Below are 115,343 nucleotides of genomic sequence, written 5' to 3' on the forward strand. Positions count from 1 at the left end.
TGCTGGCCACCAGCCGGCACACGCTGCACGTCGAGGGCGAGCACATCCTGCCCGTCCCGCCGCTGCCCGTCCCGCCGGCGGACGACACCGGCGCCGGCCCGGCCGAGGCGGTGACGCTGTTCACCGAGCGCGCGGCCGCCGTCGCCCCCGGCTTCGAGCTCACCCCCGGCAACCGGGCGGCGGTGCACCGGATCTGCCGACGGCTGGAGGGCATCCCGCTGGCCATCGAACTCGCCGCGGTCCGCGTCCGGGTGCTGTCGGCCGATCAGATCCTCGACCGGCTCGACGACCGGCTCGGCCTGCTCACCGACCGGCCGCTCGCCGCGCAGCCCCGCCGCCGGACCCTCGAAGCGGCGGTCGGCTGGAGCTTCGAGCTGTGCACCCCCGCGGAACAGCGGCTGTGGGCGCAGGCGTCGGTTTTCCCCGGCGGGTTCGACCTCGACGCCGCCGAGCACGTCTGCGCGCCCGGGGACGCCGGCAGCACGCTGGACGTCGTCACGGGCCTGGTCGACAAGTCCGTCCTGACCCGCCAGAACGGCACCTTCGGGCGGCACGCCTGGTACCGCATGCTGGAGACCGTCCGCGAGTACGGCGGCGGCAAGCTCGCCGGCGAAGAGGCCGGCGTGCGGGCCCGGCAGACCGGCTACTACGCGGAGCTCGCGCGGCGCTACCGGGCCGAGGGGTTCGGCCCGCGGCAGTCGGAGTGGCTCGCCAGGCTCCGGCGCGAGCACGCCAACCTCCGCACCGTGCTGGAGCACTGCCTGTCCGCTCCCGGGCAGGCGGGCCACGCGCTCGACATCGCGGCCTCGCTGTGGAACTTCTGGTACGGCGGCGGCCTCGTGCCGGAGGGCTGCAGCTACCTGCGGCGCGGCCTCGAGCTGTGCCGCGAGCGCACGGTGGTCCGGGCCCGGGGGCTGTACGCGATGGCGTTCCTCGCGATCCAGACCGGCGCGCCGCACGCCGACCTGCTGGCGGAACTGGCCGAGCTCGCCGAAGAGCTCGACGACGAACGGCTGCGGGCCGGCCACGCGGAGTGCGCCGGCATGGCGACGTTCTTCGGCGGCGACCTGGCGGGCGGGGCCGTCCTGCTGGAGCGGGCGCTGGCCGGGTACCGCACGGCCGGGGACGCGCTGCTGGTGTTCGACACGCTGATCCTGCTCGCCGCGGTGCGGTTCTTCCTCGGCGATCCGCGGGGCGCGGCCGCCGCGGAGGAGGCGCTGGCCCTGACCGAGCGGCACCAGGCGCGCTGGTCCCGCGGCTACGCGTTGTGGGCGGTCGCGGTCCACCGCTGGCGGGCGGCCGAACCCGGGGAGGCCGCGGACCTGCTGCGCGAGGCCATCGCGCTGCGGCTGACCGACCGCACGCTGCTCGCGTTCCTCGTCGAGGCGCTCGCCTGGTGCCAGTCCGCCGAAGGCGCGCACGAACGCGTGGCCCGGCTGCTCGGGGGCGCCGCCGCGGTCTGGCGGCTCAGCGGCGCCCGCGTCGGCGAAATGAGCCCCTACCAGGGCGTCGACGAGCAGTGCGCGGCACTGGCCCGCAAGGCGCTCGGCGACGAGGCGTTCGACGCGGCCTTCGCCGAGGCGGCCGGTTCCGGCCTCGACGACGTCATCCGCGGCGCGCTGGGCGAGCGGCCCGCCCCGGGGACTGCGAGCAAGGCGGCCGAGCCCGGCGGGCTCACCCGGCGGCAGCGGGAGATCGCCGAGCTGGTGGCGCGCGGGATGACGAACAAGGAGATCGCGGCGGCGCTGGTCCTCAGCGGACGGACCGTCGAGGGGCACGTCGAGAACATCCTGGTCAAGCTCGGCCTCACCTCCCGCACGCAGGTGGCGTCGTGGCTGGCCGGGCAACCCGGGTGGCGATCCGGGTAGTTTCCCCGGTGCCCTCCGGTCCGGTTCGGACGATCCTCTTCCCCGCGACCGCTCACGTGTGGGAGGAGGACGAGTGTCCATCGACTCGGCGCCGCAGACCTGCCCCCGGTGCCGGCGGCCGACCGTCCTCGCGTCCCACGCCTGGGGACGCCAGTGGGTGCACGTCGGCACCTGGCGTCCGCAGTGCGGCGCTCCGTCCTGGGCGCTCCGCCCGGGGGAAGACCGGGCCACGCCCGTTCCGGTGGGGCCGGTCCAACAGCCGGGCCGGCGGCCGCCACCTCGCGTGGCCCGGTAGACGTGGTGGGACCGGGCGGTACCCTCCCCCCAAGACCGCCTGGTCCCACCACGCTCGCCCCGGTGCTCAGCGGAGCCGGTGGCGCCGGATCAGCTGCCGGGTGATCACCGTGCGCTGGATCTCGTTGGTGCCTTCGCCGACGATCATCAGCGGCGCGTCCCGGAAGTACCGTTCGACGTCGAATTCCGTGGAATAGCCGTAACCGCCGTGGATGCGGACCGCGTTCAGGGCGATCTCCATCGCCGTCTCGGAGGCGAACAGCTTCGCCATCCCGGCCTCGAGGTCGGCGCGCTCGCCGGAGTCGTGGCAGCGGGCGGCGTGGTGGACGAGCCGGCGGGCCGCCTCCAGCTTGGTGGCCATGTCGGCGAGCAGGTTGCCGACGGACTGGTGCTGCCAGATCGGCTTGCCGAACGTCTCGCGTTCCTGGGCGTGGCGCAGGGAGTCTTCGAGCGCGGCCCGGCCCACCCCGAGCGCGCGGGCGGCGACCTGGATCCGGCCGATCTCCAGCCCGCGCATCATCTGCGCGAACCCCCGGCCTTCTTCGCCGCCCAGGAGCCCGGTGACCGGGACATGGAAGTCCGAAAAGGACAATTCGCAGCTTTCGACGCCCTTGTAGCCCAGCTTCGGCAGATCGCGCGAGACGTGGAAGCCGGGGCCCTTCTCGGCCAGCAGGATGCTGATGCCGGCGTGCGCGGGCTCGGCGTGCGGGTCGGTCTTGCACAGCACGGCGACCAGCTGCGCCCGGCGGGCGTTGGTGATCCACGTCTTCGCGCCGTCGACCACATAGGACTCCCCGGCGCGGCGGGCGGTGGTGCGCAGGGCCTGCAGGTCGGAGCCGCCGCCGGGTTCGGTCAGCGCCATCGCGGCGCGGACCTCGCCGGTGGCCATCCGCGGCAGGTAGCGGGCCTGCTGCCCGGGCGTCCCGTGGGCGGCGACGAGCGTGGCGACGACGGTGTGGCCGCCCATCGCGCCGGCGAGGCTCATCCAGCCGCGCGCCAGCTCTTCGGTGACCTCGGCGAAGCAGCGGGCCGAGACGGGCGTCCCGCCCCAGGCCGTGGGGACGGCCAGCCCGAAGAGGCCGAGCTCCTTCATCCGCTCGACGAGTGCTTCGGGGTAGGTGTCGGTGTGGTCGAGTTCCCGCGCCACCGGCCGGACGTCGCGGTCCACGAAGTCCCGCACCACCGCGACGATCGCCGTCTCCTCCTCGGTCATCCGCAGTCCTTTCGCTCGGCTCCCGCCCCATCATGACGCCCTTTTCCATCAACCCAGGTTGATGTATCCTCGCGAGGTGAGCGAAGAGCACGCCAGCGTCCGGTACATCGTCGACGACGTCCCGGCGGCCACCGACTTCTACACGACCCACCTGGGGTTCACGGTGCGCATGAGCGCCGGCGCCGCGTTCGCCGACGTCGTCCGCGGCCCGCTGCGGCTGCTGCTGTCCGGGCCCGCGAGTTCGGGCGCCCGCGCCACCCCGGCGGAGTCCACTGCTGCCGGGCGCAACCGCATCCACCTCGTGGTGGCCGATCTTGACGCCGAGATCGCGCGGCTGACGGACGCCGGAGTGGCCTTCCGTACCGAGGTGGTGTCCGGTCCGGGTGGACGGCAGATCCTCCTCGCCGATCCGGCGGGCAACCTCGTGGAGCTGTTCCAGCCCGCACGCTAGGGCCTGTATCGAAGTCGGTCAGAGCCATTCGTCGATGGCGGCGATGTGGACGGTGGCTTCGTAGCGGACAGCGAGCTTGTCGTATCGGGTAGCTACCCCACGGTGGCGTTTGAGCCGGTTGATGCCGCACTCCACAGCGTGACGCTGTTTGTAGGTTTCGGGGTCGAAGGACGGTGGCCGGCCGCCCTTGGACCCCTTGGCCTTGCGATGCGCATCCTGGTCGGCCTTGCTCGGGATCGTCGCTTTGATCCCACGTTTGCGCAGGTGGGCCCGGTTGGCCTTGGAGGTGTAGGCCTTGTCCGCCAGCACCCGGTCCGGACGCGTCCGCGGCCGCCCACCACCGGACAGCCGGGGCACCCGGATCCCGGCCAAGACGGGAATGAACTGCGGGCTATCGCCACGCTGCCCGGCGGTCAGCACGATCGACAACGGCTTCTGCCCCTGCTCACAGCCCAGATGCAGCTTCGTGGTCCACCCACCCCGGGACCGCCCCAACGCGTGATCCGCTGGCTCGACGGTGACCCCGCCCGGCGGCTCGGCCTGCAGATCCCCCTTTTCCGCGCACCCGCGGCATGCTGATGAGCCCGCGCGATCGTGGAATCCACACTGACATCCCACGTGATCCGCCCCTTGGCTTCGGCCAGAGCCTGCAACGCGGTCAGAATCCGCTGCCAGACACCAGCCCGCTGCCACCGCCGGAACAGCCCATACGCCGCTGACCAGGACCCATATCTCTCAGGCACGTCCCGCCACGGCGCCCCGGTGCGTCCCCGCCACCGGATCCCGTCGATCAGCTGCCGTCTGCTCCACAACGACGGTCGCCCAGGCCGCTTCGGCTCGGGCAGCAACGGCTCCAGCGCTGCCCACTGAGCGTCGGTCAGGTCGAACCGCCCCGCCACCGCTAGGGTGTCCACGAGGTCTCCGGTGTTCAGGTTCTTCTTGGTCGACGAACCAAATACCGGAGACCTCACCCATTTCAGCCGCCGACACGCCCAACACGGTCAACTCCAGCTCAACCTGCCGAAGACAACTTCGATACAGGCCCTAGCAACGGTCAGCTTCTCTGCCGCCAGTGATCCAGGTTGTGCCTGGTGCCGAGGGTTGCGGGGTGGTCATCACCCAGAACGCGCTGCTGAACGGCAAGCAGTTCCTCCAGCACCGAAACCGCACCCGCGACATCCCCGGCCATTCCTCGATGATTGGCAAGACTGAACCGGGTCGCCATCGTGGCAGGATGATCATCACCCAGGCCACACCGCAGGTTGGCGAGGAGTTCCGCCACCTCGTCGACGGCATCTGATGGGTCCGACACCGCGTCTCGACAATTCATCATGATATCGAGGGTGGTGAGGGTGTCCACGTGATCATCACCGAGTACACGTCGCTGATCAGCGAGCAGTGCCTCCAGCTCGATCATCGCGCCCGCGGGGTCCCCGCTGTCAATCCGCAAGACCGCGGCCATGCCGCGCGTGGAGAGTGTGTCGAGATGATCGTCGCCGAGCACTCGCCGCTGGTCTTCGATCAGCACCATCAGCTCCCAGACGGCGCCCATGGTGTCGCCCGCATTGCCTCGCCAGTCCGCGAGTTCACGGCGAGTGGAAAGGGTTTGGGGATGGTCGTCGCCGAAAACCCGCCGCTCGTCAGCGAGCACCATGTACAGCTCTTTCACCGCGTCTATTTCGTGACCGGCCCGGCCCCGCCAGTAGGCAAGCCTGTGTCTCGTGGTGAGAATGTCGGGATGGTCATCGCCGAGCACCCGTCGCTGGTCGGCCAGGACCTGCTCCAGTTCGGTGATGACGTCGGCAGAATCCCCGTCTTGCCCCCGCCAGTGCGCGAGGCAGGATCGCGCGGTGAGAGTCAAGGGGTGCTCGTCACCGAGCACCCGCCTTTCGTCGGCCAGCACCCTTTCGTATTCGGCTGCCGCGCCCGCGTAGTCCATGATCTCGGCCCGCGAGTGCGCGAGGTGGTGCCGGAGAACGAACGAGTTCGTATGGTCCTCGCCGAGACGGTCGGCACACGCCAAGCGGAGTCTGGTGAAGAAGACCGCGGCGTCGACGGCAAGACCCGCCTCGGCAAGACTCCTGCCGTGGCGGACCAGTACGGGATGCGCGCCAGGGAGCCAGAGTGAATCGGGCGTGTTGAGGTCCAGCGCTCGGACGTTCGAACGCAGCGCTTGAGCGAGGTTTGCATCCGTGTGGTTGGCGGGCCAGCTGATCAGGAGCGCGTCCGCAGCCGTCCGGCCGAGGCGCCCCACGTCGGCGAGGGTGTCTCGAGTGGCGCGTTGCACGAGGGCGTGCACCTGCACCGCCCGGTCGGGACCGGACAGGTCGACAGTGGCCAGGCTCAGTCGGTGCAGCACGTGCAGCGCGTCCCGCACGTCGGCCGGTGTGACGCTGCGCCCGAGGGAGGCGGCCAGGTGATCGAGCACGGGCCGAGCGGTGAACACCGCGTCCGGGACGCCGTTCGCATCCAGCAGCGACGCCAGCTCCAGCAGCGGCCGTGCCATTCCCGGCGGGTTGAGCGTGTCCGCCAGCTCCACCGACAGTGACCAGGTGACATCCACCGTTCGCTGGTGGTCGTCGGGCAGTTCGCCGGGCTCGGGCAGCACCTCTCGCAGGCCCCTGCGGCTTTCCGCGAGGCGCTGCCGATACTGTTCGGCGGTCAACCCTCGATTGAGCATGTACGCCACGGCCTGCGCCAAGGCAAGCGGCAGATGGCCCAGGTCGGCCGCCAACCCGGCGGCGCCGTCGGCCAGGTGTTGCCGGCCGACGAGCTTGGCGTTCACGTACGCCTCGGAGTCGCCCGGGGTGAACACGCCGACCTCGATCAAGACCCGATCCTCACGGACCAGGGACGGGTCACGGCGGCGAGTGGTCACCAGTACCTGTCCGGCGCGCGAGTTCGGAGGCCACAAGCCCCTCATGCAAGCCGGGTCTTCCAGGTCGTCGAGCACGATGAGCCACTGTCTGTCGGTAGCCGCCAACCACTCCAGAAACCGCCGCGCGGCTTCTTCGGGATTCCGCTCGTCCGCTCCAGGAATGCCGGCACGGACAGCCGCCTCGGCGTAACCGGTCACGACCTCAGACCGCGCCGTTGCTGTCGCCCACACCAGCAGGTCCAGCGCCTTGCGTGCCCTTTCCCGCTCGGTGTACTGCGCGGCGATCTGTGTCTTGCCCACTCCGCCCATGCCGGCCAGCACCAGGGTGACCGTTCGCGATCCGGCCGGCGTCCGCTGAAGAAGCGGCGAGACCTCACGCTCCTGGTAACGGTCCGCCAACTGCGGAACCACTCCGACATTGACCGGCCAGGCGGGCTCGCAGCCGGTGGACGGCAGCCCTCGGGTGGCGACCTCGTCCGCCGTCCGCGCGGGCACCTCGTCGGAGTAGCCAGGAATCCGTGTTCGGGTCTCTCGGGCGACTTGGCCGGCGGCCGGCCCAGTCACCGTGACGATGTCGTGGATCGCGGCGAGGAAGCGGCGGACTTGGCCGTAAACCAGCTCGGAACGGCGACCGGGTTTGCAGATCGTCAGGTGATCGGCGTCCACGGCGATCGGATCGACCCCGGCGAGACCGGGGTCGGCCGAGCCGGCGTCCACCACCTGGACACCCCACCTCGAATACGCCTCGAAGAACACGAGATTACGGATACCGGTCCGGTGTGCCCAGTGGCGGTACCAGAAGTTGAGGTCTCGCAGATGCGCGGCATTGCGCTGAAGGTCGTCGATCGCCGCGGTGGTGCGCAGCACCAGCTTCAAATGCTTCAAGAAGGTGGCCATATCGGCACCGAAGTGCGGGGTCGCCAAGAACACCACGCCCCGCGCCGCCGCGGCGAACGACGCGTAGGCCGGACTGGCATCGGCGTACCGCAGCATCTGCTTGGCCACCAACCCGCCCATGCTGTGGGCCACCAGCACCAGCGGACGCTCACCCACACCTTCGTTCTGCAACGCTGCCAGCACATTTCCCGCCCGGTCCTGAAGCGGCATCGCCCGCGGCCCGAACCATCCCACCGGCGAGGCCGCATAGCCCACCAGCCACACCGCCGCCCCCGGCACGTCTTGTCCCAGCCAGTCCGGCCAGAACGCCTCCCCCGTCGCCCATGTCGTGCGCGCATCGCCACCAAGACCGTGCAGGAACACCACATCCAAGGTCGGGGCCTCCGGCATCACCACCGAGAACACCTCAACCATGCCTTCCCCGCCCTCTCCGATGCCACGCATGTGGTAGCACCAATTAGCCACAGCACAGCCGGGACACCCAAACGGGTGAACACTTCACATCAAAGCGTACTGCTGGAGCAGGCAGGTCCGGTCGTCGAACCGTCGGCGGCGACGTATGGACCCGACCGCCCACCGCGACCGGATCGACTGACCGGCTTCCGGTGAATAATTCTTCACCCCTTTCGTAAAACGCGGGTTCTTAGCCTGACCTCGTTACCCGAACGAGTGAACGTACGCAGCATCCGGGTGACACGCGCCGCGATAACCGCTCGTCACGCCACCTGAACACCACGGCAAACGGCCGACTAATTGCGCTGTTCGCATCGCCTTTTCGGCGCCCGGGTGAGACTTCTTCAACCACGCCACCGATGCGGCATAGGATTTTCCTTCGGCCCGGAAAACGTTTCCCCGCCGTATTCCCATCTCCGCAAGAATCGAGGACCAACCATGCGAAGACGCATGCTGGGGGCGGTCCTGCCCCTGGTGCTCGCGGCGACCACCGCCGTCCCCCTGTCCGCCGCCGCCGATCCCGCTCCGGCGGTGTCGGCGCTGACGAAGTCCGTGCAGGGCACCGGTTCCCCGGCCGCGCACGGGGCGACCGCGAACTGGGTCGTCGGCTACGAAGACCACGCGACCACGACCGGCGCCGCCACCATCACCGACGCCGTCGGCGCCGGGCAGTCCTACCAGTCCGGCTCCCTGCACGTTCCGCCCGGCTGGACACCGCAGTGGTCCACCGACGGCAGCACGTTCAGCGGCACCGAACCCGCGTCCGGTGTCACCGCCGTCCGCGGGACGAATCCCGCCGCCGGGTCCGACGCGACCCAGCTGACCGGGGCGCTCACCCCGCCCGTGCAGGCGGTGACCACCCCCACCGGCGGCGACGGCTACACGCCGATCCTGCACCGCACCCCCGGCGGCGTGCTGCAGGCCTGGAACATCTACCACCACGCGGGAGCCACCGCGCCGAAGGTGGTCTGCACCGAACTCGCCACCGGCACGCACTGCCCGGGCGGCCCGTGGCCGAAGGTGCTCAACACCGCGCCCGGCCCGCTCGGCACCCTGGGGGCCGGGGACATCGCCACCACCCTCATCGAGCAGTACGTGCACGACCCCGCCGCGCCGGCGAAGGTCTACTACCCGGCCCTCACGGCGACTTCGGCCGGCGTCGGCTGCCTCGACATGGCCGCCACCGCCAACTGCGGGTACTGGCCGCTGGCCACGCTCGGCGGATCGCCGCCGGTGAACAACATGGCGGGCCTCGTGGAGAGCGGCGGCAACCTGTACGGCTTGCTCAGCACCGGTGCGGTGACCTGCTGGACCATCGCCACGCAGAGCGCGTGCGCCGGCCAGCCGTACGCGCCGATCCTGCCGGCGGTCAACCAGGCCTACGTCTACGGCGGCATGACCGTGGTGGCGGGCAAGGTGTTCGCGTCGACGGCGAACCCCGGCTCCGCGCTCCAGCCGCAACTGGGCTGCTTCGACCCGGCGACGGCCACCGCGTGCGCCGGCTGGGCTTCCTCGCGGCCCACGGGACCGGCGGGCAACCACACCTACAACGCCTACACGGCGTTCAACGCGGCCGGCGCCCCGGTCGGGGCGTGTTCGTCGACGACCGGCGGCACGAACGTCACGACCTGCTACGCGCTGGACGGTTCGACCCTGCCGGCCCCACCGGGCGCGGCGGCCCTGACCGGCGGGATCTACGTCTTCAACCCGGAAGTCGTCACCGATGCGAACGGCCACGTGCGCAGCTACCTGGCGATCTGGAACGGCGGCGAGGCGGGCGCGGCCGTGTGCCACGACTGGACGACCGGAGCGGCGTGCGCCGGGCTGCCCGCCCGGATCACCCACCCGACGGTGAACGGCGGCGTCACCCGGGACTACGGGTACACGTTCGACCCGCCGTCGGGCTGCCTGTTCGGCCTGGGTGACGCGGGCATCCTGTTCTCGATGGACCCGGCCACCGGCGCCTCGCCGTGCGTCCGCTCCGGCGGGCAGGTGACCCTGCGGCCGGGTGACTTCTACTGCGACGGCGGAAGTCACGTCCAGGGCTACACGTCCGCGCGGCTGACGGGTGTCGACCCGGCGAACGTCGACTTCGCGGCGTCGCGGGTGACGGTCGTCGACCAGGACAACGCGGTGGTGCCGACCCCGGGCTTCGCCCCGGACGGCTCGGTCGACCTGACCGGCGTCTCGGTGGCGGGGCACCCGTCGATCACCGTGACGACGACGCTGGTGCTGCACAGCGCGGCAGGCTTCAGCGGGTCACTGGTGGTCGACTTCGCGGGCGACGCGCCCCAGCTGTGCTTCCGCACGACGATCTCGGCGGACTGCCTGGTGACGTCCGTGGCGAACACGGCGACGGGCACGGACTCGACGGGGTCGTTCACGTCCAACACGGTGACGCTGCCGGTCTCGCCGGGTGCGTCGTGCACCCCGAAGGTGACCGTGCAGAAGGAGATCTGCACGGCGGTCCACCCGGCCCAATGCGGCCCGGGCGGCGCCGGACCGTGGGCGAAGCAGGCCCCGGTGGGTCTGCTCGGCGTGCTCGCGGCGTCGGCGTACTGGCGGATCACGGTGACGAACGAGGGTCCGGTGGGGATCACGTCCGCGCAGGTGGTGGACAGCGTCGAGCCGTCGTGCCAGACGGGTCCGTTCACGCTGGCGGCAGGTCAGTCGAAGCAGGTGCACTGTGCGACGTATGCGCTGCTGAACCTGTTCCCCATCACCAACAAGGCGAAGGTGACCTACCTGCCGGTGAACGTCCCGCCGGGCACGCCTCCGTCCACAACGGACTGGTCGGCGGCGAAGGCCTGTTCGCTGCTGTGCGTCCTGTAAGGAGGTGAGATCGCCGGCCCGCGGGAAGCTCCCCCGCGGGCCGGCGCCAGCAGGACCGCGCACAGCGGCACCGCCATCGCGATCGCGGCCAGCACGAACACGGGGAACAGGAAGGAGAACACCTCCGCGCCCGCCGGGTCCGGGGCGTTCATGTCCATGGTCATCCGGACCGCCGCCATGCCCGTGTAGTGCATGCCCGTGACCGCCGCGCCCATCACGAAGCCCGCCAGCAGCCGCAGCGCGAGGCGGTCGAGGAAGACCGCGAACCACAGCGCCGCCGTCGCCGCCACCACCGCGATCACCACCGACAGCGCCACCAGGCCGCCGTCGTAGCCGAAGTCGCCCTTCACGCGCAGCGCCGACATTCCGGTGTAGTGCATGACGTTCACCGCCAGGCCGGTGATGACGCCGCCGAGGGCGAGGCGCCACCAGCCGAACTTCGCGCGGCCGCCGACCACCACGAGCCCGGCGAACACCGCCGACACCGACAGCACCGCCGACAGCGCCGTGCGGAAGATGTCGTAGCGGACCGGCATGCCCGGCGTGCTGAAGCCGAGCATCGCCACGAAGTGCATCAGCCAGATGCCGACCCCGCCGATCGAAACGGCGGCCAGCAGCAGCCACCGCAGGCGGTGGCGGGGATCGGCGGCGTGGCGGGCCTGCACCGCGCACGCCAGGCCGAGCGCGCAGCCGACCACGGACGTCAGGTACGCGAGCACGAGCAGCCAGTGCCCCAGCGCGAAATGCTCCATGGCGAAGTCCTCTCTACAGGTCGCGCAGCCCGTGCAGCACGCGTTCCATCAAGTCGTGGCGCTCGTCCCAGCCGGCGGTGTCCGACAGCGTGTCGCGGACGACGACCAGGTCGTCCTGCATCAGGTCCGACACGAGCACGCGGACCACCCCGAGCGGCAGCACCAGCAGCGCGGCGATCTCCATCAGCGACCGCGGCCGGAGGCACAGCTCGAGCACCTCCGCCGACGCGCTCGACGTCTGGTAGACGGCTTCGGCGCGGCCGTCGGCGGTGGTCTCGACCAGTGCCTCGACGGCGATGTCCACCGCCGGCGCCGTCCGGCCTTCCGTCCAGGCGTAGGGCCGGGCGAGCGCCGGGCTGCGGCGCGGCTCGTCCCCGGCCGGGTCGTCGGTCACCGGTGGTCCTGGGCCACCGGTATCTCGCGCGCGGGCACGTCGACCTTCTGCCCCACCCGCTCCACCAGCATCGTCATCTCGTAGCCGACCAGCCCGATGTCGCAGCCGGTCGAGGCGAGCACGACGAGGTTCGAGCCGTCGCCGACGCTCATCAGCAGCAGGAACCCCTGCTCCATCTCGATCACCGACTGCACGACCCGCCCGGCGGTGAACAGCTCCGCGGTGCCGAGGGAGAGGCTGGACAGGCCGGCGGCGATGGCCGCGAGCTGGTCGCCCCGTTCGCGGGGAAGCGTGTCGTCGGCGGCCACGAGCAGGCCGTCGGCGGAGACGAGCACGGCGTGCGCGACGCCCGAAACGTCCTGGACGAACCCGTTGACCAGCCAGTTCAGCGTCGCGGACCGTTCGGGTGGCGGCGGTCCGGGGGGCGGGGCCGCCGGCCGGGTGGCGGAGCGCCGGGAGTGCAGTTCCGTCATCGCGGATCCACTTCGTCCTTTCGGGATCGTTCGGCACGGGCCGCGGCCTCCGACCGGGCGGCCCGCAGGCCCTGGTAGTGCCGGGAGAGACTGCTGCGCACGGCGGCGGCGTCGCGGAAGGAGCCACCGGGTTGTTCGCGCCCCCGCGGGACGACGGCACCGGGGGCGAGCTGCGCCCCGGGCCGGCGGGTGGGAAGGCCCGCGCCGGTGAGGTTCTGCGCGGCGGGGGCCTGGAGAGCGCTTTCGGCGGCCTGCCGCGCGCGGTCGGCGGGGGTGTCCCACTCGCCGACGGGGGCCAGGTCGGGCCGGGTGCCGTCGGGCGCCTGCCGCGCGCGGTCGGCGGGGGTGTCCCACTCGCCGACGGGGGCCAGGTCGGGCCGGATGCCGTCGGGCGCCTGCCGCGCGCGGTCGGCGGGGGTGTCCCACTCGCCGACGGGGGCCAGGTCGAGCCGGGTGCCGTCGGGGACGGCGGGCGGCTCCGCGATGGCCCGGCCAGCGGGTGGCTCCGCAATGCCCCGACCGGCGGTCGGTTCCGTGATCGCCCGGCCAGCAGGCGACTCCGCGATAGCCCGGCCAACGGGCGACTCCGCACCGGCCCGACCGGCAGGCGACTCCGCACTAGCCGGGTCGGCGAGGGCCTCCGCGATCGCCCGCCCGGCAGGCGACGCCGCACCGGCCGGGTGGGCGAGGGTCTCTTCTGCGGCCGGCCACTCCACCTGCACCGGCCGCCCGTTCCGCCGCACCGCCGGCTTGGCCGCGGGCTCGGTGAACCAGCTCGTCACCACCTGCTCGAAGATCGGCGTCGACGCCTGGGCCGGCACCACCGGTGCCCGGCGGCCGGTGCGGGTGGCCCGTGCCGTGGCCAGGCGGCCCGCGCCGATCGGGCGGGCCAGGTCCGCGAGCACCAGTGCGCCCGGGACGTGGACGCTCGCCGTCACCCCCGCGTGGCGGGCCGCCGTTCCCGTGGCCCGCAGGCGGACCGTCACCCCGTGCAGCGCCGCCAGCCTGCCCACCACGAACAAGCCCATCCGGCGGGTCGTCTCCGGGCCGACCGTCCCGGCCGCCGCGAGCCGGTCGTTCACCGTCGCCAGCTCCTCCGGTGTCATGCCCAGGCCCTGGTCGACCACCTCGATGAGCAGGCCGCCGTCGGCGCCGCGGTCGGCCGTCAGCGCCACCTTGTGCTCCGGTGGCGAAAAGCGCGTCGCGTTCTCCAGCAGCTCCGCCAGGATGTGCACCACGTCCGCCGCCGCCTCGGGCTGGACCGAGCCGCGCGGCGCGGTGCCCAGGGCCACCCGCCGGTAGTCCTTGACCTCCGACGTCGCCGCGCGCAGCAGGTCGCGCGTCGGGACCGGCTCGCGGCCGTGGCGGACCGGGCGGCCGCCCGCGAGGACGTGCAGGTTCTCGCCGTTGCGGCGCAGCCGGGTCGCGATGTGGTCGATGCGGAACAGCTCGTCGAGCCGCCGCGGGTTCTGCTCCCCCGCCTCCAGGTCTTCGATGATCGACAGCTGCTGCTCGACCAGCGACTGGCTCCGCCGCGACAGCGTCATGAACATCTCGCTGACCTGCTTGCGCAGCTCGGCCTGCTCGACGGCGAGCCGGACCGCCTGGCGATGCATGTCGTCGAACGCCCGCGCCAGCTGCCCGATCTCCTCGTCCGTCCGGACACCGGAGCCGGGCACCGCGCGCCAGTCGACGTCGTGGCCTTCGCGGATCTGCCGGACGGTCTCCGGCAGCCGGTCGTTCGCCGCGCGCAGGGCTTCCGCGCGCAGCCGGCGCACCGGCGTGACCAGCGACCGCACCACCAGCAGCGCGATCGCGAGCGCGCCGAGCAGCGCACCCAGGACCAGTGCGGTGTCGCGCAGGGAGTCCGCCCGGGCCCGGTCGGCCGCGGCCGAGACGTCGCCGGCCAGCTGCGCCGCGACGTCGTTCAGCACGCCGCTCACCGCCGCGGCCTCGGCGGTGATCGAGGGCAGCAACGACGCGAGCGGGCGGTCGCCACCCGGGTCCTGGAGGGCGTCGAGCCTGCCGTCGGCGGCGTCGGTCGCCGCGGTGAGCCGGGCCAGCTGGTCGCCGGTCAGCCGGTGCTCCGCCTGCTCGGCGAGAACCTCCTGCTCGGCGGCGGTCCGGATGACGGCCGGGCGCAGCGAAGCGTCGTCCGGGCTGTTCTGCGCGGCCCGCCGGAGGGTCTCTTCGGTGGCCAGTTCGCCGCGCAGGTGGATCAGCAGCCGGGCGGTCTCCGCGCCGCCGGCGTCGGCCGGGACGAACGCGGGCACGAGGTCGCCGAGGGTGGCGATGATGTCGTTGTAGCCGGCGGCTTTGGTGCGGACGTCGCCGCTGCCGGCCGCGCGGATGCCGGCGAGCTTGCCGAGCGCGGTGTTCAGCGCCCGGCCGGCGTCGGCGGGCAGCGGCGCGAAGCCGGTGTCGCGCTGGACCGCGGCCACCTTGGCGTCGACGGCCGCGGTCAGCGTGTCCGGCGCGCCGGCCGGAACCGCGACGGCGGCGACCATCTCCGCGCCCAGCGACGCCGTGAGGTCGATCGTGTCGCGCAGCACCGGCAGCCGGTCGCGGGCCGCGCTGAGCGTGGTCGCCCGGTCGAGCTCGCCCTGGATGCGGATTTCCGCGAGCGCCACCGCGACCAGGACCGGCAGCAGCAGGACGACGCTGATCTTGGTGCGGACGCTCCAGTGCGCGGGCCACCACGCGGCGTCCGCCGGGCGGCGGGGCGTGACTCTGCTTTCGCTTTCGTGCGGAGCGGAGCTTTCGTGCATGGCGGAACCGCTCGATTCCCAGCCGCGCGCACGGCTGACGTCGAACCCGGACAGGACGTGGAACCCCAGGAAAGATGTGGCGTTGATCGGCCGATCAGCAGAAGACATCACCCCCGGAGGGCTTGTCAACCCTGCGGAGCGGCGTTTCTCCAACCCCGCGGGCTAATTGTTTCCGCGGCTCACGGATCGTGTTCCGATGATCGCTGCTTGCACACTGTTCAAGCGCGTTCGCGCAGGCCCAGGGCCTACTGGGCGGTAAACAAGGGCGCCCGTTCGGGCTGGCGGCAGAATTACCCACAGCCGCCACCGGGTCGAATTCGACCATTGTCCGAACGGTGTGTTATTAATTCCCCGTGACCGAAGTGGACGAACGCGCCGGCAAGCGGGTCGGGTGGGTCGAGCTGTACTTCGACCTCGTCTTCGTGTTCGCGGTGGGGCAGGTGGCGCACGGCATCGTCGCGGACCCGCACTGGGCGCGCGCCGCGGCGGCGCTCGGCCTGTTCGCGACGCTCTGGTGGACGTGGATCGGCTTCGCCGTGCTGTACAACCGCCGCGGCGACGACAGCCGCGTCGCCGACCGGCTGTTCGTGCTCGCCGGCACGATCCCCTGCGGGATCGCCGCGACGCAGGCGCACCACGTCTTCGAGGGGCACCCGGCGATCTTCGCGGCGGCGATGGCCGGGGTCCGCCTGATCCTGGCGGCGGCCCACCGCTGGCCGCGCGCCGGCGGCGACCAGCGGCGGATCGGCTGGGGCTACGCGGTGTCGGCCGTCCTCTTCGGCGTGTCGGCGGTCCTGCCGCACTACGGGTTCCTGTGGGCGTTCGCGCTGGTGCAGGAAGCGGGGTTCCTGCTGCTGGGCGACGGTCGCAACCGACGTCGCGGCGAGCGGCCCACGCGGGCGGCGCGGTGGCGGCTCATGCTCACCCCGCCGCGCGACCCGAACCTGGCGGTGGACTCGGCGCACCTGGCGGAGCGGTTCGGGCTGTTCATGATCCTGCTGCTGGGCGAACTGGTGCTGACGGTCGGCACGGCGGCGCTCGAGCGGCCGGCCGACGACCTGGGGTACTGGCTGGCCTTGGCCGGCGGGCTGGTGCTGGCGGGCGCGCTGTGGTGGGTGTACTTCTCCTCGGCGGTGGAGATCTACGAGCGCATGCTCGGCTATTCGGGCGGCAACCCGGCGCTGGCGTATTCGCTGTACGCGGGCGGCCACCTGATGCCGGCCTTCGCACTGCTGCTGATGGCGGCGGGGGTGAACCTGTCACTGCACGAGTCCCCACCCCACGCGGCGGCCTGGTTCACGACGGCGGGCCTGACGATCTACCTGGCCGGGACGCGGGTCTTCGCGACGGGATCGCGCCACTGGTACTTCACGCTGGCCCGGGTGGCAGCACTGGCGGCGACGGTGAACTTGGCGCTTTTGGACCGCGTGCTGCCGGCTCCGGCGGTGGTGCTGGTGATCGCGGGTTGGGCGGTGGGGGCGGCCGCAGTGACGGCGGTGATCCGCCAGCGGACTCGTGCGCGTCTTGGTGAGGATCCGGTGGCGTTTCTGCGGCAGGTTGCCGATCGGCGTCGGATCGAGCCGGAGGGCGGTGGGCGCACGGAGGGCGGTGGGCGGCCGGAGGGCAGCGGTGGGCGCACGGAAGGCAGGGGTGGGCGCACGGAGGGCGGCGGCTGAGCGCCTGGTGCTGGGCGGCGGCTGAGGGATCCGCCGTGTTGCCCACATCTCGGCTGGGGTGTGGACAAGTCGGCTTGAACGGCGGGTTCGGCGGGGTTTTTGTCGGAGGGCGTCGGTACGCTGGAGCGGGGACGGACCCCCAGGGAGGGCGGGCGCTGCTCTCGGGCGGGCGCTGCTCTCGGGCGGGCGCTGCTCTCGGGCGGGCGCTGCTCTCGGGCGGGCGCTGCTCTCGGGCGGGCGCTGCTCTCGGGCAGGCTGTCCCAGGCAGGCGCTGCTACTGGCGGCTGGGCGGGAGCCGGGCTCGGCGACGGGTCGCCCTCCGGCAGCAGCTAGTGTCGCGCGTCTGAGGTTCGTTGACGGGTGGTGTGGGGCAGGATCTGGTCGGCGGTCTTGGTCCAGGTGAACGGGTGACAGCGGTCGTTCCAGCCGTCGATGAAGCGGCGGATCGCGGTGACGAGTTGTTTGACGTTGTCGAAGGATCCGCGGCGGATGGCCTGGCGGGTGATGATGCCGAAGAAGACTTCGACCAGGTTCAGCCAGGAGCCCGAGGTAGGCGTGAAGTGCAGCGTGATCCTCGGGTTCCTGGCCAGCCAGGCGTTGACCTCGGCGTGCTTGTGGGTGTGGTAGTTGTCCAGCACGACATGCAGTTCGCGGCGCGGGTAGGCCTTGGCGACCTTCTTGAGGAAGTCGAGGAACTCCGCTTTGCCGTGGCGGTCGTAGCACTGGTCGGTGACCTTCCCGGTGGCGATCTCCAGTGCCGCGAACAAGGTCGTGGTGCCGTTGCGTTTGTAGTCGTGGGTGGCTTTCTCCGGCAGGCCGGGGCGCAGCGGCAGCATCGGTGCGGTGCGGTTGAGTGCCTGGATCTGGGACTTCTCGTCCACGCACAGCACCAGCGCTTTCTCTGGCGGGTTGAGATAGAGCCCGACCACGTCGCGGACTTTGGCTTCCAGTTCCGGATCGGTGGAGAACTTGAACGTCTCCTGCCGCCAGGGCTGCACGTGATACTTGCGCCACGCCCTGGCCACGGTCGCGTCCCCGATCCCGAGGTGCCGGCCCAGCAACCGGCTCGACCAGTGCGTCACCGCCAACGTTCCCGGCGGTGGTTCCAGCGTCGCTGCGATGATCGAGGCATCATCAACGATCTTCGGCCGCCCAGGGCGCGGCTCGTCATCCAGTCCTGTCAGGCCGTGCGCGGCGAACCGGTCACGCCACTTGATCACCGTCGGACGAGACACCCCGACCAGCCGGGCCGTGCCCGCGGTGCCGTGCCCATCCGCCACCGCCAGCACGATCCTGGCTCTCTCGACATGACTCGCCCGGATTGCCCGGGACCGCGTCCACGACTCCAAAATGGCCCGGTCCTCGCCACTGACCATCAACCCTGACGAAGGCATGACCCATCATCGCAAACCCACGGCCGTAAACTAACTAACGACGCGCGACACTAGGGCCTGTATCGACCGTGAGCGGCGTGGCCGATGAGTCGCTGCGGTTAATGGGTGGCTTGCGGTGAGCGCGTGGGTGCAGCCCCGTAGCCGTGTGGCTGCGGGCTTTTCCCGTGTTCAGGCTGCAAATGGCTGTGGTTCGTGGATGTTGTTGCGTCGGGGTTTTCGGCGCCGGTCGATGAACGCCGCAGGAACAACTCCCGACTCGGTGCCACCGGTTCGGTGTCGTCGGGGGCGGGGCCGTCGGGAACCAGGTGGGCGAGGATGCGGGTACCGAGGGCGGCGACCTGTTTGTGCCCGGCCTGCTCGGCGAAGGTGAGCAGGTTGGTCTCGGCGCTCAGGCGATGCTCGGGCGGCACCTGGTTCAGGACATCGGTGATCACGTCGATCATCGGATTGCTCAACCGCCCCGCCCGCGCGGCAACACCGGTGGCGGGCGCCAGCGCGGGAATCCGGCTGCCATCAAGGTTCCGGCCGGGATTCACCAAGCGGGCACGCTTCATCAAGCGTTCCGCGGTCGGCTTGGGCTCGCCGGCGAGGTGTTCCAGAAGCCTTGCGGCAGAACGGTATCCGAACAGCTCCATCACTCCGCGCTACTCGATTTCCACCAGCAGCGCACCGAGTTCAGCCTCGGCGGAGCGTATGGCCGTGAGCAGCTCGCCGATGCGGTCGGCGAAAGCCACCGCGTCAGGTGAGGGAATCACGTTGCCGACCATATTCCCAAGCTACCGATCATCGAACACACCGGCATCACTCGATAGGCTCAAGAACACCGGAAAGCCCGGCAGGGCAAGCGAAGCGTGGGGAATCGGCGCTGCCAACGGCCGTCAGCGGTGGGCTCTGCGGTCCAACGGCCCCCACTCGCGCGAGCCCTGCTCGTCCACCAGCCGGCGTGCTTCCTGGAGCACCTCGTCCGCCACCCAGGCCAGTGGCTCCACCCCGGCCACCAGTGGCTCGTTGTCCGGGCCGCGGGCTATCTCGCGGCCTCGCAGGACCCAGGGCCGTACTCCCGGGCCGCGCAGTTCACGCAGGTGCTCGTAGTCGTACAGGCGGCGGGCCAGCCACAGAAGGACCGATCGTTCTCCCCACCAGGGCTCGCGGCGCAGGGAATTCGCCGAAAGGCCCGGCAGCTCTATGCCCGTCAGCCCGTCGCGGCTCGATGCCGTTTCCGTCAGGTCGATCCGGGGGCCGCGGGACCAGCGGACGTACAGGTCGTCGCCTTCGGATGCGAAGAGGTGGGCCAGCTCGGCCAAGTCCTTCACCGTGGGCAGCATGATCACGCTGTACCCCCGCGGTCCGCGGCTAACCTAGCTGGTCAGGATCTGCGAGGACAGCACCTTCAGCATCGCGTTGGTCCACTTCAGCTGCCGCAGCGTCTGGGGGTGGCAGCGGGTCGCCAGCTCCAGCAGGTCGCTGTCCTTTGCCGCCTGGGCGGCCTGGGCCAGCAGCTCCCAGTCCAGCGACACCACCGCCGCGCGGCGGTGGAGGCGGCGTAGGTCGGCCAAGACCAGGATGCCCGGCTCGGGACGGCGGCCGCTCAGCTCGGACAGTGCCGTCCGCAGTGGTGCCAGGGGGCCGGGGCCCGGGACGTCTTCGCCGAGGTTCAGCTCATACGCGCGGCCGGCGTGGGCGACCGCGCGGACGTGCGCCGCCGACCAGGCGGCCAGGTCGCGGGCGACGTGGTGGACCTCGTGTTCCGCACTATGACGGTCGGACGTCTTCAGCAGGTCCCTGGCCAGCGTCGTCTCCGCGCGGTGCAGTTCGCGCAGCACCAGCCCGAGCTTCATCGGACGACCTCCTCGTCGACGGCCGCCGGCATCGGCTGCGGCCGCGGGGACGCGACGGCGGCGACCTTGCGCAGCGCCGCCGCGGCCGTCTTGAACAGGGGCTGCTTCGACACCGGGTCCCAGTCGGTGAACGTCAGCTCGTTGGCCGCGCGGTCGCCGTCCTTGCCCGCCGGGTGCTCGACGTCCCAGTAGCCGTAGTGGAACGGCAGGAACAGCACGCCGTCGCGGATGCCGCCGACGCGGACGCGGGCGCGGACCGCCCCGCGGGGCGTCGAGACCTCCGCGAGGTCGCCTTCGGCCAGGCCGGCGGCCGCAGCGTCGCGTTCGGACACCTCCAGCCACACCTCCGGGGCCGCCGCGCGCAGTTCCGGGGCCCGGCCGGTCTTCGTGCGGGTGTGGAAGTGGTGGATCGTCCGGCCGTTGACCAGGAAGAACGGGTGTTCCTCGTCGGGCGTCTCGTGCGGCGGGACGTATTCGGCCGCCTTCAGCATCGCCTTGCCGTCCGGGTTCATCGCCCGGTACTCGGCCGGTTCCAGCGGTGCCCCGGTGACGAGGTCGCGGCCGTAGCTCTCGCAATAGTCCGGCTGGGCGAAGAACTTCCCGTCGGCGTACAGCCGCTCGGTCCCGTGAGGACTGTCCGAAGTGCACGGCCACTGGATGCCGCCTGCTTCACGCAGCTTCGCGTAGCTCAAGCCGCTGTAGTCGCACGGCCGTCCCGCCGACGCGCTCTTCCAGGCCTCGAACGCCGTTTCGGCGTCGTGCCACTGCGGGAACGGTTCGCCGTCCTTGCCCCGGAAGTCCATCCGCCGCGCGTAGTCCAGGAAGATGTCCAGGTCCGGACGCGCCTGCCCGGGCGGGTCGACCGCCTTCTCCGACAGGTGCACCGTGCGGTCGGCGTTGGTGAACGTGCCGGTCTTCTCGCCCCAGATCGCCGCGGGCAGCACGACGTCGGCGAACTCGGTGGTCTCCGTGCGGAACGCGTCCTGCACGACCAGGAACAGCCGCGAAGAGTCCAGAATGGACCGGATGCGGGACAGCTCGGGCAGCGACACGGCCGGGTTGGTCGCCGACACCCACAGGAACCGCAGGGTGCCGGTTTCGGCGTAGCGCAGCATCTGCATGAGGTGCGTCGGCGGCCCGTAGTGCGGGATCTGCCCGGTGTCGACGTTCCACAGCCGCGCCAGCTCGGCCACGTGCGCGTCGTTGGCCCAGTTGCGGAACCCGGTCAGGTCGCCGTCCGCGCCGCATTCGCGGGTGTTCTCGGCGGTGGGCTGGCCGTTCATCTGCAGCACGCCGGCGCCGGGCCTGCCCAGCATCCCGCGCAGCAGCACGAGGTTGTTCACCTGCACGGCGGCCGCGGACGCCTGGTGCGACTGGTAGAACCCCTGCAGCACCGTGCACAGCAGCCGCTCCGCCGAGCCCAGCAGCCGGGCGGCTTCGCGGATCCGCCCGGCGTCGACGCCGCTGATCTCGGCGGCGCGCTCGGGCGGGTAGTCCGCGACCAGCGCCGCCAGGTCGTCGTAGCCGACCGTGCAGCGGTCGACGTACTCGCGGTCGACCCACCCGTGCTCGACGATCTCGTGCAGGATCCCGTTCATCAGCGCGACGTTGGTCCCGGGCAGCGGCGCCAGGTGCAGCGTCGCCGCCCGGGCGACCGGGGTGTCCCGCGGGTCGACGCACAGCACCGCGGGCGGGTTCGGCCCGGCGAGCCGGTCGAGCACGCGCGACCACAGGACGGCCTGCGTTTCGGCCATGTTGTGCCCGAAGAGGGCGATGACGTCGGCGTGGTCGACGTCGGTGTAGGACGCCGGCTGGCCGTCGCAGCCGAAGGACTCCTTCAGCGCCGCGGCCGCGGTCGCCGTGCAGAGCCGGGTGTTGCCGTCGAGGTGGTTGGTGCCAAGGCCGCCGCGGGCGATCGCGGCGAGGGTGTAGTACTCCTCGGCGAACAGCTGGCCGCTGGTGTAGAAGCCGAGCGCGCCCGGCCCCTGCTCGTCCAGCAGTTCCTTGCTGCGCGAGACGACCAGGTCCATCGCTTCGTCCCACGAAGCCTCGACGAGCTCACCGTTCTTGCGCACCAGCGGCGTCGTCAGCCGGTCGGGCGAGGAGTTCGCCTGCCAGCCGAAGAGGTCCTTCGGGTCGAGGCGGCCGTGGTTGACGCGGTCGTCGGCGCGGCCGCGGACGCCGGCGATCCGGCCGTCCTTCACGGCGATGTCGAGGCCGTCACCGTTGGAGTGCAGCACCGCGGCGCTGCGGACCCAGCGGTCGACGTCCTCGGGACGCAGGCCGTCGGCGAGCCGGCTGTCCACCCGCACCGGCCACGGCTCCCCCGGTCCGTAGGGCGTTCTGGTCCCCCAGGGTTCGGTGATGCCGTCGCGCTTTCCCACGGCCAGGACCTCCGATCACGGCTTGACTCCGGCCGGGATACCCGCCGCAGCGCCAGGCAAACGTCGATTCCCCAATTTTAGTTTGCGCGACGCAACAGTGAATGGGGTGCCGATTCGTCCGTTTCGACCGCGCGCGCGAACCGCTCGAACGCGGCGACCGCGGACGCCCGCGCCGGCGGGTCGAGCCGCCGCAGGACGCCCGCCAGCACCCGGCGGCGGTCGCGGTCGACGCGGTCCACGAGCTGGCGTCCCGGCCCGGTCGGGGCGAGCAGCGTCTCCCGCCGGTTCAGCGGGTTGGGCGCCTTTTCCAGCAGGTTCAGCGCCGCCAGCCGATCACACGCCCGGGTGACCGACGACGGGTTCATGGCCAGCTCGCGCGCCACCCGGCCCATGGTGACCGGCGTCCGGTCGACCACCACCCGCAGCGCGCGGAACTGGGTCAGCGTCAGCTGCTCGGTGTTCCGCTCGACGGTCGAGTCGGCGATCAGCACCATCGCCCGGAGCGCGGCCAAGGCCGCGTCGGCACCGTCTGACTCCGCCCACGTTTGCGTCACGCAAGCATGGTAGCCGTCGAAAACGGGTACAGCGATTCGTGAGCGCCGAACGGAGGGAAGTACCCATGAGCCAGACAGTCGGTGACCACCTGCTCCAGCGCCTGCGCGAGTGGGGCGTGGACCAGGTCTTCGCCTACCCCGGCGACGGCATCAACGGGATCGTCGCCGCGTTCGGCAAAGCGGACAACCAGCCCCGGTTCGTGCAGGCCCGGCACGAGGAGATGGCCGCGTTCGCGGCCGTCGGCTACGCGAAGTTCAGCGGCAAGGTCGGTGTCTGCATGGCCACGTCGGGCCCGGGCGCGATCCACCTGCTCAACGGGCTCTACGACGCCAAGCTCGACCACGTCCCGGTGGTCGCGATCGTCGGCCAGACCGCGCGCAGCGCGATGGGCGGCAGCTACCAGCAGGAGGTCGACCTGCAGGCGCTCTACAAGGACGTCGCGAGCGAGTACCTCGTCGAGGTCAACGTCGCCGAGCAGCTGCCGAACGCGCTCGACCGGGCGATCCGGACGGCCGAGTCGTCCCGCTGCCCGACCGCCCTGATCATCCCGGCGGACCTGCAGGAGGAGCCGTACTCGCCGCCGCAGCACGCGTTCAAGCAGGTGCCCTCCAGCCCGCCGGGCACGGCGTGGTCCCGGCCGGTGCCTGCCGAGGCGGACCTCGACGCGGCGGCCGAGGTGCTCAACGCCGGCGAGAAGGTCGCCATCCTGGTCGGGCAGGGCGCGCGCGGCGCGGCCGAGGAGGTCCGCCAGGTCGCCGAGGTCACCGGCGCCGGCGTCGCGAAGGCGTTGCTGGGCAAGGACGTCCTGCCCGACGACCTGCCGTGGGTGACCGGCTCGATCGGGCTGCTCGGCACCCGGCCGAGCTACGAGCTGATGCGCGACTGCGACACGCTGCTGATCGTCGGCTCGAACTTCCCGTACAGCCAGTTCCTGCCGGACTTCGGCCAGGCCCGCGCCGTCCAGATCGACCTCGACGGCCGGCTGATCGGGATGCGCTACCCGACCGAGGTCAACCTGGTCGGCGACAGCGCGGCCACCCTGCGGGCGCTGCTGCCGAAGCTGGCGGGCAAGCCCGGCCGGTCGTGGCGGGAGACGATCGAGAAGAACGTCGCCTCCTGGTGGGACACCGTCGACAAGGAAGCCGCCGTCGACGCCGATCCGGTCAACCCGATGGCCATCGTCAACGAGCTGTCGAAGCGGATCCCGGAGGACGCCATCGTCACCGCGGACTCCGGCTCGTCGACCAACTGGTACGCGCGCAACCTGCGGATGCGCCGTAACATGCGCGGGTCGCTCTCGGGCACCCTGGCCACGATGGGCCCGGGAGTGCCGTACGCGATCGGCGCCAAGTTCGCCCACCCCGGCCGGCCGGTGATCGCGCTGGTCGGCGACGGCGCCATGCAGATGAACGGCCTCGCCGAGCTGATCACCATCGCGCGGTACCAGCACCTGTGGAGCGACCCGCGGTGCGTGATCTGCGTGTTCCACAACAACGACCTCAACCAGGTCACCTGGGAGCTGCGCGCGATGGGCGGCGCGCCGAAGTTCGAGGAATCCCAGACGTTGCCGGACGTCGACTACGCCGGCTTCGCGCTTTCGCTCGGGCTCGCCGCCGTCACGGTCGACAAGCCGGACCAGCTGGCCTCGGCCTGGGACACCGTGCTGTCGGCGGGCAAGGCGGCGGTGCTGGACGTCCGCTGCGACCCGGACGTGCCGCCGATCCCGCCGCACGCCACCTTCGCGCAGGTGAAGTCGGCGACCGAGGCGGTCCTCAAGGGCGACCCGGACGCGTTCCACCTGGTCGCGCAGGGCGTCAAGACGAAGCTGCAGGAGTTCCTGCCGGGCGGGAAGCACCGATGACAGACCCGCACCAGGTCGTCGTCGTGACCGGGGCCAGCGGCGGCATCGGCCGCGCGGTCGCGCGGGCGTTCGGGGCCCGGCAGGCCCGGGTCGCCCTGCTCGCGCGCGGGGAACGGGGACTCGATGCCGCCGCGGAGGACGTCACCCGCGCCGGCGGGACCGCCCTGGCCGTCCCCGCCGACGTCGCCGACTTCCCGCAGGTCGACGCCGCCGCGTCCCGGGTCGAGCGGGAGCTGGGCCCGATCGACGTGTGGGTGAACGTGGCGTTCACGTCGGTGTTCGCGCCGTTCGCCGAGATCGGGCCGGACGAGTTCCGCCGCGTCACCGAAGTCAGCTACCTGGGGTACGTGCACGGCACGATGGCGGCCCTGCACCGGATGCAGCCGCGCGACCGGGGCACGATCGTGCAGGTCGGCTCGGCGCTGGCGTACCGCGGAATCCCGTTGCAGAGCGCGTATTGCGGCGCGAAGCACGCGATCCAGGGGTTCAACGAGGCGCTGCGCTGCGAGCTGCTGCACGACGGCAGCCACGTCCGCACCACGATGGTGCAGATGCCGGCGGTCAACACGCCGCAATTCTCGTGGGTCCGGTCCAAGCTGCCGCACCAGGCCCAGCCGGTGCCGCCGATCTACCAGCCGGAGGTCGCGGCCCGCGCGGTGCTGCACGCGGCCGACCACCCGCGCCGGCGCGAATACTGGGTGGGCGGGAGCACGGTCGGGACGTTGCTCGCGAACGCCGTCGCGCCGGGGATTCTCGATCGCTACCTGGCGAGGACGGGGTACCGCGCCCAGCAGACGGGGGCCGAGAAGCCGCCGGACCGGCCGGAGAACCTGTGGTCGCCGGCGGACCGCGGGCGGGACTTCGGGGCGCACGGCCGGTTCGACGAGCAGGCGACGCCGAGGAGCGGGCAGCTGTGGGCGAGCCGGCACCACGGGGTGGTCGCCGCGGCCGGAGGTGTCCTGGCCGCGACGGCGCTGGCGGTGTGGCGGCGGGCGCGGGCGTGACCGGGCTCCGGACGGCGGCTCCGACCCGGCCGGAGCCGCCGGACCTCGGCCGAAAGGACGAGACTGCGGCGCCCGAACCGCCCCATCGGCCGAGGTGACCCGGCCCTTCCCTCCCCTAGCTTGATCGGCGGAGGGGAGGGACCATGAAGTTCACCGCCAAGCGAGTCGTCGTCTCCGTGGCCGTGGCCGGGATCGCCGTCGTCGGCGTCGGGGCCACCGTGATCGCCACCGCCGCCGATCCCGTCTCGCCCGAGATCACCAGCCCGGCCCCCGCCGAGGCCGGGCACGGGGACGAAGGCAGGTACACCACCGGGGACTACGTGCTCAACGTGCACGAACTCGACGACGACGGCGCCGGCGTCACCACGGCCATCGGGCCGCACACGACGTACTACTCGAAAACCCTGCACGGCACCGGGAACCGGCGGCACACCGTCGTCAAGTTCTCGGCCGGGCCGGAGTCGGATGCGCCGATCGTCTTCAGCTACCCCGTTCCCGCGGCAGGCCGGGCCGTCTACTGCGTGGCCACCGGGACCGAGGCCGCGCCGCAGGTGCGGTGCGAGACCACGGCGTTGCCCGCGAGGTGATCTTCTCGGTGCAGTCCGGAGCCGGGCGGTCGTCCGGGCCGACGACGGCAGTCACACCCCGAGCGCGCTCACCAGCAAGGCGGCCACGGCGGCGCGGTGCCGCGGGCTGTCCGCCCACCGCAGCCGCCGGCCGGCCTCCACCACCACGCCGAAGCCGGCGTGGACCAGGACCCGGGCGCCGCGGGCGTCGAGGTCCGGGCGGGCCTGGCGCAGGTGCTGCTCCCACACCGCGATGTGCTCGCGCTGCGCCGCCACCAGCGGGCGGCGCAACGCCTCCGGCAAGCCGGCGATCTCCGCGTTGGCCACGCTGTTGAGGGCGCTGTGCTCGAAGCTGTACGCCACGTACGTCGCCGTCAGGGCGCTGAGCGCGGCGTGCGGGCCGGTCTTCCCGCGCAGGTTGTGGTCGACCGCCTGGGCCAGCAGGCCCGCCGCCTGCAGGCACGCCGCGGCCAGGATGTCGGCCTTGCCGGGGAAGTAGCGGTAGAGCGCGGACGGCACCAGCCCCACCGCCTCGGCGATCCGGCCGTTCGTGACGGTGGCGAACCCGTCCCGCTCGAACAGCGGGACGGCCGCCGCGAGGATCTCCGAACGCCGGGTCCGCGGCACCGGCGGGGCGGGGATCTCGACCGGCGGCGCGGCCGCCGCGGCGGGGTCGGTGGCGGCGACGCGCCGGGCGGCCGCCTGCAGCAGGTCTTCGAGCCGGCGCTGGGCGATCGCGTTGTGGTGCGTCGTGACCGACCCGATGGCCCCCAGCGCCGCCACGGCCCGCAGGTGTTCCTCGGGCCCCGGGTGCTCGCGCCGCACCGCGGCCGCCACGCGGTCGACGACGTGGGCGAACTTGCCGGCCAGCAGCCGGCGGTCGTCGCGCTCGAGGTACCGGGCCTCCCAGCGGTACACGCCCCCGGTCTCCCGGTGGGCGACGGTCACCCGGGCGACGGCGGCGAAGAGCGCGTCGAGGGACGCGGCCGGGGGCACCTCGGCGAGCGCCGCGACGAGCCGGTCCGCCATGACGTTCGCGCACTCGGCGAACAACGCGTACTTGTTCGGGAAGTGCCGGTACAGGGCGGCCGCGGTGATGCCCACGCGCGCCGCGATCTCCTCCATCGACGCCGCGTGGTAACCGCGCTCGCTGAACACCGCTGCGCCCGCCTCGACGATGAGCTGCCTGCGGTTGCGCGGCCGGACGGCCGCGGCCGGCTCGGCGGTCACCGCGGCCGCCGCCGGGAAGAGGTGCGCGAGGCCATGCGTGCCAGTCAACCACAGGCCTGCCGGGTCTTGCCGACCCGCGAGTCACCTTCTATGTTAATCAGGAATCTCCTCACGAAGAGCCCATTACCTATCAAGGAAGCTAGGTAAGTAAATGAGCAATCTCAGCAGGAGGAACGCGATCTCCCTCGGCGTCGCCCTCGGTCTGGCCAGTGCCGCGAGCGCCGTCCCGGCCTGGGCGTCGACGGCCGCGCCCGACCCCTGGTGGGTGTGGGACGACGAAGTCGACGCGCTCATGGCCGGGCTCGTCGACGGCGGCCGGGTCCCCGCGGTCAACACCGCGCTGCGGTCGTGGGTGGACAACGACGACCCGCTGCCGTCCGGCCTGCCCGCCGACCTCGCCGCCTGGCTCCAGCGGGTCAACCGGCTGCCCTCCTGGGCCGACCCCGCCAAGCTGCGCCGCGCCGCCGACTTCAACCGGCGCAAGGACACCTACCTGTTCCTGCTCTACGGCCTGGGCAGCGGCATCATGAGCACGGTCATCCCGCGGGAGGCCCGGTCGGTCTACTGGTCGGCGGGCGGCGCGGACATGCAGGACCGCGCGGCGAAGACGTTCACCTTCGGCTACGACTTGAGCGACCTGAACGCGTTCCAGCCGAGCGGCCAGTTCGTCGTCACGGCCACCAAGACACGCCTGGTGCACGCGGCGGTGCGGCACCTGCTGCCGCAGTCGCCGCACTGGCGGGCCGTCGCCGACGAGCGGATCCCGATCAGCAACGGCGACATCCTGGTGACCTTCCACAGCCTCGGCACCTTCGTGCACCGGAAGCTGCGCGAATGGCACGTCCCCATGTCGGCGGCGGACGAAGCCGCCTTCCTGCACCAGTGGCAGGTCGCCATGCACCTGCTCGGCGTCCGCGACGAGTTCATCCCGCAGACGTGGGCCGCGGCGGACGCGCAGTCGGCGCAGGTGCTCACGCCGTTGCTCGCCCCGACGCCGGAGGGCAAGGAGCTCGCCGCGGACCTGCTCGGCCTGACCGCCCAGATCGACCTGGGCGTCACCCGCGGCTTCCTCAACGAGTTCGTGCGGTACGTGCTCAGCAACGAGGTCGGCGACTGGCTCGGCCTGCCGCGCGACTACGCGGCGGCCACCCTGATCCGCACCGGGTGGCCCGCGTACATCGCCTTCCGGGAGGGCCTGCTGCCCATCGCCCCGGCGGGCTTCTACCTCTTCGACCAGTTCGTCCGCGCGCTCGCCATGCTGTTCCTCAACAAGGGCACGTCCTCGACGAGCACGCCGATCACGATCCCGACCGGCAACCGGCCCGGCGCCTGAGCGCGTCAGGCCGGTCCGCGGCCCCACAGCCGCCAGGTCTGGTTGAGCGGGCTGTTCTGGTTGACCGGCTTGCAGGTCCACTGGATCACCGCGCCGCGGGCGGCCGTGGAAACGCCGCTGACGTCGACGCACTTGCCGCTGTGCCGGGCGACGAGCTGGTAGTCGTGGGCGTCGTTGCCGCCGTAGGTCACCCGGCGCGGGGAGAACTGCTGGTTGGTGGCGCCGTCGGTGCAGGTCCGCTGCTGGACGGCGGCGCCGTCGTCGGCCGAGGCACCGGCCACCTCGAGGCACTTGCCGCTCTGCTGGTTGACGACGGTGTACGCGCCGGCGACGCCCGCCACCGGGCGGAAGGTCCACTGCTGCTGGGCGCCGCCCTCGCAGAAGTCCTGCTGCTGCCGGTTGCCGTCCGCGGTGCCCAGGTCGGTGTTGTCCAGGCACTGCTGGGAGTGCTGGGCGACGGCGACGGTCTGGAAGCTGCCGTCCGAGGGCGGCAGCAGGGTGATGCTCAGCGCGTCGTCGAGGCCGGCGTGCGGGACGTTGACGGTCACGGCGTTGCCGGAGACGGCCACCACCGAGTCCCGGATGGTCACCGGGCCCTGGACCGCGGCCCCGCCGTTGAACGGGATCTGCTGGACGACGACCCGCACCTGGTTGTTCTGGACGACACCGGCGGTGGTGTCCAGGCGCTGCAGGGCGACCGCGACGTTCCCGGTGGTGCCACCGCCGCCGACCAGGACCTTCGCCACCCCGGCCGCCTTCGTGGCGAACGGGTCGTAGGCCGGGCTCGGCTTCGAGGACACGATCTGGCCGGCCTGCGCGGCGTAGAAGCGGTAGGCCCACCACTCGCCCTTGGGCAGGTACCGGCCCGCGGAGTTGCGGACGAGCAGGTTCCCGAGGTCGTTGTGCAGGTTCCCGCCGCTGGCCCAGTTGGCGCGCAGCCCGTCGGCGCCGGCGCGCTCGAGCCGGGCGATGTACCAGGCGCCGTCACCGGGGTTCTGCTCGTTCGACGCCCCGTATTCGTTGATCTGGTACGGCCGCGGGTGCGGGATGCCGCGCGCGCCGAGTGACGCGTCCGCCGCGGCGACGTTCGCCACCGGGTCGCCCGGCAGGGAGTGCCAGCTGACGATGTCGGGAACGGTGTTCGAGCCGCGGACGAAGTCGAGGTACTGCGTCCACCAGCCCGCCGAAGTCGACGGCACCCCGGCCAGGCTCGGGCCGACGATCGGCTGTGCCGGGAAGGCCGCCCGGATGCGCTGGTAGGCGCGCTGCCACAGGGCGAAGTACTGGCTCTGCGGCCGGTTCCAGAAGAGCGTGATGTTGGGCTCGTTCCAGATGTCCCACTCGACCGGGGCGCCCGTCGCGCGGACGTCGTTGATCAGGCGGGTGAGGAAGGCGTCGTAGTCGGACCAGTCGCCGTTGTCGCCGGGGAAGCGGGAGATCGGGTAGCCGTCGGCGCCCCAGAGGTCGTGGACGAGCAGGACGAACCGGCCGCCGAGCGAGCGGGTGCGCAGGAGCTGGGCGCGGGTGGCGTTCCACCGCCGGTCGTACTTGCCCGACACCCACCCGCCCGGGCTGTCGAGCTGCGCGCCGCCGGCCCGCATCGCCTGGAAGTTCACGTCCCGGAAGAAGTGGTCGGGTGGGTTCGAGGCGTTTTCGGTCATGCCGTAGATCCACCCGGAGGCCCGGGAGGTGGGCGCACCACCGGCGACGGAGAAGTCGACGGAGATCGACTCGTCGGCGGCCTGGGCGGGTGCGGTGAGGGCGCCGGTGAGCGCCCCGGTGATCAGGAGGGCGGCCAGGCCACGGCGGACGCGGGGCCGCTGACGCGAGGTGTCCACGAACAGCTCCTTTGGCGGTGGACGTGCGGGGGACGATCCCCGGTCATCGAACCGGTTCGACCACCAAGGAACGTACGCCGCAGGGAATTCACCGACAATCGGCCAAATGGAGGCGAACCGGTTCGGCGAGGAGGGCGGGCTGGGATGTGGCAGCGGGTTCGAACGTCATGAAAGAGTCGTTCATGACCTCTGGTGTCATGAACGACTCTTTCATGACGTCACCGGCGCGCGCAGCAGGAAGGGGGCCTCCCGCCCGTCCCCGCGGGGGAAGCCCCCTCCCTACCCCTCCCCCGGGCTCAGCGGTACCCGGCCGCCACCACGTTGGCCTGGATCGCGTTCTCCGTCGCGTCCGACGGGTACCCCGCCACCATGGCCCCCTCGTAGAACGTCCCTGCGCTCAGGTTCGCGCCGCCGCCCGGTTTGCAGCAGTCGCCGCCGCTGCCGAGGATGATCGCTCCCTGCTTCTTCATCGGGCTGTAGCCGCTCGGCAGTGCTCCGTCCCACATCGTCGTGAGGCTTCCGGATTGCGCGTTGCTGCCCTTCAACGCGAACCGGGACGTTCCGTTGTTCTTCAGCATCGCCGTCACGAACTTGCTCGGCAGCGCGCGCTGGTTCGGGTTCCACTGCTGGCTTCCGCCCGGGTACAGGCCCCACTCGAGGTCGGCTTGGACCCACGGGCCCGATCCCTGGCAGCCGCCGAACCAGCACTGCGTGCTGAAGTTGATCGCGTCCATCGCGCCCGCCGCGTCGGCCTTGCGGGTGGTCTCGCTGTTGCCGTAGTCGAAGCAGCATCCGCCGTTGACGTGCGTTCCGCTCGTCACCATGTACATCCCCTCGGGCGCGCTGCCGGTCGGGACGCCCGTCAGGTGCCCGTCGCGCCAGTAGCTGTTGCCCGGGTTGATGTACAGCGAGTACGCCTTCGCGCCGCCGACCGTGAGCGACTCCGACGTCGCCTTCGCCGGGCTGCTCTGGCTGGAGCCCGGGACCACCGTCGATCCCTGGTACCACAGGTCGTTCCCGCGCCCGGACTGGTCGTACACCACCGTGATGACGCAGGTCGTCCCCGTGCAGAACGCATCCTGGACGCTTGCGTCGGCCGTGCCGCCCGCCGCCCGGACGCCGATGTTCCGCGTCGTGTTGTCCGACGAACGCCGCACCTGGTAGAGATTGCCGGCGTACGTGCCGTAGAGCGCCCGGACCGTGCTGTGCGCCGCGACGCACGGTGTGCCCCCGGACGCGTAGATGTCACACGGCGCGGTGCCGGACGGCGTCGGCGGGGTCGTCCCGGTGCTCCACCGCTGGTTGGCCTGGCCGTGGCAGGTCCACAGGACGACCGCCGTGCCGTTGGCCGTGCCGGCGCCCGTCACGTCCAGGCACAGTCCTGATTGGACACCCGTGATCGTCCCGTCGGCGTTCTGCCGCCACTGCTGGTTCGCGCCGCCGTGGCACGACCAGATGATCGCCGCCGTGCCGGGGGCCGTCCCGTTGCCCGAGGCGTCGACGCACCGCGTGCCGTTCAGCGTCCGCAGCTCCCCCGCCGCGGTGAACTCGTACGCCTGCCCGGCCTGACCACCGCAGTCCTGGATCTCCAGCACCGTCCCCGGCGCGTCGGTGCCGCCCCGGACGTTCAGGCACCGTCCCGACGCCGCGCCCACCAGGGGCGCGGCGGCCGCCGAGGCGGGGGCGGCCCCGGTCAGCGCCGTCAGCAGCATCGCGGCCACCACCACGAACACGCGCACGATTCCTCCTCTGTGGACAGTCATGCCGACTTGCGCGGCACCAGCTCCGTGTCGAGCACCGTGCTCCGGCGCGGGGCCGCGCCGTCGATCATCGCCAGCAGCTCGGCCGTCATCCGGGCGCCCATCTCCTCGACCGGCTGGCGGACGGTGGTGAGCGGCGGGTCCGTCCAGCAGCCGATCGGCAGGTCGTCGAACCCGACGAGGGCGACGTCCTCGGGCACCCGCCGCCCCGCGCGGCGCAGCGCGCGCAACGCCCCGACGGCCATCATGTCGGAGGCCGCGAAGATCCCGTCGACGTCCGGACGGCGGCTCAGCAGCCGCGCCGTCGCGTACTCGCCGGACGCCTGCCCGAAGTCCCCGCACACCACGAGGCTCTCGTCGTACCGGCCGGCCCGCGCCATCGCCTGCCGGTACCCGAGCAGCCGGTCGACGCCGGCGGTCATGTCCTGCGGTCCGGCGACGGTCGCCACGGTGAGGCGGCCGCCGTCGAGCAGCCGCTGGGTGGCCAGCCGCGCGCCGCCCTGGTTGTCCGCGTCGACGTACGGCAGCCGGCCGGTGCGCCCCGCCTGGACCGGCCGCCCGCCGAACACCACCGGGATGCCGAGCCAGTCCAGGTCGAGCGGGCGGCGGCCGTGCATGCCGACGACCAGCGCGCCGTCGACGTGGCCGCCGTCGAGGTACCGGACCACCGGCGACTGGTAGTCGTCGGTGGCCGGCACGGTGAGCAGCACGAGCTGCACGCCCACCGCGGTCAGCTCCCGGCCGACCCCCGCGGTGATCCGCGGGAAGTACGGGTCGGTGAACAACCGCGGCACTTCCTCGCAGACCACCAGCGCGATCGACCCCGTGTGCCGCGCGCTGGGCGCCCGCGCGGCCCGCTGGCGGGCGTACCCGAGCGCCAGCATGGCGGACTCCACCTGCTTGCGGCGCTCCGGGCTCACCCGCGGGAACCCGTTCAGCACGCGGGAAGCCGTCGCGATCGACACCCCCGCCGCGCGGGCGACGTCGGCCAGGGTGGGGCGGAAGCCCTCGGCGACGGACACCGGTTCAGACACGCTGGAGCGCGAAACGCTGGTTGGCGTTCCCGGTGAACGTCCACTGGGAGACCCGCGCGCCGTCGGCGGTCGAAACGCCCCACACGTCCAGTGCCAGGCCGCTGAGCCGGTTCACCAGGCTCACCGCGCCGCCGCCCTGGTCGACCACCCGCCACTGCTGGGCGGTGCTGTTGGCGTCGGCCTGCTGGCTGATGTCGGCGCCGCTGTTCGCGTTCGCCGCCTGGAGCACCAGCCCGCTGTGGCGGGCCCGGACGCGGTAGTAGCCGTCACCGGAGTCGACGAAGTCGAACTGCTGGCTGAGCCCGCCGTTGGCCGACTCCTGCTCGATGAGCGCGCCGGCCGCCGTCGAGGCGCCGGTGATCCCGACGACCTTGTTGCTGTGCTGGGCCGTCAGCCGGTAGTTCACGCCGGTCTGGACCGGCGGCGTCGAGGGCGTGGACCCGAACTGCGTGATGAACTTCCACACCTCGCCCGAGGTCCAGGTCTGCCAGCCGCTGCCGCCGCCGTCCTTCGGGCCCGGGTCGTGCCCGCCGTCGAAGGCGGCCCAGACGACCGGGTACCCGGCCCGGCAGCCGGAGTAGGCGGTGACGATGTGGGTCCGGCTGCCCCCGGCGGGCTCCGGCGGGTTCTGCGGCGTGCAGCCGTTGTTGCGCACGAACTGGTCGCGCAGCTGCCGCCCGGAGGAGATGGGCAGGACGTTGTCGCCGATGCCGTGCATGCCGATGTAGGCCACCGGCTGGGTGCCGCCGCTGCAGCCGCTGAGGTTCGCCCCGGAGTACACCGCCACCGCGCGGAACACCGTCGGGCGGGCGCAGGCGAGGGCGTAGCTCATGGCGCCGCCGTAGCTGAAGCCGCCGGCGAACACCTGCGTGGTGTCGACGCACAGGGCGGCTTCGACCTGCCGCAGCAGGTCGTCGATGAAGGTGACGTCCTGGCCGCCCGGGTTGGCCCAGCCGTTGCCGTTGCCCTGGGGGGCCACGAAGATCGTGTTGTTGCCGGAGCTGTCGGCCAGCCGGCGGAGCCCGTAGTAGGACCAGTTGTAGCCGTCGGTCCCGCCCGAGTCGACGTCGTTCATCGTCCCGCCCCGCCAGTGGAGGCCGACGAACAGGCGGTACTGGTGGTTGTTGTCGTAGTTGGCCGGGACCCGCAGGATGTAGCTGCGGTTCTGGCCGCCGCTGGAGATCGTGTGGTTGCCGCTCGCCAGCCCGGGTGCCTTCCCGCACCCCGCGGTGCCGGCGGCCGCGACGGCCGGTGTGGCCGCGGCCGCGGGGGCGGCCTGCGCGGTGCCGCTCACCCCCAGCGCGAGCACGGCCGAAATCACGGCGGAGGCGAACAGGGATCTGCGCTTCACCATCACATGGCTCCCTCGGTGTTCGGACGTCGTCGTCCTCCGGGGCGGGGGACCCCGGAGCAAAGCTGGTCCACAGTGGATGGTCACAGGCCGAAGAGCCGGCGCTGGATCTCCCGGCGGTAGTCCTCCAGGGTGTTGTCCAGGTGGACGCCGGCGGCGTGCGCCGCCGCGTCCGGGTCGCCGTCCCGGATGGCCTGGTAGATCGCGGCGTGCTCCTCGATCGCGCCCGCCGCGTGCCCGCCGATCCCGCCGGACATCCCGATGATGTTCGACTGCCGTTGCAGGCGGCGGGCCTCGCGCACGGCCGCGACGAGGAACTGGTTGTGCGACGCGGCGGCGATCCCGGCGTGGAAGTCGTCGTCGCCGGAGTCGAACAGCGAGTACTGCCCGCTCAGGTGGCCGCGGCGGCAGGTTTCGGCGGCGGCCTCGATCGCGCGCAGCTCCGCGGGGGTGGCGTTGGCCGCGGCCAGGCGGCTGGCCGCGGTCTCCTGGATCCGGCGGAACTCGAAGAGCATGTAGACGTGGCCGAGATCGGTGGGCAGGAAGAACGCGCCCCACCGGGACCCGCCGAGCATGCCCTCGTCGTCGGAGACATACAGCCCACGTCCTTTGTGCGCTCGCACCCGGCCGATGGCCGAGAGGATCTTGACGGCCTCCCGCACCATGGTCCGGCTGGTTCCCATCCGCGCCGCCAGCTCGTTCTCGGTCGGCATCCGGTCGCCGGGCCGCAGCTCCAGTTCGGCGATCAGCCGGAGGATCTGCTCCGCCACGACTTCGTAGCCGGGGCGGTACGGGACAGGCGGTGCTACTTCCTCGTCACGGGTCACGCAATGAGTATGACCAATAACTCCGGGCAGCACCTTACCTCGCTTACCCGCCATCCGGTCAATCTTTGTCAGGGCGGGTTGAAAGTTACATCCCCGGCGCCCGCAGCGGCACCGGGACGGAGCAATGGGCCTGATCCTTGCTTGACGCCAGGCAGGCACGCTGTTCTCATGGATCACCGACACCACAACGGAAAACCCGTCGAGCACCCTCGAAACTTTCGAAAACCGTCACCCTCAAGCCGCGCCGGATGAGTCGTACACATCAGGTCCGGTTCGCCGCCGGCCGAGGGCCCGCACGGTCTCGCGCCCGGCCACCGGGTACCCCGTTCCCGTACACAGTGGACAGTTGGGCCCCGCCCCCGTCCCGGAGAGGCCGTCATGCCGTCGCGCATCGCCGCCGCGCTCGCCACCGCCTTCGTGGTGACCGCGCTCGCCACGCCACCCGCCCACGCCGCGACCGTCACCATCGCCGTCGCCCCGAACGGCAGCGACGCCAATCCCGGCACGCCCGACCAGCCGGTCGCCACCCCGGCGAAGGCCCAGGAGCTGGCCCGCGCCCAGTCGGCGGCCAACGACGTCGTCGTGCAGCTGGCCGGCGGCACCTACCGGCTGACCGCCCCGCTGCGCTTCACCAGCGCCGACTCCGGGCAGAACGGCCACACCGTCACCTGGCAGGCCGCGGCCGGCCAGAAGCCGGTCCTCTCCGGCGGCAGCCAGGTCACCGGCTGGGCGGTGCAGGACGCGGGCCAGAACATCTGGGTGGCGTCCGTGCCGGTGGGGGCCGACTCCCGCCAGCTGTTCGTCGACGGCGCGCTCGCCCCGCGCGCGTCGATCCCGATCTCGCGCAACGACGTGCAGATCACCACGACCGGGATGACCATCACCAACCCGGCGCTGAACTACCTCGCCACGCTGCCGCAGCAGAACCGGATCGAGGTGGAGAGCCAGAACTCCTTCACCGACCGGTACGCCCCGGTCGAGCGCATCAGCGGCACCTCGATCGTCATGCAGCAACCGGCGTGGAACAACAACAACTGGGGTTACGACACCCTCGCCAAGCCGTTCGGCGGCGGCCAGCTGTTCCTCCAGAACTCCTACTCGTTCCTCAAGAACACCGGCCAGTGGTACCTCGACCCGCAGGCGGGGAAGCTCTACTACAAGGCGCCCGCCGGCTGGGTGCCCGGCAGCCACGCCGTCGAGCTCCCGCGACTGCAGTCGCTGCTGCAGATCAGCGGCAGCTACGACAACCCGGTGCGCGGCCTCGCCTTCAAGGGCCTGAACTTCGAGCACACCACCTGGCTCACCCCCAGCACGTCGGTCGGCTACGCGAACCAGCAGACCGGCACGTTCCTCCCGGCCGCGGCCCCGATGCCGGGCGACTTCCTGACCTCGTGCCAGTCCGGCTGCCGCCAGTTCGAGGGCGCCCGCAACAGCTGGGCCCAGGCACCGGCCGCCGTCCAGGTCTCGGCGGCCACCGGGATCACCTTCAGCGGCAACACCTTCACCCACCTCGGCCAGGTGGCCCTCGGCATCGGCAACGACGCGAACGCCCACGGGTCCGGCATCGGCCTCGGGGCGTCGTCGATCACCGTGGACCACAACACCTTCACCGAGAACTCCGGCGGCGGCATCGTCGTCGGCGGTGTGCGCCCCGACGCCCACCACCCGTCGAACCCCGCGATGACGAACAAGGACGTCACCATCTCGTACAACACGGTGAGCCGGGTCGCCCTGGACTACCGCGAGATGGCGGGCATCCTCTCGACCTACGCGACGCACACCGTCATCACGCACAACGACGTCTCGAACCTGACCTACGACGGCATCGACGTCGGCTGGGGCTGGGGTGCCAACGACCAGGGCGGCAGCCAGGACTACCGCAACCGCGGCCTGTACGACTACCAGCCCGTCTACACGACGCCGACCACGCTGCGGGACACGGTCGTCAGCTACAACCGGGTGCACGGCACGAAGAGGCTGATGCACGACGGCGGCAGCATCTACAACCTCTCCGCCAACCCCGGCAGCTCCATCGACCACAACTACATCTACGACAACAACCGCACGGTGGGCCTGTACCTCGACGAGGGCTCCCGGTACGTGAGCGTGTCGGCCAACGTGATCCAGGACTCCGGCGTCTGGGCGTTCACCAACGCCAACGGGGCCAACAACACCAACGACAGCACCTTCAGCGGCAACTGGTACAACGGCGGCGCCACCCAGGTGGCCACCGGCCAGCCGCACAACAACGTGCTGACCGGGAACGTGCAGGTCAGCGGCACGAACTGGCCGTCGGGCGCCCAGCAGGTCATCGCCGCCGCGGGCACCGGCGGGAGCGGTCCGGCCGCGGGCCCGGTGCGCGCGCTCGGCAAGTGCCTCGACGTCAGCGGCGCCAGCACCACCCCCGGCGCCAACGTGCAGCTCTGGGACTGCCACGGCGGCACCAACCAGGCCTGGGCCCGCACGACCGCCGGCGAGCTGACCGTCTACAGCGGCGACAGCACCCGGTGCCTCGACGCCACCGGCCAGGGCACCACCCCGGGCACCAAGATCGTCACCTGGAACTGCAACGGCCAGGGCAACCAGCGGTGGCAGGTCAACGCGAACGGCACGATCACGGGTGTCCAGTCCGGGCTGTGCCTCGACGTGACCGGGTCCTCGACCGCGAACGGCACGCAGATCCAGCTGGCCACCTGCACCGGCGCGGCCAACCAGAAGTGGACGCTCGGCTAACGCCCCAATGTGGCGTTCGGTGCGTTGAACGCACCGAACGCCACATTGGGTGCGTTGAACGCAACCAACGCCACATTGGGGCGCTTCCCCTCGCACCACCGGACAGAGAGGTTCGGCCATGTCTTCGTTCGAGCTGTCGCGACGCCGGCTGATCGTGGTGGCCGGGGCCGCCGCGGCCGCCGGTGTGGTCCGCGTGCCCGCCGGCTGGGCCACCGAAGGACCGAGCAGCTACACGCCGAGCTGGGCGTCGGTCGACCAGCACCCGCCCGCGCCGGAGTGGTTCCAGGACGCCAAGTTCGGCATCTACTACCACTGGGGCGTGTTCAGCGTCCCGGCCTTCGGCAACGAGTGGTACCCGCGCAACATGTACATCGCCGGGTCCAGTGAGAACAACCACCACAAGGCGGTGTTCGGCGACCCGTCGGCGTGGCCGTACCAGAACTTCATCAACGGTGCTCGCGACAAGGCGGGCAACTGGGTGCAGTTCGCGCCGAAGCTCAAGTCGGCGGGCGGGAACTTCGACCCGGCCGAGTGGGCCCAGCTCTTCGCCGACGCCGGCGCGAAGTTCGCCGGCCCGGTCGCCGAGCACCACGACGGCTACTCGATGTGGAACAGCACGGCCAACGAGTGGAACTCGGTCAAGACCGGGCCCAAGCTCGACCTGCTCCGGCTGCACGCCGACGCCATCCGCGCGAAGGGCCTCAAGCTGCTGGCGGCCCTGCACCACGCCTACCACTTCACCGGCTACTACGACCACGTGCCGAACCAGCCGACCGAGTCGCTGCGCCGGCTGTTCGGCCAGAACGGCCGGGCCGCGGAGAACCAGCTCTGGTTCGACAAGCTGCGCGAGGTCGTCGACGGCTACCAGCCCGACCTCGTCTACCAGGACTTCAACCTGACCCAGGTCGACGAGGCGCAGCGGCTGAACTTCCTGGCGCGCTACTACAACCAGGCGGTGGCCTGGAACAAGGACGTCGTCGCCACCTACAAGGACGGCTTCAACAACCGCGGGGAGGTCTTCGACTTCGAACGCGGCGGGCCGGGCGACCTGATGAGCCCGTACTGGATGACCGACGACAGCATCTCCAGCTCCAGCTGGTGCTACACGAACGGCATCGGCTACTACTCGATGAAGGCCATGCTGCACTCGCTGCTCGACCGGGTCAGCAAGAACGGCACCATGCTGCTGAACATCGCGCCGATGGCCGACGGCACCATCCCGGCCGGGCAGCGCACGATCCTGCTCGGCATCGGCAACTACCTCAAGCGGTTCGGCGAGTCCGTCTACGGCACCCGCGCGTGGGCCGTGTACGGCGAAGGGCCGACGAAGATGGGCGGCGGCTCGTTCACCACGCCGGTGGAGGGAACCAGGACCGACGTCCGGTTCACCCGCAGCAAGGACAACACCGTGCTGTACGCGACCGCGCTGGGCTGGCCCGGGAGCACCTTCCCGATCACGACGCTGAGTTCGAGCCGGATCAACCTGGGCAACCTCGTCTCGGCGCAGCTGCTCGGCCCGGACGCCGGCACCGCGACCGCCCTGCCCGCCCCGGTCCAGGACGCCGCCGCGCTGCGCGTCCAGCTGCCTTCGGCCAACCCGCCGTTCGACGCGCCGGCGTACGTGGTGAAACTGACGTTCTCCGGCCCGATCCCCACGCCCGGCTCCGGTCCCCTGCCGACCGGCTGGTCCCGGATCGCGAACGTCACCACCGGCCTCGTGCTCGACAGCGGTGGCAACGTCGCCGCCGGCTCCCCGCTCAAGCAGTGGAACTGGGACGGCAGCACGAACCTGCAGTGGCAGCTGACCGACGCCGGCGGCGGCTACGTCCGGATCGTCAACCGCACCAACGGGATGGTCGCCGACAGCCGGGGCAACACCGCCAACGGCGCCACCTGCGCGCAGACCGCGTGGACCGGCGCCACCAGCCAGCAGTGGAAGCTGACCGGCCTGGGCAACGGCCGGTACCAGATCGTCAACCGGGCCACCGGCACCGCGCTCGACGGCATGGGCAGCACCGCCGCCGGCTCGAGCGTGGGTCTCTGGACGCCCAACAGCAGCACCAACAACCAGTGGGCCGTCACCGCCGTGTGACGGCCGATCCTCGAGGAGACGAGATGCGCGCACGGCTCGGGTGGCTCGCCGCCGCCGCTGCGGTCCTCGCCGGCACCCTGCTGCCGGGAACCGCCGCCGCCGAATCGAACGGCGGGGTCCGGGTGATGCCGCTTGGCGATTCCATCACCGAGGGCACGCAGGTCCCCGGCGGGTACCGGATCGGGCTCTGGCAGCGGGTATCGGCGGGCGGCTACCAGGTGGACTTCGTCGGCTCGCAGTCCAACGGGCCGGCCTCCCTCGGCGACCACGACCACGAGGGCCACCCGGGCTGGCGCATCGACCAGATCGACGCGAACATCGTGTCCTGGCTGCGCACCAGCACCCCGCACACGGTCCTGCTGCACATCGGCACCAACGACATCCTGCAGAACTACAACGTCTCGGGCGCGCCGGCCCGCCTGTCCGCACTGGTCGACCACATCACGGCGACGGCTCCGGACGCCGAGGTCTTCGTCGCGACGATCATCCCGCTGGCCAACAGCGGCCAGGAGGCGGCCGGGCGCACCTTCAACGCCACGATCCCCGGAATGGTGCAGAGCAAGCAGAACGGCGGCAAGCACGTGCACCTGGTGAACATGCACGACGCGCTGACGACCGCCGACCTGATCGACGGCGTCCACCCCACGGCCACCGGCTACGACAAGATGGCCGCGGTCTGGTACTCGGCGCTGCAGGCGGTCCCGGGCAGCATCGGCACCCCCGGCCAGTCCTCGGCGAGGCAGCTCGTCGGCACGCAGTCGGGTCGCTGCGCCGACGTCCCGGCCGCCACCGACGGCACCCCGGTGCAGCTGGCCGACTGCGCCGGCGCGCCGTGGACGCCCAGCGGCAAGCAGCTGACGACCGCCGGCAACAAATGCCTCGACGCGTCCGGGCAGGGCACGGCCGACGGGACACCGGTGATCATCTGGACCTGCTCCGGCCAGGCCAACCAGCAGTGGAACGTCAACGCCGACGGCACGATCACCGGCGTGCAGTCCGGCCGGTGCCTCGACGCGACCGGGCAGGGCACCACCGCCGGCACCCGGCTGATCCTGTGGGCCTGCCACGGGCAGGCGAACCAGAAGTGGACGTTGCGGGCAGCCCCCTGACCGGATGTGTGCCCCGTTCCCACGGAACGGGGCACACATCCGGTGAATCCATCACGGCCACCCTCTTTGCTCCGACCGCCCGCTGTGGTTACATCGAAAGCGATTCCGGTTGAGAGCGCTCCCAGAAACGGCCACAACGACGTGGAGGAAACCATGAAACTGAGGAACGCCCTGTCCGCGGTGCTGCTCGCCGCGGCCGGTCTGGCGGCCCCGGTCGCCACCGCCCCGGCCGCGCACGCGGACACGCTGATCTGCGACCAGTACGGCTCGACCACCATCGGCGGCCGGTACGTCGTCATGAACAACCGGTGGGGCAGCAGCGCGCAGCAGTGCATCAACGTCACCGGCAGCGGGTTCCGGATCCAGACGCAGCAGGGCTCCACCAGCGGCGGCGCACCGTTGTCCTACCCGGCGGTCTACCTCGGGTGCCACTACACGAACTGCTCCCCCGGCTCGCCCCTGCCCCGGCAGCTGAGCCGGATCGGCAGCGCCCCGTCGTCGATCTCCTACACCTACGTCGGCGGCGTCTTCAACGCCTCCTACGACATCTGGCTGGACCCGACGCCGAAGACCAACGGGGTCAACCAGATGGAGGTCATGATCTGGTTCAACCGCTCGGGGAACATCCAGCCGATCGGCGGCCGGGTCGGCACCACCAGCATCGGCGGCCGCGGCTGGGAAGTGTGGCAGGGCAACAACGGCGGCAACGACGTGGTGTCCTACGTGGCCCAGTCCACCCTCTCGGGCTGGTCGTTCAACGTGCTGGACTTCGTCAACGACGTCGACAACCGCACCCGCGTCGACCGCTCCTGGCACCTCACCAGCATCCAGGCCGGCTTCGAGCCGTGGAGCGGCGGCGTCGGCCTCGCGGTGAACTCGTTCTCCGCGAGCATCAACTAGCACTCTGTCCACAGAGGACTCCGCCGCCCGGGACTTTCGGCGCCGAAAGTTTCGGGCGGCGGCGGCGGACTGAAACTTACAGGCAAGCCGTGGTCAGAGTGCCGGTGCCCGGATACGCTGGCCCACGAGCGGAAACGGCGCGGAACACACTCCCCGGACCGCGGCACACGAAGGATTCCCCGATGAAACTCGCGAAGCTCGCCGCCGTCGTCGTGCTGACGGCCTGCGCCACACTGGGTGTGGTGCCGGTCGCCGCGGCCGCGGCGACCGTCGCCGCCCCGGTGCCGATCATGCCGCTGGGCGATTCCATCACCCAGGGCGGGTCGATCGGCGGCTACCGCCTCGACCTCGGCGCGAAGCTGCGGGCCGACGGGCGCTCGACCGACTTCGTCGGCTCGCTGGCCGACGGGCCGTCGAGCATGCCCGACCGCAACCACGAGGGTCACCCGGGCTGGACCATCGCCCAGATCGACGCAAACGTCACCGGCTGGCTGAACACGTTCCGCCCGCGCACGATCCTGCTCCACATCGGCACCAACGACATGTACGGCAGCGACCCGGCCGGCGCGCCGCGGCGGCTGTCGGCCCTGGTCGACAAGATCACGAACCAGGTGCCGGGCGCCGACGTCTTCGTCGCCACGATCATCCCGATCCGGTTCGCCGACCAGACGGTCCGCACCTTCAACGCGGCCATCGCGCCGGACATGCGGGCCAAGGCCGCGGCCGGCAAGCGCGTGCACCTGGTCGACATGTACCCGGCGGTCGCCATCGCCGACCTGCCCGACGGCATCCACCCCAACGCGGCCGGCTACAGCAAGATGGCCACCGCCTGGTACAACGCGCTCAAGGCGGTTCCGGGCAGCATCGGCGGGGAAGATCCGCCGCCCCCGACCGGGGACGGCCCGTGCACCGCGACGCCGAAGGTCGTCGGCAGCTGGAACGGCGGCTTCCAGGGCGAAGTGACCGTCGTGAACACCGGCACCGCCGCACTCAACGGGTGGACCGTGCAGTTCACCCTGGCGAGCGGCCAGACCCTCGGCCAGATCTGGAGCGGCACGGCAAGCGGCACCAGCCCGGTGACGGTGAAGAACGTCGCCTACAACGGCGCGCTCGGCCCCGGCGCCACCACGACCTTCGGCTTCCTCGTGTCCGGTCCCGGCGCGGCGAGCCTCGACGCGGCCACCTGCACCAGCCCGTGACCGCGCGCCCGTTCCCCACGAAATGAAGGTGTACACATGAAGACGACATCGCGGTCGTTCTCCCGAGCCGCGGCAGCTTCGGCTTTCCTGGCGGCGTCGCTCGGGGTTTCGCTGGTGCTCGCCAACTCCGCCGCCGGCGCGGCCTCGACGCTCGGCGCGGCGGCGGCCCAGAGCGGCCGGTACTTCGGCGCCGCCGTCGCGGCAAGCAAGCTCGGCGACTCGACGTACGTGAACATCCTGAACCGCGAGTTCAACATGGTCACGGCCGAGAACGAGATGAAGTGGGACGCCACCGAGCCCAACCGGGGGCAGTTCAACTACAGCAGCGGTGACCGGATCCTCAACCAGGCCACCGGCAACGGCAAGCGGATGCGCGGGCACGCGCTGCTGTGGTACCAGCAGGAACCGGGCTGGGCGCAGCGCATGGAAGGCTCCGACCTGCGCCAGGCCATGATGAACCACGTCACCCAGGTCGCCACCCACTACAAGGGCAAGATCTACGCCTGGGACGTCGTCAACGAGGCGTTCGCCGACGGCGGCAGCGGCGGCCGCCGCGACTCGAACCTGCAGCGCACGGGCAACGACTGGATCGAAGCCGCCTTCCGCGCCGCGCGGGCCGCCGACCCGGCCGCGAAGCTCTGCTACAACGACTACAACACCGACGGCGTCAACGCCAAGAGCACCGGCATCTACAACATGGTCCGCGACTTCAAGGCCCGCGGCGTCCCGATCGACTGCGTCGGCTTCCAGTCCCACCTCTCCGGCAACCCGCCCGGCGACTACCAGGCCAACCTGCAGCGGTTCGCCGACCTCGGCGTCGAAGTCCAGATCACCGAGCTCGACATCTCCGGCTCGAACCAGGCGAACGCCTACGCCGCGGTGACCCGCGCCTGCCTGGCCGTCGCCCGCTGCGCCGGCATCACCACCTGGGGCATCCGCGACACCGACTCGTGGCGCACCGGGGAGAACCCGCTGCTGTTCGACGGCAACGGGAACAAGAAGGCCGCCTACACCAGCGTCCTCGACGCGCTGAACTCCGCCACCCCGACCACACCCACCACCCCGACGACGCCGACCACCCCCACGACGCCGACCACGCCCACCACGCCGACGACCCCCACCACGCCGACCACGCCGAACCCGGGCGGCTGCACCGCCTCGGTGTCGCTGAACCAGTGGAACGGCGGTTTCGTGGCCAACTTGAAGGTCACCGCCGGCTCGAGCGCGCTCAACGGCTGGCGGGTGACGACGAACCTGCCCGGCGGCGCGGCCGTGACCAACGGCTGGAGCGCCACCAACAGCGGCACCACCGGCAGCGTCACCTGGTCGAACGTCTCCTACAACGGCACGGTCGCGGCCGGGCAGTCGACCGAGTTCGGCTTCCAGGGCACCGGCAGCGCCGAAGGCCTCACCGCGACCTGCGCAGCGAGCTGATCCCCCTTCCCCGAACGGAGACCACTGTGCCCCGACGAAGGCGCCTGCTCGCCTGGCTGACCGCGGCCCTCTGCGCCACGGCGCTCCTGCCCGGCACCGCGCACGCCGACAACCCGATCGTGCAGCACATCTACACCGCCGACCCGGCTCCGCTGGTGCACAACGGCCGCGTCTACCTCTACACCGGACACGACGAGGACGGCTCGACCTACTTCACCATGAAGGACTGGCGGGTCTGGTCGTCCGCGGACATGGTCAACTGGACCGACCACGGCTCGCCGATGAGCCTTTCGACGTTCAGCTGGGCCAAACAGGACGCCTGGGCCGGGCAGGCCGTCGAACGCAACGGCAAGTTCTACTGGTACGTCCCGGTGGTCAACCGCGCGACCGGCCGGATGGCCATCGGCGTCGGCGTCGCGGACAGCCCCACCGGGCCGTTCCGGGACGCCATCGGCCGCCCGCTCGTCGAGAACGGCGAGATCGACCCGACGGTGTTCATCGACGACACCGGCCAGGCGTACCTGTACTGGGGCAACCCGAACCTCTGGTACGTGCGGCTCAACGCCGACATGACGTCGTACTCCGGTGGCGTCACCCAGATCCCGCTCACCACCGCCGGCTTCGGCACGCGACCCAACGGCGGCAACCGGCCGACGCTGTACGAGGAAGGGCCGTGGGTCTACAAGCGCAACGGCCTGTACTACAACGTGTTCGCGGCCAAGTGCTGCTCGGAGTTCATCGGCTACTCCACCGCGCCCGGCCCGACCGGTCCGTGGACCTACCGGGGCACGGTGATGCCCACGCAGGGCAGCAGTTTCACCAACCACCCCGGGATCGTCGACTACAAGGGCAGTTCGTACTTCTTCTACCACAACGGCGCGTTGCCGGGCGGGGGCGGCTACACCCGCTCGGTGGCGGTGGAGAAGTTCGCCTACAACGCCGACGGCACCATCCCGACCATCAACATGACCACGGGCGGGCCACCGCCGGCCGACACGCTCAACCCCTTCGTCCGGCAGGAAGCGGAGACGATCAACCGGGAGTCCGGGATCGAGACCGAGCCGGCCTCCGAAGGCGGCATGAACATCGGCTGGATCGAGAACGGCGACAACGTCAAGGTCCGCAACGTCGCGTTCGGTGCGGGCGCGAAGACGTTCACCGCCCGGGTCGCCTCCGCGGGCTCCGGCGGCACGATCGAGGTACGGCTGGGCAGCGCCACCGGCACCGTGGTGGGCCGCTGCACCGTGCCCGCCACCGGCGGCTGGCAGACGTGGACGTCAGTGTCCTGCCCGGTGAGCGGCGTGACCGGCACGCAGGACCTGGTGTTGCGGTTCGCCGGCGGCAGCGGCTACCTCTTCAACGTCAACTGGTGGCAGTTCTCCGCCTGACCCGAAAGGACAGACGTGGTGTCACGCCGACGATCCCGGGCCGCCGTCTCGGCCCTGCTCGCCGCGACCGGCCTCGCCGGCGCCGTCCTGGTGGCGACCCCGGCCGCGCACGCCGCGGCCGGGTGCTCGGTCACCTACACGAAGACCTCCGAATGGCAGGGCGGCTTCGGCGCGTCCGTGTCGATCACGAATCTCGGCGACGCGGTCGACGGGTGGACGCTGACCTGGTTGTTCACCGGCGGCCAGCAGGTGGGCCAGCACTGGAACGCGACCATCACCCAGGCCGGCGCCACCGTCAGCGCGAAGAACGTCGCCTACAACGCGGCCATCCCGACCGGCGGCAAGGCGGAGTTCGGCTTCAACGGCTCGTTCACCTCGGCCAACCCGACCCCGTCGGAGTTCCGGCTCAACGGCACCCTCTGCACCGGCGGCGTCGAACCCACGGCCCCGTCCACGCCGACGACCCCGACCACCCCCACGACACCGACCACCCCGGACCAGCCGGCGGCGAACTTCACGAACCCGGTGCTGTGGCAGGACTTCGCCGACATCGACATCATCCGGGTCGGCAACGCCTACTACTACTCCGCCTCGACGATGCACTACTCCCCCGGCGCGCCGATCCTGCGCTCCTACGACCTGGTGAACTGGGAGTTCGCCGGCCATTCGGTGCCCAAGCTGGACTTCGGCGCGAAGTACGACCTCAACGGCGGGCGCGGGTACGTGCGCGGCATCTGGGCGTCGTTCTTCAACCACCGCGCCAGCAACGACACCTACTACTGGGGTGGCTGCGTCGACTTCGCCAAGACCTACATCTACACCGCCACCGCCGTGGACGGGCAGTGGTCGAGGCACACGACGATCGACAAGTGCTACTACGACGCCGGGCTGCTCGTGGACGACGACGACACGATGTACGTCGCCTACGGCAACACCACCCTCAGCGTCGCCCAGCTGTCCAAGGACGGGAAGACCGAAGTCCGCTCGCAGCAGGTCTTCCAGACGCCGTCGAACATCGGCACGCTCGAAGGGTCGCGGTTCTACAAGCGGAACGGCAGCTACTACATCTTCGTGACGCGCCCGGCCAACGGCCAGTACATCCTCAAGGCGAGCAGCCCCTGGGGGCCGTACACCGTCCAGCAGGTCCTGCTGAACCTGCCGGGCCCGATCTCCGGCGGCGGCGTCCCGCACCAGGGCGGGCTGGTGCAGACGCAGAACGGCGACTGGTACTACATGTCCTTCGTCGACGCCTACCCCGGCGGCCGCGTCCCGGCGCTCGCCCCGATCACCTGGACGGCCGACGGCTGGCCGCGGCTGCAGACGGTCGACGGCCGCTGGGGCGTCACGTACCCGAAGCCGAACCTGCCGCCACCACCGCGTCAGGTCGAGCCGATGACCGGCACCGACACCTTCCCGGGCCCGACCCTGAAACCGCAGTGGGAGTGGAACCACAACCCGGACACCACGAAGTTCTCGGTGAGCAACGGCCTCAAGCTGTCGACGGCCACGGTCACCAACGACCTGTACGCGGCCCGCAACACGGTGACGCGCCGGATCCAGGGCCCGAGCTCCACGGGCACCGCCACGCTCGACCTGACGTCGATGCGCGACGGCGACCGTACGGGCCTGGCGATGCTGCGCGACTCCTCGGCCTACATCGGCGTCAAGCGGGACGGCGGCCGGAACCGGATCGTCATGGTCAACGGCCTGACCATGGACGGCAACTGGAACACCACCGGCACCGGGACGGAGGTGGCGAGCGCGGCCCTGACCGGCAGCAAGGTCTGGTTGCGCGCGACCGCCGACATCCGCCCCGGCACCGGACGCCAGGCCCGGTTCTCCTACAGCACCGACGGGGTGAACTTCACGCCGCTGGGCACGGCGTTCACGCTCAACAACGCCTGGCAGTTCTTCATGGGTTACCGCTTCGCCGTCTTCAACCACGCCACCCAGGCGCTCGGCGGTGCGGTCACCCTCCAGCGGTTCGACCTGACCACGCCGTAGCCCGGTGGGGACTTCGCCGGCCCGGCTGCTCGCCGGGCACGGCGAAAGTCCGGTCGACCTGCCAGAACGCCCGGGTCGGCGGCTCGGGCGCGGGCCGCCGCCCGGCCTGCCGCAGCGGCCGGGTCGGCGGCTCCGGGTTCGTCCGCGGCGAAGGCGCCTTCTGCTCCTTCGTCGGCACACCCGCGTAGCGCAGCCGCGGGAGCAGGCGTTCCTGCTTCATGATCACGCTGTGCGGGGCGACGTGCGCGTGCTCGCCGATGTCCGCGCCGTACAGCGGAACCGTGCCGTGGGCGAGCGTCGAGTGCGCGCCGACGTACACGTGGCCGATCTTGAGCACGCGGTCCTCGAAGGTGTGGGCCTGGAACATCGCGCTGACCGTGGCGCCGTCGCCGAAGTGCAGCATGTCGGGGTCGACGACCTGGGCGAACCCCTCGCCGAGCACGACCCGCCTGCCGATGTCCATGCCCATCCGGCGCAGGTAGAGCGGCAGCATCAGGGTGCCTTCCAACGCCGAGAGCACGCCGCTCGCGATGACACCCCAAGCGACGTACAGGAAGTCCCACCGGCTGCACCAGCAGGACCACAGCGGGTGCACGCCCGGCTTGACCCGCCCGAGCAGCCCCCACTTCAGCGCGAGGACGACCAGGCACGGCAGCAACGCGGTCAGCAGCGTCACGATCGCGGCGCCCGGGAAGACGAACACGGCGAACGGCAGGGCCGTCGCGGCGTAGGCGATCATGACGAACCAGGCGGTCATCACCGCCAGGGGAACGACCGGGAGCGCGAACCGCAGCCATTCCCAGAACACCCGGGTGACGACCCGCGCGACCGACGGGTCGTGGGTGAGACTGCGGTCCGTTTCCACAATCTCGCGGCGCGGCAGCAGCATCGGCGGGTGGCCGAACCACGACGTGCCGGGCCGCATGACGCGGTCGTCGGCGACCGTGCAGACGCCGATCAGGATGTCCGGCGGCAGCCGCTGCCCGCCCGGGACGACGGCGTGGTTGCCGAGGAACGTGTCGCGCCCGAGCCGGACTTTCGCGAGCGTGACCGTGCCCTGCTGGATGCGGGGGCCGCCGAGGTAGATGCCGTCGGCGAAGAACGTGTCCGGCCCGATCTCGACCAGCTCCGGGACGACGTCGATGATCGTGCTGATCTCGCAGCCGCGGCCCACCCGCATCCCGGCCCAGCGCAGCCACACCGGCCAGAACAGCCCGCCCGACAGCCAGTTCCCGGCCGTGGTGACCAGGCCCGTCTTGAGGCTCACCCGGATGTAGGCGGGACTCCAGCGGCTGATCACGCCTTCCTCGACGCGGCCGAGCGCGCGGGCGCAGAGCGCTTCGACCCAGACCCCGATCAGCAGCGAGAGGCAGCTCGCCACCGCGAAGACGAGCATGAAGACGCCGTGCGCCCATGGCCGGGTGACCGCGTCCAGCAGGGCCGGGTAGGTGACGTCGAAGGCCAGGACGAGTCCAATGAGGACGATCGAGAGGGGCAGCGCGAACACCCAGGTGAACAACGCCCGCGCGGCGATGGTCGCGAGCCCGTGCGCGAACGGCGACAGCATGCTGCCGGTGACCACCGGGACGGGCGCGCGCGGCGCGGGGCCGGCGTCGTGGGCGGGGACGCCGTCCCAGCGGCGGCCGTCGGGCACGGCGCTCCCGGACGGCAGGGACGACAGCGCGGCCAGCCAGGAGCCGCGGCCGAGCCGCGTGTTGGGTGACATGCCCGCGCGGACGTCCACGGTGGCCCCGCCGGCCACGGTGACCCGGCCGATCACCAGGTGCCCCTCGGTCAGCTGGACCAGGCCGAGCTGGGCGTCCTGGCCGATGGTGGCGTCGTCGCCGATGTCGAGGAGGTCCCAGCCGCCCTGGACGACGTCGACGCCGCGGTGGATGTGCACGCGCTTGCCGATCCGGGCGCCGAGCCGCCGCAGCGCCATGTTCTGGAACTCCGTGCCGGCGATGGTGCCCCACGGCACGAACCGCAGCAGGTGCCGGACGATCCACAGCCGCAGGTGGAACCCGCTCCACACCGGCACCCGCATCGGCTCGAACCTGCCGATGAGCAGCCGTTTCGCCCGCACGGCGGCGAACACGGCGACCGGCGTCCAGCCGAACCCGATCGCCACGAGCGCGATCGGCAGCAGCACGATCAGCGCGACCAGGCCGATCCGCTCGGCCAGCCAGGGCAGCGCGACGAACGCGGCGAACCAGCCGGCCGGCGCGGCGATCGCCAGTTCGCCGGCCAGCCAGGCCGCCTGGGCCAGGGTGACGGCGACCGCGCCGCGCGCCGGGGCGGCGACCGCGCCGAGCTCGTCGTGGGTCGCCGGCGCGGCCAGCGCCGCCAGCCCCGACACCGTGCGGGCGCGGTAGACGTCCCGGACGGCGATGGCCTCGGTGAGCGGGTTGGCGCGCAGCTTCGAGATGAGCATCGCCGCCTGCAGCGAGCTGCCGCCGAGGTCGTCGAAGAAGTCGTCGCCGGCGCCGATGTCGTCGGTCCCGAACACCTCGCGGAGAGCGGCCGCGATGAACTCCTCGGTCTCGGTGCCGGTTTCCCCGGCCGCGTGCCGCCGTGCGGTCGTCAGCACCGGGAGGTCGGTGCGGCGCAGCTTGCCGCCGGCACTGCGCGGCAGCGTCTCGATCTCCCCGAAGACCGCGGGGACCATGTACGGCGGCAGGGCATGGCGCAGGTGGTCCTTGAGCTCGGCGGTGCCGGGCATGGCGCCGTCCGGCACCAGGTGCGCGGCGATCACCTGGCCGGCGCCCTCGCCCTGGACCCGGCAGGCCGCCTCCCGGACGCCGGGGAACCGGGCCAGCGACGCCTCGATCGCCTCCAGCTCGATCCGGTAGCCGCGCAGCTTCACCTGGGAGTCGATCCGGCCGTGGTAGAAGAGCGTGCCGTCGGCTTCGGCGTGCACGAGGTCGCCGGTGCGGTAGAGCCGGCCGAGCCGTGGGTGCTGCGGGAACTTCTCGGCGGTGAGCTCGGGCTTGCCGTGGTAGCCCAGCGCCAGGCCGGCGCCGCTCATGCACAGCTCGCCCTTCTCCCCCGGCCCGACCGGTTCGAGCCGCTCGTCGAGCACCCAGGCCCGCATGCCCGGCACCGGCTTGCCGACCGCGACGGGCTTGCCGGGCTCGACGTCGGCACGCAGGCAGGTCACCGTGCACTCGGTCGGCCCGTAGCCGTTGACCATCCGGCGGCCGGGGGCCCAGCGCTCGGCGACGTCGTCGGGCAGCGCTTCCCCGCCGACGTAGAGCAGCCGCAGCTCGGGCAGCTCCTGCCGGGGGTGCTCGCACGCCGTCGCGCGCAGCAGGGTCGGCGGCGGGCACAGCACGGTGATCCGTTCCCGCCGCAGCCACGGCACGAGGTCCGGGCCGAGCCGCGCGGTCTCGTCGTCCAGCACGACGACGGTGGCGCCGCACGCCCACGCCATCCACGCTTCTTCGACCGAGGAGTCGTACGCGGGCGAAGAGCCCTGGGCCACCCGGTCGCCGGGGCCGAGGCCGAACTCGGCGACGTCCGAGCGGATCAGGTTGACCACGCCCTGGTGGCCGACCAGGACGCCCTTCGGCTTGCCGGTGGTGCCGGAGGTGTAGATGACGTAGGCGAGCCCGGGTGGCGCGGCGGGCGCGATGACAACTGGGGCTTCGCCCCAGGCCGGGGGCTCCGCCACCCGGAGCCCCCGAAAAGCCGACGTGGCCGGCTGCGCCGCGGGCTCGGCCGGGCCGTCGACGCGCTGCACCGCCCCGGTGTAGCCCGCGCGGACCGCTCGTTCGTGCCCGGCCCGGTCGGTGACGAGCAGCGCGGGTGCCGCGTCGCCGAGGATGTGGCCCAGCTGCTCGTCGGGGAACGACGGGTCGAGGCAGACGTAGGCCGAGCCGGCCCGCAGCACGCCGAGCTGGGCGAGGTAGAGGTCCTCGGTGGTGCGGGACAGCAGGATCGCGACGATCCCCGGCCGCCGGACCGCGTGCCGCACCGCGCGGGCGACGGCCGCGGACCGGCGGTACAGGTCGCGGTAGGTGACGGTCCGCCGCGGCCGGCCGCCGGACGGCGGGACGTCGACGGCGACCGCGGCCGGCCACCGGCGGGCCGACCGCTCGAAGAAGTGGTGCAGGGCCTCGGCGGTGCTGCCCGGCTGGAGCGCTTCGCTCACTCCTCACGCCCCGACGGGTTCGGCGAGGCGGCCGTCGAGCACGGCCAGCAGGTACGGCGACAGCAGCGGGCGCAGGGCCGCCCGCCGCGCGGGCGTCAGGTACCGGAAGCCCTGGACGACGCCGTCACAGCGCTCGCTGCCGCAGCGGCACTCGAACGGCTCGGCCATGTCGTACTCGGTGCTGGCGTAGTGGAACGTGATCTCCGCCCACGCCGGGATCGGGCGCAGGCTGAGCACCGACCGGTCGCGGATCACCGCGGCCGGCTCGCAGGCGTGGTTCATGAACCGCCACGAGTAGCGGTCGAGCACCTCTTCCAGCGGACAGCCGGCGGGCAGGTCGACGTGCTGCCGCTCGCCGAGCTGGACGGTGTAGCGCGTCGGTGTCGCCGTGAGCTCGCCGTCGAGGGTGAACAGCAGGGTGCCCGCCGGCACGGCCTGGTTGGTGACCAGCCGGTATTCGCCCTCGTTGCGGACGACGGCCGCGCGCCGCGCCTCGATGATCTCGGTCATCCGTGACCTCCCGGGAGTGGTTGTCTGACCAGGGCCACGCGGGCCGGTGCCGGGGAGTTCAGGGCCGCCTCTCAGGGTCCTCTCAACGACCGGCTGCTACCGATCGCGGTGAACCGGACACCGCGCGCAGCCGTGCACCACTACAGGAAGTGGATCAACGGCTACGGAGGTCACCCCGCCATGCGCTCCCGACACAGGAAGATCAGCCGAGGCAAGATCCTGGCCGCGGCGGCCGCCGTGCTGGCCGCCGGCACCGCGGCCATCGCCCTCCCCCAGGCGAACGCGGCCGGCGGCGCCGCCGGCGACGCCGCGTCCCAGGCGGCCGCCCGGGCCATCACCGGCACGGCGTGGGCGGTCGACGAGCGGACCGGCGAAACGGTCGTCACCGCCGACAGCACCGTCCAGGGCGCCAAGTGGGACAGCTTGGTGGCGGCCACCCGCGGCAAGGCGGTCCGCGTCGAACGGACACCCGGCGTGCTGAGCCTGTTCGCCGAAGGCGGCGACGCGATCTTCGCCGGCGGCGCCCGCTGCTCGCTCGGGTTCAACGTGACGACCGCCAGCGGCCCCGCGATCCTCACCGCGGGCCACTGCACGGCCGCGGGTCGCCAGTGGTCGACGACGCAGGGCGGCCGGCCGGTCGCGACGGTCAAGCAGTCGACGTTCCCGGGCAACGGCGACTTCGCCCTCCTGACGTACAACAACCCGGCGACCAACGCCCCCAGCGCCGTCGACACGGGCGGCGGCCGCACGGTGGCGATCGCCCGCGCGGCGGCGGCCCAGGTCGGCCAGCAGGTGTCCCGGATGGGCAGCACGACGGGCCTGCACAGCGGCCGGGTGACGGCCCTGAACGCGACGGTGAACTACCCGGAGGGCCGGGTCACGGGCCTGATCCAGACGACGGTGTGCGCGGAGCCGGGCGACAGCGGCGGATCCCTGTTCGCGGGCGACAGCGCCATCGGCATCACCTCCGGCGGCAGCGGCAACTGCCGCGCGGGCGGCGTGACGTTCTTCCAGCCGGTGACCACGGCACTGGCCGCGGTCGGCGCCCGCATCGGCGGCTGACCCGGTACCCCTGCCGCACCCGTCGTGAGTGGTAAGGCGCGTCAGAACGCGCCTTACCACTCACGAGCGCCGATCGGCTGGTGTGCGCCGGCCGGTCGGCGGGTCACGGCAGCCGGGCTCCGGGTGGCGGGCGCCGGCCGCTCCCCGCGAGACTGGGCGCATGGTTCGAGTGGTCGTCGTCGACGACGAGGAGCTGGTGCGGTCGGGCTTCCGCCTCATCCTGCAGGCGGCCGGCGACATCGAGGTCGTGGCGACCGTCACCGGTGCGCAGGCCGTCAAGGAGGTGGGCCTGCGGCGCCCCGACGTCGTGCTGCTCGACATCCGGATGCCCGACGTCGACGGCCTGACCGTCCTGCGGCAGCTGCGCGGCACGGCGAACCCGCCGGTCGTCGCGATGCTCACCACCTTCGACTCCGACGAGTACATCGCCACCGCGCTGCGGTCCGGCGCGGCCGGGTTCATCCTCAAGGACACCGCGCCCGAGCAGCTCGCCCAGCTCGTCCGCACGCTGGCCGCCGGCGGCGTCGTCCTGTCGCCGAAGGTCACCCGGACGGTCGTCGACGGCTACCTCGACTCCGGTGCCGGCTCCGCCGCGGCCGAGCAGGCCGCCGCGCTGTCCGAACGGGAGCGCGCGGTGCTCGTGCTCATCGCCGAGGGACTGTCCAACACGGACATCGCGGGCCGGATCCACGTCAGCGTCGGCACCGTGAAGGACCACGTGTCCGCGATCCTGACCAAGCTCGGCGTCGGCAGCCGGGTGCAGGCGGCGCTCGTGGCCCAGCGCGCGGGCCTGCTCTCCGACGGCGGACCCGCGTCGTGAACCGGACGCAGACCGCCCTCGCCGACGCCGGGCTGATCGTCGTCGCCGCCCTCGACGCCGCGTTCAACCAGCCGGCCGGTCCGCTGACCACCGCCGCCGCCGTCGTGGCCGTCGGCGCGCTGCTCGTCCGGCGGCGGTGGCCCGTGCCCGTCTTCGCCGTCACCCTGCCCGCGCTGGTGCTGCTGGGGTCGGTGATCGCGACGCTCGTCGCGCTCTACGTGGTCGCCGTGCGGTACTCGAACCGGGGCCTGCTCACCGCCTGCGGCCTGCTCGCCGCGGCCGGCTACTTCGTGCCCGGCCTCGAGTTCGAGTACCCGCGCACCGACCTCGCGCTCACCCTCATCTACGCGACCATGACCGCGGCGGCCCCGATCTTCTTCGGCAGGCTCGTCCACGCGCGGCAGGAGCTGGCGCTGCGGCTGGCGGACATCCGCGCCGCGCGCGAGCACGAGCGGGAGCTGGACGCGCAGGCGATCCTGGCCGCCGAGCGCAACCAGCTCGCCCGCGAGATGCACGACGTCGTCTCGCACCAGGTCAGCCTGATCGCCGTCCAGGCGGGCGCGATGAGCGTGTCCACCCGGGACCCGGACATGAAGGCGGCAGCCGAGAACGTCCGGCGGCTGTCGGTGGACACGCTCGACGAGCTCCGGCACATGGTCAACCTGCTGCGGGCGTCCGGCAGCTCGGCCACCGGACTGGCTCCGCAGCCCACACTGTCCGATTTGGACCGGCTGGTGGCCGGCAGCGGCATCGAGACCACCATGACCGGGACCGCGCCCGAGGGCATCGACACCGCCGTCCAGCGCACGATCTACCGCACCGTGCAGGAAGCGCTGACCAACGTCCGCAAGCACGCCCCGGGCAGCACCGCGACCATCGAGTTCGCCCAGGAGGACACCGACCTCACGGTGACCGTCGCCAACAGCGCGCCCACCCGGCCGACCCTGCCGCTGCCCAGCGCGCGGCACGGGCTCGTCGGCCTCCAGGAACGCGCCGCGCTGCTTGGCGGGACGGTCCGGGCGGGTCCCCGGCCGGACGGCGGCTACCGGCTGCAGTTGCGGCTGCCGCTCGCCACCCGGCACCGTTAGCCACCCGCGAAACGGTTCCCGGCCACCACCGTAGTGTCGGTGCGAACAGTTCGCGGCTTGCGGAGGCGACATGACCGGCGACCGGCTCCTGGCGGTCCTCCGCCGGCTCGGGGCGACGGCCACCGCCGAGGACACCTGGCAGCTGCACGGTGCGACGTGGCAGGCGACCGTGATCGTCAACCCGGAACGCTGGCTGGGCCTGGAGTTCGAGGCGCGCGACCCGGTGACCGGCCGGCGCGCCACCTACGACATCGACACCGACCTCTACGACATTTCGCAGGAGTCGCAGCGCGATTTCGCCGAGGAGATCGAACGCGACATCGTCGAATTCCTCGAGAACCTGCGGCGGGGGGCGGTGCTGCGCGGCACCGACGGGGCGAAGTTCGTGCTGGTGTTCCCGTCGGACGGCGCGTATGTCCGCGTGACGCGGGGCCGCGTCATGACGAAGGCATCGACGCACGCCGACCTCGACGCGGCCAAAACCGGCGGCGGCTTCGTTCGCCTGGACTGACCGGCTACCCGAGCAGGAGCTGCTCCAGCACGTCCGGCCCGGAAACGAGCAAGAACCCGGCCAGCGCCATCGGCACCAGCCACGCCGCCACCCGGACCGCCTGCCGCCGCGAGCGGATCCCCCGCGCCAGGACCAGGGCCAGCGCCAGCAGCGTCGCCACCGTGAACACCACCCCGTCGGCGCGATCGGACCGCCGGACCACCTCGCCGATCAGCAGGCCCGCGGCCAGTGCCGTGCTCACCGTGCCGCGGACGTCTTCGCGGCCGATCGGGCCGAACACCAGGCCCGCGGCCGTGCCCGCCAGCGCCGCCAGGACCAGCCACAGCGCCAGCTGCTCGAGGTTCACCGAGTACGGCATCCCCGGGTACCTGATGCCGTACATGACGTCCTTGCCGTAGTAGAACGCCACCACCGCCGCGGCCAGTGCGACGGCGGCGCGGAGGATCGCGCGGCCGTCGCGGGCTCCGGGGACCACCGCCGCCAGCAGGGCGATCCACAGCGTGAACGCGTGGGCCAGCGGCCGCAGCGCCGGGCTGTAGTAGGCGTACGCCCCCAGCGCGCCGGTGGCCAGGCCGCCCAGCAGCGCGGCGGCGTCGGACATCGTGATCCGGCGTGGCTCCGGCAAGCTGACCCCCCAGGTCGAAGGCCGCCACTGTAGCGGCGCGTGACCGGGGGTCGCCCGATCGGGGACGCGTTACCGCATACTGGTGAGGTCCCGGCGGAAGGAGAGGCGGCTTGAGCGCAACCGCGGAGACGGATACCGGCGCGTTCGGGCACCCGGCGTTGTTCTACCGGGGTGCCACCGAATACCTGGCGGGCACCGTGCCGTTCGTGTGGGGCGGCCTCGCCGCCGACGAACCGGTCGCGGTCGCCGTCCCCGGCGACAACCTCGCCCTGCTGCGGCGGGAGCTCGGCGCCGACGCCGCCCGGGTCCGGCTGCTGGACATGACCGAGGCCGGGCGCAACCCCGGGCGGATCATCCCCGGCGTGCTGCGCGCCTTCGCCGACAGCCACCCCGGGCGGCCGGTGCGGATCATCGGCGAACCCATCTGGGCCGCGCGCTCGGCCGTCGAATACCCGGCGTGCGTCCAGCACGAAGCCCTCATCAACCTCGCCTTCGCCGGCCGGGACGGGACGATCCTCTGCCCCTACGACGTCGAGACGCTCGCGCCGGACGTCCTCGCCGACGCCGAAGCCACGCACCCGGTCCTCGTCGACGGCACCGGACGGCGCCCCAGCACCGCCTACGACCCGGACGGCGTCATCGGCCGGTACAACGAGCCGCTGCCGGTGCCGGACGGGGCGTTCGAGCTCGCCGGCACCACCGACCTCGCCGCGGCCCGGGCGCTGGCCCACGTCCGCGCGGCCGCCTGCGGGCTGAGTGCCGACCAGGTCGCCGACGTCGAGGTGGTCGTGACGGAGCTGCTGTCCAACAGCGTCGAACACGGCAGCGGCGCGGGCACGGTCCGCCTCTGGGGCGGCGACGGCGAGTTCGTCTGCGAGGTCCACGACGGCGGCCGGCTGACCGACCCGCTCGCCGGGCGCCACCCCGCGAGCCCCTACCAGCCGCGCGGCCGCGGGCTGCTGCTCGTCAACCACCTCGCCGACCTGGTCCGCCTGCACACCGGCGAGGACGGCGTCACCTTCCGGGCGTACTTCCGCGCCTGAGCCGCCGGGACACGAAACCACCCACCACCGCCCCGATCGCGACACCCCCGTACACGTCGGTCGGCCAGTGCGCCCGGGTCCGGAGCCTGCTGTAGCACACCGCCGCCGCCAGCGGGGCCAGTGCCGCTCCCGTCGAGGGCTCGGTGAGGGCGACGGCGACGGTGAACGCGGCCCCCGTCGTCGCGTGCGTGGACGGGAACGCCGACGACCTCGGCTTTTCCAGCAGCGCGCGGCGGGCGGGCAGGTTCTGCGCCGGCGGCCGCGGGCGGCGCAACACCGCCTTCAGCCCGTGGCCGAACGCCATGCCGGCCGCGGCCGCGGCGAGCCCGTGGCCCGCGGCCCGGCGGCGGCGTCCCGGGCGCCGCGCCAGCACGCCGGCCACGAGCACCCACAGCAGGCCGCCCTGGGCCGCCGCGCTGAGCGCCGTGACCGGCCACGCCGGCCGGGTGACCGGAAGGTCGTTTTCGTCCGGTCCGTCCTCCACGCGGACAGGTTCTTCGCTCGGCATGGCCCCCAATTGCCCGCCCCGGCGCCGGTTCAACCACCCGATCTGTCCACCGTGGAGCATCCCGGCGTTTGTCCGTGCCGGACGCGGGTACCCGTGCGTGGTGATTGCCTTGCGGCGAACCCGGGTGGCCGCCGTCGTCGCGGTCGCGGCGCTGGCGGCGGGCTGTGGCACCGACGCCCGGGCCGAGACCGTGCACGCCGGGCGGGAAATCCGGGGCCAGCTCGAACTCCTGCGCCTGGTGGTGACCGCCGACCGGGCCGCGGTGCCGCCGGTGCCCAGCCTCTCGGTGACCGTCCGGGACGCCGCCGACGAGCTCGGCGCCGCGGGCCAGGACGTCGGCGAGCTCACCGACGACCGCGCCCGCGCGGCACTGGCGTCGATCACCGACCGCGCGGTCGCGGTGGCCCACCGGCTCGACGACGGCCTGGGCGACGGCACCGACGACGGCCTCGACCGGATCGACGCCGAGCTGCAGGGGCTCATCGGCGAGCTCGCCCGCTGGGGGGTGACGTCGTGAGCAAGCGGCTGCTCGCCGTCACCCTCGGCATCCTCACCGCGGTCGGCGGCTTCGTCGACATCGGCGACCTCGTCGAAAGCGGGGTCGTCGGCGCCCGCTACGGGATGGCGATGGTGTGGGTGACCGTCCTCGGCGTGCTCGGGATCTGCGTCTACGCCGACATGTCCGGGCGGGTCGTGGCGGTGTCCGGGCGCCCGGTGTTCGACCTGATCCGCGAGCGGCTCGGCCCGCGGATGGCGCTGCTCAACCTCACCGGGTCGTTCCTCATCACGCTGCTGACCGTGTGCGCGGAGATCGGCGGCGTCGCGATCGTCATCGAGCTGGCCTCCGGGGTCGACCGGCTGGTCTGGGTGCTGCCGATCGGCGTGCTCATCTGGCTGGTGGTCTGGCGGGTGGGTTTCGAGCGGATGGAAACCGGCTTCGGCCTCGGCGGGCTCGCGATCGGGGTGTTCGCCGTCGCGGTGTTCTTCCTGCACCCCGACTGGTCGTCGCTCGGGGCGCAGGTCGCCGGCCTCGGCCCGCCGCCGGACCAGGCGCTGCCGACCTACGCCTACCACGCGGTCGCCCTGTTCGCGTCGGCGATGACGCCGTACGAGGTGTTCTTCTTCTCCTCCGGCGGCGTCGAGGAGGGCTGGAAGGTCAAGGACCTGCCGGTGCAGCGCGCGAACGTGCTGCTGGGCTTCCCCCTCGGCGGCCTGCTCGCGATCGCCGTGATGGCGTGCGCGGCGACGGTGCTGTTCCCGGCCGGGGTCGACGTCAGCCAGGTCAGCCAGATCGTGCTGCCGGTGACGCTAGCGCTGGGCACCGCGGGCCTGATGATCGTGCTGATCGGCATCTTCGCGGCCACCTTCGGGGCGGCGCTGGAAACCGGGCTGTCGTCGGGGTACATGCTGGCCCAGTACTTCGGCTGGGACTGGGGCAAGCGCCGCGCGCCGCGGGGCGCCGCCCGGTTCCACGTGACGGTCGGCGCCGGCCTGCTGCTCGCGGTGCTGGTGGTGCAGACCGGCATCGACCCGGTCGGCCTGACCGAGATCTCGCTGATCTTCTCGGCGGTGGCGCTGCCGCTGACCTACCTGCCGGTGCTCATCGTCGCCAACGACCGCGAGTACCTCGGGAAGCACGCCAACGGCCATTTCAGCAACATCGTCGGCATGATCATGCTCGTCGTCATCGCCGTCGCGGCGCTGGTGGCGATCCCCTTGATGATCTTCACGGGAGCAGGCCGATGAACCCGTGGACCGACCTCGGCCGCATCGACCTCGGCGACGCGCTGCTCGACCGCCAGATCATCGGCGAAGACGGCACGGTCGTCGGCAAGGTGGACGACCTCGAGCTCCGCGCCGAGGGCGGCACGTACGTCGTCGACGCGCTGCTGGTGGGCCCGGACGCCCTCGCCGACCGCCTCGGCGGCCCGATCGGCGGCCTCCTGCGCCGCATAGGCCGCGGCTTCCGGGCCCGGGCCCCGCAACGGATCCCGCTCACCGCGATCCGCCGCCTGGAGCCGACGATCGTCGTGACGACGGCGGTCGCGCAGGCCACGGACAGCCCGTCGGAGGACTGGCTGCGCCGCCGCATCATCGACCGCATCCCGGGAGCCGGCCGTGCGAGCCGGTGAGCTGATCGGCCGCCCGGTCCGCGACGCGGCGGGCCGCGACCTCGGCGCGATCCGCGAGATCCGCGCGGAGGCGGTCCCGAACGCGGCCGGGATGCCGGAACTGGTGGTGCGCGGGGTGATCGTGGGCCGTACGCGGGTGCGGCTGTTCGGCTACCAGCGCCACGACCAGCGCGGGCCGGCGCCGCTGGTGGCCCTGATCCGCCTGCTGCACCGGCACAGCCGATACGTCGCCTGGGAAGACGTGGACGCCTCCGGACACCAGGTCCTCGTGCGGCGGCCCTTCGCCGAACTCGCCCCGCTCGACCGGCCCTGAACGTACGGACGCGCCGGGACCGCGGCCGCCCGGGGACGGCCGTCAGCTCTGGCTGGGGATCTCCGTCGCGCGTTCCCACCCGGACGGCAGCCTGCTGACGTTGAGGGCGTGGTCGAGGCCGCTGGCCGACAGCGCCCGGCGCACCACCCGGTTGTCGCCCGTGACGATGCGCAGTGTCGCGTTCTCGCGGGCCACCCTGGCCTGGATGCCGCCCAGTGCCGCGAGGCCGGCGCCGTCGAGGAAGTCGACCTCGGACAGGTCGAGCACGAGGACCGGGAACCGGCGGTGTGCCCACGTGCTCAGCGCCGACCGCACCTGCGGGGCGCTGTCCGCGTCGAGCGCGCCGCGGATGCGGACCATGACCGCGCCGAAGTACGGGCGGATCACCTGGATGTCGGACGCTGTGCGCTCTTCGCGCTTCGACGGCGCTACGGGGATCGCCGTCGCGGGGGGCTGCACGACTAACATTCTTCCACGCCTCATTCGCAGATGACGTGACGAGCGGGCCGTGGTCGACCGGCACGCTCGGTCGCTGGCAAGTGTCGCTGGCAAGTCGGGGGACGGATGCTGCTGAACCGCACTTCGCAGCGTAGTCCTTGATCCGAACGGCGCAACCCCGCCAACGGCCGAACCGCCTACCCCCGCACGCGACCCGCACGCGCGCACCTCAAACCACCCATCCGGGTGAATCCACGCTCTTCCGTCCACATCGGACTCCGGCCTCGGCCCGCACGCCGGCGGCCCCCTTGACACGGACCGGCTCGCCGCCGCATCCTGATTTCCATCTCAGGGTTCCTGATATACAGTCGCCCCATGCTCGATCCAGCTCAGTGAGGAGTCGGCCGATGACCGCAGTGGAGGAGCGCCCGGGCACCAGACCGGACATCGCACCGGGACGGCTGTTCGTCGGCGGCCGGTGGACCGAAACCACCGACCGCTTCGACGCCGTGGACCCGGCCACCGGCCGGACCCTCACCTCCCTCGCGCGCGCGAGCGCCGCCGACGTCGACGCCGCCGTGGCCGCCGCCCGGCAGGCGTTCGACGGCTGGGCCGCGACGCCGGGCCGGGAGCGGGCCCGGGTGCTGCACCGGGTCGCCGACCTGGTGCGGGCCCGCGCCGACGAGATCGCGGCCGTCGAGAGCGCCGACGTCGGCAAGCCGATCTCGCTGTGCCGGGCGGTCGACGTCGAAACCGTCGCCGAGCAGTACGAGTACTACTCCGCACTGGCCCAGGGCGTGGACGGCGCGACGCGCCAGATCCCCATCCCGTCGCACGCCTACACGCGCCGCGAGCCGCTCGGCGTGGTCGCCGCGATCACCCCGTTCAACTTCCCGCTGATCCTGTCCACCTCGAAGATCGCGCCCGCGCTGGCCGCCGGGAACACCGTCGTCCACAAGCCGGCCGAAGACACCTCGCTCAGCGCGCTGCTGATGGCCGAGCTGCTCGCCGAGGCCGGCGTGCCCGACGGCGTGCTCAACGTCGTCACCGGCTTCGGTGCCGAAATCGGGGAAGCGCTGCTGAGCCACCCCGGGATCGACAAGGTCGCCTTCACCGGCTCGACCGCGGTCGGCAGGCACGCGGCGAGCGTGGCCGGCGAGCACCTCAAGCCGGTCACCCTGGAGCTGGGCGGCAACGCGGCGCACATCGTGTTCGAGGACGCCGACGTCGAGCAGGCGGTCGCCACGGCGATCAAGGCGTTCGTCTTCAACACCGGCCAGTTCTGCATGGGCGGGCCGCGGCTGCTCGTCGCCGACGCGCTCTACGACACGGTCCTGGGCGCGCTCGCCGAGGCCGTGCCGCACGTGCCGGTCGGCGACCCGTTCGACCCCGCGACCGTGGTCGGGCCGATGGCGGGCGAGCGGCACCGGGCGAAGGTGGAGCAGTACGTCGAACTGGCCCGCGCCGACGGCGGCCGGATCGTCGCCGGCGGCGGGCGGCCGGACATCGACGGCGGGTTCTTCTTCCAGCCCACCGTGATCGCGGACCTGCCGGCGGACTCCCGCGTCGTCCAGGAGGAGATCTTCGGGCCCGTGCTGACCGTGCAGCGCTTCACGACCGAAGACGAAGCGGTCGCGCTGGCCAACAGCACGCCCTACGGCCTCGCGGCCGGGCTGCAGACGACGAACCTCGCCCGCGCCCACCGCGTCGCCGCGCGGCTGCAGGCCGGGATCGTCTGGGTCAACGACTGGGCGATGCTCGACCCCGCGATCCCCTTCGGCGGCGTCAAGGACTCCGGCTTCGGCCGCGAGTACGGCCCCGAATCCCTCGACGCCTACACGCGCACGAAGTCCGTCGTCATCTCCCTCGCCTGAGCCCGGGACCGGAACACCAGGAGAAGCCCATGCCCACCACCACCGCGGCCGTCGTGGAGTCGGCCGGCGCCGGGTTCACCCTCGGCGAAGTGGCCCTCGACGAGCTCCGCCCGGACGAGGTCCGCGTCCGGATCGTCGCCACCGGCGTCTGCCACACCGACCTCGGCGTCGCGGCCGGTGCCCTGCCGTTCCCGCTGCCCGGGGTGCTCGGCCACGAAGGCGCCGGGATCGTCGAGGAGACCGGCGCCGCGGTCACCCGGGTGCAGCCCGGCGACCGGGTCCTGCTCAGCTACACCTCCTGCGGCCGCTGCGCGAACTGCCGCGACGGCCACCCCGCCTACTGCGAGACGTGGCTGCCCGCCAACCTGCTCGGCGGGCAGCGCCCGGACGGCACCACCCCGATCTCCCGTGACGGTACCCCGCTCGGCGGGCACTTCTTCGGCCAGTCCAGCTTCGCCGGGCACGCCGTCGCCGACGAACGCAGCGTCGTCAAGGTCGCCGCCGACGCGCCGCTGGACCTGCTGGCCCCGCTCGGCTGCGGGATCATGACCGGCGCCGGCGCCGTGTGGCACGTCCTCGCCCCGCGGCCGGGCGCCACGCTGCTGGTCACCGGGGCCGGCGCGGTCGGCCTCTCCGCCGTCATGGCCGCCCACCTGACGCCGTCGACGCGGATCATCGCCGTCGACCGCGTGGCGGCCCGGCTGGCGCTGGCCCGGGAACTCGGCGCCACCGACACGATCGACACGAGCGTCGAGGACCTCGCCGAGGCGGTCGGGAAGCTCACCGGCGGCCGCGGCGTCGACGGCGTCGTCGAAACCACCGGCAACGCCGGCGTCCTCGGCACGGCGATCGGCGCGCTGGCCGCGCGCGGCACCGCGGTCGTCGTCGGCGCGCCCGCGTTCGGCACCGAGGTCGGGGTGGACGTCAACTTCCTGCTGCCCGGACGGCACGTCGTCGGCCTGACCATGGGCGACGCGGACACCCAGGCGCTGGTGCCGACCCTGGCCGAGCTCGTCGCCGCGGGGCGGTTCCCGCTCGAAAAGCTGGTCACGCACTACGAGTTCGGGCAGATTCAGCAGGCAGTGGACGACATGCTCGCCGGCACCACGATCAAACCGGTGCTCCGCTGGTGAAGGAGGAAACCGTGAACCGGCCCGACTTCGGCCTGGGCAGCTGGCCCGCGCGGCGCGCCCGGATCACCCCGGACCGCACCGCCCTGGTCGAGAACGACCGGTCGCTCACCTACGCCGGGCTCGCCGACCGGGTGGAACGACTCGCCGGCGCGCTGGCCCGGCGTGGCGTGCGCCAGGGCGACCGCGTGGCCTACCTGGGCGTCAACGCCATCACGGTGTTCGAGACGCTCTTCGCCACCGCCCGCTGCGGCGCGATCTTCGTCCCGCTCAACTACCGGCTCTCCCCCACCGAGATCCGGTACATGCTCGACGACAGTGGCGCGTCGGTGCTCGTGCACAGCGGGGACACCGCCGGCCTCGTCGCGGCGGCCGGTGCGCTGCCGGACGGCGCCGTCCTCACGACCGAGGGCGACCTCGAGCACGCCATCGCCGAGGGCGGGCCGGCGCCGGACACCGCGGTCGGGCTCGAAGACCCGTGCCTGCTGCTCTACACCTCCGGCACCACGGGGCGGCCGAAGGCGGCGGTCCTCACCCACGGCAACCTCACCTGGAACACGGTCAACCAGCTCGCCCACCTCGACGTCCTGGGCTCCGACAAGGCGTTGTGCATCGCGCCGCTGTTCCACTGCGTCGGCCTGGGCCAGATCACGCTGCCGACGCTGTTCAAGGGCGGCAGCGTCGAGCCGGTGGCGAAGTTCGACCCGGGCACCATCCTCGCCCGGATCGGCGAAGCCGGGATCACGAGCTTCTCGGCGGTCCCCACGATGCTCGAGATGATGTGGCGGCACGAGGACTGGGACCGCACCGACCTGAGCTCGCTGACCTGCGTGCTCTACGGCGGCTCGCCGGTGGCCGAGCGCGTCGCGCAGGCGTGGCTCGACCGCGGCGTCAAGCTCCTGCAGGGCTACGGCATGACCGAAGCCGCCCCCGGCGTCTCGATGGCCACCCACGAAGGCACGCTCGACCACCCGGTCGCGGCCGGCGTGCCGCACTTCTTCACCGACGTCGCCGCGCTCGGCACCGACCTCACGCCGCAGCCGCTCGGCGGGACCCCGGCCGAGCTGCTCGTGCGCGGCCCGCACGTCTTCGGCGGCTACTGGAACCGGCCCGAGGAGTCGCGGGCGAGCTTCGTCGACGACGACTGGTTCCGCACCGGTGACGTCGTCCGCCTCGACGAAGACGGCTGGGCCCACGTCGTCGACCGGGTCAAGGACATGATCATCTCCGGCGGGGAAAACGTGTACCCGGCCGAGATCGAAGCCGTCGCCGTCCGGCTCGACGAGGTCGACGCCTGCGCCGTGGTCGGGGTGCCCGACCCGCGCTGGGGCGAGGCCGGCGCGGCCTTCGTCGTGCTCCGGCCCGGCGCGCAGCTGGACGAGCCGCGGTTCCGCGCCCACCTCGAACAGCACCTGGCGCGCTACAAGATCCCGAAGCACGTGCTGTTCACCGACACCCTGCCCCGCAACGCCACCGGCAAGATCCGCCGCGTCGAACTGCGCACCCTGGCCGCCGAAACCCTCACGAACGGACCCGCATGACCTCGCCTCTGCTGCCCCCTTCACTGCGCCTGGAGCTGCGGGACGACATCGCCGTGCTGTGGCTGGCCCGTCCCGAGAAGCGCAACGCCCTCGACGACACGACCGTGCTCGGCCTCGAAACGTTCTTCGGCTCCCCGCCGCCGGGGATCAGGGCCGTCGTGCTCGACGCCGTCGGCGACCACTTCTCCGCCGGGCTCGACCTGTCCGAGCTCACCGAGCGCGACGCGTTCGAGGGCCTGGAGCACTCGATGATGTGGCACCGCGCCTTCGAGCGGCTCGAACGCGGGCGGGTCCCGGTGGTCGCCGTGCTCAAGGGCGCGGTCGTCGGCGGCGGCCTGGAACTCGCGGCCGCGGCCCACATCCGGGTCGCCGAGCCGTCGGCGTTCTACGCCCTGCCGGAGGGCCAGCGCGGGCTGTTCGTCGGCGGCGGCGCGTCGGTGCGGGTGCCGCGGCTGATCGGCGCGCACCGGATGGCCGACATGATGCTCACCGGCCGCGTGCTCGACGCCGACGAGGGCCACGCCGCCGGGTTGTCGCACTACCGCGTCGACAACGGCCTGGAGCACGCGCTGGGCCTGGCCCGCAAGATCGCGGACAACTCGCCCATCACGAACTTCGCCGTCCTGCAGGCCCTCCCCCGCATCGCCGAGGCCAACCCGGCCGAGGGCTACCTGATGGAAGCGCTGATGGCCGCCATCGCCGGCGGCAGCGCCGAAGCGAAGGAACGGATGCAGGCGTTCCTCGACAAGCGCGCCGGGAAGGTGGGCCGATGATCCTCCGCCCGGTCGCGCCCGACGTCCGCGAGACCACCGAGATCGGCCGGTACCTGAAGTGGCTGGAAGCCCGTGGGCACTTCTTCGACGACTACGCCGCGCTGCACCGGTGGTCGGTGACCGACCTCGACGGCTTCTGGTCGTCGATCGCGGACTTCTTCGGCGTCCGCCGGCACACCCCGGCCACGGCGGTGGTGCCCGACCGCACGATGCCGGGCACCGAATGGTTCCCCGGCGCCACCCTGAACTACGCCGAGCACGCCCTCGGCCACGGCCCCGACGACGAACCCGCGGTCATCGCCTACTCCCAGACGCGGGAGCGCACCGAGCTGACCTGGGGGACGCTGCGCGACCAGGTCGCCCGCGCCCGGGCGGGGCTGGCCCGGCTCGGCGTCGGCCGCGGCGACCGCGTCGTCGCGTACCTGCCGAACATCCCCGAAGCCGTGGTCGCCTACCTCGCGGTCGCCAGCCTGGGCGCGATCTGGGCCTCCTGCGCCCCGGAGTTCGGCGCCCGCTCGGTGGTCGACCGGTTCGGCCAGATCGAGCCGCGGGTGCTGCTGACGGTGTCCGGGTACCGCTACGGCGCCAAGGACGTCGACCGCCGCGCCGAGGTCGCGGAGATCCGCGCGGGCCTGCCGACTGCCGAGCACGTCGTGCACGTCTCCTACGGCGACCACGACCTGCCCGGCACGCTCGCGTGGAACGACCTGCTCACCGAAAGCGCGCCCGGGTTCGAGCCGGTCGGCTTCGCGCACCCCCTGTGCGTGCTGTTCTCCTCCGGCACCACGGGCAAGCCGAAGGCGATCGTGCACGGCCACGGCGGGATCCTGCTGGAGCACCTCAAGAACCACGGCCTCAGCTGGGACCTGCGCCAGGGCGACCGGATCCTGTGGTTCTCCACCACCGCCTGGATGATGTGGAACGCGCTGGTGTCGGGACTGCTCACCGGCGCGTCGATCGTGCTGGTCGACGGCAACCCGCTGCACCCGGACCTGGCCTGGCAGTGGCGGCTGGCCGCCGAAACGCGGGCGACGCTGATGGGCGCGAGCCCGGGATTCCTGATGGCGTGCCGGAAAGCGGGTCTCGACCCGGCCGCCGACCACGACCTGTCCGCCCTGCGGCAGCTCGGCGCGGCCGGCAGCCCGCTGCCCGCCGAGGGCTTCCACTGGGTGCACGAGAAGTTCCCGGGCGTCCTGCTCAACGTCGGCAGCGGCGGCACGGACGTGTGCAGCGGCATCGTCCAGGGCAGCCCGCTGCAGCCGGTCGTGGCCGGCGAGATCTCCGGGCCCTGCCTCGGCGTCGACGCCCAGGCCTTCGACGAGCACGGCGCCCGGGTCGTCGGGGAACTGGGCGAGCTGGTGATCACCGCCCCGATGCCGTCGATGCCGGTGGGGTTCTGGGGCGACGACTCCGGCTCGCGGTACCGCGAAACGTACTTCTCGACATACCCCGGGATCTGGCGGCACGGCGACTGGATCCGGTTCTCGCCCGAGGGCAGCTGCGTCATCGCCGGCCGCTCGGACGCCACCCTCAACCGCGGCGGCGTCCGGCTGGGCACCGCCGAGTTCTACGCCGTCGTCGAGGAGCTCCCGGAGATCGAGGACTCCCTCGTCGTGCACCTCGAAGACCCCGCGGGCGGCAACGGCGACCTGCGGCTGTTCGTGGCGCTGGGCCACGGCTTCTCGCTCGACGACGACCTGCGCGGCAAGATCGCCTCGGCGTTGCGGAGCGCGTTGTCGCCGCGGCACGTGCCCGACGCGATCACCGCCGTCCCGGCGATCCCCCGCAACCGCACCGGGAAGAAACTGGAGCTGCCGGTGAAGAAACTGCTCCGCGGCGCCCCGGCCGGGGACGTCGTCGGCCGGGACGTGCTGGCCGATCCCGCGTCGCTCGACGCCTTCCTCGGGGAGCGGGCATGACCGTCCGGATCACCTCGTCCCCGGCCGGCCGCGCGCCGAAGCCCGGCCCGATCACCACCGTCGCGATCGTCGGGACCGGCGTGATCGGGGCCGGCTGGGCCGCGCACTTCCTCGCGCGCGGCTTCGACGTCGTCGCCACCGACCCGGCGCCGGGCGCCGAAGACCGGTTGCGCGCCGACGTCGCGGCGCACTGGCCCACGCTGGTCCGGCTCGGCCTCGCCGAAGGGGCGTCCCAGGATCGGCTGAGCTTCGCCACCGAAGCCGGCGCCGCCGCGGCGGAGGCCGATTTCGTGCAGGAGAACGGCCCCGAGCGCGAAGACGTCAAGCACCGCCTGTTCGGCGTGCTCGACGAGGCCGCGCGGCCGGACGTGATCCTGGCGAGCAGCTCGTCGGGGCTGCTGCCGAGCGTCATCGCGCGGGGCTGCCCGAAGCACCCCGAGCGCGTGCTCGTCGGGCACCCGTTCAACCCGCCCCACGTGATCCCGCTCGTCGAGGTCGTCCCCGGCCGGGAGACCGCGCCCGAGGTCGTCGACCGCGCCGTCGAGTTCTACACCGCGGCGGGCAAGCGGCCGATCCGGCTGACCCGGGAGGTACCCGGCCACGTCGCCAACCGGCTGCAGGCCGCGCTGTGGCAGGAGGCGTATTCGCTGGTGGAACGCAGGGTCGCGACGGTGGCCGACATCGACGCGGCGATCGCACACGGGCCCGGCCTGCGCTGGGCCGTGCTCGGCCCGTTCGTCAACCAGCACCTCTCCGGCGGCGCGGGCGGGCTCGCGCACGTCCTGCGCCACCTCGGCCCGCCGACCGAAGAGTGGTGGCGCGACCTCGGCCGCGTCCACCTGACGCCGGAACTCGCCGAACGCCTCGTCGCCGGCGTCGACGCCGAGCTGGCCGGCACCGACCACGACCGGCTCGTCGCCGCCCGCGACGCCGTCCTCGACCGCCTGCTGGCCGCCAAGGCCGCGCAGCCCGACCTGCCCTGACCTGGAGCTCTTCGTGGATCTTTCCTCCCTGACCGCCATCGACGTCCACACCCACGTCGAGCAGGACGGCCACGGCTGTTTCGCCCTCGACCAGGAACTGCTGGACGCGTCGGAGAAGTACTTCCGTGCCGGCCAGGACCGGACGCCGACGGTGACCGCGATCGCCGAGCACTACCGGGCGCGGAACATGGCCGCCGTCGTCTTCACGGTCGACGCGCCGGCCGCGACCGGGCACCCCGCGCTGTCGAGCGAGGAGATCGCCGACGCGGCCGCGGAGCACGCGGACGTGCTCATCCCGTTCGGCTCGGTCGACCCGCACGCGGGCAAGGCCGCCGTGCTCCGTGCGCGGCGGCTGGTCACCGAGCACGGGGTGCGCGGGTTCAAGTTCCACCCGAGCCTGCAGGCGTTCGAGCCCAACGACGTCCGGTACTACCCGCTCTACGAAGCGATCGCGGAGCTGGGCGTCCCGGCGCTGTTCCACACCGGGCAGACCGGCATCGGCGCCGGCCTGCCGGGCGGGCACGGCATCAAGCTGCGCTACTCGAACCCGATGCTGCTCGACGACGTCGCCGCCGATTTCCCGGACCTGACGGTGATCCTGGCGCACCCGTCGGTGCCGTGGCAGGACGAGGCGATCTCGGTCGCGACGCACAAGGCGAACGTGTACATCGACCTGTCGGGCTGGTCGCCCAAGTACTTCCCGCCGCAGCTGGTCCGCGCGGCCAACACGCTGCTGAAGCGGAAGGTGCTGTTCGGCTCGGACTTCCCGGTGATCACCCCGGACCGCTGGCTCGCCGACTTCGCCGCACTGGACCTCAAGGACGAGGTGCGGCCGCTGATCCTCAAGGACAACGCCATCGAAGTACTCGGGCTGCGTTGAGTTTGTCCGCTACGTCCCCGGGCATCCGCATCCCTTGAGGTCTGGTGATGGGAGGCGGCGTCGTGGCGGAGGGTGACGTGCACACCTACTACGAAGACGGACTGTGGAAGAACCGCGTCGAAGGCGGCCGCCGGGCGTCCAACACCTCCCCCCGCCGCGTCGACGCCGTCCTGGCGGGGCGGCAGATCGCCCGCAAGCGCCGGGTCGGGCACTTCGTCCACACCCCGGAGGGCGAGGTCGAGGCCGAGCGCGACTACCGGCCCCGCACCCCGCGCGCCGGCCGATGACGCTCGGCTCGGCCGGGCCGCGCTCCTGACGGCCGGGTCCCGCTCTCGCCGGAGGGACATTCCCCCGGCAGCTCACGAACGGGCCAGCAGGGCCCACACGGTCTTCCCACCCGAGCGCGACCGGCTGCTCCCCCACCGCTTCGCGACCTTGGTGACCATCCGCAGCCCCAGGCCCGCGTGGACCAGGTCCAGCCCCTCGCGCAGCACCGCCGGGCGCGCGCTCTCGTCCGCGACCTCGACCGCCAGGGTCCGGCGCCGCAGCTCGAGCCGCAGGCGGGGCACCGAATCGGTGTGCCGGAGCGTGTTCTCCACCAGCTCGGTGGCGACCAGCTCGGCGTCCTCGGCCAGCTCGGGCACCATCCACTCGGCGCAGATCCCGCGGACGAACCCGCGGGCGCGCGCCGACGTGCGCGGTGACCGGTCGAGCAGGCGGCCCACGCGCCGGCGGGCCGGGCGCGTCAGCGCCGCCTCCGCCGTGGCCGCGTCCGGGTACACCGGCACGCAGCTGGCCGCCAGCGCGGCCCGCTGTTCCGGGCGGCCGGTCACCAGCGCGAACGGGATCGCCGGCCAGTCGCCGACGCGCAGGGCGACCAGGGCGAACACCCTGATCAGCGCGCGGTCGCGCAGTTCGAGGCGCTCGATGTCGATCAGCACCCCGTCGTCGGAGTCCACCGCGAACTCGAGCAGCCGGTCGCGCAGCTGCGGGTACGTTGTCCGGTCCAGCACGCCGACGACCGCGGCCTTCGCCGGAGCTCCGTGCCGGGGAACCAGCCACACCGAATTGTGCCGGGCGAGCACCGGTGACCACCTCCTCCACGATCACCCGGTCGGATATCCCGCACCGAACCCGTCAAACCCGGCGATCCCCTCGACGGCCCCGGCACCGCACCCAAGCCCCGCCCCGCGCTCTTCGGCACCTCCGCCGAAGCCGACGGCGAGCCCCGGCTCGAACCGGCCGACGGCGACGTCGAGACGTTCCACGACGACTCGGTCCGGAAGAACAAGGTCGTCGGCAACACGCGGGCGTCCGGCAGCAGCGCCGAAACGAAGGCCGCCGCCGTCGCGGACGGCCGGATCGGCGAGCACCGGACCTCCCCGCGCGGCCGTCCTGTGACTCACGACGGGGGCATGCCCCCGCGGTCGGCGTCCGCCTCGTCGCTCTCGTTCGCGCGGGGCTCCTGGTCGCGGAACGTCGGCTCGGTGTGCTCGCCGGCGATGTCGGCGTCGGCTTCCATGCTCTCGGCCGTCACCGGGTCGATTTCGGGAGTGCTCATCGCTTCCTCCGATCGGGCGAAACCGGGGCATACCCGGCGGCGCGGGCGGCGAAACGCGTTTGCCGGCCGCGCCGCCGGGCATGCCGCCGGCGGGTCCCCCGGCCGAGGGGCCCGCGCATCGAATTCGGAGGAAGCGACCATGGCATCGATGGAGACCGAGGTCCGGCGCACCCCGCGCCAGCTTCTCGCCGCGATCGTGGGAGTGGTTTTCCTGCTGGTCGGGGTGCTGGGGTTCATCCCCGGCGTGACGACGAACTACGACATGCTGACCTTCGCCGGGCACGATTCCGGCGCCCTGCTCCTGGGCATCTTCGCCGTTTCGATCCTGCACAACATCGTGCACCTCGCCTTCGGCGTCGCCGGGCTGGCCATGGCGCGCACCGCGAGCGGCGCCCGGGCGTTCCTCGTCGGCGGCGGCGTGATCTACCTGGTCCTGTGGCTCTACGGCCTGCTGATCGACCACGGCAGCGCGGCCAACTTCGTCCCCGTCAACACCGCCGACAACTGGCTGCACCTCGGCCTCGCCGTCGGCATGATCGCGCTCGGCCTGATCCCGCTGGGCGCCACGCGCGGCCCCGTCGCCGACTCGCGCTGAGCGCGCGCCGGGCCGGTCCACGGCCGGCCCGGCATTCCCGGCGAACTAGCGCGCAGTTCTGACGTCGTCCAGGCACGTCGAGCCGACCGTGAGGTCCCGGTACGGGTAGCCCTCGCGGTCCAGCAGCTCCATCGCCCGCAGCTCGGCTTCCTCGTGCGCACGCCGCTGGGCGTCGCCGCCCGCGGGGACCTCGACCAGCACGCGGAAGGTGAACCCGCCGAGGTGCCTGCTGTAGGTCAGCGTTCCCGGTTCGCCGAACGCAAGGCCGGACAGGTCGTCGTCGCTTGCGTTGGCGAGGAGCTTCTCGCGGACGGCCCCGGCCGGCCGGTCGAACTTGCCCCGGACGAGGACGCGGTAGGTCGGCATGCGCGTCACGGTAGCGAAGCTTCCTTCGCGGGCCGACCCGTTTCCGGCGCCCGCGCCTCAGGCGGGCCAGAGCTGGACGAGCCAGCCTTCGACGCCTTCGGCGAAGGTGCCTTCGTCGAGGGCCGCGGTCTCGGCGCGCCCGCCGGCGTGGACACGGGCGTGGTGCGGGCCGGGCCGCGTGATCGGCAGGACCCGCGGTGACTGGGTCGCCGTGACGGACTGCAGCCGGACCCGCTCGCCCAGGTCGCACCGCAGCTCGACGACCCGGTCCCAGCCGCCGGCGGCCGCGTGCGGCTCGGCGTCCCACAGCTCGACGCGGACCGACGGCCGGTGATCGGTCCCGGCGCTGTGCAGCAGCAGCCCGCCGTCGCCGCCGGCCGCGAGCCAGTCGCCCGCGGGGACGGGCACCTCGAGCGCGTTGCGGGTCATCGGGATCTCCTGCAGCACGAACTGCCCGTACTCGACGTCGACGCGGTCGACGATCGCGGTCAGCAGGTTCGGCATCCGGCGCCCCCTCGGCGTGTGCGTGGCGCGATCGTAACGGCACCCACGACGCGGCGGCGGCGGCCGTTTCTGGTTAGGGTGCCGGGGTAGGGCAAACGGCTCAACCCGGACAAAGGAGATCGCGCCCTGGCGCGTGCTTGACCATGACTTCGCAGGACGACAGCCGAGCGGAAGAGCGGGTGGCGGACGTCGCCAACGCACCGGACACCACCGGGCCCGGGCACTCGCCCGACGAGCACGTTCCCCTCGGCGTCGCGGCCGATCGGCCGGCCGCCACCGACCGCGTCGTGTTCGGGGTCGCGGCCGTGCTCGCGCTCGCCATCATCGGCTGGGGCGTGCTGTCCCCGGCGAGCCTCGCCAACGTCGCCTCGAGCGTGCTGAACGACGCCGTGATCCCCTACGGCGGCTGGGCTTTCGTGCTCACCGCCAGCGGGTTCGTCCTCTTCGCGGTGTGCCTGGCCATCAGCCGGTACGGCCGGATCCCGCTGGGCGGGGACAAGGAGCTGCCGGAGTTCCGGACGTCGTCGTGGATCGCGATGATGTTCAGCGCCGGGATGGGCATCGGCCTGATGTTCTTCGGGGTCTACGAGCCGGTTTCGCACCTGGCCGCCCCGCCACCGGGGACGGCGGCGCCGAACTCCGACGAAGCCGTCCACACCGCGATGGCCACCACCCTCTTCCACTGGACCGTGCACCCGTGGGCCATCTACGCGGTCGTCGGCCTCGCGATCGCCTACAGCACGTTCCGCAAGGGCCGGACCCAGCTGATCAGCTCGGTGTTCGCGCCGCTGCTCGGGAACCGGCGCACCGAAGGCCCGCTGGGCAAGGCGATCGACGTCATGGCGATCTTCGCCACGCTGTTCGGTTCGGCCGCTTCGCTCGGCCTCGGCGCGCTGCAGGTCGGCGGCGGCATGGGCGCCGTCGGCTGGATCGCCGACCCGGGCAAGGGCCTGCTGGTGGCGATCATCGCGATCCTCACCGTCGCGTTCATCGCGTCGGCCGTTTCCGGGGTGGCCAAGGGCATCCAGTGGCTGTCCAACATCAACATGGTGCTCGCCGCGGTGCTCGCGGTGTTCGTGCTGGTGGTCGGGCCGACCGTGCTGATCCTCAACATCGTGCCCGGCGCGATCGGGGACTACTTCCGCGAGTTCGCCGAGATGTCCGGCCGCACCGGCATGACCGGCGGCGAGCAGATGCAGACGTGGCTGTCCGGCTGGACGGTCTTCTACTGGGCGTGGTGGATCTCCTGGACGCCGTTCGTGGGCATGTTCATCGCCCGCATCTCGCGCGGCCGCACCATCCGGCAGTTCATCTTCGGCGTCATCGCGATCCCGAGCGTCGTGAGCCTGCTGTGGTTCGCGATCTTCGGCGGCGCGGCGATCAGCAGGCAGCGCGCGGGCACGGACATCGCGGGTGCGGGCAGCGCGCAGTCGGCGACGTTCGAGCTGCTGGAGACCCTGCCGTGGTTCGTGCCGATCGCGATACTGGTGATGCTGCTGGTGTCGATCTTCTTCGTCTCCGGCGCGGACGCCGCCTCGGTGGTGATGGGCACGCTGTCCCAACGCGGCAGCGTCCACCCCGAGAAGAGCGTGGTGATCTTCTGGGGCGTGCTGATGGGCGCGGTCGCGGCGGTCATGCTGCTGGTCGGCGGCACCGAGGCGCTGACAGGGCTGCAGAACCTCACGATCCTGATCGCGGTGCCGTTCCTGTTCGTGATGGTCGGGCTGTGCGTTTCGGTCTGGAAGGACCTGCGCCACGACCCGCTGATGCAGCAACATCCGGGGCTTCGCCCCGGGCCGGGGGCTTCGCCACCCGGAACCCCCGAAAAGCAGCAGGAGGACGCGATGATGCGGTCGCTGAAGGAACTGCACGACGAACGCCACGACGAACGCCGGCGCCGGCTCGGCCGCACGCACCGGCGCTGACGGGCCGCCGGTGGGGTGAACGACCGTGCGTCGTTCACCCCACCGATTCCGGCCGTCCTCAGTGGACGGTGACGGGCCGGGTCAGGCGGCCGGCCGGGGGATCCCCAGTGACTCGCGGTACCAGTCCGCCGCCTCCGCCAGGCGGCGGCCGAAGCCCGGCCCCGGGGACACGCCGGTGCGGCGCCAGATGCGGCTGCTCTCGTACCAGTGGTCCTGCGTGAGCAGGGAGTACTGGTGGTCGCTCAAGGACGGCAGTGCCGCCCGCGTGCGGGCGCGGTGCTCGGCGAGCGGCAGGTCGGCGACCGGCACCGGCAGGCCGAGGAGCTCGCACATCGCCGTGACCAGCCTGCGGACCCGGATCGGGTGCGGGTCGGCCACGTGGAAGACCTCGGCGCCGCGGTGGGGCCGCGGGTCGAGCGCCAGCACCGCGATCGCCGCGGCCAGGTCGGTCACCGCCACCAGTGAAGTGCACGCCGCGCCGCCCGCCGCCCACGCCGGGACCGCCCGGATCCAGCGGGCCAGCGCCGGCACCACGTGGCGGTCGCCGGTGCCGTAGACCAGGTGCGGCCGCAGCACGGTGCCACCGGCGGCCAGGACCAGGTGCTCGCTCGCCAGCCTGCTCCGGCTGGTCGGCGACGCCGGTTCCGTCACCAGCCCGGAGCCGTCCACCGGCTCCGCGGCGCCCCGGTGGACGCCGTCGCGGTAGACCGCGCACGTGCTCAGGTACAGCACGTGCGCCGTGCCCGCGATGCGGGCCTCCGCGAGAATCTTGGCCGTGCCGTCCTCGTTGACGGCCGTGCACAACGCCTGTTCCCCGCCGACCTGCGACGCGAGGTGCACCAGGCTCGTGATCCCGGCGCACAGCCCGGCGAGGCTCGGCGCGTCGGTGAGGTCACCCCGCCACGTCGTCACGCCGGCGTCCGTCATCCACGCCGGCGCCGGGCCCCGGACGAGGACGCGGATCCGCGTGCCCATGCCCCGCGCGACCAGCTCGCGCAGCACCGCGGTGCCGATGAAGCCGGTCGCGCCGGTCACCAGGATGTCTGTCGACCCCCCGGCAGTCACGACAAACGCATCCCCAGCGTGCCGTGCGCGGCGGTGGCACCCTTCTGCTGGATGTCCACCCGGACGGTCCGCACGCGGTCCGCTCCCGCGGCGTCCGCTTCGGCCACCAGCCGGCAGTCGGAGTCGAACTCCACGTAGGTGTCGAACCGGAACTCCGCGTGCGCGGGGATGGCGTACGGGTCGCCGATCGCCAGCAGGGCCGCCTGCCGCGAGCCTTCGATGAGCGCCATCCCCGGCACGTGGTCGACCGCGTGGTCGAAGAGCACCGCGTGGTCCGGGTCGCACCGCAGCGACCACGTGCCGTCCGTCTCCGTCGCCGCCACCAGCACGTCCTCCGCGCGGTCGCGGCCCACCAGCGCCGGAGTGACCGCGGGCAGGACCGCCGCCTGGAACGGGGTCGCCGCGAAGTGGTCGCCCCGCACCCGGCGGTAGACCGCCGGCGAGACGCAGCGCCAGCTCTCCGAGCTGGTGCCGATCAGGTGACCGTCGCGGAAGCACTCGAAGTCCAGCCGCATGCCGCCGACGTTCTTGCCCCGGTACTCGATCTCGTGCGCACTGGCCCGCAGGACCACGTCGACCGGCCGCCCCAGCGTGGCCAGTCCCGTCGTGTCGATCGAGTACGTCTTCCGGTCGGACAGGAAGCTGTGGCTGATCGGCACGCCGTACGCCCGGTGCGCGATCAGCAGCGCGGCCTGGCGCACCGTCTCCGCGTACAGCATCGGGTCGTGGAACTCCGGCGTCCTCGGCCCGAAGAAGCTGTGCCGGCGCGGCCACTGCGCCCCGACTTCGAACCGGTGTTCGCCGAGGATGTTCAGGTCGGTGACGAAAACTTCCGAGACGGCCGCGCGGTGCACGAGGCCCCGCGGGATCGTCTGCTGGAAATCGACCGCGGTGGGCGGCCTGTCGTTGATCTTGGTTTCGGGTATTTCGCGCACAGAACTGTGAATCGCCGTGCTGACCATGACGGTCCCTCCCAGAATGTCTTCCCCAGTACCCCAGTGCTCCCCCATGACATTTGTAGCCGAAGCGGCATGCGAAAACCATACCAACCGAGCGGTTTTTTTCACTGGCTTTCCCAGCTCGCGGCCCGTAGACTGGGCCATTGACACAACCGAGGATGCCGCCGAATGGTCGATTGTGGACTGCTTCGGGCGGCGTGTGAGAGGAGCTGAGTTGGCTCGCCAAGAGCGCGCGGAGCAGACACGGAACGCCATCCTGGAGGCCGCGGCCTCCAGGTTCGACGCGGTCGGCTTCTTTGGCGCGAGCCTCTCGGACATCCTGACCGAGGCAGGTGTCACGAAGGGCGCACTGTACTTCCACTTCAAGTCGAAGGAAGACCTGGCCGACGCACTGATCGACGAGCAGTTCACGGTCTGGGACCCGCTGGCGGCGATCGAGAACCCCGGCCTGCAGACGGTCATCGACCTGACCCAGGGGATGGCGGCCAGCCTGCAAACGGACGTCCGGGTCCGCGCGAGCATCCGGCTGGTCATCGAGCAGGGCTCGTTCATCGCACCGGCGGGCAACGCGTACAAGAGGTGGATCGACACGATCCACGGCTGCCTGCTCGCCGCGAAGGCCGCGGGCGACCTGCGCAAGGAGGTCAACGCCCACGACCTCGCCCAGTTCGTGCAGGGGTCGTTCACCGGGATCCAGCTCAGTTCGCAGGTGCTCACCGGGCGGACGGACCTGCTCGAACGCGTGACGTTCATGTGGCGGACGATCCTGCAGTCGGTGGTGCCGCCCCGGCGGATGCACCGGTTCATCGCCGAAGGGACCGCGCAGGTGAGCGAGACGGCCTGAGGAGCGGAACGGGCGGCCGGGCAAAGCGCCTGGCCGCCTTTTCACGCCCTCACGAGCGGGCGGGCCAAAAAAGAAGCCTCGGGCGCGCGCGACGGCTCGACGGGACCGGGAAGGCCGAGCACATTCCGCGGCCCGGCAGACCGAGGGGCGAGCGACTCGCGCTTCCCTCCCCCAGCCCGCAGACTCCTCACGCCCTCCTGGACGGCGCCTGCGGCGACAGCTCGATCAGCCGCCACAGCTTGCTCAGCGTTGCCGCCAGGTCGCCCTCCGGCTTCACTATCCGGCTCGACACCGCCGACTCGAGGCCCACGCACGTCACCGCCACCAGCAGCTCCGCCGTCTCGATCGGGATGTCGGTGCCCAGCTCGCCGGCCTCCAGTGCGTCTGCCACGTACCGGTGGACCTGGGCCAGCCACGCGCGGGAGAACGCCACGAACCGCTCGTCCGCGGAGCCCATCTCGCGCGCCATGCGGAAGCTCGCGCCCACCGTCGGATCCGTGTCGAGCCAGTGCATCAGGGCGTGACTGAGGTCGGCCAGCCGCGGCAGTGCCTGGCGCGGCAGCACGCGCTGGCGGTGCACGTGCTCGGCCAGCACCGCCGTCGCCGCGACCTGGACCTCGTCGCAGATCTCGTCCTTGGAGGAGAAGTGGAAGTACAGGCCGCCCTTGGTGACCCCCGCCGCCTGCGCGATGCCCACCATGCTGGTGGCCGCGTAGCCGTCCTGGTGCAGCAACTCGGCCGCGGCCTCCAGCAACAGGCGACGCGTGTGTTCCGAGCGTGCCTGCTTGGTCACCGTCGGTCCCTCCGGTCGGGGTGTCCGGCGCGGAGACTCCCTGCGCCTGCCCCGAGATTACATACCAACCGCCCGGTTTACAACCTGCGCGACCCCAGAATCCTGCCGCCGGCAAGGAATCCTTGGCACCCCTAACCAAACAAACCGACCGACCTCCCGGTTTTGTCTTGAAAACCGGGAGGTCGGTTTAGTATGCTGCCGAGGTGGGACCGGGCAGACGGGCGCTGGAGGACACACTGGGGGCGCCGGGCCGGGCAGATCCGATCGACGCGGACACCGGAAGGCACTGAGATGGACTACCAGATACTGGGGCAGCTGCAAGTGGGCGGACGCCCCGGCGTGAGCGCCCCGCGGGCGCGCAAGATCGAGACGCTGCTCGCCGTGCTGCTGGTCAAGCGCAACCAGGTGGCGACCACCGAGCACCTCATCGGCGAGCTCTGGGGAGAGCACCCGCCGGCCCGGGCGAGCGCCGCCCTGTACGTCTACGTCTCGCAGCTGCGGAAGCTGCTGCGCGGCACCGGGGACGACGCCGAAGACAGCCCCGTGGTGACCAGCCCGCGCGGCTACTCGCTGGTCGTCACGGACGGCGAGCTCGACGCCGACCGCTTCACCCGCCGCTACGAGCGGGGCCGGGCCCTCTACTGGGACCGCAACTACAAGGAGGCCGCGAAGGTCCTTCGCGAGGCCGCGAACCTGTGGCGCGGCGAGGCGTTCGGCGGCTTCACCGACTCCCCCGACGTCCAGGCCTACGCCACCCTGCTGGAGGAGAGCCGGCTGGAGTGCCTGGAACTGCTGATGGAGACCGAGCTGCTGATCGGACGCCACCGCGAGGTGGTCGGTCAGCTGTCCGCGCTGGCGAAGGAACACACGCTGCGCGAGACCTTCTACGAGTACCTGATGACCGCCCTCCTGCGCTCGAACCGCCGCGCGGAAGCCCTCGAGACCTTCGCGTCGGCCCGGCAGCACCTGGTTCAGCAGCTGGGCATCGAACCCGGCAGTTCGCTGCGAAAGCTGCACCACAGCATCCTCGTCGGCGAGATGTCGGACGCGGTCTGACCCGGCCCGCGTCCGGCCCCAGCGGCCCGGTCCTCCGCCACCAGCGGGGACCGGGCCTCTTTTTTTGATCCAACGCCGGGTTCAGCTCCGGTAGACGGAGACGACGGCCGAACCGCACGCGGGAGCCTCGCCGTACCACCCGCCCCAGCGACCGTCGAGCGCCAGCTCGGCCAGCTCGGCCATGAGGTCCAGCTCGGCAGGCCACACGTACCGCACGGGCACGCGCGCGTCGGCCAGGAACAGCGTCTGGCGCGCGCAGTCGTGCCCGGTCACCAGCGGGTGCCCGGCCCAGGCCGCCGGGTCGGGGTGGTGGCCCTGGACGACGAGGGCGGCCCCGGGCCGCAGCACCGCCGCCAGCCTGCGGACCGCACGGACCTGGTCCCGCTGCACCAGCAGCCGGCAAAGGACGTCCGAACCGGCGTACACGACGTCGAAACGCTGCGCGGGCAGGCTGTCGAGACCCGCCTCCGCGACGGGGTACCCCAGTTCCGCCAGTTCGGCCGCCACCCCGCCGCCGCTCAGGACGAGCACGCGCGGGCGGCGGGCGACCCGGTCGGCGACCTCGGCGAGGAACGCCGCCGCGCCGGCCGGGTCGGCCGCCAGCGGGGCGGACCACGCGTCGAGGGTCACGGCCGGGTTCTCGGCGATGCGGGTCGGCATCGTCAGGCACCTCACTTCACGGACTGGTCTGATCTCCTCTACGCAGAGTGCCCGACCGACCTAAAGTCGACCTTGCGCGCGCGAAAGCGGCCCGTGCGCGGAGCACGGGCCGCCTCGCTACCGCGGGAGTGTCAGCCGCGGGCGCGCTGGTGGAACTTCCGGACCGCCAGGTACGCGGCGCCGGCGGTGATGACGACCCACCAGGCCGTCGCGAGCCAGCCGGTCGAGCCCAGGTCGGTGCCGTTCATCAGGCCGCGAACGGCGTCGATCAGCACGGTGACCGGCTGGTTTTCGACGACGACCCGCAGCACCGACGGCATCGACGCCGTCGGCACGAGCGCGCTGGTGGCGTAGGGGACGAACACGAGGATCATGCCCAGGCCGCCGGCGCCCTCGACGGTCTTGGCGATCGACCCCAGCAGCGTGGCGAGCCAGAACACGCCGGAGGCGAACAGCACCAGCAGCCCGATCGCGCCGAGCCAGCCGAGCACGCTTCCGCCCGGGCGGAAGCCGATGGCCAGGCCGACCGCGACCATCACGACGAACGAGAGCATGCTGCGCAGCACGCCCGAGGCGACGTGGCCGACCAGGACGGCCGGGCCGGCCATCGGCATCGAGCGGAACCGCTCGACCAGGCCCTGGGTGAGGTCCGCGGCCACGCCGACGACCGTGGTCGTCGAGTTGAACGCGATGCTGATGGCCAGCAGGCCCGGCACCAGGTAGTCGATGTAGGCCAGGCCGCCGGAGGTGCTGATGGCGCCGCCGAACATGAAGCGGAACAGCAGCAGGAGCACGATCGGCAGCGACACCGCCTGGAACAGCATCTCCGTGTTGCGCAGGATGTGCTTGACGTTGCGCCCGATCAGGACGCGGCAGTCGGACAGCGCCAGCGCGAACGCCGAGCGGCTCGGGGTGTCGGGGAGCTGCGCCCCTTCGACCTCCCTGGACAGGGTCTGGGTCATCGCTTCTCTCCCGCGGTTCCGGTGAGGGTGTGGAAAACGTCGTCGAGGGTCGGCTCGGAGAGCTCCAGCCCGGTGGTCTCGAGGCCGGCGTCGGCGATCTGGTTGAGCACCCGCCGGACCTGGGCGGGCTGGTCGATCGCGACGCTGACGGTGTCGTCGGTGAGCACGCCGCCGGCGACGCCGTGCGCGCGGGCCGCCTCGGCGGCGGTGGCGAAGGTGAGCTTCAGCCGCTCGGTCCCCACCTTCCGCTTCAGCTCGGCCGCCGTGCCTTCGGCGACCACGCGGCCCTTGTCGATGACCGCGATCCGGTCGGCGAGCTGGTCGGCCTCCTCGAGGTACTGCGTGGTGAGCAGGATCGTGGTGCCGCCGTCGAGCAGCTCGCGGATCGCGTCCCACATCGCCGAGCGGCTGCGCGGGTCGAGTCCGGTGGTCGGCTCGTCGAGGAACAGCACCGGCGGCGAGGTGATCAGGCTGATCGCCAGGTCGAGCCGGCGGCGCATGCCGCCGGAGTAGGTCTTGACCGGGCGGTCGGCGGCTTCGGTCAGGTCGAACTGCGCGAGCAGCTCGGTGGCCCTGCTCTTCGCCGCCGGGGTGGCCAGGTGGAACAGCCGGGCCATCATCTCCAGGTTCTCGCGGCCGGTCAGCAGCTCGTCGACCGCGGTGTTCTGGCCGGTGAGGCCGATCTGCTCGCGCACCTTGCGCTTGGGCCCGGTGAGGTCGTGGCCGTTGATCGTCACGGTGCCGCCGTCGGCCTCCAGGAGGGTGCTGAGGATCCGCACCGTCGTGGTCTTGCCGGCGCCGTTCGGGCCGAGCAGCGCGAACATCGTGCCGCGCTGCACGCTCAGGTCGACGCTTTCCAGGACGTCCACGTCGCCATAGGACTTGCGCAGCCCCCGTGCTTCGATTGCGTAGCCGGTGACCATGGGTTACCTCTCCTCGTTCGGGTCAAGATCGTTGTGGAGCACGGGAAACTCTCCGTACCAGTTGGCCACATCCCGCTCGGCGGCGGCAATAATGGCCGGGGCGGCCCGGAATAGGGGTCGACGAGATCGCTTGCGTCCCAATGTGGCGTTGGTTGCGTCCAACGCACCCAATGTGGCGTTCGGTGCGTTGAATCAGCGCTGCGGCGCGAAGCGCCTCCGTTGAGGGTGGTGGCGGGGGCATGGATGGAGCACCGAACGCCACATTGGGGCGTTTGGGGTCAGTCGTCGTCACCACCGCCGATCGCCATGCTGATCAACGCGTCGGTGTCGAGGTCGTCGATCGTGGCCTCTTCGACGGCTTCCGGTTCCGCGGTGTCCTCGTCCGGCAGGCGGACGCCGGCCAGCTCCAGCAGCCCGGCCAGGAGCCCGGCGGCCCGCAGCTTCTCCAGCGGGATGGCTGCCAGCGCGTCACGGACCCCTTGCTCCGTCGCGGTTTCCTCGACTACCTCGACCTCGGCCGGCGCGAGCTCGCCGACCAGGTGCTCGGCGAGGATCCGCGGGGTCGGGTAGTCGAAGATCAGGCTGACCGGCAGCTTCAGGCCGGTGACGAGGCTGAGCTTGTTGCGGAACCCGGTGGCGGACAGCGAGTCGAAGCCGACCTCGTTGAACGAGCGGTCCGGTTCCACCGCCTCGAGCTCGGCGTGGCCCAGCAGGGCCGCCGCGTGCGTGCGCACCAGGGTCAGCACGGCCGGGACGCGCTTGGCCACCGGCAGCCCGGCGAGCTTCTTCGCCAGCGTCTCGGTGTCCTCGGCCACGTCCTGCGCCGCCCGGCGGCCGGGGGTGCCGGCCAGGCCGCGCAGGACGGCGGGCAGGTCGTCGTCCTTCGACGATGCCAGCACGCGGGTGTCCAGCGCGATCGGCACCAGCAGCGCGTCGGTGCCGCCGGCCGCCGCGTCCAGCAGGGCCAGCCCGTCCTCAGTGGACAGTGCGGTGATGCCGGTCTCGCCGATGCGGTGGGCATCCGCGTCTTCGAGGGCCTCGCCCATGCCGCCGGCCCACAGGCCCCACGCCAGCGACGTGCCGGCGAGGCCGTCGGCCCGGCGCCGGGCGGCGAGGGCGTCGAGGAACGCGTTGGCCGCGGCGTAGCTGCCCTGGCCCGGTGCGCCGAGGACGCCGGCGGCCGAGGAGAACAGCACGAACGCGCTCAGGTCGAGGTCCCGGGTCAGCTCGTCGAGCACCGAAGCCGCGTCGGCCTTGGGCCGCAGCACGGTGTCCAACCGGGACGGCGTCAGCGACGTCAGCACGCCGTCGTCGAGGACGCCGGCCGCGTGCACGACGGCCCGCAGCGGCGCCTCCGCCGGGATCCCGGCCAGCAGCTCCGCCACGGCGTCGCGGTCGGCGACGTCGCAGGCGGCGATGGTGACGTCGGCGTCGAGGTCGGCCAGTTCGGCCGCTCCCGGTGCGTCGGCGCCCCGGCGGCTGACCAGGAGCAGGTTGCGGACGCCGTGCTCTTCGACCAGGTGCCGGGCCACGGCCGAGCCGAGCGCCCCGGTCGCGCCGGTGACCAGGACCGTGCCTTCTGCGTCCCACACCGGGGCCGCGATCGCGTCGGCCGCCTTGGCCAGCCGCGGCACCAGCACCGCGCCGGCCCGCAGCGCCACCTGCGGCTCGTCGGAGGCCGCCACCGCGGCGAGCGTCCGGCCCGCCGGGGTGCCCGCGCCGAGGTCGACGAGGGTGAGCCGGCCCGGGTGCTCGGCCTGCGCCGAGCGGACCAGCCCGGCCACCGCCGCGCCGACCGGGTCGGGGTTCTCCCCCGCCTCGGCCGCCACCGCGCCGCGGGTCACCACGATCAGCGACTCCCCCGGTCCGGCCAGCCAGGACTGCAGTTCCCCGAGCACGCGGTGCAGCTCGGTGTGGAGGTCGTCGCCGGCCACCGGCAGCACGGCCGGGCCGGTCGCCCCGGCCTCGGCGCCCAGCGCTTCGGTGAGGCCGAAGGCGTCGGTGCCCAGCACGGCCCAGTCGGTGACCTCGGCGACCGCGTCCAGTTCGACGGGCTCCCAGGCGACGCGGAACAGCGTGTCACCGCCACCGGTGGGCGCGGCCTGCGGGACGGCGGACATCGGCCGCAGCAGCAGCGACTCCACCGACGCGACCGGGGCACCGGCGCCGTCGGCGACGTCGAGTGAGACCGCGCCGGTGCCCGCCGGGCGGACGTGGACCCGCAGGGTCGTCGCGCCGACGGCGTGCAGCCGGACGCCTTCCCAGGCGAACGGCAGAGCGGGCTCGCTGCCCGCGGCGCCGGAGACGCCGATGGTGTGCAGGGCGGCGTCGAGCACGGCCGGGTGGACGCCGTAGCGGTCCACATCGGACACCGACGCCGGGAGCCGGATCTCGGCGAACGCCTCGCCGTCGCGCTTCCAGGCCGCGACGAGCCCGCGGAACGCGGGACCGTAGGCCAGCCCGTCGGCCGCCAGCTCCTCGTACGTGCCTTCGAGGTTGACCTGCTCGGCGCCGGCGGGCGGCCAGGCCGTCAGGTCGAAGCCCGCCTTCTGGGCCGCCTTCGCGAGCTTGCCGGTGGCATGCCGCGTCCACGCGCCGCTCGCGCCCTCGGGCCGCGAGTGGACGCTGAACGCGCGGCTGCCGTCGGCGCCGGGGGCGTCGAGGGCGAACTGGACGCGGACGCCGGACCGCTCCGGCACGACCAGCGGGTACTCCAGGGTCAGCTCGTCCAGGCGCGGGCAGCCGGCCTCGTCGCCGGCGCGGATCGCCATCTCGACGAACCCGGTGCCGGGGAACAGGATCGCGCCGCCGACGACGTGGTCGGCCAGCCACGGGTGCGTCCCGACGGAAAGCCGTCCGGAGAACAGCAGCCCGTCGGCGCCGGCCAGTTCGAGCGCCGACCCGAGCAGCGGGTGGTCCTCCTGGCTCGCCGAGCCGGTGGTGCTCTCCAGCCAGAAGCGCTGCCGCTGGAACGGGTAGGTCGGCAGCGCGACCGGACGGCCGCCGGTGGGCTCGTACACCGCGGCCCAGTCGACGTCGACGCCGCTGACGTGCAGCTGCGCAAGGCCGGTCAGGGCGGCGACGGCTTCGTCGTTCTCCTTGTGCAGCAGGGAGGCGAGGACGTCCGGCCGTTCGTCGAAGCACGCTGCCGTCATCGCGGCGAGCGTGGTGTCCGGGCCCAGCTCCAGGAACCGGTTGACGCCCTCGGCCGCGGCGCGGGTGACCGCGTCGGCGAACCGGACGCCTTCGCGGACCTGCTGGACCCAGTACTCCGGCGAGGTCAGGTCGGCGCCCTCGGCGACCGTCGAGACGACCGGGATCCGCGGCGAGGTGTAGGTCAGCTCCGCGGCGATCGCGCGGAACTCCTCGAGCATCGGCTCCATCAGGCGGGAGTGGAACGCGTGCGACACCTTCAGCTGCTTGGTGCGCTCGAACTTCGCCGCCACCGCGGCCACGGCGTCGGCCGCGCCCGAGATCACGACGGAGTTCGGGCCGTTGACGGCGGCGATGTCGACGCTGTCGTCGCCGACCTCCTCCGGCGTCGCTTCGATCGCCACCATCGCGCCACCGGCCGGCAGCGCCTGCATCAGCGCACCCCGGGCGACGACCAGCTTGGCCGCGTCGGCCAGGGAGAACACGCCTGCGCAGTGGGCCGCGGCGATCTCGCCGATGGAGTGGCCGAGCAGGACGTCCGGCTTGACGCCCCACGACCGCACCAGGCGGAACAGCGCGACTTCCAGCGCGAACAGCGCGGGCTGGGTGTAGCGGGTCTGGTCCAGCTCGTCGGTGACCGAGCGGATCGGGCGGTCGAGGTGCCGGTCGACTTCGGCGCAGACCTCGTCGTACGCGGCCGCGAAGGCCGGGAACTGCTCGGCGAGCCGGGCCCCCATGCCGACGCGCTGCGCACCTTGCCCGGCGAACAGGAACGCCGTGCGCCCACCGGCGGTGGCGATGCCGCTGACGACGCCGCGTGCCTCTTCTTCGTCGACCAGTGCGGCGAGCCCGCGGACGAACTGCGGCGACCGGCTGCCGATCAGCACCGCGCGGCGGTCGAACGCGCTGCGGGTGGTGGCCAGCGAGAAGCCGATGTCGGCGAGGCTGCCTTCCGGGTCTTCGTCCACATAGGACATCAACTGCTCGGCCTGTGCGCGCAGGGCCGCCGCGCCGCGGCCGGACACCGGCCACGCGACCGGACCTTCGTAGTCCTGCCCGCCGGTGACCTCGCGGCGATCGCCCTCCTCCAGGATGACGTGGGCGTTGGTGCCGCTGACGCCGAACGACGAGACACCGGCCCGGCGGATGTGCCCGTTGGGCAGCCACTTCACCGGCTCCACCAGCGGCCGGACCGCGCCCGACGACCAGTCGATCTCACTCGACGGGCGGCCGACGTGCAGCGTCGCGGGCAGCTCGCCCTGGCGCATGGCCATCACCATCTTGATGACACCCGCGGCGCCGGCCGCGGCCTGGGTGTGGCCGAGGTTCGACTTGACCGAGCCGATCCACAGCGGCCGGTCGGCCGAGGTCTCCTTGCCGTAGGTGGCCAGCAGCGCCTGGACCTCGATCGGGTCGCCCAGCTTCGTGCCGGTGCCGTGCGCCTCGACGGCGTCGACGTCGGCCGCGGTGATGCCCGCGTCGGCCAGTGCCGCCCGGATCACCCGCTGCTGCGCGGGGCCGTTGGGGGCGGTGAGGCCGTTGGACGTGCCGTCCTGGTTGACCGCGCTGCCCTTGAGCACCGCGAGCACCGGGTGGCCGAGGCGGCGGGCCTCGGACAGCCGCTCCAGCACCAGCACGCCGACGCCTTCGGACCAGGTGGTGCCGTCGGCGTCGTCGGAGAACACCTTGCAGCGGCCGTCGGCGGCCAGCCCCTTCTGGCGGCTGAACTCGACGAACGTCTCCGGCGTCGCCATCACGGTCACGCCGCCGGCCAGGGCCAGGGAGCAGTCGCCGCCGCGCAGGGCCTGGGCGGCCATGTGCATCGCGACCAGCGAAGACGAGCACGCCGTGTCGACGCTGACCGCCGGGCCCTCCAGGCCGAGCGTGTAGGACACCCGGCCGGTGACGATCGAGCCGGCGCTGTTCGCGCCCACGTAGTCGTGGTACTGGACGCCCGCGTAGACGCCGGTCGGGCTGCCCTTGAGCGAGGCCGGGTCGATGCCCGCGCGCTCGAGCGCCTCCCAGCAGGCTTCCAGCAGCAGCCGCTGCTGCGGGTCGATCGCCGGGGCTTCCTTGGGCGACACACCGAAGAAGGTGGCGTCGAAGTCACCGGCGTCGTGGACGAACCCGCCGCGGGCCACATACGTCGTGCCGGGGCGGCGGCCGGTCGGGTCGAGCAGGCCGTCGACGTCCCAGCCGCGGTCGGCCGGGAAGTCGCCGATGGCGTCGCGGCCGCCGGCGACGAGGTCCCACAGCTGCTCGGGCGAGGTGACCCCGCCGGGCAGCCGGCAGGCCATGCCGACGATCGCGATGGGCTCGTCGGACGCCTTGGCCGACGCCGTCTCGATCTCTGCCACCCCGCCCGTCAGCTCGGTGAGCAGGTGCGCGGCCAGCGCGGACGGCGTCGGGTGGTCGAAGATCAGCGTCGCGGGCAGGCGCTGCCCGGTCGCCGCGGTGAGGCCGTTGCGCAGCTCGATGGCGGTGAGCGAGTCGAAGCCGAGCGACTGGAACTGCGCGGACGGCGCGATCTCGTGCCCGCCGCCGTAGCCGAGGACGGTGGCCGCGTGCCCGCGGACCAGGTCCAGCACGGCGTCGGCCCGGTCGGCCTCCGGCAGAGCGCGGACGCGGGCGGCGAAGGAGTCCTCGGCGGCCGCGGCCGCACTCGCCGCGACGCGCCGGGTGGGCCGTCCGGTCAGCTCTTCCAGGGTCTTCGGGATCCGGTCCAGCTTCCGCAGGGCCGGCAGGTCGAGCTTGACCGGGACGACGGCGGCCTGGCGGGAGGCCAGCGCGCGGTCGAACAGGCCGAGCGCGTCCGAAGTGGACAGCGGCACGATGCCGCCCGAAGCCAGGCGCGCGACCTCGGCCTCGGTCAGGGTGCCGCCCATGCCGCCGACCTCGCCCCACAGGCCCCAGCCCAGGGACAACGCGGGCAGGCCGCGGGCGACGCGGTGGGCGGCGAGGCCGTCGAGGAACGCGTTCGCGGCGGCGTACCCGCCCTGGCCCGGCGCGCCGAGCACGCCGGAGACCGAGGAGAACAGCACGAACGCCGAAAGCGCCGTGTCGCGGGTGAGCTCGTGCAGGTTCAGCGCACCGTCGACCTTCGGTCGCAGCACGGTGTCGAGGCGCTCGGGCGTGAGCGCGGTGATGACGCCGTCGTCGAGGACGCCGGCGGCGTGCACCACCGACGTGAGCGGGTGCTCGGCGGGGATCCCGGCCAGCACTTCCGCCAGCGCCGCGCGGTCGGCGACGTCGCAGAGCGCGATGTCGACGTGCACGCCCAGCTCGGCACCCAGGCCCGCCAACGCGGGCGTGCTGCGGCGGCTGACCAGCAGGAACCGCCGGGCGCCGTGCTTTTCGGCCAGGTGCCGGACGAGCGCGCCGCCGAGCGCGCCGGACGCGCCGGTGACCAGCACGGTGCCGCCCGGGTGGAAGTACGCCGGTTCGACGGCCGCCGCGGCGCGCACCAGCCGCGGGACGAGGACGGCGCCGAAGCGGACCGCGGCCTGGGCTTCCCCGGTGGCGAGGACCTGCGGCAGCACCTCGGCCGCGGTGCTTTCCGCGTCCAGGTCCAGCAGTACGAACGTGTCCGGGTTTTCCTCCTGCGCCGAGCGCACGAGGCCCCAGGCCGCGGCCGCGGCGAGGTCGGTGACGCCCCCCGCCGCCGGGACGGCACCGCGGGTGACGACGACCAGGCGCGCGTCCTCCGGGTGCTCCTCGGCCAGCCAGACCTGCAGCGCGCCGAGCACGCGCCCCAATGTGGCGTTGGGTGCGTCTGACGCACCCAATGTGGCGTTCGGTGCGTCTGACGCACCGAACGCCACATTGGGGCGCTCGGTGCCGGTGCAGTCGAAGACCGCGGCCGCCGAGGCGTCCACTGTGGACTCCGCGGGGATGCGCTGCCACTCGATCCGGTACAGCGGCGCCTCGGCCGCGACCGGCGCGGTGAACGCGCGGAACACGGTCTCGGCGACGGTGGCGACCGGCGCGCCGGTGGCGTCGGCGAGCGCGACTTCGAAGCCGTCTTCGGTGGTCGGGGTGAACTTCACCCGCAGTGCCGAAGCGCCGGTGGCGTGCAGTTCGACACCGGTCCAGCAGAACGGGACGCGGCCGACGCCGCCGTCTCCCCCGCCCGCGACGCGCAGGGCGTGCGTGCAGGCGTCGAGGGCGGCCGGGTGGAGGCCGAAGCGCTCGGCGTCGCTGTCCTCGGGCAGCGCGACCTCGGCGAACACCTCGCGGCCGCGGCTCCAGACCGCCCGCAGCGAGCGGAACAGCGGGCCGTAGGTGAGGCCGGTGCCGGCGAAGTCGTCGTAGAGGCCGTCGATGGCGACGGGCTCGGCGCCGGCCGGCGGCCATTCGGTCAGTGCGGTCCCGCGGTGCGTCTGCGGGGCGACGGTGCCGGTCGCGTGCGTCACCCACGGGTCGCCGGTGTCCTCGGGACGCGAGTGGACGCCGACGGCGCGGACACCGTTCTCGCCCGCGGCGCCGACCGTGACCTGCACCTGGACGCCACCGCGGTCCGGGACGAGCAGGGGGCTGCCGAGGGTGAGCTCCTCGATCCGGCCGCAGCCGACCTGGTCGCCGGCGCGGATGGCCAGCTCGAGGAAGGCCGTGCCGGGCACCGTGGCGACGTCGCCGAGGCGGTGCTCGTCGAGCCAGGCGTGGGTCTCGAGGGACAGCCGTCCGGTGAGGACGACACCGTCGGTGTCGGCGAGCGCGACGGCCGCGCCGAGCAGCGGGTGCCCGGCCGAGGTGAGGCCGGCGGCGGACACCTCGTCGCGGTTGGCGCGGGCGTCGATCCAGTAGCGCTTGCGCTGGAAGGCGTACGTCGGCAGGTCGACGCGCCGGGCGCCGCGGCCCGCGAAGACCGCGGCCCAGTCCGGGTTCAGGCCGCTGACGTACAGCTCGGCCAGCGCGGTGAGCGCGGTGGCGGGCTCGGGGCGGTCCTTGCGCAGGACCGGCACGACGACGGCGTCCGTCGCCTGCCGGGTCAGCGCGGACAGCACGCCGTCCGGGCCGACCTCGACGAACCGCGAGACGCCCTGGTCGCTCAGTGCGGTGAGGCCGTCGTGGAACCGGACGGCCGCGCGGACGTGCGAGACCCAGTACTCCGGCGTGGCGACCTCTCCCCCGGCGAGCGCGCCGGAGACGTTGGAGACGAGCGGGATCTCGGGCTGGTGGTAGGTGAGCGTGCGCGCGACCTCGGCGAACTCGGCCAGCATCGGTTCCATCAGCGGTGAGTGGAAGGCGTGCGACACCTTGAGCTTCGACGACTTGCGCCCCTCGAACTGCCCGACCACGGCCGTGACGGCGTCCTCGGTGCCGGAGAGCACCACGGAGTCCGGGCCGTTGATGGCGGCGATGCTGACGCCGTCGGTCAGGTGCGGCGTGACCTCGTCCTCGGTGGCCTGCAGCGCGACCATCGCCCCGCCGGTCGGCAGCGCCTGCATCAGCTTGGCGCGGGCGGCGACCAGCTTGGCCGCGTCGGCCAGGGACAGCACCCCGGCGACGTGCGCGGCGGCCAGTTCGCCGACCGAGTGGCCGAGCAGGAAGTCGGGCTTGACGCCCCACGACGACAGCAGCCGGAAGAGCGCGACCTCGATCGCGAACAGCGCGGGCTGGGTGTAGCCGGTCTGGTTGATCAGCCGCGGCTTGTCGAAGACGACCGTCTTCAGCGGCCGGTCCAGATGCTGGTCCAGCTCCGCGCAGACCTCGTCGAGCGCGGCGGCGAACACTCCGAACGCGGCGGCCAGCTCGGCTCCCATGCCCACGCGCTGCGCACCCTGGCCGGAGAACAGGAACGCGGTGAGCCCTTCGACGGGCGTGCCGGCTTCCACGGCCGCAAGACCCGCCTTGCCGTCGAACACCACCGCACGGTGGCTCAGCGGCGAGCGCGACGTCGCCAGCGAGAACCCGATGTCGAGTGCCGAAGCGTCCACATCGGACAACTGAGCTGCCTGCGCCTTCAGTGCGGCGGCACCGTGCCCGGAGAGGGGCCACGGGACCGGCACGTCCGCGGGCCAGCTCGGCGTGCCGTCCTCGACGTCGACGGCGGGCGCTTCCTCGATGATCACGTGCGCGTTGGTGCCGCTCACCCCGAACGACGAGACACCCGCGCGACGCGGCGTCGAACCCGCCGCCCACGAACGTTCCTCGGTCAGCAGCTCGACGTTCCCGGCGGTCCAATCGACCTCCGTGCTCGGCTCGGTGACGTGCAGGGTCTTCGGCAGCAGGCCGTGGCGCAGCGCCTGGACCATCTTGATCACGCCGCCGACGCCGGCCGCGCCCTGGGCGTGGCCGATGTTCGACTTGATCGAGCCCAGCCACAGCGGGCGGTCGCGGTCCTGGCCGTAGGTGGCGAGCAGGGCCTGCGCCTCGATCGGATCGCCGAGCGTGGTGCCGGTGCCGTGCCCTTCGACGGCGTCCACATCGGACGCAGAGAGCTGCGCGTTGGCCAGCGCCTGGCGGATGACGCGCTGCTGGGACGGGCCGTTGGGTGCGGTGAGGCCGTTGGACGCGCCGTCGGAGTTCACGGCGGTGCCGCGCACGACGGCGAGGACCCGGTGGCCGTTGCGGCGCGCGTCGGACAGCCGCTCCAGCAGGAGCGTGCCCGCGCCTTCGGCCCAGCCGGTGCCGTCGGCGCTGTCGGAGAACGGCTTGCAGCGGCCGTCGGCGGCGAGGCCGCGCTGGCGGCTGAAGGCGACGAACGGGCCGGGCCGCGACATCACCATCACGCCGCCGGCGAGCGCCAGCGTGCAGTCGCGCTGCCGCAGCGCCTGCACGGCCAGGTGCAGCGCGACCAGCGACGACGAGCAGGCCGTGTCGATGGTGATGGCCGGGCCTTCCAGGCCGAGGGCGTAGGCGATCCGGCCGGAGATGACCGAGCCGGCGTTGCCGGTGCTCAGGTAGTCCTGCACCTCGCCGGCGAGCACCGCGGGCGGCAGCTCGTCGTAGTAGTCCTGGTCGCCGCTGCCGAGGAAGACGCCGACCTGCTGCTTGGCCAGGGAGTGCGGCGCGATGCCGGCGCGTTCGAACGTCTCCCAGGCCAGCTCCAGCGTGAGCCGCTGCTGCGGGTCCATGGCGAGCGCCTCGCGCGGCGAGATGCCGAAGAAGGGAGCGTCGAACTGGGCGACGTCGTGGATGAAGCCGCCTTCGCTCACGTAGCTCGTGCCCGGGCTGTCGGGGTCGGCGTCGAACATCGTGTCCAGGCCCCAGCCGCGGTCGGTCGGGAACGGCCCGATCGCGTCGCGGCCCTGCGCCACCAGCTCCCAGAGGTCCTCGGGCGAGCGGACGTCGCCCGGGTACCGGCAGCCCATCGCGACGATGGCGATCGGCTCGGCGTCGGCGGCCTCGACCTCGCGCAGCCGCTCCCGCGTCTCCTGCAGGGTGGCGGTCACCCGCTTCAGGTAGTCGACCAGCTTGCTTTCGTCAGTCATCGTGGACATACCTCTCAGGCGCCGAGCTCGTTGTCGATGAGGGCGAACAGCTCATCCGTGGTCGCGGTCTCCAGCACTTCGGTGCTCTTCGTGCCGGACAGGGTCTTGTGCAGCGTGGTGACCATCGCCTGCAGCCGGGCGACGATCCGGGACCGGTCGATCTCGGCCGCGTCCAAAGTGGAGGCAATGCCTTCGAGCCGGTCGAGTTCGGCTTCCAGGGGGACCGCGGTCTCGCCGCCGCCCAGCCGGCTCCACAGGTGCTCGGCCAGCGCCTGCGGGTTGACGTGGTCGAACGCGACGGTCGCGGGCAGTTTCAGGCCGGTGGCCGCGCCGAGCCGGTTGCGGAGGTCGACCGCGGTGACCGAGTCGAAGCCCAGCTCCTTGAACGCACGCGCGGGTTCGACCGCCGAGCCGCCGTCGTAGCCGGCGACCACGGCGACCTCGCCGCGGACCAGCTCCAGCAGCGTCCGCTTCTGTTCGGCCGGGGTGAGCGACGCGAGCTTGGCCTGCAGGTCACCGGTGTCGGCCGGGGTTTCCGTCTTGTCCTCGGCGACCTCGGGCAGCCCGCGCAGCAGCGGCCGCGGGCGGGCGAGCTGGTAGACCGGGGCGAACGCGGCCCAGTCGATGTCGGCGACGACCAGGTGGGTCTCGTCGCGGTCGAGCGCCTGGCCCAGCGCTTCGACGGCGAGTTCCGGTGCCATCTCGGCCAGGCCCATGCGGCGCAGCAGGTCGCTCGCCTCGGCGTCGACCATGCCCCCGCCGCCCCAGGAACCCCAGGCGATCGCGGTGGCTTTCCGGCCGGCCGCGCGGCGGCGGCGGGCGAGCGCGTCGAGGTAGGCGTTGCCCGCGGTGTAGGCGGGCTGGCCGGAGGTGCCCCACACCGCGGCCCCGGAGGACATCAGCACGAACGCGTCCAGCTCGGTGTCGCCGAGCAGCTCGTCGAGCAGGGTGGCACCGGTGACCTTGGCGCGGGTGGCGGCGGCGAACTCGGCGGGCGTGACGTCGGTCAGCGGCGACTCGGCGGTGAGCACGCCGGCCGCGTGCACGACCGCCGTCGGCGGGTGCTCGGCCAGCAGCGCCGCGAGCTGCTGCTTGTCGGAGACGTCGCAGGCCACGACCGTGGCGCCCAGCTCTTCGGCCAGCTCCCGTGCGCCTTCGGCGTCGATCCCGCGGCGGCTGGTGAGCACGATCTTTTCGGCGCCGCGGCCGGCCAGCCAGCGGGCGACGTGCGCGCCGACCGCGCCGGTGCCGCCGGTGACCAGGACCGTCCCGCGCGGCCGCCACTCCTCGGCGGTGCCGGTGAGCGGAGCGTGGACCATGCGCCGGGCGAACACGCCCGACGGCCGGATCGCGACCTGGTCCTCACTATCCACACCGGACACCACCGCGGCGAGGCGGGCGGCGTCGGCGGGACCGTCGACGTCGACCAGGCCACCCCAGGTGGCGGGCTGGTCGAGCGCGGCGACCGTGCCGAGGCCCCAGACCGCGGCGGCGGCCGGGTCGGCGCCGGCGAAGGCGTCGACCGCGACCGCGCCACGGGTGACGACCCACACCGGGGCATCGGTGTCGCGCAGGGCCTGCAGCAGCGCGATGGTGGCGGCGACCGCAGTGCTGAGCGCGGGGTGCTCCGGGTGTTCGCGGGTGTCGAGGGCCAGCAGGGACAGCACGCCGTCGAACGGCCGCAACGCCGTCGCTTCGGTGAGCACCTCGGCCAGTTCGCCGTGCTCGGCGATCACCCGGACGACATCGCCCTGCCCGGCGAGCGCGTCGGCCAGCTCGGCCGCCTCGGGAACGTCGGCCGGGACGACGACCAGCCAGGTGCCGGCCAGCCCGCCCGTGACGGTCAACGGCGCCCAGGACACGCGGTAGCGCCAGGACTCCACAGTGGACAGCTCGGTGCGGCGGCCGTGCCAGGCGGCGAGCGCCGGGACGATTTCCCCGAGGGGGGCGGCTTCGACGCCGAGCCGGGTGGCCAGCGCGTCGACGTCGCCGCTCGTGACGTCCTGCCAGAAGTCCTGGTCGGCGACCGAGGCCTGGGGCAGCGTCGTGGCGGTTTCCTCTTCGAGCCAGAAGCGCTTGTGCTGGAACGGGTACGTCGGCAGGTCGGCGATCCGGCCGCCGGGCACCAGCGACGCCCAGTCCGCCGCGCCGCCGCGGACCGCGTGCTCGGCCAGCGAGGTCGCGAACCGCGTCATGCCGCCTTCGTCGCGGCGGAGGGTGCCGGTGACGGACCCGCTGTGTCCCCCTTCGTCGAGGGTTTCCTGGATGCTCATCGCCAGCACCGGGTGCGGGCTGACCTCGACGAACCGGGTGTAGCCCGCCTCGGCGAGCTGCGCGACGACCGGCGCGAACCGGACTGTCGTGCGCAAGTTCGTGAACCAGTACTCCGCGTCCATGGTGGCGCCGGGCTCCTCGGTGACCGTGGACGTCATCGCGACGGACCCGGCGCCGGGCTCGATCGGGCCGAGGTCGGCGAGCAGGCGGTCGGCGAGGTGCTCGACGTGCGCGGAGTGGGAGGCGTAGTCCACCGGGACGCGCTTGGCGCGGAAGCCCTCGGCGACGAGCTGGTCACGCAGCTCGTCGAGGGCCTCGCCGTCGCCGGACAGCACGGCCGAGGTGGCGCCGTTGTCGGCGGCCAGGGAGATCCGGCCGTCCCAGGCGTCGAGGCGGGTCAGCAGCTCGGCGGCGGGCAGGCCGGCGGCGAGCATCCCGCCACCGCGGCCGCCGAGGACGTCCCCGATCGCCTTGCTGCGCAACGCGACCACGCGGGCACCGTCCTGAAGGGACAGTGCGCCCGAGACGCTCGCGGCGGCGATCTCGCCCTGGGAGTGGCCGATCACCATGTCCGGCTCGACGCCGTGCGCGCGCCACAGCGCGGCCAGCGACACCATCACCGCCCACAGCATCGGCTGGACGACGTCGACCCGGTCGGCGGGCGGGGTGCCCGGCTCGCCGTGCAGGACGTCGATGACCGACCAGCCGGTGAACTCGCGCAGCGCGGTGTCGCACTCGGCCATCCGGGCGGCGAACGCCGGCGACTGGGTCAGCAGCTCGGTCGCCATGCCGGTCCACTGGGAACCCTGGCCGGGGAAGACGAACACGGTCTTGCCGCGGACGTCGGCGGTGCCGGTCACGACGTCGGGGCGCGAGCCGCCCGCGGCCAGCGTCTCCAGGGCCTGCTTCGGGTCCGCCGACAGCACCACCGCGCGGTGGTCGAGCCGCGCGCGGCCGGTGGCGAGGGTGTGGGCGACGTCGACGAGGTTGCCGTCCACGTGGGACGCGAGCTGCCCAGCGGCCTCGGCGAGCGCGGCCGGGGTCTTGGCCGACAGCACCAGCGGGTGGACCGCGGGCAGCGGCGGCGCGACGGCGTCGCTCTCGGGTGCCTGCTCCAGGATGACGTGCGCGTTGGTGCCGCTGACGCCGAACGACGACACCGCGGCCCGGCGCGGCCGGCCCACCTCGGGCCAGTCGCGGGCCTCGGTGAGCAGCTCGACCGCACCGGCCGTCCAGTCGACGTGCGTCGAAGGCGTGCCGACGTGCAGGGTGCGCGGCGCCTTGCCGTGGCGCAGCGCCTGCACCATCTTGATCACGCCGGCGACCCCGGCGGCGGCCTGCGGGTGGCCCATGTTGGACTTGATCGAGCCGAGCAGCAGCGGCTCGCCGGTGGTGCGCTGCCCGTAGGTCTCCATCAGCGACTGCGCTTCGATCGGGTCGCCGAGGGCGGTGCCGGTGCCGTGCGCCTCGACGAGGTCCACATCGGAGCGTGACAGCCCGGCGTCGGCCAGCGCGGCCTCGATCACGCGGACCTGCGAGGGGCCGTTCGGGGCGGAGAAGCCGTTGCTGGCGCCGTCCTGGTTGATCGCGGAGCCGCGCAGCAGGGCGAGGACGCGGTGGCCGTTGCGGCGCGCGTCGGACAGCTTCTCCAGCACGAGGACGCCGACGCCCTCGGCCCACGACGTCCCGTCGGCGTCGTCCGAAAAGGACTTGCTGCGGCCGTCGGCCGACAGCCCGCGGCGCCCGCTGAAGTCGACGAACATCTCCGGCGTGCCCATCACGGCGACGCCGCTCGCCAGCGCGAGCGAGCAGTCGCCGTCACGGAGGCCCTGGGCGGCCATGTGCAGCGCGACCAGCGACGACGAGCACGCCGTGTCGACCGAAACCGACGGGCCTTCGAGGCCGAGGGTATAGGAAACCTGGCCGGAGACCAGGCTGCCGTCCGGGCTGCCGCCGCTGTAGTCGTGGTACATGACGCCGGCGTAGACGCCGGTCGGGCTGCCCTTGAGCGAGTGCGGGTCGAGCCCGGCGCGTTCGAAGGCCTCCCAGGAGGCTTCCAGGAGGATCCGCTGCTGCGGGTCGGAGCGGCGGGCGTCGCGCGGGCTGATGCCGAAGAACTCGGCGTCGAAACCGGGGGCGTCGTAGAGGAAGCCGCCGTGGCGGGTGTAGGTCTTGCCCGGCCGGTCGGGAGTGGGGTCGTAGATGCCCTCGAGGTCCCACCCGCGGTCCGCGGGGAACTCCCCGATGACGTCCCGGCCCTGGTCGACCAGGTCCCACAGGTCGTCCGGCGTCCGGACACCGCCGGGGTAGCGGCAGCTCATGCCGATGATGGCGATGGGCTCGGTCTGGCGGGTCTCCAGCTCCTGCACCCGGCGCCGGGCCGCCTGCAGGTCCGCCGTCGCGCGCTTCAGGTAGTCGCGGAGCTTGTCCTCGTTGCTCATGAGATGCCCAACTCTTCGTCCAGCACGGCAAAAAGCTCGTCGTCGGTGGCTTCGTCCAGGTCCGCGGCCTCGGTGGTGGCCGTGTTCGCCTCGGTCCACTTGCGCAGCAGGGCGTCCAGACGGGCGGTGACCTTCGCCGTCGAGCCGTTGAGAGAACCCGCTCCGGCCAGGAGCGTCTCCAGGCGGTCGATCTCGGCCAGCAGCGAGTCCGCCACGCCGCGGGCCGGGCCCAGCAGGGCGTGGAGCCGCTTGGCCAGCGCGGCCGGTGTGGGGTGGTCGAACACGATGGTCGCCGTCAGCTTCAGGCCCGTCAGGGCGCCCAGCTGGTTGCGCAGCTCCACCGACGTCAGTGAGTCGAAGCCCATCTCCTGGAACGCACGCTCCGGCTCGACGAACCCGAGCCCCAGCACCGCCTTGACCTGCCCGGACACGACCTCGAGGAGGTACGCCTCGCGCTCGGACTCCGGCAGGGCGGCCAGGCGGGCGGCGACCGCGCCGTCGGTCTTCGCGGCGGCGCGGCGGGGTGCTGGGCGGACCATGCCGCGCAGGACCGGCGGGAGCGAGTCCGCGCGGGACCGCAGGGCCGCCAGGTCCAGCTTCACCGGCGCCAGGACGGCGTCGTCGGCGACGAGGCACGCGTCGAACAGCGCGAGGGCGTCGGCGGTTGCCATCGGCGGGGTGCCGAGGCGGCGCAGGCGGCGGAAGTCGGCCTCGGTCAGCTCGCCGGCCATGCCGCCGTCGTCGGCCCAGGCGCCCCAGTCGAGGGAGGTCGCCGGAAGGCCCTGGGCGTGGCGGTGCCGGGCCAGTTCGTCGAGGAAGGCGTTGGCCGCGGCATACCCGGCCTGGCCGGCGGCCAGTACCGTGCTCGCGGCGGAGGAGAACAGGACGAAGGCGTCGAGGTTCTCGGTCAGCTCGTGCAGGTGCCAGGCGCCGTCGACCTTCGGGGCGAAGACACGGTCGAGTTCGTCGTCGGTGAGGTTCTCGACACGGCCCGCGGACGGGACACCGGCGGCGTGCACCACGGCGGTCAGCGGGACGCCCTCGACCAGCTCGGCCACCGACGCGCGGTCGGTGACGTCGCAGCTCGCGATGGTGACCTCGGCGCCGAGGCGCGTCAGCTCGTCGCGCAGGTCCGCGGCCCCGGGGGCGTCGGCACCGCGGCGGCTGGAGAGCAGCAGGTGCCGGACGCCGTGGTTCGTCACCAGGTGCCTCGCGACGACGGCGCCGAGGCCGCCCGTGCCGCCGGTGATCAGGACCGTGCCACCCGCGTTCCAGCCCAGCGCGCCGGACGGTGCCGCCGCGACCAGCCTGGGGACGTAGGCCGTCCCCTCGCGGACGGCCACCTCGGGCTCGCCGGTCGCCAGCGCGGTTTCGACGTCGCCGTCAACGAGCACGAACCGGCCCGGGTTCTCGGCTTCGGCCGCGCGGACCAGACCCCAGACCGTCGCGAGGGCCGGGTCGACGTCTTCACCGTGCACCGACACCGCGCCGTGCGTGACGACGGCCAAGCGGTCTTCGGTGTTCCGGATGGCGTCGAGCACCTGGCGCGTGGCCGCGCGGGCCCGTTCGGGCACCGTACCGTCCACATCGGACACTTCCAGGACGGTGGCTTTCGTTTCCGCCCCGTCGGCAGCGGGTTCCCAGGCGATGCGGAACAGCGAACTCGGGGCCGGCTTGTCGAGGGAGATCGGCCGTGCGGCCAGGGAGCCGACCGTCAACACCGGAAGGCCGGTGGTGTCGGCGATCCGCAGGGTGATGGTGTCCGGGCCGGTCGGCGACACGTGGACGCGGACCGCGGCGGTCCCGGCGGCGTGCCAGGTCGTGCCGCTGAACGCGAACGGCAGCATCGGCTTCGCGGCACCGTCCTCGGGCGCGGGGCCGAGCAGCTGGGCGTGCATGGCGGCGTCGAACAGCGCCGGGTGCAGGCCGTAGTCGCGGGCGTCTTCCGAGAGCTCGACGTCGGCGTAGACGTCGTCGCCGTGCCGCCACATCGCCCGCAGGCCCTGGAAGGCCGGGCCGTAGTCGTAGCCCAGGTCTGCCAGCTGCGCGTACGGGTCTTCGAGGGGGACCTCGGTGGCTCCGGCGGGCGGCCACGCGGTGAGGTCGAACGCCGGCGCGGCCGCCTCGGCCGTGACGAACCCTTCGGCGTGCCGGGTCCAGGCGTCGTCGCAGTCGGGCCGGGAGTGGACGGTCAGCCGGCGGCGGCCGTCCTCTTCGGCTTCGAGGGTGACCTGGACTGCCGCGCCCGTCGTCAGGGCGAGCGGGGCGTGCAGGGTCAGCTCGTCGAGCCCGGCGTAGCCGATCTCGTCGGCCGCGGCGCGGGCCAGCTCGACGAACGCCGTGCCGGGAACGAGGACCGTGCCGAGCACGACGTGGTCGGCCAGCCACGGCACGGTGTCCGTCGAGAGGCGGCCGGTGAGGACGATCGTGTCGGTCTCCGGCACGCGGACGACGGCGCTGAGCATCGGGTGGCCGGCGACCTGCTGGCCGTGGTCGCCGGCGTCGCCGGTCGCGGTCGGGGCGGCCAGCCAGTAGCGGGTGCGGCGGAACGCGTAGGTCGGCACCTCGACGCGGCGCGCTCCGGCGTAGAAAGCGTGCCAGTCCACCGGAATCCCGCGGGTGTGCAGGGCGGCGACCGCCGTGACGACGGACTGGGCCTCGTCGCGGTCCGGGCGCACGGCCGGGACGAACACCCGGGTGTCGTCGTCCAGCGCGGTGCTCCCGGCGGCGGTCAGGACCGCGGCGGGGCCGATTTCGACGAACGTCCGGACGCCGTCTTCGGCGAGGGCGCGGACGGCGTCGTCGAACCGGACGGTCGCGCGGACCTGCTCCACCCAGTACTCCGGCGAAGCCAGGTCGGCACCGGCGGACACGGTCGAGGCGATCGGGATCTCGGGCTTGGCGTAGCTGAGTTTCGCCGCCACGGCCGCGAACTCGGCCAGCATCGGCTCCATCAGCGGCGAGTGGAAGGCGTGCGAGACGCGCAGCTTCTTGGCGCGCTCGAAGTGCGCGGCCACGGCGGCCACGGCGTCTTCGGTGCCCGAGACGACCAGCGACGCCGGCCCGTTGATCGCGGCGACGCTCACGCCGTCGGTCAGCAGCGGGGTCACCTCGGCCTCGCCGGCCGGGATGGCGACCATCGCCCCGCCCGCGGGCAGCGCCTGCATGAGCCGGGCGCGGGCGGCGACGAGCGTGCAGGCGTCGTCGAGCGAGAGGACGCCGGCGACGTGCGCCGCGGCCAGCTCGCCGATCGAGTGGCCGAGCAGGTGGCCGGGCCGCAGGCCCCACGACTCGAGGAGCCGGTACAGCGCGACCTCGAAGGCGAACAGCGCGGGCTGGGTGGTCCCGGTCTGCGCGAGGGCTTCGGCGTCGTCCAGGGCAGCCCGGTCGAGGCCGAGGCGGGTGCACGCGGCGTCGAGGGCTTCGGCGAACACCGGGTACTTCGCCAGCGCGCGGCCCATCCCGGCGCGCTGGGCACCCTGGCCGGTGAAGAGGAAGGCCGTCCGGCCGGTGCCGCGGCGGCCGCGGACGACGTTCGGCGCGGCTTCGCCGTTCGCGAGGGCGGTCAGCCCGGCGCGCAGCTCGGCGGCGTCGGCGCCCACGACGACGGCCCGGTGGTCGAGCGCCGAGCGGGTGGTGGCCAGCGAGAACCCGATGTCCGCGAGGTCGCCGGGGTGGTCCACGAGCCGCCGCGCCTGCGCGGCGACGGCGTCCACGGAGTCCGCCGAGACCGGCCAGGCGACCACCGGAACGTCGGTGGCGGGCGCTGCTTCGGCGGGTTCGGCCTGCTCGATGATCACGTGGGCGTTGGTGCCGCTGATGCCGAACGACGACACCGCGCCGCGGCGGGGCCGGCCGGCTTCGGGCCAGTCGCGGGCCTCGGTGAGCAGCTCGACGGCACCGGCCGACCAGTCGACGTGCGGCGACGGCGCGTCGACGTGCAGGGTCTTCGGCAGCACGCCGTGCCGGATGGCCTGGACGACCTTGATCACGCCGCCGACGCCCGCGGCCGCCTGGGTGTGGCCGATGTTGGACTTGAGGGAGCCGAGCCACAGCGGCTGCTCGGCGCGGTCCTGGCCGTAGGTGGCCAGCAGGGCCTGCGCCTCGATGGGGTCGCCGAGCTTCGTGCCGGTGCCGTGGCCTTCGACGAGATCGACGTCCGAAGTGGACAGACCGGCGGTGGCGAGGGCCTGGCGGATCACGCGTTGCTGCGCCGGTCCGTTGGGGACGGTCAGGCCGCTGGAGGCGCCGTCGGAGTTGACCGCGCTGCCGCGGACGACGGCGAGGACGTCGTGGCCGAGCCGCTGGGCGTCCGACAGCCGCTCGACGACGAGGACGCCGACGCCTTCGCCCCAGCCCGTGCCGTCGGCACCGGCGGCGAAGGCCTTGCAGCGGCCGTCGTCGGACAGGCCGCGCTGCTCGGTGAAGTAGACGAAGGTCTCGGGCGTGGCCATGACCGTGACGCCGCCGACGAGGGCCAGCGAGCAGTCGCCGCGGCGCAGCGCCTGCGCGGCCCAGTGCAGGGCGACGAGGGAGGACGAGCACGCGGTGTCGACGCTGACGGCCGGGCCTTCCAGCCCGAGCGCGTAGGCGACCCGGCCGGAGACGACGCTGCCGGCGGCCGCGTGGCCGAAGTAGTCGTGGTACATGACGCCGGCGAAGACGCCGGTGCTGCTGCCGCGCAGGGTCTCGGGCACGATGCCGGCGCGCTCCAGCGCGGTCCAGGAGGTCTGCAGCAGCAGGCGCTGCTGGGCGTCCATGGTGAGGGCTTCGCGGGGCGAGATCCCGAAGAACTCCGGGTCGAACTCGGCGGCGTCGTACAGGAAGCCGCCTTCGCGGGTGTTGGTGGTGCCGGACCGCTCCCCCGCCGGGTCGTAGAGCCGGTCGAGCGGCCAGCCGCGGTCGGCGGGGAACGCGCCGACGCCGTCGGTCCCGGAAGCGACGAGCTCCCAGAGGTCCTCGGGGCTCTCGACACCGCCGGGATAGCGGCAGTCCATGCCGACGATCGCGATCGGCTCGGAGTCGCGCCGCCGGACCTCCTGCAGGGCACCCTTGGCCTCGCGCAGGTCGGCGGTGGCGCGCTTGAGGTAGTCGAGCAGCTTCCGCTCGTTTTCGGCGCTCACGCCATTACCCCCGTTCCGGCGTACAGCCGGGAAATGGCAGGAAAAACGGTACTCACGTAATCGACCACCTAACCGCGAAAAGGGTGGAAGGTGCCACGCCGAAAACGCTACCGAGAGACTTTCGGCCAACCCACCCCTAACGGGGCGGGCGCGGCCCCACACTTGCCGGCCCGGCCCCCGCGCGCACCCGGTCGTGAGTGGAAACGCGCGTTCCAACGCGCTTTCCCACTCACGACAGCCGCGGCAGACCGCTTACGCGCGGGTCAGCTCCGCCACCACGTCGCGCGGGGCCGGCAGGGCCGCGATTTCCTCCCGCAGCGCCTCCGCCGCGCCGCGCAGCGAGGCCAGCTCGGTGACCGCCGAGGCCGAGCCCACGTGTCCCGCACCGGCCGCCGCGATGCGCGTGGCGATCGGTGTCTCCGTCAACGACAACTGCGGCAGTCCGTGGGCCGCTGCGGCCAAGGCGAGCGAGGCGTCGCCGTCGTGGATGACCGCCGTGCACGTCGGCAGGACCGCCGCCGGCGGCGCCGCGTCGACCAGGCGCACGTTCGGCGGCATCGGCACCCCCGACGGGATGCTCGCCGGGTCCGTCGCCCACACGACCTCCGCGTCCAGGCCCGCGACCGCGTCGAACACCGGCCCGGCCTGCGTCGCGTCCGTGAGCGACAGCAGTACCCGGCTGCGCCTTGCCTTGCGGCGCAACCAACCCGGCACCTCGACCGGCCCGAAGTACGGCACGTGCCGGATCGGGCGGGCCCCGGCGGCGGCGGGATCCCGCAGCGACGGCGGCACCGTGTCGAAGCCCGGACCGGGCTCGTCCAGCGGACCCCGCAGCCGGACCGTCCCGGCCTCCGCCGAGACCGCCGCGTCGGACACCACCACGGCGGGCCGCCACAGTGCGGCGAACTCCGCCGGGTCGAGGTCGACCGCGACGCAACCGGTCGTGAGGATCTCGTCGACGAACGACGGCTCGCCGGCGATCTTCACGTCGTGGCCGGCGGCCCGCAGCGCCCACGCCAGCGGGACCAGGTTGTGCAGCCGCGCGGGCGACGACGAGGCGGCCAGGAGTACGCGCATGGGATCCACTCCAGAAAAGGAAACCGGGCCGGCCCGGTGCGGACAGTCGAATTCGACACTATCCACGCCGGGCCGGCCCGCGAACCCCTAAACCATTCACTGCCCCGGCAGCGTCACCGCTTCGATCGGGCTCTTGCGCATCGCCAGCCGCGCGGACAGCGACGTCACCGGCCAGATGATCAGGAACACCGCGAGCACGACCGCGAGGAACACCCAGATCGGCCCGGACGGGATGATCTGGCCGGTGCTGATCGCCATCGGCAGCACCGTGAACAACGAAATCACGATCCCGAGCACGAGCCCGGCCACCGCCACGATGCCGCCTTCGATGAACAGCATCCGGCGCACCTGCCCGCGGTCCGCGCCCGCGAGCCGCTGCGCGCCGAACTCCCGGCGCCGGGCCAGGACGGCGACGGCGAGGGTGTTCACCGCCGCGATCGCCGCGTACGCGATCGCCAGCACCGCCAGGAGGTAGTTGATCATCGCCTCGACGTCCGCGCCGGCCTGGAAGCTCTCCAGCAGCGCGTCGTCGCCGCCGACCGCGATGCCCGGCCAGTCCTTCAGCCGGTCGCTCAACGCGGACACGACGTCGCTGCCGTCGGCCGCCTTGACCAGCACCTGGGCCGCCATGCCGCTCGTGGTGTGGGCGGTGAGGAGGTCGACCGGCAGGACCATGCTCGCGTAGCTCGACGGGCTGTCGAGCAGCGCGACGACGGTGACCTGCGCCTGCGCCCCGTCGCCGAGCCGCATGGTGATCTTGTCGCCGACCTTGAGCTCGAGGTCGTCCGCGACGGCCTCCGGCAGCGCGACCGAGTCGCCGGTGAGGTTCTTCAGCGACCCCTGCGTGACTTCGGTGGCGAGCACGGTGCCGCCCTGGTCCTCGGCGGCGACGCCGAGCAGGCGCAGCGGGTCGCTGCCGTTGCCGTCGTAGGGCTGCTCGATCCAGCCGGCGCTGGTCACCAGCGGCGACGCGGTCGCGACCCCCGGCGTGCTGCGGATCTGCGCCAGTGCCTCCGGCGCGATCCCGCCGGCCGCGGTGCTGATCACGGCGTCGGCCTTCAGCTGGTCGGCGTAGGCGGCGATCTGCGCCTTCTGCGCCGTCGTCTCCGAGTACACGTTGCCGAGCGCGACGGCCGTGGCCAGGGTGATCGGCGTGAGCACCGCGGCGAAGCCCACCGCCCGCGCCCGCGAGTTGATCACCGCGAGCGTGGCGTCGCGGCCGGCGACCCGGCGGACGAACGGGCCGAAACGGTCGGCGACGTAGGCCATGATCTCCGGGCCCAGCAAGGCCACCGCGATGGCGCCGGTGAGCACCGCCGGACCGCCGATCGCGCTGGCGGTGTCGGCAGGCATGAACAGCGTGGTGCCGGCGAGCAGCACCGTCGCGATCCCGAAGACCACGGCACCCATGCGCCGCAACGGGTTCACCTTGGCGCTCGGGATCGACGCCTCGGCCAGCGCCTGGATCGGCCGGGACCGCGACGCGGCCAGCGCAGCGAACCACGCGGCGGCGTAGACGATCACGAGCGTGGCGACGACGCCCGCGCCGAACGCGATGATGTCCTGCCGGAACACCAGCTCGTCCGGCACGATCCCGATCGACATGCTCGTGGCGAAGATCTGGTTGCCGAGCAGGCTGCCCACGACCACGCCGCAGAGCGCGGCGACGACGCCGACGGCCATGGTCTCGGCGACGACCATCCGGTGCACCTGCTTCGGCGTCGCCCCGGTGGCCCGCAGCAGCGCGAGTTCCTGCTGGCGCTGGCGCACGGTGAGGCTGATCGTCGCGGAGACGACCAGCGCCATGACCACCAGCACCATGCCGCCGAACACCGCGGCCAGCAGGATCAGCGGGAGCCGGCTGCCGTCGACGCCGAGGAACTCGGCCGAGCCGCGGTCGTCGCCGGTCAGCACGCTGACGCCGGGCACCTGCTCCGCGATGCGCGCGGCGAGCTCACCCGCGTCCACGCCCTCGGCCGGGAACACCCCGGCCAGGTCGGCGCGGCCCTGGTGCGGCGAGAACTGCTGCGCGTCCGGCGCGGAGAAGAAGAACGCCGGCGCCGTGACGGGCTGGGCCGGTTCGGCGACGCCCGCGACGGTGAGGGTCAGCTTCCGGCCGTCGATCGCGAGGTCGACGGGCGAGCCGGCCTTGAGCCCGGCCGCCTCCGCGGTGGCCGAGTCGACGACGACCTGGCCCGGCGCCTGCGGCTGGGTGCCGTCGCGCAGGACGTACCCGCCGAGCGCGGCGGAGTCCCAGCCGTGTCCGGAAAGGACGGACGTGCCCGCGGGCGCGCCGTCCTTCAGCAGCACCGCCGGGAACGAGACGTCCGGGACGACGCGCTGGACGCCTTGCACCGCACCGATCTTGACGAGCTGGTCCGCGGCGAGCCCCGCGCGCTCGGCGTAGGGCACCTCCTCGGACTCTTCGTCCGGCAGCTTGAACGCCGACGAACCGCCGACCACGACCGGCGTCGCGGCGAGCCGCTGCGGCTGCGCCTGCAGCACGATCGCCGTCTCGAACAGCCCGGCGCAGGCGATGAGCAGGCCGCAGCCGATCAGGATCGCGACGAACGACGCGAGCGACGCGGCCGCGCGGTAGCGCAGGCTCGCCAGCGCCAGGTTGAGCACCACCCGCCGCGAACTCACCGCTGCCCCCGTGCCTGCTTGGCCCGCTCGCCCAGCTGCGCCAAGGTCGCCGCGACGGCCTCGACGCTGGGCGTCGCCATCTGCGTGACGATCTGGCCGTCGACGAGGAAGAGCACGTTGTCCGCGAAGGACGCGGCGACCGGGTCGTGGGTGACCATCACGATGGTCTGGCCCGCGCTGACCAGCTCGCGCATCAGGTTGAGCACCTCGAGCGCGGTGTTCGTGTCGAGCGCGCCGGTCGGCTCGTCGGCGAAGACGACGGCGGGACGGCCGGCGAGCGCGCGGGCGATCGCGACGCGCTGCTGCTGGCCGCCGGACAGCTCGCCCGGGCGGTGCTTGACGCGCTGGGTGAGCCCGACGCGCGCGATCACCTCGTCGACCCACTTCCGGTCCGGCTCGCGGCCGGCCAGCAGCGTCGGCAGGGTGACGTTCTGCTCGACGTTCAGCGCCGGCATCAGGTTGAAGGACTGGAAGATGAACGCGACGTGCTGACGGCGCAGTTCGGTCAGCTTCGTCTCGCTCTTGCCCTTGAGGTCGGTGCCGACGAGCGTCACGCGGCCGGAGCTCGGCTTGTCGAGGCCCGCCGCGCAGTGCAGCAGCGTGCTCTTGCCGGACCCCGACGGGCCCATCACGGCGGTGAAGGTGCCGGCCGGGAAGTTGACGGTGACCCCGGCCAGCGCTTCGACGGCGCTTTCGCCGGAACCGTAGGTCTTGTGCACCGCGTCCAGCTGGACCGGCGACTCGACGGAAGTCATCGTGGGCACGTCGTTCACTCCGATCCTTCCCGGGCGCGGCGCGCCGGGTCGAGGTACCACCACACGGCCAGGACGATCCCGCCGCCGACGATCGTCCACAGCCAGAACGGCGCCTTGAACGACATGCTGATCAGGCTCATGAGCAGCCAGATCACGAACTGGATGCCGCCGACGACCGCCCACACGATGGTGACGACGCGGCGGGCCAGACCGCCGGTGGACCGGGTTCCTTCTGTGCTTTCGGGCATCCATCTCCCCCTGTCGACGTCCGGCCGCACGGTCGGATTAATCGTGTAAGGCTTACACAGTTTAGCGCAGTACCGCCGAACGGGGAAGGCGGCCCCGGTTCAGGGGATGACGCGCATCCGGCGGTCCCAGTCCCGCACGCCCCACACGCCCACCGCCAGGACGCCGCCGCCGAGCACCACCCAGACCAGCCACGACGGGTCCCACTGGCCGCCGATGAGCCCGATGAGCAGCCAGACGACGAAGTTGGCGACGCTGACGAAAGCCCACAGCGTGCCGGCGATCCGCGGGGCCGCCTCGAGGGCGGGCGGCGCGGCCGGGCCGGCCCCCGCGACCGCGGCCCGCAGCGCGGCCTGGGTGGTGGCCAGCCGGACGCGGGCGAGCCGCCGGGCGGCCTCCCCGCCGTCGTAGGCACCGGTCGACCGGCCGTGTTCGATCTCGGTGGCCGCCAGCTTCCGGTCCAGCTCGGTGACCCGGCCCAGCCCGAACCGGCTGCTCTCGCTCACAAGCACTCGCCCCCAGCTCCGATTAGTGTAAGACTTGCACAGTTTACTGAAACGGACCGCGGAGCGATAGATGCCGACCGAACCCGAGCCGGACGACCGTCCGGACCTGCCGCCCGGGCTGGCCCCGGCGTGGGGTGCCGCGCCGCTGCGGCCCCGCCGTGGCCCCAAGCCGTCGCACAGCCTGGACCGGATCGTCACGGCCGCCGTCGAGCTCGCCGACGCCGACGGGCTGGCGGCGGCGTCGCTGCCCAACATCGCCGCCTCGGTCGGCCTGTCCACCAACGCGCTGTACCGGTACGTCGGGTCGAAGGAAGAACTGCTGGTCCTCCTGGGCGACGCGGGCTTCGGGCCACCGAGCCCGCTGACCCCGGATGCGGATTGGCGCGGCGCGGCGCGGGAGTGGGTGTACGCGGCACTGGACCGGTATCGCGGCCGGCCGTGGCTGCTGGATTTGGGCTCGCGCGGCAGCGCGGTGACACCGAACCGCCTACGGTGGATCGAGCAGCTGCTGGCCGTACTGGCCGAGGCCGGCATGTCCGATGTGGACGCATTCGGCTCGGCGCTGCTACTGGGCGACTTCGCACGAGCGACGGCCGACCGGCTGCGGGCCCGCGCCGATCCGGACTCGGCGGACTCGCCGGCGCGAGCCCGGGACGTGCGCGCATTCCTGCGCCCGTTGCTGGCCGAGGGCGGGTATCCGCAACTGGCCGAGCTCGCCGCCCGGGGCGAGTACCCGGGGGGTGGTTCGGTGGACTTCGGACTGGACCGGGTACTCGACGGCATCGCGGGCCTGCTCACCGCCTCGCCGGCCTGAGCGGTCCCCTCCGGAAACGACATGAACGACCCTTTCATGTCGTCTGGTGACATGAACGACCCTTTCATGGCATTTCGCGTGGGAAGGGCGGGGCGGCGCCCCGGGGGAGGAGGGGCGCCGCCCTGGTCTGTCAGCCGAGCGAACCCAGCCAGGTGTCCACGGCTTTCGCCGTCGTCTCGGCGTCGGTGTCCACCAGGCTGAAGTGGTCGCCCGGCACCGTCACCTCCGTGTCCGCGCGGCTCCACGTCGAGCGCCAGGAGTCGTCGGCCGGAGCATCGCCGAAGTGGCTTTCCGGGCGGACGAGCACCGTGGGGGCCGCCACCTCGCCCAGCACCGCCGACTCCAGCAGGTCCAGGTAGCGGGCCATCGCCGTCAGCTTGTCGCGGTCGAAGGGGCCGAACTGCTCCTCGCGCTCGATCATGCCGGCCGCCATGTCCGCCACCGTGTCCGCCGTCGGCTCGCCCGCCGCGTCCATCTCGTAGGTGTCGAGCAGGACCACCGCCGCCGGGGCGGAGCCGGCCTTCTCCAGCCGGGCCGCCAGTGCGTACGCCAGTACCCCGCCGGACGAATACCCCAGCAGCGCGAACGGCTGGTCGCCCGCTCCGAGCCGGGCGCTCTCCTCCAGCACCTCGAGCAGCGCGTCGACGTCGGCCGGCACCGGCTCGCCCGTGCGGAAGCCCGGTGTCGGCAGCGCGGCCACCCCGCGGCGGCCGCGGAAGCGGGCCGCCAGTTTCGCGTACTGGTACTCCCCGCCCAGCGCCGCCGGCGATGGGACGGCCAGCAGCCGCGGGCCGTCCGGGCCGTCGGCGAGCGTCACCGGGCGGGGCACCGAGCCGAGGCCGGCGACGCCGGTGAACTTCGGCCGCAGGTTCGCCGCGGCGCCCAGCAGCGCGATGCCGTTCTCGACCTGCCCGCCGCGGACGGCCTCGACGAACAGCTCCTTCACCGGGTCGCCGCCCGTCGCCGCGGGGGCGCCGGCCAGCAGCTCCAGCAGGTGCGCGGCCAGCGCCGCCGGGGTGCCGAGGTCGAACACCGCCGACCCCGCCAGGGTGACCCCGGTCGCCTCCGCGATCCGGTTCCGCAGCTTCAGGGCCGTCAGCGAGTCGAAGCCGAACTCGAGGAAGTGCGCGTCCGGGTCGATGGCGTCCGGGCCGGGATACCCCAGCAGCCCGGCCGCCTCGGCCAGCACGAACCACTGCACGCCCGCTTCGGTCCGCTCGAACGAGACAGGCGCCTCGGTGCGCGGCGCCGGCAGCTCGTGGTCGCCGATCGCGTGGCGGGCCTCCATGTCGACGGTGGGCCAGTAGCGGTCGCGGTGGAACGCGTAGCCCGGCAACGGAACCGTCTTCACGGCGCGGCCGGCGAACATCCGCGTCACGTCGAGCCCGGCGCCCGTCACGTGCAGCCGGGCGGCGGCCAGCAGCACCCAGCGCACCGTCGGCAGCGCGCCCAGGTCCAGGGTGTGCGTCGCCTCGAACTCCGGGACCGCCCCGCCGGGCGCCCAGTGCGCCGGATCGCGGAAGTCACCGGAAGACGCGAAGGGAACCCGCGGTTCGTCGTAGGTCAGCTCCGCCGCGATCTCCACCAGCTCGTCGAGCAGGTCGTCCTCCAGCGGACCCTCGGCCATCAGCTGGCCGCGGTGCGCGACGAGCTTGACGGCGTCGGCCAGGGACAGCACGCCGGCCAGGTGCGCGGCGGCGATCTCGCCGGCGGCGATCCCGGCCAGCACGTCCGGCCGCTGGCCCCAGCTTTCGAACAGCCGGGCCAGCGCGACGCCGGTGCTGAACGCCGCGGCCTGGGCGAACTCCGTCCGGTCGAGCAGTTGCGCGGCCGCCGTTCCCGCGGCAGCGAACACGACCTCACGCAGCGAACGCCCGAGATAGGTGTCGAACCCGGCCGCCACGCGGTCGAATTCCCGGGCGAACGCCGGGAAAGCGGTGTACAGCTCGGTGCCCTGCGTCGCTTCGCCGGGGAGCAGGAAGGCCGTCGTGCCACCGGGCCGCGCCCGGCCCACGACGTCCAATGTGGACAAGGCGGCGCGGATCTCGTCGAGGTCGGCGCCCACGACCGCGGCGCGATGGGCGAACAGTGGCCGCCGCTGGGCCAATGAGTGGGCGACGTCGAGCAGGTCCGACGACGAGCCGAGCCGCGCGAGCAGCGCCCGCGCCTGGTCCGGCAGGGCCGCGGCCGTCCGGGCCGAAAGGACCAGCGGCGGCAGCACGCCACCGGTGTCCCCGGCCGGTTCGCCCGCGACGGCGTCGACCGCCGGGGCCTGCTCCAGGATCACGTGCGCGTTGGTCCCGCTGTACCCGAACGCCGACACGGCCGCGCGACGCGGACGCGAGACCTCGGGCCACGGCCGGGCCTCGTCGAGCAGGCGGACGGTCCCGGCCGACCAGTCGACGTCGGCCGTCGGCTCGGCCGCGTGCAGCGTGGCGGGCAGCAGGCCGTGCCGCATCGCCTGCACCATCTTGATCACGCCGGCGACCCCGGCCGCGGCCTGGGTGTGGCCGATGTTGGACTTCACCGAGCCGAGCCACAGCGGCTCGCCCGCCCGGTCCTTGCCGTAGGTGGCCAGCAGCGCGCCGGTCTCGATCCGGTCGCCCAGCGGGGTGCTCGCGCCGTGCCCTTCGACGGCGTCCACTTCGGACGGCGCGAGCCCGGCGGTGGCCAGCGCGCGGCGGATCAGCCGCTCCTGGGCCGGCCCGCTCGGTGCGGTGAGGCCGTTGGACGCGCCGTCGGCGTTGACGGCGCTGGACTTGACAACGGCGAGGACCTCGTGGCCGTGGCGGCGCGCGTCGGACAGCCGCTCGATCACCAGCACGCCGACGCCTTCGCCCCAGCCGAAGCCGTCGGCCGCGGCGGAGTAGGGCTTGCAGCGGCCGTCGCGGGCCACCGCGCCGTCCACGAACTGCGCGAACGGCGCCGGCGAGACGAGCGCGGACACGCCGGCGACCAGCGCCAGCGAGCAGTCCCCGCCCCGCAGCGCCTGCGCGGCCTGGTGCAGCGCGACCAGCGACGACGAGCACGCGGTGTCCACCGACACGGCCGGGCCTTCCAGGCCGAACGCGTAGGCGACGCGGCCCGAGACCACGCTGCTCAGCGCGCCCGACCCGCGGTAGAGCCCGCCGCCCTGGGCGAGCGCGTCGCCCGGGTCGTAGTCCGACTGCATCACGCCGACGAACACGCCGGTGGTGCTGCCCTTCAGCGACAACGGGTCCACGCCGGCGTTCTCGAGCGCGACCCACGAGGACTCGAGCAGCATCCGCTGCTGCGGGTCCATCATCACGGCCTCGTTCGGGCTGATGCCGAAGAAAGCGGCGTCGAAGTCGGTGGCGTCGGGGACGAACCCGCCCTGCGGGGTGCCGCCGTCCGGCGCGACCTGGGGCAGCCAGTGCGCCATGTCCCAGGCCCGGTCGCCGGGGAAGTCGGTGATGCCGTCGCCGCCCGCGGCGACCAGCCGCCACAGCGCGTCGGGGCTGTCGGCGCCGCCGGGGAACCGGCAGGCCATGCCGACGATCGCAATCGGCTCGTCGTGCCCGGCACCGGTCACGACCTCCTCGGGCTCCCCCGTGTCGGCGAGGTCGCCCAGCAGCGACTCGTGCAGGTGGGCGGCCAGCTCCGCCGCGGTCGGGTGGTCGAAGACCAGGGTTGCGGTCAGGCTGAGGCCGGTGGCCTCGTTGAGCGCGTTGCGCAGCTCGACCGCGGTGAGCGAGTCGAAGCCGAGGTCCTTGAACGCGCGGTCGGCGTCGACCAGGTCGGCCGAGCCGTGGCCGAGCACCGCGGCCGCGTGCTTGACCACCAGGTCGCGCAGGTGGTCGAGGCGCTTGCCCGCAGGCAGCCGGACCAGTGTGCCCAGCAGCGAGTCCGCGCCGGCCTCGCGGCCGGACACCGTCCGCCGCGCCGCCGGGACGAGCCCGCGCAGCAGGTCCGGGACGCCGCCGGCGTCGCGCCACGCGGGCAGGTCGAGCTTGATCGGGACGTAGACCTCGCCGGCCGCGGCGACCGCGGTGTCGAACAACGCCAGGCCCTCGTCGACGCCGAAGGCGCCGAGGCCGCGCTTGCCGTGGGTCTCCCCCGCCATGCCGGCGGCCGACTCCCACATGCCCCAGGCGAGGGAGTGCGCGGGCTTGCCCTCGGCGTGGCGGACGGCGGTGAGGGCGTCCAGGAAGGCGTTGGCGGCGGCGTAGTTCGCCTGGCCGGGCGCGCCGAGCACGCCGGCGGCCGAGGAGAACGTGACGAACGCGGTGAGGTCGCCGGCCAGCTCGTGCAGGTGCCAGGCGGCCAGCGCCTTCGGGTCGAAGACGCCGTCGACGCGCTCGGGGGTCATCGAGGCGAGGACGCCGTCGTCGAGCACGCCCGCGGCGTGGACGACCGAGTCGACCGCGTGCTTCTTCAGCAGGGCACGGACCTTCGCGCGGTTCGCGAGGTCGGCGGCCACGACGGTCGCCGACGCCCCCAGCTCGGCCAGTTCGGCGACCAGCTCGGCCACGCCCTCGGCGTCGGGGCCACGGCGGCTGACGAGCACGAGGTCGGTGACGCCGTGCTGCCGCGCGAGGTGCTTCGCGACGAGCTTGCCCAGCGCGCCGGTGCCACCCGAGACGAGGACCGTGCCCCACTCGGGCGCGGTCCCGGCTTCGGGGGTCGCCCGGGCGAGCCGGGGCACGGTCACTTCACCGTCGGCGACGCGGACCGCCGACTCGTCGGCGGCGGCGATCGCGGCCAGCTGCTCCGGCGTCGCGCTGCCCTCGACGAGCACGATCCGGCCCGGGTTCTCGACCTGCGCCGAGCGCACGAGCCCGGCGACGGCGGCACCGGCGAGGTCGCCGTGGGTCACCACGACCAGGCGATCCGGTCCCGCCAGGCGGTTCTGGAGCTCGGCCAGGGCACTGTGGACGGCCTTCTTCGCCGCGGCCGCCGTCGCTCCCGGGGCAACCTCGTACACGGCGACGTCCTCGGTGCTTTCGGGGAGCGCCGCCGGGACCCAGTCGATCCGGTAGAGCGAGTCGGTGCCGGCGGGCACCGCGCGGGCCGCGGCCAGCTGCTCCTCGCTGATCCGGCGCAGCCCCAGCGCGCCGACCCGGGCGACCGGGGCGCCTGCCGAGTCGGCCAGCCGCAGCTCCACCGTCTGCTCGCCGGTCGGGTGCACCTGCACCCGCAGCGCGGACGCGCCCGCGGCCAGCAGCTCGACGCCGGACCAGGAGTACGGCAGCGTCGTGCCCTCCCCCGCCGCGCCGCTGAGGCCGATGGCGTGCAGCGTCGCGTCGAAGACCGCCGGGTGCAGGCCGAACGCTTCGGCGCCGAGGCGCTCCTGTTCGGGCAACGCGACCTCGGCGAAGACGTCGTCGCCGAGCCGCCAGACCGCGCGCAGGCCCCGGAAGACCGGGCCGTACGCCATCCCGGCTTCGGCGAGCAGGTCGTACATGCCCTCGATGTCGACGGCTTCGGCGCCGGCCGGCGGCCACGCGCTCAGGTCGAACGCGGGACCCGCCGTGGCGGGTTCGAGGGTGCCGTCGGCGTGCCGGGCCCAGCCGCCGGTCGCGGCGAGGTCGTCCGGTCGCGAGTGGACGCTGATC

At 72.7% G+C, this 115,343-nt stretch carries 81 protein-coding genes and 3 pseudogenes (2 of these 84 only partly in view); 38 read left to right on the forward strand and 46 right to left on the reverse strand.

Features of this window, described 5'->3' with window-relative positions; genetic code table 11:
• Positions 1–1,868 carry the 3' portion of an ATP-binding protein gene (locus tag BLW76_RS30495; protein ID WP_091313870.1) on the forward strand. The gene continues 421 nt to the left of window position 1, outside the view, so 1,868 of the gene's 2,289 nt are visible here — the last part of the coding sequence; its start codon lies beyond the left edge, outside the window; its stop codon occupies positions 1,866–1,868.
• Between the two features lie 361 nt (positions 1,869–2,229).
• On the opposite strand, the gene BLW76_RS30500 is transcribed toward BLW76_RS30495, so the two are convergent.
• Positions 2,230–3,375, reverse strand: coding sequence for an acyl-CoA dehydrogenase family protein (locus BLW76_RS30500; protein ID WP_091313872.1), 1,146 nt, complete (start codon positions 3,373–3,375; stop codon positions 2,230–2,232).
• Positions 3,376–3,451: 76 nt separating this feature from the next.
• On the opposite strand from BLW76_RS30500, the gene BLW76_RS30505 reads away from it, so the two are divergent.
• Positions 3,452–3,826, forward strand: a complete 375-nt coding sequence (locus BLW76_RS30505) for a VOC family protein (protein ID WP_091313874.1) — start codon at positions 3,452–3,454, stop codon at positions 3,824–3,826.
• 18 nt (positions 3,827–3,844) lie between these two features.
• Here BLW76_RS30505 and BLW76_RS30510 read toward each other — a convergent pair.
• Positions 3,845–4,725, reverse strand: a protein-coding gene (locus BLW76_RS30510) for an IS5 family transposase (RefSeq protein ID WP_425266054.1) whose coding sequence is annotated in 2 segments (ribosomal slippage) — positions 3,845–4,332 and positions 4,332–4,725 — 882 coding nt in all. Because the reading frame shifts where the segments join, the coding sequence is not laid out codon by codon here.
• 155 nt (positions 4,726–4,880) lie between these two features.
• Positions 4,881–8,045: an FxSxx-COOH system tetratricopeptide repeat protein gene (fxsT, locus tag BLW76_RS30515; protein WP_143060708.1), complete on the reverse strand. Its 3,165-nt coding sequence runs from the start codon at positions 8,043–8,045 to the stop codon at positions 4,881–4,883.
• 447 nt (positions 8,046–8,492) lie between these two features.
• Here fxsT and BLW76_RS30520 point away from each other — a divergent pair, with 447 nt between their 5' ends.
• Positions 8,493–10,886, forward strand: coding sequence for a DUF7617 domain-containing protein (locus tag BLW76_RS30520; protein WP_091313876.1), 2,394 nt, complete (start codon positions 8,493–8,495; stop codon positions 10,884–10,886).
• Here the strand turns inward: BLW76_RS30520 and BLW76_RS30525 are convergent.
• The 4 genes from BLW76_RS30525 to BLW76_RS50525 are packed head-to-tail and all read right to left on the reverse strand — an operon-like array spanning position 10,796 to position 15,381.
• On the reverse strand, positions 10,796–11,638 hold the full coding sequence (locus BLW76_RS30525) for an MHYT domain-containing protein (protein ID WP_244170384.1): 843 nt from the start codon (positions 11,636–11,638) through the stop codon (positions 10,796–10,798). The genes BLW76_RS30520 and BLW76_RS30525 overlap by 91 nt on opposite strands.
• Positions 11,639–11,651: 13 nt before the next feature.
• The gene (locus BLW76_RS30530; protein ID WP_091313879.1) at positions 11,652–12,032 is read right to left on the reverse strand and encodes a DUF742 domain-containing protein; all 381 of its coding nucleotides are present in this window, start codon (positions 12,030–12,032) and stop codon (positions 11,652–11,654) included.
• Entirely contained in the window at positions 12,029–12,505 is a 477-nt protein-coding gene (locus tag BLW76_RS30535) for a roadblock/LC7 domain-containing protein (RefSeq protein ID WP_091313881.1), read from the reverse strand. Before BLW76_RS30535 ends, BLW76_RS30530 begins: the two co-directional genes overlap by 4 nt.
• Positions 12,502–15,381: a sensor histidine kinase gene (locus BLW76_RS50525; RefSeq protein WP_279627707.1), complete on the reverse strand. Its 2,880-nt coding sequence runs from the start codon at positions 15,379–15,381 to the stop codon at positions 12,502–12,504. Before BLW76_RS50525 ends, BLW76_RS30535 begins: the two co-directional genes overlap by 4 nt.
• A 245-nt stretch (positions 15,382–15,626) precedes the next feature.
• On the opposite strand from BLW76_RS50525, the gene BLW76_RS30545 reads away from it, so the two are divergent.
• The gene (locus BLW76_RS30545) at positions 15,627–16,949 is read left to right on the forward strand and encodes a low temperature requirement protein A (RefSeq protein ID WP_244170385.1); all 1,323 of its coding nucleotides are present in this window, start codon (positions 15,627–15,629) and stop codon (positions 16,947–16,949) included.
• 329 nt (positions 16,950–17,278) lie between these two features.
• On the opposite strand, the gene BLW76_RS30550 is transcribed toward BLW76_RS30545, so the two are convergent.
• The 7 genes from BLW76_RS30550 to BLW76_RS30575 form a co-directional block, all read right to left on the reverse strand.
• Positions 17,279–18,343, reverse strand: a complete 1,065-nt coding sequence (locus tag BLW76_RS30550) for an IS630 family transposase (protein ID WP_091313887.1) — start codon at positions 18,341–18,343, stop codon at positions 17,279–17,281.
• Positions 18,344–18,441: 98 nt separating this feature from the next.
• On the reverse strand, positions 18,442–18,978 hold the full coding sequence (locus tag BLW76_RS30555) for a DUF222 domain-containing protein (protein ID WP_244170688.1): 537 nt from the start codon (positions 18,976–18,978) through the stop codon (positions 18,442–18,444).
• Positions 18,979–18,987: 9 nt separating this feature from the next.
• Entirely contained in the window at positions 18,988–19,110 is a 123-nt protein-coding gene (locus BLW76_RS50530) for a hypothetical protein (protein WP_279627708.1), read from the reverse strand.
• A gap of 111 nt (positions 19,111–19,221) precedes the next feature.
• Positions 19,222–19,668, reverse strand: coding sequence for a DUF6098 family protein (locus BLW76_RS30560; RefSeq protein WP_091320048.1), 447 nt, complete (start codon positions 19,666–19,668; stop codon positions 19,222–19,224).
• A gap of 33 nt (positions 19,669–19,701) precedes the next feature.
• Entirely contained in the window at positions 19,702–20,181 is a 480-nt protein-coding gene (locus BLW76_RS30565; RefSeq protein ID WP_091313889.1) for a hypothetical protein, read from the reverse strand.
• On the reverse strand, positions 20,178–22,565 hold the full coding sequence (locus BLW76_RS30570; protein WP_091313892.1) for a molybdopterin oxidoreductase family protein: 2,388 nt from the start codon (positions 22,563–22,565) through the stop codon (positions 20,178–20,180). The genes BLW76_RS30565 and BLW76_RS30570 overlap by 4 nt, the downstream gene beginning before the upstream one ends.
• A 77-nt stretch (positions 22,566–22,642) precedes the next feature.
• Complete coding sequence (locus BLW76_RS30575) at positions 22,643–23,119, reverse strand: MarR family winged helix-turn-helix transcriptional regulator (protein ID WP_091313894.1); 477 nt, start codon at positions 23,117–23,119, stop codon at positions 22,643–22,645.
• A gap of 65 nt (positions 23,120–23,184) precedes the next feature.
• On the opposite strand from BLW76_RS30575, the gene BLW76_RS30580 reads away from it, so the two are divergent.
• From BLW76_RS30580 to BLW76_RS30590, 3 genes are all read left to right on the forward strand, one after another.
• Entirely contained in the window at positions 23,185–24,981 is a 1,797-nt protein-coding gene (locus BLW76_RS30580; protein WP_091313896.1) for a thiamine pyrophosphate-requiring protein, read from the forward strand.
• Positions 24,978–25,985, forward strand: a complete 1,008-nt coding sequence (locus tag BLW76_RS30585) for an SDR family oxidoreductase (protein WP_091313899.1) — start codon at positions 24,978–24,980, stop codon at positions 25,983–25,985. Before BLW76_RS30580 ends, BLW76_RS30585 begins: the two co-directional genes overlap by 4 nt.
• A 143-nt stretch (positions 25,986–26,128) precedes the next feature.
• Positions 26,129–26,572: a hypothetical protein gene (locus BLW76_RS30590; RefSeq protein WP_091313902.1), complete on the forward strand. Its 444-nt coding sequence runs from the start codon at positions 26,129–26,131 to the stop codon at positions 26,570–26,572.
• A gap of 51 nt (positions 26,573–26,623) precedes the next feature.
• On the opposite strand, the gene BLW76_RS30595 is transcribed toward BLW76_RS30590, so the two are convergent.
• Positions 26,624–27,781: a TetR/AcrR family transcriptional regulator gene (locus BLW76_RS30595; protein WP_091320051.1), complete on the reverse strand. Its 1,158-nt coding sequence runs from the start codon at positions 27,779–27,781 to the stop codon at positions 26,624–26,626.
• Between the two features lie 151 nt (positions 27,782–27,932).
• Here BLW76_RS30595 and BLW76_RS30600 point away from each other — a divergent pair, with 151 nt between their 5' ends.
• Positions 27,933–29,114, forward strand: a complete 1,182-nt coding sequence (locus BLW76_RS30600; RefSeq protein WP_091313904.1) for an oxygenase MpaB family protein — start codon at positions 27,933–27,935, stop codon at positions 29,112–29,114.
• A 5-nt stretch (positions 29,115–29,119) separates the two neighbouring features.
• On the opposite strand, the gene BLW76_RS30605 is transcribed toward BLW76_RS30600, so the two are convergent.
• From BLW76_RS30605 to BLW76_RS30625, 5 genes are all read right to left on the reverse strand, one after another.
• Positions 29,120–30,952: an RICIN domain-containing protein gene (locus BLW76_RS30605; RefSeq protein WP_091313906.1), complete on the reverse strand. Its 1,833-nt coding sequence runs from the start codon at positions 30,950–30,952 to the stop codon at positions 29,120–29,122.
• Positions 30,953–31,248: 296 nt separating this feature from the next.
• Positions 31,249–32,691: an arabinofuranosidase catalytic domain-containing protein gene (locus BLW76_RS30610; RefSeq protein WP_091313909.1), complete on the reverse strand. Its 1,443-nt coding sequence runs from the start codon at positions 32,689–32,691 to the stop codon at positions 31,249–31,251.
• Between the two features lie 20 nt (positions 32,692–32,711).
• Positions 32,712–33,746 (reverse strand): LacI family DNA-binding transcriptional regulator, encoded by a 1,035-nt coding sequence (locus tag BLW76_RS30615; RefSeq protein WP_244170386.1) that lies wholly within the window; start codon positions 33,744–33,746, stop codon positions 32,712–32,714.
• The gene (locus tag BLW76_RS30620) at positions 33,739–35,100 is read right to left on the reverse strand and encodes an RICIN domain-containing protein (protein WP_167384781.1); all 1,362 of its coding nucleotides are present in this window, start codon (positions 35,098–35,100) and stop codon (positions 33,739–33,741) included. The genes BLW76_RS30615 and BLW76_RS30620 overlap by 8 nt, the downstream gene beginning before the upstream one ends.
• A gap of 80 nt (positions 35,101–35,180) precedes the next feature.
• On the reverse strand, positions 35,181–35,924 hold the full coding sequence (locus tag BLW76_RS30625) for a FadR/GntR family transcriptional regulator (protein WP_244170387.1): 744 nt from the start codon (positions 35,922–35,924) through the stop codon (positions 35,181–35,183).
• A 378-nt stretch (positions 35,925–36,302) separates the two neighbouring features.
• On the opposite strand from BLW76_RS30625, the gene BLW76_RS30630 reads away from it, so the two are divergent.
• The 8 genes from BLW76_RS30630 to BLW76_RS30665 all read left to right on the forward strand — a co-directional run bounded on the left by BLW76_RS30630 (position 36,303) and on the right by BLW76_RS30665 (position 48,783).
• Positions 36,303–38,657, forward strand: coding sequence for a ricin-type beta-trefoil lectin domain protein (locus BLW76_RS30630; RefSeq protein WP_091313913.1), 2,355 nt, complete (start codon positions 36,303–36,305; stop codon positions 38,655–38,657).
• A 118-nt stretch (positions 38,658–38,775) separates the two neighbouring features.
• Positions 38,776–40,749 (forward strand): alpha-L-fucosidase, encoded by a 1,974-nt coding sequence (locus BLW76_RS30635; protein ID WP_091313916.1) that lies wholly within the window; start codon positions 38,776–38,778, stop codon positions 40,747–40,749.
• 23 nt (positions 40,750–40,772) lie between these two features.
• Complete coding sequence (locus tag BLW76_RS30640) at positions 40,773–41,858, forward strand: ricin-type beta-trefoil lectin domain protein (RefSeq protein WP_091313918.1); 1,086 nt, start codon at positions 40,773–40,775, stop codon at positions 41,856–41,858.
• Between the two features lie 153 nt (positions 41,859–42,011).
• A complete protein-coding gene (locus BLW76_RS30645) occupies positions 42,012–42,758 on the forward strand; it encodes a GH12 family glycosyl hydrolase domain-containing protein (RefSeq protein WP_244170388.1) in 747 nt (248 codons plus the stop codon).
• 182 nt (positions 42,759–42,940) lie between these two features.
• Positions 42,941–43,957, forward strand: a complete 1,017-nt coding sequence (locus tag BLW76_RS30650) for a cellulose binding domain-containing protein (protein WP_091313920.1) — start codon at positions 42,941–42,943, stop codon at positions 43,955–43,957.
• A gap of 36 nt (positions 43,958–43,993) precedes the next feature.
• A complete protein-coding gene (locus BLW76_RS30655; protein ID WP_091313922.1) occupies positions 43,994–45,391 on the forward strand; it encodes a glycoside hydrolase family 10 protein in 1,398 nt (465 codons plus the stop codon).
• Between the two features lie 26 nt (positions 45,392–45,417).
• The gene (locus BLW76_RS30660; RefSeq protein WP_091313924.1) at positions 45,418–46,779 is read left to right on the forward strand and encodes a glycoside hydrolase family 43 protein; all 1,362 of its coding nucleotides are present in this window, start codon (positions 45,418–45,420) and stop codon (positions 46,777–46,779) included.
• An 18-nt stretch (positions 46,780–46,797) separates the two neighbouring features.
• On the forward strand, positions 46,798–48,783 hold the full coding sequence (locus tag BLW76_RS30665; protein WP_244170389.1) for a family 43 glycosylhydrolase: 1,986 nt from the start codon (positions 46,798–46,800) through the stop codon (positions 48,781–48,783).
• On the opposite strand, the gene BLW76_RS30670 is transcribed toward BLW76_RS30665, so the two are convergent.
• A complete protein-coding gene (locus tag BLW76_RS30670) occupies positions 48,749–52,936 on the reverse strand; it encodes a non-ribosomal peptide synthetase (protein WP_091313928.1) in 4,188 nt (1,395 codons plus the stop codon). The genes BLW76_RS30665 and BLW76_RS30670 overlap by 35 nt on opposite strands.
• A gap of 3 nt (positions 52,937–52,939) precedes the next feature.
• Positions 52,940–53,446, reverse strand: a complete 507-nt coding sequence (locus BLW76_RS30675; RefSeq protein WP_091313930.1) for an SET domain-containing protein-lysine N-methyltransferase — start codon at positions 53,444–53,446, stop codon at positions 52,940–52,942.
• Positions 53,447–53,626: 180 nt separating this feature from the next.
• On the opposite strand from BLW76_RS30675, the gene BLW76_RS30680 reads away from it, so the two are divergent.
• The 4 genes from BLW76_RS30680 to BLW76_RS49265 all read left to right on the forward strand — a co-directional run bounded on the left by BLW76_RS30680 (position 53,627) and on the right by BLW76_RS49265 (position 56,927).
• Entirely contained in the window at positions 53,627–54,508 is an 882-nt protein-coding gene (locus BLW76_RS30680; protein WP_091313932.1) for a S1 family peptidase, read from the forward strand.
• A 160-nt stretch (positions 54,509–54,668) separates the two neighbouring features.
• On the forward strand, positions 54,669–55,328 hold the full coding sequence (locus tag BLW76_RS30685; protein WP_091313934.1) for a response regulator: 660 nt from the start codon (positions 54,669–54,671) through the stop codon (positions 55,326–55,328).
• Complete coding sequence (locus BLW76_RS30690) at positions 55,325–56,416, forward strand: sensor histidine kinase (RefSeq protein WP_091313937.1); 1,092 nt, start codon at positions 55,325–55,327, stop codon at positions 56,414–56,416. Before BLW76_RS30685 ends, BLW76_RS30690 begins: the two co-directional genes overlap by 4 nt.
• 70 nt (positions 56,417–56,486) lie before the next feature.
• On the forward strand, positions 56,487–56,927 hold the full coding sequence (locus BLW76_RS49265) for a hypothetical protein (RefSeq protein WP_091313939.1): 441 nt from the start codon (positions 56,487–56,489) through the stop codon (positions 56,925–56,927).
• A 4-nt stretch (positions 56,928–56,931) separates the two neighbouring features.
• On the opposite strand, the gene BLW76_RS30700 is transcribed toward BLW76_RS49265, so the two are convergent.
• Positions 56,932–57,552: a DUF6518 family protein gene (locus tag BLW76_RS30700; protein ID WP_143060709.1), complete on the reverse strand. Its 621-nt coding sequence runs from the start codon at positions 57,550–57,552 to the stop codon at positions 56,932–56,934.
• Positions 57,553–57,662: 110 nt separating this feature from the next.
• Here BLW76_RS30700 and BLW76_RS30705 point away from each other — a divergent pair, with 110 nt between their 5' ends.
• On the forward strand, positions 57,663–58,595 hold the full coding sequence (locus tag BLW76_RS30705) for a sensor histidine kinase (RefSeq protein ID WP_091313944.1): 933 nt from the start codon (positions 57,663–57,665) through the stop codon (positions 58,593–58,595).
• Here BLW76_RS30705 and BLW76_RS30710 read toward each other — a convergent pair.
• A complete protein-coding gene (locus BLW76_RS30710; RefSeq protein ID WP_244170390.1) occupies positions 58,567–59,079 on the reverse strand; it encodes a phosphatase PAP2 family protein in 513 nt (170 codons plus the stop codon). The two genes, BLW76_RS30705 and BLW76_RS30710, sit on opposite strands and share 29 nt — an antisense overlap.
• 133 nt (positions 59,080–59,212) lie before the next feature.
• Between BLW76_RS30710 and BLW76_RS30715 the strand changes: the two genes are divergently transcribed.
• Genes BLW76_RS30715 through BLW76_RS30730 form a run of 4 tightly spaced genes read left to right on the forward strand, consistent with a single transcriptional unit; the run spans position 59,213 to position 61,548 of the window.
• Positions 59,213–59,620, forward strand: a complete 408-nt coding sequence (locus tag BLW76_RS30715) for a hypothetical protein (RefSeq protein ID WP_244170391.1) — start codon at positions 59,213–59,215, stop codon at positions 59,618–59,620.
• Positions 59,617–60,849, forward strand: a complete 1,233-nt coding sequence (locus tag BLW76_RS30720) for an NRAMP family divalent metal transporter (RefSeq protein ID WP_091313952.1) — start codon at positions 59,617–59,619, stop codon at positions 60,847–60,849. Before BLW76_RS30715 ends, BLW76_RS30720 begins: the two co-directional genes overlap by 4 nt.
• A complete protein-coding gene (locus tag BLW76_RS30725) occupies positions 60,846–61,235 on the forward strand; it encodes a PRC-barrel domain-containing protein (protein ID WP_091313955.1) in 390 nt (129 codons plus the stop codon). Before BLW76_RS30720 ends, BLW76_RS30725 begins: the two co-directional genes overlap by 4 nt.
• Positions 61,222–61,548 (forward strand): hypothetical protein, encoded by a 327-nt coding sequence (locus tag BLW76_RS30730; protein WP_091313957.1) that lies wholly within the window; start codon positions 61,222–61,224, stop codon positions 61,546–61,548. Before BLW76_RS30725 ends, BLW76_RS30730 begins: the two co-directional genes overlap by 14 nt.
• Before the next feature lie 42 nt (positions 61,549–61,590).
• Here the strand turns inward: BLW76_RS30730 and BLW76_RS30735 are convergent, their stop codons facing one another.
• Entirely contained in the window at positions 61,591–62,016 is a 426-nt protein-coding gene (locus BLW76_RS30735; protein WP_091313959.1) for an STAS domain-containing protein, read from the reverse strand.
• A gap of 377 nt (positions 62,017–62,393) precedes the next feature.
• On the opposite strand from BLW76_RS30735, the gene BLW76_RS30740 reads away from it, so the two are divergent.
• The 8 genes from BLW76_RS30740 (at position 62,394) to BLW76_RS30775 (ending at position 71,373) form a co-directional block, all read left to right on the forward strand.
• Positions 62,394–63,860 (forward strand): aldehyde dehydrogenase family protein, encoded by a 1,467-nt coding sequence (locus tag BLW76_RS30740; RefSeq protein ID WP_091313962.1) that lies wholly within the window; start codon positions 62,394–62,396, stop codon positions 63,858–63,860.
• A 29-nt stretch (positions 63,861–63,889) separates the two neighbouring features.
• The gene (locus BLW76_RS30745; protein ID WP_091313964.1) at positions 63,890–64,993 is read left to right on the forward strand and encodes an NAD(P)-dependent alcohol dehydrogenase; all 1,104 of its coding nucleotides are present in this window, start codon (positions 63,890–63,892) and stop codon (positions 64,991–64,993) included.
• A gap of 11 nt (positions 64,994–65,004) precedes the next feature.
• The gene (locus BLW76_RS30750) at positions 65,005–66,531 is read left to right on the forward strand and encodes an acyl-CoA synthetase (protein WP_091320062.1); all 1,527 of its coding nucleotides are present in this window, start codon (positions 65,005–65,007) and stop codon (positions 66,529–66,531) included.
• Positions 66,528–67,304: a crotonase/enoyl-CoA hydratase family protein gene (locus BLW76_RS30755; RefSeq protein WP_091313966.1), complete on the forward strand. Its 777-nt coding sequence runs from the start codon at positions 66,528–66,530 to the stop codon at positions 67,302–67,304. The genes BLW76_RS30750 and BLW76_RS30755 overlap by 4 nt, the downstream gene beginning before the upstream one ends.
• Positions 67,301–69,223 (forward strand): acetoacetate--CoA ligase, encoded by a 1,923-nt coding sequence (locus tag BLW76_RS30760; protein ID WP_091313969.1) that lies wholly within the window; start codon positions 67,301–67,303, stop codon positions 69,221–69,223. Before BLW76_RS30755 ends, BLW76_RS30760 begins: the two co-directional genes overlap by 4 nt.
• Positions 69,220–70,206: a 3-hydroxyacyl-CoA dehydrogenase NAD-binding domain-containing protein gene (locus tag BLW76_RS30765; protein WP_091313971.1), complete on the forward strand. Its 987-nt coding sequence runs from the start codon at positions 69,220–69,222 to the stop codon at positions 70,204–70,206. Before BLW76_RS30760 ends, BLW76_RS30765 begins: the two co-directional genes overlap by 4 nt.
• A 13-nt stretch (positions 70,207–70,219) precedes the next feature.
• On the forward strand, positions 70,220–71,086 hold the full coding sequence (couO, locus tag BLW76_RS30770; protein ID WP_091313973.1) for a 4-hydroxyphenyl-beta-ketoacyl-CoA hydrolase: 867 nt from the start codon (positions 70,220–70,222) through the stop codon (positions 71,084–71,086).
• A 62-nt stretch (positions 71,087–71,148) separates the two neighbouring features.
• Positions 71,149–71,373 (forward strand): DUF2188 domain-containing protein, encoded by a 225-nt coding sequence (locus BLW76_RS30775; RefSeq protein WP_091320065.1) that lies wholly within the window; start codon positions 71,149–71,151, stop codon positions 71,371–71,373.
• A 72-nt stretch (positions 71,374–71,445) separates the two neighbouring features.
• On the opposite strand, the gene BLW76_RS30780 is transcribed toward BLW76_RS30775, so the two are convergent.
• The 3 genes from BLW76_RS30780 to BLW76_RS48815 are packed head-to-tail and all read right to left on the reverse strand — an operon-like array spanning position 71,446 to position 72,647.
• Complete coding sequence (locus tag BLW76_RS30780) at positions 71,446–72,171, reverse strand: ATP-binding protein (protein ID WP_091313975.1); 726 nt, start codon at positions 72,169–72,171, stop codon at positions 71,446–71,448.
• Between the two features lie 21 nt (positions 72,172–72,192).
• Positions 72,193–72,459 (reverse strand): hypothetical protein, encoded by a 267-nt coding sequence (locus BLW76_RS30785; protein WP_091313978.1) that lies wholly within the window; start codon positions 72,457–72,459, stop codon positions 72,193–72,195.
• A 29-nt stretch (positions 72,460–72,488) separates the two neighbouring features.
• Positions 72,489–72,647, reverse strand: coding sequence for a hypothetical protein (locus BLW76_RS48815; RefSeq protein WP_167384782.1), 159 nt, complete (start codon positions 72,645–72,647; stop codon positions 72,489–72,491).
• Between the two features lie 139 nt (positions 72,648–72,786).
• On the opposite strand from BLW76_RS48815, the gene BLW76_RS30790 reads away from it, so the two are divergent.
• The gene (locus BLW76_RS30790; protein WP_091313981.1) at positions 72,787–73,242 is read left to right on the forward strand and encodes a DUF4383 domain-containing protein; all 456 of its coding nucleotides are present in this window, start codon (positions 72,787–72,789) and stop codon (positions 73,240–73,242) included.
• 45 nt (positions 73,243–73,287) lie between these two features.
• Here the strand turns inward: BLW76_RS30790 and BLW76_RS30795 are convergent, their stop codons facing one another.
• On the reverse strand, positions 73,288–73,608 hold the full coding sequence (locus BLW76_RS30795; RefSeq protein ID WP_091320068.1) for a DUF6204 family protein: 321 nt from the start codon (positions 73,606–73,608) through the stop codon (positions 73,288–73,290).
• Positions 73,609–73,665: 57 nt separating this feature from the next.
• The gene (locus tag BLW76_RS30800; RefSeq protein WP_091313983.1) at positions 73,666–74,112 is read right to left on the reverse strand and encodes a hypothetical protein; all 447 of its coding nucleotides are present in this window, start codon (positions 74,110–74,112) and stop codon (positions 73,666–73,668) included.
• A 143-nt stretch (positions 74,113–74,255) separates the two neighbouring features.
• Here BLW76_RS30800 and BLW76_RS30805 point away from each other — a divergent pair, with 143 nt between their 5' ends.
• Positions 74,256–76,037, forward strand: a complete 1,782-nt coding sequence (locus BLW76_RS30805; protein WP_208613418.1) for a BCCT family transporter — start codon at positions 74,256–74,258, stop codon at positions 76,035–76,037.
• An 81-nt stretch (positions 76,038–76,118) separates the two neighbouring features.
• Here BLW76_RS30805 and BLW76_RS30810 read toward each other — a convergent pair whose 3' ends face one another.
• Both BLW76_RS30810 and BLW76_RS30815 read right to left on the reverse strand, forming a co-directional pair.
• Positions 76,119–77,072, reverse strand: coding sequence for an NAD-dependent epimerase/dehydratase family protein (locus BLW76_RS30810; RefSeq protein WP_244170392.1), 954 nt, complete (start codon positions 77,070–77,072; stop codon positions 76,119–76,121).
• A 26-nt stretch (positions 77,073–77,098) separates the two neighbouring features.
• The gene (locus BLW76_RS30815; protein WP_244170393.1) at positions 77,099–78,037 is read right to left on the reverse strand and encodes a ScbA/BarX family gamma-butyrolactone biosynthesis protein; all 939 of its coding nucleotides are present in this window, start codon (positions 78,035–78,037) and stop codon (positions 77,099–77,101) included.
• Positions 78,038–78,275: 238 nt separating this feature from the next.
• Here BLW76_RS30815 and BLW76_RS30820 point away from each other — a divergent pair, with 238 nt between their 5' ends.
• Entirely contained in the window at positions 78,276–78,905 is a 630-nt protein-coding gene (locus BLW76_RS30820) for a ScbR family autoregulator-binding transcription factor (RefSeq protein WP_091313989.1), read from the forward strand.
• Positions 78,906–79,092: 187 nt separating this feature from the next.
• On the opposite strand, the gene BLW76_RS30825 is transcribed toward BLW76_RS30820, so the two are convergent.
• Complete coding sequence (locus tag BLW76_RS30825) at positions 79,093–79,698, reverse strand: ScbR family autoregulator-binding transcription factor (RefSeq protein ID WP_091313992.1); 606 nt, start codon at positions 79,696–79,698, stop codon at positions 79,093–79,095.
• 291 nt (positions 79,699–79,989) lie between these two features.
• Between BLW76_RS30825 and BLW76_RS30830 the strand changes: the two genes are divergently transcribed.
• A complete protein-coding gene (locus BLW76_RS30830; protein WP_091313995.1) occupies positions 79,990–80,754 on the forward strand; it encodes an AfsR/SARP family transcriptional regulator in 765 nt (254 codons plus the stop codon).
• An 81-nt stretch (positions 80,755–80,835) separates the two neighbouring features.
• Here BLW76_RS30830 and BLW76_RS30835 read toward each other — a convergent pair whose 3' ends face one another.
• The 12 genes and pseudogenes from BLW76_RS30835 to BLW76_RS30885 all read right to left on the reverse strand — a co-directional run bounded on the left by BLW76_RS30835 (position 80,836) and on the right by BLW76_RS30885 (position 108,953).
• Entirely contained in the window at positions 80,836–81,414 is a 579-nt protein-coding gene (locus tag BLW76_RS30835) for a hypothetical protein (protein ID WP_091313997.1), read from the reverse strand.
• Between the two features lie 131 nt (positions 81,415–81,545).
• Complete coding sequence (locus tag BLW76_RS30840; protein WP_091313999.1) at positions 81,546–82,376, reverse strand: ABC transporter permease; 831 nt, start codon at positions 82,374–82,376, stop codon at positions 81,546–81,548.
• Complete coding sequence (locus tag BLW76_RS30845; protein ID WP_091314001.1) at positions 82,373–83,299, reverse strand: ATP-binding cassette domain-containing protein; 927 nt, start codon at positions 83,297–83,299, stop codon at positions 82,373–82,375. Before BLW76_RS30845 ends, BLW76_RS30840 begins: the two co-directional genes overlap by 4 nt.
• Before the next feature lie 278 nt (positions 83,300–83,577).
• A complete protein-coding gene (locus BLW76_RS30850) occupies positions 83,578–93,885 on the reverse strand; it encodes a type I polyketide synthase (RefSeq protein ID WP_091320072.1) in 10,308 nt (3,435 codons plus the stop codon).
• Between the two features lie 14 nt (positions 93,886–93,899).
• A complete protein-coding gene (locus BLW76_RS30855) occupies positions 93,900–98,570 on the reverse strand; it encodes a type I polyketide synthase (RefSeq protein ID WP_482746699.1) in 4,671 nt (1,556 codons plus the stop codon).
• A pseudogene (locus BLW76_RS50930) lies at positions 98,553–98,600 on the reverse strand (polyketide synthase docking domain-containing protein); the annotation flags it as partial. The pseudogene BLW76_RS50930 and the gene BLW76_RS30855, both read right to left, overlap by 18 nt.
• Positions 98,597–103,699 (reverse strand): annotated as a pseudogene (locus tag BLW76_RS30860) (type I polyketide synthase); the annotation flags it as partial. The pseudogenes BLW76_RS50930 and BLW76_RS30860, both read right to left, overlap by 4 nt.
• 276 nt (positions 103,700–103,975) lie before the next feature.
• Positions 103,976–104,800 (reverse strand): nucleotide disphospho-sugar-binding domain-containing protein, encoded by an 825-nt coding sequence (locus BLW76_RS30865; RefSeq protein ID WP_167384783.1) that lies wholly within the window; start codon positions 104,798–104,800, stop codon positions 103,976–103,978.
• A gap of 96 nt (positions 104,801–104,896) precedes the next feature.
• Positions 104,897–107,446, reverse strand: coding sequence for an ABC transporter permease (locus tag BLW76_RS30870; protein ID WP_091314009.1), 2,550 nt, complete (start codon positions 107,444–107,446; stop codon positions 104,897–104,899).
• Positions 107,443–108,201 carry an ABC transporter ATP-binding protein gene (locus BLW76_RS30875; protein ID WP_091320074.1) on the reverse strand — a complete coding sequence of 253 codons (759 nt, stop codon included), beginning with the start codon at positions 108,199–108,201 and terminating at the stop codon, positions 107,443–107,445. The genes BLW76_RS30870 and BLW76_RS30875 overlap by 4 nt, the downstream gene beginning before the upstream one ends.
• 14 nt (positions 108,202–108,215) lie before the next feature.
• Positions 108,216–108,449, reverse strand: coding sequence for a hypothetical protein (locus BLW76_RS30880; RefSeq protein WP_091314010.1), 234 nt, complete (start codon positions 108,447–108,449; stop codon positions 108,216–108,218).
• 99 nt (positions 108,450–108,548) lie between these two features.
• Entirely contained in the window at positions 108,549–108,953 is a 405-nt protein-coding gene (locus BLW76_RS30885; RefSeq protein ID WP_244170394.1) for a hypothetical protein, read from the reverse strand.
• A 70-nt stretch (positions 108,954–109,023) separates the two neighbouring features.
• Here BLW76_RS30885 and BLW76_RS30890 point away from each other — a divergent pair, with 70 nt between their 5' ends.
• Entirely contained in the window at positions 109,024–109,767 is a 744-nt protein-coding gene (locus BLW76_RS30890) for a TetR family transcriptional regulator (RefSeq protein ID WP_091314014.1), read from the forward strand.
• Between the two features lie 130 nt (positions 109,768–109,897).
• On the opposite strand, the pseudogene BLW76_RS30895 reads toward BLW76_RS30890, so the two are convergent.
• A pseudogene (locus tag BLW76_RS30895) lies at positions 109,898–115,343 on the reverse strand (SDR family NAD(P)-dependent oxidoreductase) (its annotated part continues 2,966 nt past the right edge of the window); the annotation flags it as partial.

This window comes from Amycolatopsis tolypomycina (genome assembly GCF_900105945.1).
GTDB classification, from domain to species: Bacteria; Actinomycetota; Actinomycetes; order Mycobacteriales; family Pseudonocardiaceae; genus Amycolatopsis; species Amycolatopsis tolypomycina.

Bases quoted from the DNA above. Each gene is read 5' to 3' on its own strand.
- BLW76_RS30500 (WP_091313872.1), bottom strand. From the start codon at position 3,375: ATGACCGAGGAGGAGACGGCGATCGTCGCGGTGGTGCGGGACTTCGTG.
- fxsT (WP_143060708.1), bottom strand. From the start codon at position 8,045: ATGCGTGGCATCGGAGAGGGCGGGGAAGGCATGGTTGAGGTGTTCTCG.
- BLW76_RS30520 (WP_091313876.1), top strand. From the start codon at position 8,493: ATGCGAAGACGCATGCTGGGGGCGGTCCTGCCCCTGGTGCTCGCGGCG.
- BLW76_RS30525 (WP_244170384.1), bottom strand. From the start codon at position 11,638: ATGGAGCATTTCGCGCTGGGGCACTGGCTGCTCGTGCTCGCGTACCTG.
- BLW76_RS30535 (WP_091313881.1), bottom strand. From the start codon at position 12,505: ATGACGGAACTGCACTCCCGGCGCTCCGCCACCCGGCCGGCGGCCCCG.
- BLW76_RS50525 (WP_279627707.1), bottom strand. From the start codon at position 15,381: ATGTCTTCTGCTGATCGGCCGATCAACGCCACATCTTTCCTGGGGTTC.
- BLW76_RS30550 (WP_091313887.1), bottom strand. From the start codon at position 18,343: ATGCCTTCGTCAGGGTTGATGGTCAGTGGCGAGGACCGGGCCATTTTG.
- BLW76_RS30555 (WP_244170688.1), bottom strand. From the start codon at position 18,978: ATGGAGCTGTTCGGATACCGTTCTGCCGCAAGGCTTCTGGAACACCTC.
- BLW76_RS50530 (WP_279627708.1), bottom strand. From the start codon at position 19,110: ATGGTCGGCAACGTGATTCCCTCACCTGACGCGGTGGCTTTCGCCGAC.
- BLW76_RS30560 (WP_091320048.1), bottom strand. From the start codon at position 19,668: ATGCTGCCCACGGTGAAGGACTTGGCCGAGCTGGCCCACCTCTTCGCA.
- BLW76_RS30565 (WP_091313889.1), bottom strand. From the start codon at position 20,181: ATGAAGCTCGGGCTGGTGCTGCGCGAACTGCACCGCGCGGAGACGACG.
- BLW76_RS30580 (WP_091313896.1), top strand. From the start codon at position 23,185: ATGAGCCAGACAGTCGGTGACCACCTGCTCCAGCGCCTGCGCGAGTGG.
- BLW76_RS30585 (WP_091313899.1), top strand. From the start codon at position 24,978: ATGACAGACCCGCACCAGGTCGTCGTCGTGACCGGGGCCAGCGGCGGC.
- BLW76_RS30590 (WP_091313902.1), top strand. From the start codon at position 26,129: ATGAAGTTCACCGCCAAGCGAGTCGTCGTCTCCGTGGCCGTGGCCGGG.
- BLW76_RS30600 (WP_091313904.1), top strand. From the start codon at position 27,933: ATGAGCAATCTCAGCAGGAGGAACGCGATCTCCCTCGGCGTCGCCCTC.
- BLW76_RS30620 (WP_167384781.1), bottom strand. From the start codon at position 35,100: ATGGTGAAGCGCAGATCCCTGTTCGCCTCCGCCGTGATTTCGGCCGTG.
- BLW76_RS30630 (WP_091313913.1), top strand. From the start codon at position 36,303: ATGCCGTCGCGCATCGCCGCCGCGCTCGCCACCGCCTTCGTGGTGACC.
- BLW76_RS30635 (WP_091313916.1), top strand. From the start codon at position 38,776: ATGTCTTCGTTCGAGCTGTCGCGACGCCGGCTGATCGTGGTGGCCGGG.
- BLW76_RS30640 (WP_091313918.1), top strand. From the start codon at position 40,773: ATGCGCGCACGGCTCGGGTGGCTCGCCGCCGCCGCTGCGGTCCTCGCC.
- BLW76_RS30645 (WP_244170388.1), top strand. From the start codon at position 42,012: ATGAAACTGAGGAACGCCCTGTCCGCGGTGCTGCTCGCCGCGGCCGGT.
- BLW76_RS30650 (WP_091313920.1), top strand. From the start codon at position 42,941: ATGAAACTCGCGAAGCTCGCCGCCGTCGTCGTGCTGACGGCCTGCGCC.
- BLW76_RS30655 (WP_091313922.1), top strand. From the start codon at position 43,994: ATGAAGACGACATCGCGGTCGTTCTCCCGAGCCGCGGCAGCTTCGGCT.
- BLW76_RS30675 (WP_091313930.1), bottom strand. From the start codon at position 53,446: ATGACCGAGATCATCGAGGCGCGGCGCGCGGCCGTCGTCCGCAACGAG.
- BLW76_RS30680 (WP_091313932.1), top strand. From the start codon at position 53,627: ATGCGCTCCCGACACAGGAAGATCAGCCGAGGCAAGATCCTGGCCGCG.
- BLW76_RS30685 (WP_091313934.1), top strand. From the start codon at position 54,669: ATGGTTCGAGTGGTCGTCGTCGACGACGAGGAGCTGGTGCGGTCGGGC.
- BLW76_RS49265 (WP_091313939.1), top strand. From the start codon at position 56,487: ATGACCGGCGACCGGCTCCTGGCGGTCCTCCGCCGGCTCGGGGCGACG.
- BLW76_RS30725 (WP_091313955.1), top strand. From the start codon at position 60,846: ATGAACCCGTGGACCGACCTCGGCCGCATCGACCTCGGCGACGCGCTG.
- BLW76_RS30735 (WP_091313959.1), bottom strand. From the start codon at position 62,016: ATGTTAGTCGTGCAGCCCCCCGCGACGGCGATCCCCGTAGCGCCGTCG.
- BLW76_RS30740 (WP_091313962.1), top strand. From the start codon at position 62,394: ATGACCGCAGTGGAGGAGCGCCCGGGCACCAGACCGGACATCGCACCG.
- BLW76_RS30745 (WP_091313964.1), top strand. From the start codon at position 63,890: ATGCCCACCACCACCGCGGCCGTCGTGGAGTCGGCCGGCGCCGGGTTC.
- BLW76_RS30755 (WP_091313966.1), top strand. From the start codon at position 66,528: ATGACCTCGCCTCTGCTGCCCCCTTCACTGCGCCTGGAGCTGCGGGAC.
- BLW76_RS30760 (WP_091313969.1), top strand. From the start codon at position 67,301: ATGATCCTCCGCCCGGTCGCGCCCGACGTCCGCGAGACCACCGAGATC.
- BLW76_RS30765 (WP_091313971.1), top strand. From the start codon at position 69,220: ATGACCGTCCGGATCACCTCGTCCCCGGCCGGCCGCGCGCCGAAGCCC.
- BLW76_RS48815 (WP_167384782.1), bottom strand. From the start codon at position 72,647: ATGAGCACTCCCGAAATCGACCCGGTGACGGCCGAGAGCATGGAAGCC.
- BLW76_RS30790 (WP_091313981.1), top strand. From the start codon at position 72,787: ATGGCATCGATGGAGACCGAGGTCCGGCGCACCCCGCGCCAGCTTCTC.
- BLW76_RS30795 (WP_091320068.1), bottom strand. From the start codon at position 73,608: ATGCCGACCTACCGCGTCCTCGTCCGGGGCAAGTTCGACCGGCCGGCC.
- BLW76_RS30800 (WP_091313983.1), bottom strand. From the start codon at position 74,112: ATGCCGAACCTGCTGACCGCGATCGTCGACCGCGTCGACGTCGAGTAC.
- BLW76_RS30805 (WP_208613418.1), top strand. From the start codon at position 74,256: ATGACTTCGCAGGACGACAGCCGAGCGGAAGAGCGGGTGGCGGACGTC.
- BLW76_RS30830 (WP_091313995.1), top strand. From the start codon at position 79,990: ATGGACTACCAGATACTGGGGCAGCTGCAAGTGGGCGGACGCCCCGGC.
- BLW76_RS30835 (WP_091313997.1), bottom strand. From the start codon at position 81,414: ATGCCGACCCGCATCGCCGAGAACCCGGCCGTGACCCTCGACGCGTGG.
- BLW76_RS30840 (WP_091313999.1), bottom strand. From the start codon at position 82,376: ATGACCCAGACCCTGTCCAGGGAGGTCGAAGGGGCGCAGCTCCCCGAC.
- BLW76_RS30845 (WP_091314001.1), bottom strand. From the start codon at position 83,299: ATGGTCACCGGCTACGCAATCGAAGCACGGGGGCTGCGCAAGTCCTAT.
- BLW76_RS30850 (WP_091320072.1), bottom strand. From the start codon at position 93,885: ATGACTGACGAAAGCAAGCTGGTCGACTACCTGAAGCGGGTGACCGCC.
- BLW76_RS30865 (WP_167384783.1), bottom strand. From the start codon at position 104,800: ATGCGCGTACTCCTGGCCGCCTCGTCGTCGCCCGCGCGGCTGCACAAC.
- BLW76_RS30875 (WP_091320074.1), bottom strand. From the start codon at position 108,201: ATGACTTCCGTCGAGTCGCCGGTCCAGCTGGACGCGGTGCACAAGACC.
- BLW76_RS30880 (WP_091314010.1), bottom strand. From the start codon at position 108,449: ATGCCCGAAAGCACAGAAGGAACCCGGTCCACCGGCGGTCTGGCCCGC.
- BLW76_RS30890 (WP_091314014.1), top strand. From the start codon at position 109,024: ATGCCGACCGAACCCGAGCCGGACGACCGTCCGGACCTGCCGCCCGGG.